97 protein-coding genes are annotated in these 99,740 nt (G+C 65.4%); 50 read left to right on the forward strand and 47 right to left on the reverse strand.

Annotated elements, in window-relative coordinates; translation table 11 throughout:
• The first annotated feature begins 305 nt into the window (after positions 1 to 305).
• A complete protein-coding gene (locus JQ604_RS34195; RefSeq protein ID WP_212365131.1) occupies positions 306 to 551 on the forward strand; it encodes an iron oxidase in 246 nt (81 codons plus the stop codon).
• 107 nt (positions 552 to 658) lie between these two features.
• Here JQ604_RS34195 and JQ604_RS34200 read toward each other — a convergent pair whose 3' ends face one another.
• Positions 659 to 2,101, reverse strand: coding sequence for a helix-turn-helix domain-containing protein (locus JQ604_RS34200; RefSeq protein ID WP_212365132.1), 1,443 nt, complete (start codon positions 2,099 to 2,101; stop codon positions 659 to 661).
• Positions 2,102 to 2,508: 407 nt separating this feature from the next.
• Here JQ604_RS34200 and JQ604_RS34205 point away from each other — a divergent pair, with 407 nt between their 5' ends.
• The 3 genes from JQ604_RS34205 to JQ604_RS34215 all read left to right on the forward strand — a co-directional run bounded on the left by JQ604_RS34205 (position 2,509) and on the right by JQ604_RS34215 (position 4,301).
• A complete protein-coding gene (locus JQ604_RS34205; RefSeq protein WP_108522535.1) occupies positions 2,509 to 2,718 on the forward strand; it encodes a DUF4170 domain-containing protein in 210 nt (69 codons plus the stop codon).
• A 255-nt stretch (positions 2,719 to 2,973) separates the two neighbouring features.
• Positions 2,974 to 3,534, forward strand: coding sequence for a hypothetical protein (locus tag JQ604_RS34210; RefSeq protein WP_212365133.1), 561 nt, complete (start codon positions 2,974 to 2,976; stop codon positions 3,532 to 3,534).
• Positions 3,535 to 3,557: 23 nt separating this feature from the next.
• Positions 3,558 to 4,301, forward strand: a complete 744-nt coding sequence (locus JQ604_RS34215; RefSeq protein WP_212365134.1) for a glycine-rich domain-containing protein — start codon at positions 3,558 to 3,560, stop codon at positions 4,299 to 4,301.
• Here the strand turns inward: JQ604_RS34215 and JQ604_RS34220 are convergent.
• On the reverse strand, positions 4,298 to 5,182 hold the full coding sequence (locus JQ604_RS34220) for a metallophosphoesterase family protein (protein ID WP_212365135.1): 885 nt from the start codon (positions 5,180 to 5,182) through the stop codon (positions 4,298 to 4,300). The two genes, JQ604_RS34215 and JQ604_RS34220, sit on opposite strands and share 4 nt — an antisense overlap.
• Positions 5,183 to 5,315: 133 nt before the next feature.
• Here JQ604_RS34220 and JQ604_RS34225 point away from each other — a divergent pair, with 133 nt between their 5' ends.
• From JQ604_RS34225 to JQ604_RS34245, 5 genes are all read left to right on the forward strand, one after another.
• The gene (locus JQ604_RS34225; protein WP_212365136.1) at positions 5,316 to 5,804 is read left to right on the forward strand and encodes an NUDIX domain-containing protein; all 489 of its coding nucleotides are present in this window, start codon (positions 5,316 to 5,318) and stop codon (positions 5,802 to 5,804) included.
• A 62-nt stretch (positions 5,805 to 5,866) separates the two neighbouring features.
• Positions 5,867 to 7,000: a hypothetical protein gene (locus tag JQ604_RS34230; protein WP_433996314.1), complete on the forward strand. Its 1,134-nt coding sequence runs from the start codon at positions 5,867 to 5,869 to the stop codon at positions 6,998 to 7,000.
• 46 nt (positions 7,001 to 7,046) lie between these two features.
• Positions 7,047 to 7,982, forward strand: a complete 936-nt coding sequence (locus tag JQ604_RS34235) for a glycosyltransferase family 2 protein (protein ID WP_212365138.1) — start codon at positions 7,047 to 7,049, stop codon at positions 7,980 to 7,982.
• A 53-nt stretch (positions 7,983 to 8,035) separates the two neighbouring features.
• Positions 8,036 to 8,548 carry a GNAT family N-acetyltransferase gene (locus JQ604_RS34240; RefSeq protein WP_212365139.1) on the forward strand — a complete coding sequence of 171 codons (513 nt, stop codon included), beginning with the start codon at positions 8,036 to 8,038 and terminating at the stop codon, positions 8,546 to 8,548.
• Between the two features lie 150 nt (positions 8,549 to 8,698).
• Entirely contained in the window at positions 8,699 to 9,016 is a 318-nt protein-coding gene (locus tag JQ604_RS34245; RefSeq protein WP_212365140.1) for an EthD family reductase, read from the forward strand.
• Positions 9,017 to 9,103: 87 nt separating this feature from the next.
• Here JQ604_RS34245 and JQ604_RS34250 read toward each other — a convergent pair whose 3' ends face one another.
• The 9 genes from JQ604_RS34250 to JQ604_RS34290 form a co-directional block, all read right to left on the reverse strand.
• Complete coding sequence (locus tag JQ604_RS34250) at positions 9,104 to 11,365, reverse strand: TonB-dependent receptor (protein ID WP_212365141.1); 2,262 nt, start codon at positions 11,363 to 11,365, stop codon at positions 9,104 to 9,106.
• Between the two features lie 142 nt (positions 11,366 to 11,507).
• Positions 11,508 to 11,930, reverse strand: coding sequence for a DUF2946 family protein (locus JQ604_RS34255; protein WP_212365142.1), 423 nt, complete (start codon positions 11,928 to 11,930; stop codon positions 11,508 to 11,510).
• A gap of 19 nt (positions 11,931 to 11,949) precedes the next feature.
• Positions 11,950 to 14,343, reverse strand: coding sequence for a TonB-dependent receptor (locus JQ604_RS34260; protein ID WP_212365143.1), 2,394 nt, complete (start codon positions 14,341 to 14,343; stop codon positions 11,950 to 11,952).
• Positions 14,344 to 14,454: 111 nt separating this feature from the next.
• A complete protein-coding gene (locus tag JQ604_RS34265; protein WP_212365144.1) occupies positions 14,455 to 14,874 on the reverse strand; it encodes a DUF2946 family protein in 420 nt (139 codons plus the stop codon).
• A gap of 176 nt (positions 14,875 to 15,050) precedes the next feature.
• A complete protein-coding gene (locus JQ604_RS34270) occupies positions 15,051 to 15,494 on the reverse strand; it encodes a hypothetical protein (protein ID WP_212365145.1) in 444 nt (147 codons plus the stop codon).
• A gap of 74 nt (positions 15,495 to 15,568) precedes the next feature.
• A complete protein-coding gene (locus tag JQ604_RS34275) occupies positions 15,569 to 17,632 on the reverse strand; it encodes a hypothetical protein (RefSeq protein WP_212365146.1) in 2,064 nt (687 codons plus the stop codon).
• Between the two features lies 1 nt (position 17,633).
• Complete coding sequence (locus JQ604_RS34280; protein ID WP_212365219.1) at positions 17,634 to 20,435, reverse strand: DUF4159 domain-containing protein; 2,802 nt, start codon at positions 20,433 to 20,435, stop codon at positions 17,634 to 17,636.
• Positions 20,435 to 21,376, reverse strand: coding sequence for a DUF58 domain-containing protein (locus JQ604_RS34285; protein ID WP_212365147.1), 942 nt, complete (start codon positions 21,374 to 21,376; stop codon positions 20,435 to 20,437). Before JQ604_RS34285 ends, JQ604_RS34280 begins: the two co-directional genes overlap by 1 nt.
• A complete protein-coding gene (locus JQ604_RS34290) occupies positions 21,376 to 22,380 on the reverse strand; it encodes an AAA family ATPase (protein WP_212365148.1) in 1,005 nt (334 codons plus the stop codon). Before JQ604_RS34290 ends, JQ604_RS34285 begins: the two co-directional genes overlap by 1 nt.
• 227 nt (positions 22,381 to 22,607) lie before the next feature.
• Between JQ604_RS34290 and JQ604_RS34295 the strand changes: the two genes are divergently transcribed.
• The 5 genes from JQ604_RS34295 to JQ604_RS34315 are packed head-to-tail and all read left to right on the forward strand — an operon-like array spanning position 22,608 to position 26,185.
• Entirely contained in the window at positions 22,608 to 23,249 is a 642-nt protein-coding gene (locus JQ604_RS34295) for a DUF1285 domain-containing protein (RefSeq protein WP_212365149.1), read from the forward strand.
• 8 nt (positions 23,250 to 23,257) lie between these two features.
• Positions 23,258 to 23,914, forward strand: coding sequence for a CoA pyrophosphatase (locus JQ604_RS34300; RefSeq protein ID WP_433996312.1), 657 nt, complete (start codon positions 23,258 to 23,260; stop codon positions 23,912 to 23,914).
• The gene (locus JQ604_RS34305; protein WP_212365151.1) at positions 23,911 to 24,174 is read left to right on the forward strand and encodes a DUF6111 family protein; all 264 of its coding nucleotides are present in this window, start codon (positions 23,911 to 23,913) and stop codon (positions 24,172 to 24,174) included. Before JQ604_RS34300 ends, JQ604_RS34305 begins: the two co-directional genes overlap by 4 nt.
• Entirely contained in the window at positions 24,171 to 25,424 is a 1,254-nt protein-coding gene (locus JQ604_RS34310) for a CCA tRNA nucleotidyltransferase (RefSeq protein WP_212365152.1), read from the forward strand. The genes JQ604_RS34305 and JQ604_RS34310 overlap by 4 nt, the downstream gene beginning before the upstream one ends.
• Positions 25,421 to 26,185 (forward strand): TSUP family transporter, encoded by a 765-nt coding sequence (locus JQ604_RS34315; RefSeq protein ID WP_212365153.1) that lies wholly within the window; start codon positions 25,421 to 25,423, stop codon positions 26,183 to 26,185. Before JQ604_RS34310 ends, JQ604_RS34315 begins: the two co-directional genes overlap by 4 nt.
• Before the next feature lie 36 nt (positions 26,186 to 26,221).
• On the opposite strand, the gene JQ604_RS34320 is transcribed toward JQ604_RS34315, so the two are convergent.
• From JQ604_RS34320 to JQ604_RS34345, 6 genes are all read right to left on the reverse strand, one after another.
• Positions 26,222 to 26,503 carry a DUF2158 domain-containing protein gene (locus JQ604_RS34320; protein WP_212365154.1) on the reverse strand — a complete coding sequence of 94 codons (282 nt, stop codon included), beginning with the start codon at positions 26,501 to 26,503 and terminating at the stop codon, positions 26,222 to 26,224.
• A 113-nt stretch (positions 26,504 to 26,616) separates the two neighbouring features.
• Positions 26,617 to 27,363, reverse strand: coding sequence for an HAD family hydrolase (locus tag JQ604_RS34325; protein WP_212365155.1), 747 nt, complete (start codon positions 27,361 to 27,363; stop codon positions 26,617 to 26,619).
• Positions 27,354 to 28,250, reverse strand: a complete 897-nt coding sequence (gene hemF / locus JQ604_RS34330; RefSeq protein ID WP_212365156.1) for an oxygen-dependent coproporphyrinogen oxidase — start codon at positions 28,248 to 28,250, stop codon at positions 27,354 to 27,356. Before hemF ends, JQ604_RS34325 begins: the two co-directional genes overlap by 10 nt.
• A 2-nt stretch (positions 28,251 to 28,252) precedes the next feature.
• Positions 28,253 to 28,618, reverse strand: a complete 366-nt coding sequence (locus tag JQ604_RS34335) for a 6-pyruvoyl trahydropterin synthase family protein (RefSeq protein WP_212365157.1) — start codon at positions 28,616 to 28,618, stop codon at positions 28,253 to 28,255.
• Between the two features lie 18 nt (positions 28,619 to 28,636).
• Positions 28,637 to 29,269 carry a 7-carboxy-7-deazaguanine synthase gene (gene queE / locus JQ604_RS34340; RefSeq protein WP_212365158.1) on the reverse strand — a complete coding sequence of 211 codons (633 nt, stop codon included), beginning with the start codon at positions 29,267 to 29,269 and terminating at the stop codon, positions 28,637 to 28,639.
• Positions 29,270 to 29,279: 10 nt separating this feature from the next.
• Complete coding sequence (locus JQ604_RS34345) at positions 29,280 to 29,735, reverse strand: tRNA (cytidine(34)-2'-O)-methyltransferase (RefSeq protein ID WP_212365159.1); 456 nt, start codon at positions 29,733 to 29,735, stop codon at positions 29,280 to 29,282.
• Between the two features lie 278 nt (positions 29,736 to 30,013).
• On the opposite strand from JQ604_RS34345, the gene petA reads away from it, so the two are divergent.
• The 5 genes from petA to JQ604_RS34370 all read left to right on the forward strand — a co-directional run bounded on the left by petA (position 30,014) and on the right by JQ604_RS34370 (position 35,129).
• Entirely contained in the window at positions 30,014 to 30,544 is a 531-nt protein-coding gene (petA, locus tag JQ604_RS34350; protein WP_212365160.1) for a ubiquinol-cytochrome c reductase iron-sulfur subunit, read from the forward strand.
• A gap of 63 nt (positions 30,545 to 30,607) precedes the next feature.
• Entirely contained in the window at positions 30,608 to 32,668 is a 2,061-nt protein-coding gene (locus JQ604_RS34355) for a cytochrome c1 (protein ID WP_212365161.1), read from the forward strand.
• A 285-nt stretch (positions 32,669 to 32,953) separates the two neighbouring features.
• A complete protein-coding gene (locus JQ604_RS34360) occupies positions 32,954 to 33,628 on the forward strand; it encodes a dienelactone hydrolase family protein (RefSeq protein ID WP_212365162.1) in 675 nt (224 codons plus the stop codon).
• A gap of 40 nt (positions 33,629 to 33,668) precedes the next feature.
• Positions 33,669 to 34,559 carry an NAD-dependent epimerase/dehydratase family protein gene (locus tag JQ604_RS34365; protein ID WP_212365163.1) on the forward strand — a complete coding sequence of 297 codons (891 nt, stop codon included), beginning with the start codon at positions 33,669 to 33,671 and terminating at the stop codon, positions 34,557 to 34,559.
• A 141-nt stretch (positions 34,560 to 34,700) separates the two neighbouring features.
• Positions 34,701 to 35,129 carry a hypothetical protein gene (locus JQ604_RS34370; RefSeq protein WP_212365164.1) on the forward strand — a complete coding sequence of 143 codons (429 nt, stop codon included), beginning with the start codon at positions 34,701 to 34,703 and terminating at the stop codon, positions 35,127 to 35,129.
• Positions 35,130 to 35,138: 9 nt separating this feature from the next.
• Here the strand turns inward: JQ604_RS34370 and JQ604_RS34375 are convergent, their stop codons facing one another.
• On the reverse strand, positions 35,139 to 36,137 hold the full coding sequence (locus tag JQ604_RS34375; protein WP_212365165.1) for a VOC family protein: 999 nt from the start codon (positions 36,135 to 36,137) through the stop codon (positions 35,139 to 35,141).
• A 388-nt stretch (positions 36,138 to 36,525) separates the two neighbouring features.
• Between JQ604_RS34375 and JQ604_RS34380 the strand changes: the two genes are divergently transcribed.
• The 3 genes from JQ604_RS34380 (at position 36,526) to JQ604_RS34390 (ending at position 39,743) form a co-directional block, all read left to right on the forward strand.
• Entirely contained in the window at positions 36,526 to 38,688 is a 2,163-nt protein-coding gene (locus JQ604_RS34380; RefSeq protein WP_212365166.1) for an anthranilate synthase component I, read from the forward strand.
• 13 nt (positions 38,689 to 38,701) lie between these two features.
• The gene (locus tag JQ604_RS34385) at positions 38,702 to 39,241 is read left to right on the forward strand and encodes an adenine phosphoribosyltransferase (protein ID WP_212365167.1); all 540 of its coding nucleotides are present in this window, start codon (positions 38,702 to 38,704) and stop codon (positions 39,239 to 39,241) included.
• Between the two features lie 151 nt (positions 39,242 to 39,392).
• Positions 39,393 to 39,743 (forward strand): hypothetical protein, encoded by a 351-nt coding sequence (locus tag JQ604_RS34390; RefSeq protein WP_212365168.1) that lies wholly within the window; start codon positions 39,393 to 39,395, stop codon positions 39,741 to 39,743.
• Positions 39,744 to 40,063: 320 nt separating this feature from the next.
• Here JQ604_RS34390 and JQ604_RS34395 read toward each other — a convergent pair whose 3' ends face one another.
• The 8 genes from JQ604_RS34395 to JQ604_RS34430 form a co-directional block, all read right to left on the reverse strand.
• Complete coding sequence (locus JQ604_RS34395; RefSeq protein ID WP_212365220.1) at positions 40,064 to 40,732, reverse strand: hypothetical protein; 669 nt, start codon at positions 40,730 to 40,732, stop codon at positions 40,064 to 40,066.
• Between the two features lie 75 nt (positions 40,733 to 40,807).
• Positions 40,808 to 41,557 carry a hypothetical protein gene (locus JQ604_RS34400; RefSeq protein WP_212365169.1) on the reverse strand — a complete coding sequence of 250 codons (750 nt, stop codon included), beginning with the start codon at positions 41,555 to 41,557 and terminating at the stop codon, positions 40,808 to 40,810.
• 162 nt (positions 41,558 to 41,719) lie between these two features.
• A complete protein-coding gene (locus tag JQ604_RS34405; protein ID WP_212365170.1) occupies positions 41,720 to 42,976 on the reverse strand; it encodes a M48 family metallopeptidase in 1,257 nt (418 codons plus the stop codon).
• Between the two features lie 27 nt (positions 42,977 to 43,003).
• A complete protein-coding gene (locus JQ604_RS34410; RefSeq protein ID WP_212365171.1) occupies positions 43,004 to 43,564 on the reverse strand; it encodes a LemA family protein in 561 nt (186 codons plus the stop codon).
• Between the two features lie 267 nt (positions 43,565 to 43,831).
• A complete protein-coding gene (locus tag JQ604_RS34415; protein WP_212365172.1) occupies positions 43,832 to 44,809 on the reverse strand; it encodes a small ribosomal subunit Rsm22 family protein in 978 nt (325 codons plus the stop codon).
• Positions 44,810 to 44,833: 24 nt separating this feature from the next.
• Positions 44,834 to 48,298, reverse strand: coding sequence for a chromosome segregation protein SMC (smc, locus tag JQ604_RS34420; RefSeq protein WP_212365173.1), 3,465 nt, complete (start codon positions 48,296 to 48,298; stop codon positions 44,834 to 44,836).
• A 329-nt stretch (positions 48,299 to 48,627) separates the two neighbouring features.
• Positions 48,628 to 49,284, reverse strand: a complete 657-nt coding sequence (locus JQ604_RS34425; RefSeq protein ID WP_212365174.1) for a DsbA family protein — start codon at positions 49,282 to 49,284, stop codon at positions 48,628 to 48,630.
• Between the two features lie 121 nt (positions 49,285 to 49,405).
• Positions 49,406 to 49,882 (reverse strand): DUF721 domain-containing protein, encoded by a 477-nt coding sequence (locus JQ604_RS34430; protein ID WP_212365175.1) that lies wholly within the window; start codon positions 49,880 to 49,882, stop codon positions 49,406 to 49,408.
• Positions 49,883 to 50,028: 146 nt separating this feature from the next.
• Here JQ604_RS34430 and mutY point away from each other — a divergent pair, with 146 nt between their 5' ends.
• Positions 50,029 to 51,141, forward strand: a complete 1,113-nt coding sequence (gene mutY, locus JQ604_RS34435) for an A/G-specific adenine glycosylase (RefSeq protein WP_212365176.1) — start codon at positions 50,029 to 50,031, stop codon at positions 51,139 to 51,141.
• A 3-nt stretch (positions 51,142 to 51,144) separates the two neighbouring features.
• Here mutY and JQ604_RS34440 read toward each other — a convergent pair whose 3' ends face one another.
• A complete protein-coding gene (locus JQ604_RS34440) occupies positions 51,145 to 51,834 on the reverse strand; it encodes a DUF4336 domain-containing protein (protein ID WP_212365221.1) in 690 nt (229 codons plus the stop codon).
• 127 nt (positions 51,835 to 51,961) lie between these two features.
• On the opposite strand from JQ604_RS34440, the gene JQ604_RS34445 reads away from it, so the two are divergent.
• Complete coding sequence (locus JQ604_RS34445; protein WP_212365177.1) at positions 51,962 to 52,381, forward strand: PaaI family thioesterase; 420 nt, start codon at positions 51,962 to 51,964, stop codon at positions 52,379 to 52,381.
• A 171-nt stretch (positions 52,382 to 52,552) separates the two neighbouring features.
• Here the strand turns inward: JQ604_RS34445 and JQ604_RS34450 are convergent, their stop codons facing one another.
• Positions 52,553 to 53,830, reverse strand: a complete 1,278-nt coding sequence (locus JQ604_RS34450; RefSeq protein WP_212365178.1) for a flavin-dependent oxidoreductase — start codon at positions 53,828 to 53,830, stop codon at positions 52,553 to 52,555.
• A gap of 219 nt (positions 53,831 to 54,049) precedes the next feature.
• Between JQ604_RS34450 and JQ604_RS34455 the strand changes: the two genes are divergently transcribed.
• Positions 54,050 to 54,670 carry a glutathione S-transferase family protein gene (locus JQ604_RS34455; protein ID WP_212365179.1) on the forward strand — a complete coding sequence of 207 codons (621 nt, stop codon included), beginning with the start codon at positions 54,050 to 54,052 and terminating at the stop codon, positions 54,668 to 54,670.
• Between the two features lie 167 nt (positions 54,671 to 54,837).
• Here JQ604_RS34455 and JQ604_RS34460 read toward each other — a convergent pair whose 3' ends face one another.
• Positions 54,838 to 55,752 (reverse strand): LysR family transcriptional regulator, encoded by a 915-nt coding sequence (locus JQ604_RS34460; protein WP_212365180.1) that lies wholly within the window; start codon positions 55,750 to 55,752, stop codon positions 54,838 to 54,840.
• Between the two features lie 87 nt (positions 55,753 to 55,839).
• Between JQ604_RS34460 and JQ604_RS34465 the strand changes: the two genes are divergently transcribed.
• Complete coding sequence (locus tag JQ604_RS34465; RefSeq protein WP_212365181.1) at positions 55,840 to 56,268, forward strand: nuclear transport factor 2 family protein; 429 nt, start codon at positions 55,840 to 55,842, stop codon at positions 56,266 to 56,268.
• 60 nt (positions 56,269 to 56,328) lie between these two features.
• Here JQ604_RS34465 and JQ604_RS34470 read toward each other — a convergent pair whose 3' ends face one another.
• The 3 genes from JQ604_RS34470 to JQ604_RS34480 form a co-directional block, all read right to left on the reverse strand.
• A complete protein-coding gene (locus JQ604_RS34470) occupies positions 56,329 to 57,009 on the reverse strand; it encodes a glutathione S-transferase family protein (RefSeq protein WP_212365182.1) in 681 nt (226 codons plus the stop codon).
• Positions 57,010 to 57,120: 111 nt separating this feature from the next.
• Complete coding sequence (locus JQ604_RS34475; protein ID WP_212365183.1) at positions 57,121 to 57,447, reverse strand: hypothetical protein; 327 nt, start codon at positions 57,445 to 57,447, stop codon at positions 57,121 to 57,123.
• 322 nt (positions 57,448 to 57,769) lie between these two features.
• Positions 57,770 to 58,900 carry a site-specific DNA-methyltransferase gene (locus JQ604_RS34480; protein WP_212365184.1) on the reverse strand — a complete coding sequence of 377 codons (1,131 nt, stop codon included), beginning with the start codon at positions 58,898 to 58,900 and terminating at the stop codon, positions 57,770 to 57,772.
• 376 nt (positions 58,901 to 59,276) lie between these two features.
• On the opposite strand from JQ604_RS34480, the gene ypfJ reads away from it, so the two are divergent.
• The 4 genes from ypfJ (at position 59,277) to JQ604_RS34500 (ending at position 62,472) form a co-directional block, all read left to right on the forward strand.
• On the forward strand, positions 59,277 to 60,218 hold the full coding sequence (gene ypfJ / locus JQ604_RS34485; RefSeq protein WP_212365185.1) for a KPN_02809 family neutral zinc metallopeptidase: 942 nt from the start codon (positions 59,277 to 59,279) through the stop codon (positions 60,216 to 60,218).
• A 145-nt stretch (positions 60,219 to 60,363) separates the two neighbouring features.
• On the forward strand, positions 60,364 to 60,924 hold the full coding sequence (moaB, locus tag JQ604_RS34490; protein ID WP_212365186.1) for a molybdenum cofactor biosynthesis protein B: 561 nt from the start codon (positions 60,364 to 60,366) through the stop codon (positions 60,922 to 60,924).
• A 189-nt stretch (positions 60,925 to 61,113) separates the two neighbouring features.
• Positions 61,114 to 61,716 (forward strand): hypothetical protein, encoded by a 603-nt coding sequence (locus tag JQ604_RS34495; RefSeq protein ID WP_212365187.1) that lies wholly within the window; start codon positions 61,114 to 61,116, stop codon positions 61,714 to 61,716.
• A 6-nt stretch (positions 61,717 to 61,722) separates the two neighbouring features.
• Positions 61,723 to 62,472, forward strand: a complete 750-nt coding sequence (locus tag JQ604_RS34500; protein WP_212365188.1) for a DUF4145 domain-containing protein — start codon at positions 61,723 to 61,725, stop codon at positions 62,470 to 62,472.
• A gap of 194 nt (positions 62,473 to 62,666) precedes the next feature.
• On the opposite strand, the gene JQ604_RS34505 is transcribed toward JQ604_RS34500, so the two are convergent.
• Entirely contained in the window at positions 62,667 to 63,602 is a 936-nt protein-coding gene (locus JQ604_RS34505; protein ID WP_212365189.1) for a bifunctional helix-turn-helix transcriptional regulator/GNAT family N-acetyltransferase, read from the reverse strand.
• A 129-nt stretch (positions 63,603 to 63,731) separates the two neighbouring features.
• Positions 63,732 to 64,301: a glycosyltransferase gene (locus tag JQ604_RS34510; RefSeq protein ID WP_212365190.1), complete on the reverse strand. Its 570-nt coding sequence runs from the start codon at positions 64,299 to 64,301 to the stop codon at positions 63,732 to 63,734.
• A gap of 161 nt (positions 64,302 to 64,462) precedes the next feature.
• Between JQ604_RS34510 and JQ604_RS34515 the strand changes: the two genes are divergently transcribed.
• The 5 genes from JQ604_RS34515 to JQ604_RS34535 all read left to right on the forward strand — a co-directional run bounded on the left by JQ604_RS34515 (position 64,463) and on the right by JQ604_RS34535 (position 69,443).
• Positions 64,463 to 65,629 carry a PA0069 family radical SAM protein gene (locus JQ604_RS34515; RefSeq protein ID WP_212365191.1) on the forward strand — a complete coding sequence of 389 codons (1,167 nt, stop codon included), beginning with the start codon at positions 64,463 to 64,465 and terminating at the stop codon, positions 65,627 to 65,629.
• A gap of 131 nt (positions 65,630 to 65,760) precedes the next feature.
• Positions 65,761 to 66,207, forward strand: coding sequence for a VOC family protein (locus tag JQ604_RS34520; RefSeq protein ID WP_433996313.1), 447 nt, complete (start codon positions 65,761 to 65,763; stop codon positions 66,205 to 66,207).
• A 78-nt stretch (positions 66,208 to 66,285) separates the two neighbouring features.
• Positions 66,286 to 67,044 (forward strand): ribonuclease HII, encoded by a 759-nt coding sequence (locus JQ604_RS34525; protein ID WP_212365193.1) that lies wholly within the window; start codon positions 66,286 to 66,288, stop codon positions 67,042 to 67,044.
• Positions 67,045 to 67,283: 239 nt separating this feature from the next.
• Positions 67,284 to 68,792, forward strand: coding sequence for a glycosyltransferase family 39 protein (locus tag JQ604_RS34530; protein ID WP_212365194.1), 1,509 nt, complete (start codon positions 67,284 to 67,286; stop codon positions 68,790 to 68,792).
• Between the two features lie 57 nt (positions 68,793 to 68,849).
• Positions 68,850 to 69,443, forward strand: a complete 594-nt coding sequence (locus JQ604_RS34535) for a hypothetical protein (protein ID WP_212365195.1) — start codon at positions 68,850 to 68,852, stop codon at positions 69,441 to 69,443.
• Between the two features lie 87 nt (positions 69,444 to 69,530).
• On the opposite strand, the gene JQ604_RS34540 is transcribed toward JQ604_RS34535, so the two are convergent.
• Complete coding sequence (locus JQ604_RS34540) at positions 69,531 to 70,367, reverse strand: uracil-DNA glycosylase (protein WP_212365222.1); 837 nt, start codon at positions 70,365 to 70,367, stop codon at positions 69,531 to 69,533.
• 138 nt (positions 70,368 to 70,505) lie between these two features.
• Between JQ604_RS34540 and JQ604_RS34545 the strand changes: the two genes are divergently transcribed.
• The 3 genes from JQ604_RS34545 (at position 70,506) to JQ604_RS34555 (ending at position 75,384) form a co-directional block, all read left to right on the forward strand.
• Positions 70,506 to 72,167, forward strand: a complete 1,662-nt coding sequence (locus JQ604_RS34545) for an electron transfer flavoprotein-ubiquinone oxidoreductase (RefSeq protein ID WP_212365223.1) — start codon at positions 70,506 to 70,508, stop codon at positions 72,165 to 72,167.
• A 311-nt stretch (positions 72,168 to 72,478) separates the two neighbouring features.
• On the forward strand, positions 72,479 to 74,260 hold the full coding sequence (locus tag JQ604_RS34550; RefSeq protein WP_212365196.1) for a tetratricopeptide repeat protein: 1,782 nt from the start codon (positions 72,479 to 72,481) through the stop codon (positions 74,258 to 74,260).
• A gap of 233 nt (positions 74,261 to 74,493) precedes the next feature.
• Positions 74,494 to 75,384: a 4-(cytidine 5'-diphospho)-2-C-methyl-D-erythritol kinase gene (locus JQ604_RS34555; RefSeq protein ID WP_212365197.1), complete on the forward strand. Its 891-nt coding sequence runs from the start codon at positions 74,494 to 74,496 to the stop codon at positions 75,382 to 75,384.
• Positions 75,385 to 76,276: 892 nt separating this feature from the next.
• On the opposite strand, the gene JQ604_RS34560 is transcribed toward JQ604_RS34555, so the two are convergent.
• The 5 genes from JQ604_RS34560 to JQ604_RS34575 form a co-directional block, all read right to left on the reverse strand.
• Positions 76,277 to 77,047, reverse strand: coding sequence for an exodeoxyribonuclease III (locus tag JQ604_RS34560; protein WP_212365198.1), 771 nt, complete (start codon positions 77,045 to 77,047; stop codon positions 76,277 to 76,279).
• Between the two features lie 30 nt (positions 77,048 to 77,077).
• Positions 77,078 to 78,406: an alanine racemase gene (gene alr, locus JQ604_RS34565; RefSeq protein ID WP_212365199.1), complete on the reverse strand. Its 1,329-nt coding sequence runs from the start codon at positions 78,404 to 78,406 to the stop codon at positions 77,078 to 77,080.
• A 150-nt stretch (positions 78,407 to 78,556) separates the two neighbouring features.
• A complete protein-coding gene (locus JQ604_RS34570) occupies positions 78,557 to 80,062 on the reverse strand; it encodes a replicative DNA helicase (protein ID WP_212365200.1) in 1,506 nt (501 codons plus the stop codon).
• A gap of 303 nt (positions 80,063 to 80,365) precedes the next feature.
• Entirely contained in the window at positions 80,366 to 80,488 is a 123-nt protein-coding gene (locus JQ604_RS41935; protein WP_283818047.1) for a hypothetical protein, read from the reverse strand.
• Positions 80,489 to 80,854: 366 nt separating this feature from the next.
• Positions 80,855 to 82,105 carry an SAM-dependent methyltransferase gene (locus JQ604_RS34575; RefSeq protein WP_212365201.1) on the reverse strand — a complete coding sequence of 417 codons (1,251 nt, stop codon included), beginning with the start codon at positions 82,103 to 82,105 and terminating at the stop codon, positions 80,855 to 80,857.
• A 261-nt stretch (positions 82,106 to 82,366) separates the two neighbouring features.
• On the opposite strand from JQ604_RS34575, the gene JQ604_RS41750 reads away from it, so the two are divergent.
• From JQ604_RS41750 to JQ604_RS34590, 3 genes are all read left to right on the forward strand, one after another.
• Entirely contained in the window at positions 82,367 to 83,461 is a 1,095-nt protein-coding gene (locus tag JQ604_RS41750) for a hypothetical protein (RefSeq protein WP_249159095.1), read from the forward strand.
• Between the two features lie 89 nt (positions 83,462 to 83,550).
• On the forward strand, positions 83,551 to 84,156 hold the full coding sequence (locus tag JQ604_RS34585) for a TetR/AcrR family transcriptional regulator (RefSeq protein WP_212365203.1): 606 nt from the start codon (positions 83,551 to 83,553) through the stop codon (positions 84,154 to 84,156).
• Positions 84,153 to 84,617, forward strand: coding sequence for a PaaI family thioesterase (locus JQ604_RS34590; RefSeq protein WP_212365204.1), 465 nt, complete (start codon positions 84,153 to 84,155; stop codon positions 84,615 to 84,617). Before JQ604_RS34585 ends, JQ604_RS34590 begins: the two co-directional genes overlap by 4 nt.
• 42 nt (positions 84,618 to 84,659) lie before the next feature.
• On the opposite strand, the gene rplI is transcribed toward JQ604_RS34590, so the two are convergent.
• The 4 genes from rplI to rpsF all read right to left on the reverse strand — a co-directional run bounded on the left by rplI (position 84,660) and on the right by rpsF (position 87,137).
• Positions 84,660 to 85,259 carry a 50S ribosomal protein L9 gene (rplI, locus tag JQ604_RS34595; RefSeq protein WP_212365205.1) on the reverse strand — a complete coding sequence of 200 codons (600 nt, stop codon included), beginning with the start codon at positions 85,257 to 85,259 and terminating at the stop codon, positions 84,660 to 84,662.
• A 54-nt stretch (positions 85,260 to 85,313) separates the two neighbouring features.
• On the reverse strand, positions 85,314 to 86,273 hold the full coding sequence (locus JQ604_RS34600; protein WP_212365206.1) for a DUF2232 domain-containing protein: 960 nt from the start codon (positions 86,271 to 86,273) through the stop codon (positions 85,314 to 85,316).
• 126 nt (positions 86,274 to 86,399) lie between these two features.
• Positions 86,400 to 86,639 carry a 30S ribosomal protein S18 gene (rpsR, locus tag JQ604_RS34605; RefSeq protein ID WP_044536455.1) on the reverse strand — a complete coding sequence of 80 codons (240 nt, stop codon included), beginning with the start codon at positions 86,637 to 86,639 and terminating at the stop codon, positions 86,400 to 86,402.
• Between the two features lie 6 nt (positions 86,640 to 86,645).
• Positions 86,646 to 87,137, reverse strand: a complete 492-nt coding sequence (gene rpsF, locus JQ604_RS34610; protein WP_212365207.1) for a 30S ribosomal protein S6 — start codon at positions 87,135 to 87,137, stop codon at positions 86,646 to 86,648.
• A gap of 355 nt (positions 87,138 to 87,492) precedes the next feature.
• Here rpsF and JQ604_RS34615 point away from each other — a divergent pair, with 355 nt between their 5' ends.
• The 9 genes from JQ604_RS34615 (at position 87,493) to gmk (ending at position 96,088) form a co-directional block, all read left to right on the forward strand.
• Positions 87,493 to 88,197 carry a TetR/AcrR family transcriptional regulator C-terminal domain-containing protein gene (locus tag JQ604_RS34615; RefSeq protein ID WP_212365208.1) on the forward strand — a complete coding sequence of 235 codons (705 nt, stop codon included), beginning with the start codon at positions 87,493 to 87,495 and terminating at the stop codon, positions 88,195 to 88,197.
• Complete coding sequence (locus tag JQ604_RS34620; RefSeq protein ID WP_212365209.1) at positions 88,194 to 89,219, forward strand: fatty acid desaturase family protein; 1,026 nt, start codon at positions 88,194 to 88,196, stop codon at positions 89,217 to 89,219. The genes JQ604_RS34615 and JQ604_RS34620 overlap by 4 nt, the downstream gene beginning before the upstream one ends.
• A gap of 172 nt (positions 89,220 to 89,391) precedes the next feature.
• The gene (gene fabD / locus JQ604_RS34625) at positions 89,392 to 90,345 is read left to right on the forward strand and encodes an ACP S-malonyltransferase (protein ID WP_212365210.1); all 954 of its coding nucleotides are present in this window, start codon (positions 89,392 to 89,394) and stop codon (positions 90,343 to 90,345) included.
• A 24-nt stretch (positions 90,346 to 90,369) separates the two neighbouring features.
• Positions 90,370 to 91,107 (forward strand): 3-oxoacyl-[acyl-carrier-protein] reductase, encoded by a 738-nt coding sequence (gene fabG, locus JQ604_RS34630; protein ID WP_212365211.1) that lies wholly within the window; start codon positions 90,370 to 90,372, stop codon positions 91,105 to 91,107.
• A 325-nt stretch (positions 91,108 to 91,432) separates the two neighbouring features.
• Positions 91,433 to 91,672, forward strand: coding sequence for an acyl carrier protein (locus tag JQ604_RS34635; RefSeq protein WP_056294916.1), 240 nt, complete (start codon positions 91,433 to 91,435; stop codon positions 91,670 to 91,672).
• 99 nt (positions 91,673 to 91,771) lie between these two features.
• Positions 91,772 to 93,037, forward strand: coding sequence for a beta-ketoacyl-ACP synthase II (gene fabF / locus JQ604_RS34640; RefSeq protein ID WP_212365212.1), 1,266 nt, complete (start codon positions 91,772 to 91,774; stop codon positions 93,035 to 93,037).
• Positions 93,038 to 93,166: 129 nt separating this feature from the next.
• A complete protein-coding gene (mltG, locus tag JQ604_RS34645) occupies positions 93,167 to 94,429 on the forward strand; it encodes an endolytic transglycosylase MltG (RefSeq protein WP_212365213.1) in 1,263 nt (420 codons plus the stop codon).
• A gap of 114 nt (positions 94,430 to 94,543) precedes the next feature.
• Entirely contained in the window at positions 94,544 to 95,431 is an 888-nt protein-coding gene (locus JQ604_RS34650) for a YicC/YloC family endoribonuclease (RefSeq protein ID WP_212365214.1), read from the forward strand.
• Positions 95,432 to 95,434: 3 nt separating this feature from the next.
• Positions 95,435 to 96,088: a guanylate kinase gene (gene gmk / locus JQ604_RS34655; protein ID WP_212365215.1), complete on the forward strand. Its 654-nt coding sequence runs from the start codon at positions 95,435 to 95,437 to the stop codon at positions 96,086 to 96,088.
• A 19-nt stretch (positions 96,089 to 96,107) separates the two neighbouring features.
• Here the strand turns inward: gmk and JQ604_RS34660 are convergent, their stop codons facing one another.
• From JQ604_RS34660 to JQ604_RS34670, 3 genes are all read right to left on the reverse strand, one after another.
• Positions 96,108 to 97,097, reverse strand: a complete 990-nt coding sequence (locus JQ604_RS34660) for a hypothetical protein (protein WP_212365216.1) — start codon at positions 97,095 to 97,097, stop codon at positions 96,108 to 96,110.
• A 154-nt stretch (positions 97,098 to 97,251) separates the two neighbouring features.
• The gene (locus JQ604_RS34665) at positions 97,252 to 97,758 is read right to left on the reverse strand and encodes a hypothetical protein (protein WP_212365217.1); all 507 of its coding nucleotides are present in this window, start codon (positions 97,756 to 97,758) and stop codon (positions 97,252 to 97,254) included.
• Positions 97,759 to 97,805: 47 nt separating this feature from the next.
• Positions 97,806 to 99,173 (reverse strand): caspase family protein, encoded by a 1,368-nt coding sequence (locus JQ604_RS34670; RefSeq protein ID WP_212365218.1) that lies wholly within the window; start codon positions 99,171 to 99,173, stop codon positions 97,806 to 97,808.
• Between the last annotated feature and the right edge of the window lie 567 nt (positions 99,174 to 99,740).

A 99,740-nucleotide genomic window follows, 5' to 3' on the forward strand; every position in this document is an offset into this window, starting at 1 on the left:
CGCGGGTGCGGCGTGCACCCGGTCTTCCCTGCGCCCTCGTTATCTGAGAGGGCGGAACGAGATGGAAAACTCGGACAGATCATGTCGCGAGAATGCGGATGCATATTTCAATGTCATCCCCGCGAACGCGGGGATCCAGTACGCCGCGTGTTCTCGGTTGAATCACAACCGCCTCTGGAATACTGGATCACCCGCATGCGCGGGTGATGACACCGAGTTGTTGCAAGTAGAGATGATGGATTGCTTCGCTTCGCTCGCAATGACGGCTAGGATGCCAGCAGCCAACACACGGAGAGACAACTCCAATGACCGGGCAATCCTGGCGCTGTTCCAGACGACGCCTCATCGCGCTCGCTGCCGTCATGCTGAGCCCGAATCCGACCTCCGCCTCCGACAAGATGACAAAACCCCAGGCCGCCTATCAGGACGGGCCGAACGGCATCTACTCCTGCGGCCTGTGCACGCTGTTCGTCGAACCGAACGGCTGCAAGGTGGTCGAGGGCGAGATCAGCAAGGGCGGCTGGTGCAAGGCGTTCGCGCCGGTGGATTGAGCTCTTGCCATACGCACGATTGCGTAGGGTGGGCAAAGCGTCAGCGTGCCCACCATCAGGAGCACCCTGCAGATGGTGGGCACGGCGCAAGCGCGCCTTTGCCCACCCTACAATTCTCTTGCATTCGAAAACGCGAACGAGCTCACCCGCCGCGTCGTTTCGTCGAGGATCAGGCTGCGCGTGATCGGCGGCTCGGCGCGCTGGCTGCAGTTTTCGCGTTCGCAGAGGCGGCAGTTGACGCCGATCGGGGTGCCCTCGGCTTTCTCCAGATCCATGCCGGTGGCGTAGACGAGCTTTGCGGCGTGGCGGATCTCGCAGCCGAGGCTGAGCGCAAAGCGCGGCTGCAGCTGGGGATGCGGCGCAATCGGCCGGCGCACCGTCTGCGCGATCGAGAAATAGCGGGTGCCGTCGGGCAATTCGATCACCTGGCTGAGCAGGCGGTCCGGTGCGTCGAAGGTCGAGTGCACGTTCCACAGCGGGCAGGTGCCGCCGAACTTGGAGAACGGGAAGGTGCCCGACGAGAAGCGCTTGGAGACGTTGCCGGCATTGTCGACGCGCAGCATGAAGAACGGCACGCCGCGCGCGTTCGGCCGCTGCAGGGTGGTGAGGCGGTGGCAGACCTGCTCGAAGCCGGCGTTGAAGCGCTGCGCCAGCACATGCACGTCGTAGCCGAGCTGCTCGGCGGCGGCATGGAAAGCCCCGTACGGCATCATCGCAGCGGCCGCGAAATAATTCGCGAGCGTGATGCGGTAGAGCCGTCGTGCGGTGTCGTCGAGCGGGCCGGCGCGGCCGACAATGGCGTCGATCGCGCCGCCGTGTTCGACGAAGCCGAGCTGCAGCGCGAGCTGGAAGATCCGGCCCGGGCCGTCGACCAGTTCGGAGAGCAAGAGCTGCCGGCGATGGCGGTCGAAGCGGCGCAGCGTCTCGCGCATCACGTCGACAGGCATGATGCGGGTGACGATCGAATGCTTTTCCCGCAGGCGGTCGGCCAGCGCGGCATAGAGGCCCTCGGCCGGCGCGTTGATCTCGTCGCGCAGGCTTTCTGCCGCGGTCTCGATCTCGCCGAAATAGTTGCGGTTGGCCTCGATCAGATCGCGCACCCGCTCGATCGGATTGGCCTCGAACTGGGTACCCTCGCGGTTGGCCATCTGCGCCGCCGCCATGGTCTCGCCACGGCGCGCCTCGGTGTAGGCCGCATAGAGCCGCTGCAGCGCGTGCGTCACGCCGGGGCAGAGCTCGGCGAGATCGCGCAACTCCTGCTTCGGCAGGTCGATCTGGCGGAACAGCGGATCGGAGAAGATCTCGTTCAGTTCGGCAAAGAAGCGGTCCTCGTCGGCGGTGGCGAGATCGCGCAGATCGAGGTCATAGGTTTCGGCCAGCCGCAGCAGCAGCTGCGCGGTCACCGGCCGCTGGTTGCGCTCGATCAGGTTGATGTAGCTCGGCGAAATCTCCAGCCCCTCGGCCATCTGGGTCTGCGACAGCCCAAGCTGCTGCCGGATCCGCCGGAAGCGGGGCCCGACGAACAGCTTTTTTGCGGAGTCAGCGGGCATGGGAGGCTCTCCCTTCGCCTCTCCCCGCGTGCGGGGAGAGGCCGGATTGCATCGTCAGATGCAATCCGGGTGAGGGGGACTCTCCGCGAGTCCCGCTGTGGCCGCCCCTCACCCCAACCCTCTCCCCGTAAGAACGGGGAGAGGGGGACGATTGAGCGTCTCCTCCGAGCGCAGGCATGGCAGTCTTCCTGACCTATATGTGACTAAATTGACAAAATTACATTTATTACAAGTGATGATGTTACATGACATCACCAATAAAAAACAAGCCATCTATACGCAGATCGTGTTTTCGCGTTTAGCTTCTGCCACGCATTTCACAGCGCGTTGTCAAAGATGTCGCTGGGTGACTGAGGACGAAAGCTTTGGCCGGCGCACAAACAGCCGGTTTCACAAGGAGACTGACAATGACCAAGGGCAGCAATTTCTGGGTGATCGGCGGCGAGTTCGGCTCGATGAACTTCCACAAGCTCGTCGAAGGCTCCGCGCAGGTGCAGGGGCCGTTCAAGACCCGCAAGGAAGCCGAGGATGCCTGGCGCGTGGTCTCCGAAGAGAACCGCCACAAGGCCGGCGTGCGCTTCTCCATCGTCGAAGAGCCGTCGCGCGTCTCGGCCTGACGGACCGCTTTACACCAATCAAGAAACGTCCAGGGACGGCGGCCCCATCCGGTTCATCCGGGTGGGGTCGACCGCTTTGGGGGCAGCACCGCGACCACAGAGCGTTTTCGAGCGAAGGGGATGCCGGTCGGCGTGAAGCAAGCGCGTCAAAGAAAAGATGTGTTGGGGATAAGTCCTTGGGATCAAACGCCCTTTGCGGCAAACATGGTTACTGATAGGTTAACGCTCGTCCCCGTGAGCATGAGGCCGCATCCGATGGCAGATCCGCAGAACACCGGCAATGAGGCCCGCGAGATGCGGCCGACGCTGCGTGAAGCCTTGCGGAAGGCGCGGATCGAGGCGGCCGATCGCACCGGGGTGGTGGTCGAACTCCGCGATGCCGAGGTGGCGCGGCTGGAAATCCTCAATGATGCGCTTGATCCGCTGTTCGCGCAGGTGCCGGACAAGGTCGACCTGTTCGACCGCGGCATCAGCCAGGGCGAGACGCCGCGGCTGTGGATCGACGTGGTCGCGCACATCCTGATGGGGCGCGACAAGCGGATCTATCGTTTCGTGCAGGACAGCCGCTTCGGCCGCATCGTGCTCGCCGAATCGCACGACGTGCCCGTGATCGTCGATGCCGTCACCGATTACGTCGCGCGCCGTATGATCGAGCGCGAGCATGCGATGGTGGCGACGCCGATGCCCGAGGTGAAGGAGGAGCCCGTCGTCGAGGTGAGGAAGCGCGGCGGCTTCGGCATGTTCGTGTTCGGCTTCCTCGTGGGCGCGCTCGCGCTGTTCGGGCTGGCGCTGTTTCTGAGCCTGCGGAATATGTAGGAAGCGGCGAGCCGGGGGGCATCGTGGTCATCACACCTACCTCGGCGTTTTTCGCCATCCTCGCCGCGGGCTCGGTGATCGGCAGCGCGGTGCTGTACAACAAATGGCAGACGTTCCGCCGCGCCGACTACATCCGCACCTTCATTTGGCCGCGCGGCCTGCTGGAGCGGCTGGAGAAGCGCCATCCCGGCTTCGCCCGCAAGGACAGCGCGCTGGTGTCGCGCGGCTTGAGGCAGTTTTTCGTCGCCTATCTCATGAGCGGCAAGCGCTACGTGTCGATGCCCTCGCAGGTCGCCGACGATCTCTGGCACGAGTTCATCCTCTACACCCGCGAATATGACGCGTTCTGCCGCCGCGCCTTCGGCGGCTTCCTGCATCACACGCCCGCGGTCGTGCTGGTGAAGGAGCGCCGCCAGAGCAATGAGGGCCTGCGGCGGGTGTGGTGGTATTGCTGCAAATACGAGAACATCGATCCGGTCAGGCCCACGCGGCTGCCGCTGTTGTTCGCGCTCGACAGCAAGCTGAACATCCCGAACGGCTTCGTCTATCAGCCCGACTGCGAAGCGCTGCGTCGTAACGGCAGCGGCGGCGGCTATTGCGGCGGCGATTTCTCCGACTCCTCGATCGACGGCTCCTCCGCAGGCTTTGGCGATGCCGGCAGCGATAGTGGTGGCGACAGCGGTGGAGACAGTGGTGGTGATGGCGGAGGAGGCGGCGACGGTGGAGGTTGCGGAGGTGGTGGCTGCGGCGGTGGCGGCGGAGATTAACTCAACCGAACCTGCTGCAGCTCATGGATGCCGTCATGCTTGCCAAAACCGCGCACGGTCTGCTCGCAGCGCCAGCCATTGCCGTCGCGCTCGACGGTGAAGAGATTGTAGGCCGCACCCGGATAATGCTTGCGCGCCAGCGCCGATGCCGACGGCACGCCGATCGCGGGGATTTTTCGCTCGGGCCCGTCGAACCACATCGTCGAGTGAATGTGGTCGTGGCCGTGCAGCACGAGCTCGACGCCGTGCCGCTGCAGCAGCGCGCGCAACTGATGCGAGTCGGTCAGCCGCTTGGCGCGGCCGTCGGAGTGCAGCGGATGATGCACCAGCAGCACGCGGAAGGCATCCTCCGTCGACAGCTGCGCGAGGATGGTTTCGAGCGCCTCGAGCTGCGCCTTTCCGAGCCATCCGGTCGCCATCAGCGGCGGCGTCGGCACCGCCGAGGAAGCGCCGATCAGCGCCAGCGGCCCGCGCCGGCGCAGGAACGGGAAGGAGACCGTCGCTTCGGCATCGCCGCGCAGATAGTCGCCAAAGGTATGCGTGAAACGATGCCGCGTCGCGCGCACATAGGCGTCGTGATTGCCGGGCACGATCGTGACGTCGCTGGGCTGGCCGACGCCCTCCAGCCATTGCCTTGCGGGGTGAAATTCGGCGTCCAGCGCCAGATTGACGAGATCGCCGGTGACGGCGACATGATCCGGCTGCTGCGCCTGCATGTCCTTGACCAGCGCGTCCAGCACGTCGCGGCGGTGATATTTGTGCCGGTTGCGCGTCCAGTTCAAATAGCCCAGCGCCCGCTTGCCCGCGAGATCGCGCAGCCGCGCCGCCGGCAGCGGCGGCAGATGCGGGTCGGAGAGATGCGCAAGGCGGAACGCCGCCATTATTCGGTCCCGCTCGGATTGCCTGTGTTATACGGCCGGCGCACGGTCATTCGCGTGATCCCGAAAGTCCTGTCCTGTCTTGGCAAGCCGGAGGTGTCAGCGCAAGATCAAACACCATGTGACAGAGGTATCAGTGACGGACCTGCAGGGTTGGCGCCGACGTTTCGAACCGCAGTTGAGGCGGGTGTTTCATGTCTACTGGCGGTTCGCCCGCGGCATGACGCTCGGCGTCCGCGGCGTCGTGCTCGATGCCGACAACAGGGTGTTTCTGGTCAAGCACAGCTACGTCCATGGCTGGTACCTGCCGGGCGGCGGGGTGGAGGTCGGCGAGACCTTTCTGGAATCGCTCAGGCGCGAACTGGTCGAGGAGGGACGGATCGAGCTCACCGGCGAGCCGGTGCTGCACGGCGTCTTCCTCAACCAGCACGTCTCGCGCCGCGATCACGTCGCGGTCTACGTCGTGAGGCATTTCCGCCAGGACCGGCTGCCGGAGCCGAACCACGAGATCGTCGCGACCGGCTTTTTCGACGCCTCGGCGCTGCCCGACGAGACCACGCCGGGCACGCGGCTGCGGATCGCCGAGGTGCTCGAGGGCAAGCCGCCGATCGCGACGTGGCGCTAGCCGTGTGCTGTGCTAGGTTCCCCTTGATCTGACATCGTCGGGCGGGGCACCTGTTGAAGTACGTGAAGGCGATTTTTTGCGTTGTATTGCTGCTGGTGCTCGCCAGCAACATCTGGTCGATGTCGAAATGGAGCGAAAGCCGCGGGGTCTATGACGACATCTGCTATCTCCGCCAGGCGCATCTGTTCAAGCGCTTCGGGCTCGGCGGCATCGACACCAACATCGCCAGGGATGACGATCAATACCTGGCCGAGAGGCTGAAGGAGATCAACTATCCGACCTGGAACGACCCGGCGACCGCGCCGTGCCACGTCGTGATGGCGGGCTCGGGCAAACGCGTGATGCAGTATCCACCGGGCACCGGCTTCGTGCTCTCGCTCTTTCCCGAAGGCTTTCAGGTGATCCCGCTCTACGTGCTGACGTCCGTCGTCGCCGCCGGCTTTGCCATGTTTGCGATCAACCTTGCGACGAATATCAGCACGCTGGCGCTCGCCGGCGCGTGCGGCATTGTCGCGATCTATCTGATGGTCAATCCGACCAAGGCAAGCTATTCGGTGGCGCCCACCATGATCGTTTGTGCGTTCGCAGGACTCGTGACCGCATGGCTGTTCAGCGCGCCGGCACGGAATCGCTGGACGCTGTGGGCTGTCGTCGGCCTGTTGATTGGTCTGTCCGTCAGCTTCCGTCTGCCGAACCTGCTCCTCGCATCCGGCTATTGCCTGTTCCTGCTCGCAGCGTTCCTGGTCGCGCGCAACAGGCAGACCTTTCTTGCAGGTCTCTCGTTCGGTGTCGCGTTTCTGATCGGCCTCACACCGACATTGATCGCCAATGCCGTCAATGCCGGCAGTCCGTTTGCGACGACTTATGGCAGCGCGGACGTCGTGCCGCCTGAGATCGACGCGAGTGTTCTGCGCCTCTATCTGCTCAACCTGCAATTCGGCCTGCTGTTGATAGCTGTGATCTGGACCGCGGCGCTGTGGCGGTTCGCCGGGCGTGGCGGCAAGCAACTGGCATGGCTCGTTGCGGCCAATCTGGCAGTGAATCTGGTTTTCTTCGCCACCCATCCAATCTTCACGCCCTATTACATCATGCCGGTTGTTTCGCTGTCGCTGTGGACGTTGCTGTTTGTCACCTTGCTGTCGCATCGTGCCTTGATCACGGATGGCGTGCGCCCTTGGCAGGAGGCGATCGCCTGATGCGGTATAAGGAGGCCATGGACAGACCTGATTCGGCGGGCGGGCGATGACGACACCAGCGTTGCGGGTTGCGGTCCTGGTGCCGTGCTTCAACGAGGAAGCCGCGGTCGCCACCGTCGTGGCCGATTTCCGCAAGGCGCTGCCCGACGCCTCCGTCTATGTCTACGATAACAACTCGAAAGACCGCACGGCCGAGGTGGCGAGGGCCGCCGGCGCCGAGGTGCGCAGCGAGCGGCGGCAGGGCAAGGGCAACGTCGTGCGTCGCATGTTCGCCGACGTCGAGGCCGACGTCTATGTGCTGGTCGATGGCGACGCCACCTATGACGCGCCGAGCGCACCGCGCATGATCGAGACCCTGCTGGCCGGCCGGCTCGACATGGTGGTCGGCCTGCGGGTCGACCAATCCGTCGCCGCCTATCGACCGGGTCACCGCACCGGCAACTGGATGCTGACCAATTTCCTGTCGTCGGTGTTCGGCCAGACCTTCACGGACATCCTGTCCGGCTATCGCGTGTTCTCGCGCCGCTTCGTCAAATCCTTTCCGGTGCTGTCGGATGGTTTCGAGATCGAGACCGAGCTCACCGTGCATGCGCTCGAGCTGTCGCTGCCGGTCGCCGAGATCGAGACGCCGTATTACGCGCGGCCCGAAGGCTCGGTCAGCAAGCTCAACACCTGGCGCGACGGCTTCCGGATCCTCGGCACAATCCTGAAGCTCTACCGCTCGGAGAAGCCGCTGCGATTCTTCGCCACGATCGGCATCTTCCTGGCGCTGGTCTCGATCGGGCTTGCGGTGCCGATCGTCATCACGTTCATCGAGGAGGGCGTGGTGCCGCGGCTGCCGACCGCGGTGCTGTCGACCGGCCTGATGATCGTGGCGGTGCTGGCGGTGTCGGCGGGGCTGGTGCTCGACACCGTGACGCGCGGCCGCCGCGAGATGAAGCTGCTGGCCTATCTGTCGCAGCCGGCCCCTCGCAGGGATTAACGCTGATCGGGAGATGGACCCGGTCCCCGCCAGATGCTATCCCGCGAACTACGATGAACGATCTTTCCCTGACCATCCTGCCCGAGACCCCGAAAGACGCGCAGGCGATCGAACGCCTGCTCGAGCGCACCTTCGGTCCGGGCCGCTTCGTGCTCAGCGCCTACCGGCTGCGCGAGCATGTCGATCATCTGCTCGATCTGTCCTTCACCGCGCGGATCGGCACGCTGCTGGTCGGCTCGGTGCGCCAGTTGCCGGTATGCATCGGCGAGACGCCGGCGCTGATGCTCGGGCCGTTGACGGTCGAGCCGCCGTTCCGCAGCCGCGGTGTCGGCCGCCTGCTGCTCGAACGTTCGATCAACGATGCCCGCGCGAAGGGTCACCGTCTGATCGTGCTGGTCGGCGACGAGCCGTATTATTCCCGCGTCGGCTTCAAGCCGATCCCGAAGGGACGGGCGATCATGCCCGGGCCGGTCGACTACAGCCGTTTGCTGGTGCTGGAGCTGGTCGAGGGCGCCTTCGAGGGCGTGTCCGGTCCGATCCAGCCGGATTGGAGCAAGGCGCTCTAACGCGGGTCACAATTCTGCGTGTTGGACGCTAGCGTGGTCGTGATGCCACCGGAACCCGGGTCGCAGTTGCACGGCCGAGAAAACTGAAGCACAGTTGGCATGAAGCGCCGGGCCACAACCGGCGCATGTCACATCAAAAGGGAGCGCGCCGTGATCAAGGTCAGTGTCATGTATCCAAACAACCCCGGTGCGCGCTTCGATCACGATTACTATCGCGACAAGCACATGCCGCTGGTGAAAGCGCGCCTCGGCGACGCCTGCAAATACTACACGGTCGACAAGGGCCTGGCCGGCGGCGCACCGGGCGCTCCCGCGACCTATGTCGGGATGTGCCACATTTTCTGCGACTCCGTTGAAGCCTTCGCGGCCGGCATGGGCAAGCATGGCAAGGAGATCATGGCCGACATCCCAAACTACACCGACCTGCAGCCGGTGATCCAGATCAGCGAAGTCGTCGTCGGCCATTGAGGCCGCGGACGTCGAAGAGCATTGTCCCTCTGCCGGGTGCGGCAGAGGGATTTTGCTTGTCACGGTGCTTCACATCCGCAAAGCGCCTCACAGCTTCTGTGAAATGCCGATATAGAAGCCGCGTCGCGGGCCGTATTGCGGCGCGAACACGCCGATTCCAGAGCCATCCCTGATCTGGTAGATCGAATCGAACAGGTTGACGACGTCGAAGCGGACGGTTGTCGGCTTGTTCGGGCCAACGATGTTGAAGTCATGTGACAGGCCGAGATTCACCTGGGTGTATCCCGGCAGGTGGTCGGTGTTGGCGAAGCCCGAGCGCAGGCCGCTGCCGTAGATCATCGAGGCGCTGAAGCGGGTGCCGTTCCAGAGATAGGACGCGCCGGCCGACGCCGTCCATGTCTGGGCGTGATCCGTGTAGACGTAGTGGCTGGCGATGTATGCGAGTTCGTCGGGATCGAACAGGTACTGGTTCGAGACCACGTTGGTCGCGATCTGCTGCGCCCAGGCCAGATTCCCATAGGCCTGGAAATTGCCGTTGGTGTATTTCGCCTTGAGCTCGACCCCGACATTCTCGCCGCGCTCGTAGTTGAATCCGGTCAGCACATAGGCCGCGCCGAACTGACCGTCGTCGAGCAGATCACGGGCGGTCTTGTAGTAGGCGTCGATACCGACATCGAGGCCCGGTATCGCATAGATCTTCTGGTCGACGCCGACGTCGAACACGTTGGAGCGTTCCGGCAAGACGGGGCTGCTGGTGGCGACCGCCGGCTGCTGCGACGTTCCCTGAACCAGCGCCAGATTGACCGGGGCTGCGATCGCCTGCTCCGGTGGCGTGAAGTTGCGCGAATAGCCGGCGTGGAAGATCGTTCCATCATATGGCTTCCAGGTCAGATTGACCCGCGGGCTGAGCTGGTTGGCGTCGACATACTGGTACATCTGGTCGAAACGGAGGCCGACATTGAGGGTCAGCTGGTTGTTGATGCGCCATTCGTCCTGCAGATAGGTGCCGATCAGCCAGCCGGTCTTGGCATTCGAATCGAAGATCGAGAACGGCGCGTCGATGGTGCCGGCGCTCGGGTCGGTCGGGTCAACCAGCGGCAGCACGGTCGAGAAATTGTTGACCAGCGTTCGTTCCGACGAGGCCGAGAAGCCGAAGCGCAGCGTGTGGGCATAGCCCACGCGCCAGGCCGTGTCTTCCTGGATGCCGTTGACGACGCTCTGGCGATAGACGTCGGATGCGACGCCGTTGAAGACGAGATCGCCGATCGTGTCGGGGTAGAAATGCAGCTGGCTGTAGCGATTGAAGTAGGACAGCTGCATGTCGATGTCTTCGACCGACTTCTGATAGGCGACGACGTTGAACTGGCTGAACTCGGTCTGGCGTTCGTTGAGCTTCGAGGAATCGAAGTTCGAGGTGCCGAACGCCGTGAAATTCGGTGTCTGCCCGGGATTGTTCGGGATCTGGTAGCTGCTGTTGGAAACGCCCCCGATATAGGTCAGGCGGCTGGTCGGATCGAGCACCGTCGACAGGTAGAGAAACCCCTTCTCCTGGGACGTGTTGTCGTGAATCGCATTGTATGACGGCGTCGGGTTCTCGATGCCGACGCTGCTCTGGAAATAGCGTCCCGACACGAAGTACTGGGTTTGCCCGACCGTCCCGCCATATTCGAAGCTCGGGGTGATCGTGCCGTGGCTGCCGCCATACACGCTGACCTTGCCGGTATTGTCGAACGCGTCGGTCTTGGTTTGGATGTCGAGAACGCCGGCGGTGCGGAAGCCGTATTGCGCGGGCAATGCGCCGGTGAGCAAGGCGAGGCTGCCGACAATGCCGGTATCGATGATCTGGCCGAAGGCGCCGACGCCGTCGGGCAGCATGATGCCGTTGATGCGGTATTGCAGATTGGCGTGCTCGTTGCGCACATGGAGTTCGCCGCTCGCCGCCGAGTCCTGCGTCACGCCCGGGAATTGCAGCAGCACCTTGTCGAGCGGCGCGTCGGTGCCCTGCGGCATCGCCTCGATGGCCTGGTGATTGACCTGATGCGCATTGGCGCCGACCGGGGGGACGATGCTCTGGCGCGCCGTGTCGAACTTGTCGTTGGTGCTGGTCACGACCGGCGCGCCGGTGGGCGGACGTGCGGTTGGCGGCGCCTCGCGTCGTGTCGCGACGCGCCGTTTCCTGGGTCGCCGCGGCGTCTGGGCTTGCCGTGGCGCGTCGACATCGACTTCCGGCAGCGTGACGGCGCCGCCTGATCCGGGCGACGGGGTCTGGGCGCCGGCGGCATGGCTCAGCCCGAGCAGCACCGAGGCTGAGGCGGAGAAAAGGAGGGTGGCTCCGAAAGAAGGTTTCATGGTGGGGATCCCGACGGTCGTAACCGGTCCGTTTCGCCGGAGCCGGTTCGGCCTTGCCGTCATTCGCGACGGACCGATTGAATGATTTTCCGAGGCCGCGCCGCGCAACGCGGCCGGACCCCGGTGCAAGAAACGATCGATGTCAGGACCGCGGAGGTGCGCGGGATCGGAAGGCCGAATGGGTCGACCGCAGATGGAGGAATTCGGCATCTGCCGCATGGCGGAGAAGCGCGACGGCTTCGGGCAGCGGCAAAACCGGAGGTGCTGCGCACAGCATGTCGCTGGCGAGTGAGATGACGTCGCAGATCGGGCAATTGTCGGCCGGGTGCTGGTCGTCATCGTGATCGGCGGGCAACTGCGGCTGGCTTGTCTCGGTCGCAACATCGGCCGTGAGCGATGTCCCGATGTGGTCGAGATCGAGCTGCGACATCGCCGCGTTGATTGCCGTTGCCGCCTGGGCGGACGCCAGCGGATGGAAGTGTCCGAACGACATCACGAACTGGACGGCCAGCGCGAACAGCGCCAGCCGGGAGCCTGTCCTGATGTGTTTACGGAACCACGTCATCCGATGACGCCACCCTTGCTCAGAACTTCAGATTCGCAAACGCCCGCACGCCGATGCCGGGCATCAACACCTCGTCCTTGGTGTAGGAGACGGAGTTGCGGATATTTTCGTTGAGCAGATTGTTTCCGACCAGGCCGACTGTCATCTCGCGCGCGCCGATCCAGTTCGGGTTGAGCGTGGTCTTGTAGCTGACCTCGGCCTTCAGCAGATTGTAGCCCGCCGTCGGCGTTTCACCGGTCGCTGCAATGTCGTTCTGCGCGAACGCATGCAGCAGGTTGACGCGCGCGAACCAGTTGGCATCGCGCCAGTAGACGCCGCCGCCGATCCGCACCGGCGGGATCCGCGGCACGTTGGTGCCGTCGCTGAACGTGGCGCGCACCACGTCGATCTGATCCTCGATGCCCCAGATGCCGCCCGAGAGCGGGCCGATGTCGAACTGGCTCTGGAATTCGGCGCCGCGGAAGATGGCGTTGCGTTGCGAGTAGACCGCCTGCCGCGCCTCGTTGCCGGGATCGCCATTGCCGCAGGAGGCAAAGTCGTCGCCGCACATCACCCCGGTCAGCCGGCGATAGATGAAATTGTCGAAGTGGGTGTAATAGGCGGTGGCCTCGAAGCGGAACGGCCCGGTCGCCTTGCGCAGCCCGATCTCGACCGATTTCGCGGTCTCGATGGTCAGGTTGGGATTGCCGATGTCGAAGGTCGCGGTCGCGTCATGCGCGCCGCGGGAGAACAGTTCGGCGGCCTTCGGTGCGCGCTCGATATATTGCGCGGTGATGCTGGCGACGAGATCGCCGGGCAGGTTCTGGATCAGCCCGACGCTGCCGCTGACCGGCGTATAGGACGGGTTGCGCGCGATCGCCGTCTGCGCTGCACCATTCGGCAGGTAATCCGCCGGGAAATCCGGGGTCGAGCCGTGCAGATCGACATGCTCGATGCGGCCGGCAACCTGCGCCTTCGTGGAGTCCGTGAATTTGAATTCGTTGAAGACGTAACCGGCAACGCGCGTGTTGTTGTTCGGATCCCACAGCCCGTTATAGAGCGTGCCGGGATTGTCGGGACTTGGCGCGGTCAGCTGCTGATGTCCGGCCTGCAAGCCGAATGCCGTGGTCACCTGCGCGAAGCGCGCGTTGAACGGCATCATCTGCACCTCGACGCGCCCTTCCTGCTCCTTGTTGGTGAAGGTCTGCCGCACGCCGTCAGTCGACAGATCGTTCGGATCGGCGAGGCCGATTTCGTTGTGGCGATAATCGGTGGCGCCCACCCAGAAGCGCACCGCGTCGATCGCCGCCGCATCCGGGCGGTATTCGCCCTTGGCGGTGAACTTGGTCTGGTGCGCGTCGATCCGCGTCAGATGATCGGCGCCGTCGATGCCGGGGATGTGGTACAGCGAGTCGTTCTGCGTGATCGCTGCGCCAACATAACCGCCCTGGAAGAAGTAGGACGCGCCGATCGAAGCGCCGTCCGACTGTGCCGAGGAGTTCGGCTGCCGGCCGTTCACCGGCCGTGTCGTGTCGAACAGATAGGGATAGCTCGGGATGGAGTAGTCGCCGGACTTGCGGCCGAAGGCGTCGGCATGCACGGCGACATTGTTGCCGCCGGCATCGAGCAGGATGCCGCCCTCGACGCCGCGATCGACCGAGCTGAACGACGTGCGGGTCTCGACATTGAGGCAGCCCGGCGATGCCGCGTCCGCCAGCGGGCTCTTCACCGGCAGGCCGTAGCTCTGGAACGGCGCGGCCGCGCAGGTCGGCATCGCGTCCGGAATGCGGTTGTTGGTGGCGCTGACGACGCCGCCGATCGAGGTCGAGCCATAGCGCAGCGCGGCGGGGCCGCGCACCACCTCGACCTGGTTGGTGGCAAGCGGATCAATGGGAACGAAATGATCTTCGCCCAGATCCGAGACGCCGCCGCCGCTGGTGCCGTTCTCGACGATGCCGACGCGGTTGACGTCGAGACCCCGGATGATCGGACGGCTGGATGCGCCGGGCGCGAAGCTGGAGCCGGTGATGCCGGGTTTCGAGAACAGGAGATCGCCGAGGGTCGCGCCGCTCGAGCGGCGCAGTTCCTCGTTCGGTACCACCGTGACGGTCGCAAACTGGTCGGTGACGATGGGCAGCACGCCCTGCTGCGGCGGTGCGGCGGATGCGGCTTGCGCCGGCGCCGGCTCGGTGGACCGCTCGCGATTGCGACCGGACGTGCCGTGCGCGACACGTGCCGGCGTGGGCTTTGCCACGGTTCGGTGCCGCTTGATCGGGCTCGGCGCGTCGACGCTGACGTCGGGCAACTGGGTGGATGGAGAGGTGGTGGACGGAGCCGGCGGCGGATCCTGAGCCCACGCGGTCTGGCCCATCGCGCTCAGCAACAGCCAGCCGGCGCTCCCGATCTGGAATGCTCGTTTTGTCCGCAGTGTCATTGTCCCGATCCTGATCCCGTCGCGCGCGACGGATCGATTCCGATTTGCCCGACGGGTGAGCAGCCGCGCGTAACGCGGCGGCTCCCTTCCGGGTGCAGCAATCAGTCGATGTCAGGAATGGGGAGGGGCACGGGATCGGAACGCCGACGGCGCCGATTTCAGATGGAGGAATTCGGCGTCTGTCGTGCGCAGCAGCAGCTCAGTGACTTCCGGCAGCAGAAGCAGCGGCGGCGGTGCGAACAGCGCGTGGCCGGCCAGCGACATGACGGCGCAGATCGCGCAGATGTCGCCGTGCCGCTTGTCGTTGTCGTGATTGGCAGGCGACGGCTTTTTGCTGACCTCGATCGCGAGGTCAGGCGTCGCCGAGGTGCCGATGTCGGCGAAGTTGACCTGCGTGAGGCCACTCTTGACGACTGCGGCATGGGCGGCGGCGAGCGGATGGAAGTGCCCGAACGACAGCACGAGCTGGATCGCGAGCGCGAACAGCGCCAGCCGCGAGCCAGTCCTGATGTGTTTGCGGAACCACTTCATGCCGATGATGCCCACCCCATCCAGATAGCGCCACGATCCCCATGGCCATCGGATGTTACATTATAACATCGGATGCTCGGCGTGATGTCAACCGTTGCTCCGGTAACCTGCGATCGATGCGGGATGGTGTGTGATTGTTGCAACGTGCCGGCGCATACCATCCCCGTGGCGGGGTGTCAGATTTCCCGCGAAGTGCCGAATTCCATCGCGAACAGGGTTTCGAGCTTCGACGTGATATCGGGGAAAATCGTTCCGTAGCTGAGACGACGCTGCGAGCCAAAGATACCGCGCGGGTATTCTCCACGGCCATGCACCACTCTGATGTTCGGACCAAGCCGGGTGTGGAGCGCCTCCAGCAATTGCTCATAGGTAGCTACCTTCGTCCTGAAGGTAGCTACCGCAATCGAAGACATGATGTTTTCAATGAGGCAGTCGTTATCCATGATGATCTCAAAGGCTTGGGCGAGATGGCGTTGCATGACGTCGGGGCTGTCACCACGCACCTGAAAAATGAGGTAGCTAACCGCCTCCATTTTCAGCGGCGGCACACCATCAGAGCGTTTTTCGAGCGCGCTCTCCAATGCTTGTAGACCTTCCGCGGATACAAATTCAGCGAACATCCCGTGCGCTTCTCTTTTGCGGACTCGCTTCCTCAAGAACGCCCACATAGTGCCTTCCGAAACCGCTTTGATCGTCAGCGCCCCTCGCGCAGCCAGGTCGCCGCGAACGCGCCGAGCAGCAGCAGCAGCCCGACGATGCCGGCGAACATCGGCAGCACGCCGACGCCCTTGACCACGCTGGCGTCGCGCATCTTGACGCCGAGCCAGCCGTCGCCGCGGAAGATCGAGGACGAGCGCACCGGCACCACGCGCGGCATGTCGAGGCTCGATCCGTCGACGATGCGGCGGGCGTCGCCGCCGGTCGCCTGTGCCAGCGGCTTCAGCAGATCCGTCGTCGAGGTGACTTCCGAGAATTCCTTCGGGTTGGTCGGCCCGACATTGATCAGCGCCTTCAGCGTGCCGTCGGTCGCCTGCCACAGGCCGAGCTCGCTGGCCGGCATGGTCGCGCGCCACTCGCCGGGCTCGCCGGCGGCGAGCGTCAGCTCGCGCGTGGTGCCGCTCGGCGAGGTCACGGTGACCGGCGCAACCGTGTCGGCCATGGTCTGGCGCACCACGGTGAGGTCCTTGCCCTGCACCTGCATGCGCAGCGCTTCCTCGTCGAGATCCGGCTGCTTCATCAGCCAGTGCGACATCCGCCTGAGCAGATCGAGATGCGGGCCGCCGCCCTCATAGCCGCGCGCCCACAGCCAGATATGGTCGGACAGCAGCAGCGCGACGCGGCCTTCGCCGAACCGCGACAGCAGCAGCAGCGGCTTGCCGTCGGCGCCGGTCATGACGGGCGGCGTGATGGCGTTCCTGGTATCGACCGTGCGGAAGAAGCGGCTCCAGCGCGGCGGCTCGGAGGCTGCGCCCTCCAGCCCGCGCGTCACCGGGTGACGTTTGCCGATGTCGCTGAGATGCGCGTAGTACGGCTTCTCGGTGACGCCGACCGGCTCGGCCGGCAGCACCGAGTCGAGCGGCGTTCGCCAGATGCTGGTGGTCGAGGCGTAGTCGGGACCGGCCGACACCAGCACGGCGCCGCCGGCGCGGACGTAGCGCGCGATGTTGTCGAAATAGGCGATCGGCAGCACGCCCTGGCGTGCATAGCGGTCGAAGATGATCAACTGGAATTCGTTGATGTGCTGCTGGAACAGCTCGCGGGTCGGGAACGCGATCAGCGACAGCTCGTTGATCGGCGTGCCGTCCTGCTTCTCCGGCGGACGCAGGATGGTGAAGTGCACGAGGTCGACGCTGGCGTCGGACTTCAGCAGGTTGCGCCAGGTGCGTTCGCCGGAATGCGGCTCGCCCGAGACCAGCAGCACGCGCAGCTTGTCGCGCACGCCGTCGATCGCGACCACGGCGCGGTTGTTGACCGGGGTCAGCTCGTTCTCCAGCGGCGAGGCCTCGATCTCGACGATGTTCGGGCCGGCATGCTTGATGTCGATATCGACGCTGGAGGTCTGGCCACTGTTGAGCATGCGCTCGCTGATGGTCTCGCCGTCGCGGCGGATGGTGATCTTGGCGCGCTCGCCGGTGACGCCCTGGTCGTCGAGCCGGTAGGTGACGGTCTGGGTCTGGCCGACAATGCCGAAGCGCGGTGCGGCGGTGATCGCGATGCGGCGGTCGCGCTCGTCCTTGCGGCCGGTGATCAGCGCATGCACCGGGGCCTGGAAGCCGAGCGCCTGGACGTTGGCGGGAATGTCATGCACGCGGCCGTCGGTGATCATGAAGGCGCCGGCGACGCGCTCGATCGGCACATCCGACAGCGCCGAAGACAGCGCGCCGAACAGCTTGGTACCGTCGGTCTCGCCATCGGCCTGTCCGGCCTCGACGACGCGGACTTCGAGACCCTTGATCTTTTTCAGGCTGTCGACCAACGCCTCTTTGGCCTTCTCGGTCTCCTGGTTGCGGGTGCCGAAATTCTGGCTCGGGCTCTTGTCGATCACGACGGCGGCGACCGACGACAGCGGCTCGCGGTCTTCGCGGGTGAAGGAGGGATTGGCGAGCGCGAGCAGGATCAGCGCCAGCGCCGCGACGCGCACCGCGGCGCCGCGGGATCGCGAGACCAGCAGCAGCGCAGCAATGAAGACGATCGCGCCGAGCGCGAGCCACAGCACGAGCGCGGGAACCAGCGGTGTGAACGCAATACCGTAGTTCATATTATTGCCCCAACCGCTCGATCAGCGCAGGCGCGTGCACCTGGTCGGCCTTGTAGTTGCCGGTCAGCGTGTACATCACGATGTTGACGCCGGCGCGGAAGGCGAATTCGCGCTGGCGCGGTTCGCTGGGGGTGAGCGGCAGCATCGCCTGGCCGTCGGGCCGGATCGCCCAGGCGCCGGCGAGGTCGTTCGAGGTGATGATGATCGGCGAGACGCCGTCGCCGCCGCGCGCCGGACGCTGGGCCGCCTCGTCATCCTCCTCGCGCGGCAGGGCCTCGACCCAGGTCTGGCCGGAATTGAAGCGGCCGGGGAAGTCGCGCAGCAGATAGAACGTCTTGGTCAGCACGTGCTCGCGCGGCACCGGCTCGAGCTCGGGCACGTCGAGGCTGGAGAGCAGTTCGCGCAGCGTCCGCATGCCCGGCGTCTGCGAGCCGCTGGTGTCGCTTGGCGAAGCCTCGATGGCGTCGCGGGTATCGAACACCACGGTGCCGCCCTGCTTCATGTAGGCGTCGATCTTGTTGATGGCGTCCTGCGGCGGCTTCGGCGCGCCGGGCACGATCGGCCAGTAGATCAGCGGGAAGAACGCGAGCTCGTCGCGGGCCGGATCGACGCCGACGGGATCGCCGGCTTCCAGCGCCGTGCGCTGTGCCAGGAACAGGGTCAGCCCCGCCATGCCGGCCTTGACGATGGAATCGACGTCGGCATTGCCGGTGACGACGTAGGCGAGGCGGGTCTGCGAGGTCGACTTCATCGCGAAGTCGTCGTTGCTCTCCGCACGCGTCGGCGAGGGCGACATGGCCGCCAGCAGGAAGGCGATCGCGAGCGCCGCCGGCGCGGCGCGACGGCGCAGCAGCGCGGCGAGCCCTGCGCCGAGCATCGCGACCACGATGGCGTCGATCAGGAACAGCGCCAGCGACGACGACAGCAGGATGCCGCGCAGGTCGCGCGGCTCGGCATTGGTGTAGCTGGCGCGTCGCGCGCGCAGGCCCGACGTGTCGAGCGGGGCGATGCGGTCGGAAGAGGCCAGCGTGTTGACGGCAATCGGACCTTCAGCCGTGCCGTAGAAGCCGGGCGGATGCTCCGCGGTGGCGCGGTCACGATAATCCGCCGGCATCGGCTTGGCGGTCGACGGCGGCGGCCCGAAGGCGCCGAAGCCGTCGAGCGTGCGCAGCGGTGCCACCGTCTCCGAGGTCTGCTCGCCCGCGACGCCCGGGCCGGGCTTTGCGGTGTAGCCGGACATGTCGACCAGCCGCCGCAGCATCTCGACGAAGGTGCCGGACATCGGCAGGTCCGACCAGCGCATGTCGGCGCCGACATGGAACAGGCTGATCACGCCCTTGCCGCGATGCTCGCCGGTGACCAGCGGCGTGCCGTCTTCCAGCGAGGCCCAGCTCTTGGTCGCGAGCACGGCGTCGGGCTCGGCCAGCACCTGCCGGCTCACGGTGATGTCCTTGGGCACATTGAGGCCGGCGAACGGGCCGTCGGCAGAGAACGAGGCCATGTGTTGCGGCTTCTCCCAGGTCAGGCTGCCGCCCAGCGTGCGGCCACCCTTGCGCAGCTTCACCGGCACCAGACCGTCCTCGGCCTGCGCCAGCCGCGGGCCGGCGAAGCGCACCAGCACGCCGCCCTGCTCGATCCAGGCATTGAGCCGGTCGCGGATCTCGGGCGACAGTGTGCCGACATCGGCCATGACAATCATGGGAAGACGCTGGTCGAGGAATTGCGCGACCACCTGCTGCGGCGCGCCGCGATCGCCGAGACGCACGTCGGCAAACGGCTGCAGCGCGCGCGACAGATAGAAGGTCGAGGCGAGCAGCGGCTGCGCGGTGTCGCTGGTTGCGCCGGAGACCACGCCGATGGCGCGGCGGCGCCAGCGCTTGTCGAGCAGCTGCACGGCGCCGGCCGAACGCTCGCCGGAGATTTCGAGCCGCGCGATGTCGTTGCGCAGCTCGACCGGCAGGTCGAAGGCGGCCTCGGTCTCGCGGTCCTGCGGGGCGAATGCGTAGCGGGCTTCGCCGATCGGCGAGCCCTTCGTGTCGGTCGCGCGCACCACGCCGCCGGCGATGCCGTTTTCGGTGCGCAGCACTTTCACCGTCATCTTGGCGGCGGCGTTCTCGGCCGCGACCAGCGCCTGCGCCGAGGGCGCGCCGCCTTCGAAGATGGTCAGGGTGCGGCTCTCGATCACCTTTCCGAGGCCTTCCGCGAATTCGCTGCCACGCCCGGTATCGACGCCGTCGGACAACCAGGCGACCTCGCAATCACCGGTGGATTTGAGGAAACGTCCGATCACGCCCAGCGTTTCGACGCGGTCGACCGAATAGGGCTTGGGCGCGAACTGCCGCAGCGCGACGCGCGCCGTGCCGGCGGTCATCAGCGTGATGTCGCGTGCCGGCTCCGACAGCGGCACCAGCGCGACGCCGCGGCGGTCATTGTCGGCATTGGCGATCAGCTCGTCGGCGGTCTTGATCCGCGCGTCCCAGCTCGCGGCCGAGCTCCAGCCGTCGTCGAGCAGGATCATCAGCGGCGCCTTGCTGGCGGCGAGGCCAACTTGCGGATTCCAGATCGGGCCGGCGGCGGCGAGGATGACGAGGGCTGCGGCGGTCAGCCGCAGCAGGGTCAGCCACCACGGCGTGCGTGCCGGCGTCTCTTCCTTCGGCGCGATGTCGAACAGCAGCCGGGTCGGCGGGAATTCGATCCGGCGCGGCCGCGGCGGCATCACCCGCAGCAGCCACCACAGCACCGGCAGGCTCAGCAAACCCAGCAGCAGCATCGGTTCGGCAAAGGACAGCGGCAGGCCTGCGATCATGCGCTGAGCCCCACTTTGACCGTCGACCGTCCGCCGCCCTTGCTGACCGCCATGCCGGCGTGCAGGAACAGCAGCAGCTCGGCCGCGGAGCGGCTCGTCGTGTGGGTCGAGAACAGCCAGTCGAGCCGGTTGGTCTCGGCCCGGATCTGGTCGCGATGCAGCGCGACCCGCGTGACATAGTCGTTCGCCCAGCTCTCGGCGCGGCCCGCGGTGATCTTCTCGCCGCCCTCGGGCTCGACGAACTCGACGCGGCCGGAATAGGGGAAGGTCTCCTCGGCGGGATCGACGATCTGCACCAGCGTGCCATGTGCGCCGGAGGCGGAGAGACCCGCCAGCATCGTCGTGATCTCAGGGATCGGCGACCAGAAGTCGGACAGCACCACGATCTCGGCGAGCGACGACGGCACGAAGGACGGCGGCAGGCTGGCGCGCGTCGTGTCGTCATGCAGCATCGCCTGCGCCATCTTGTCGATCACGCCGCGGCTCGCGGTTGGGTTCATCAGGCCGGGAACGCCGACGCGTTCGCCGCCGGCGACCAGAAGCTCGGCCAGCGCGAATGCGACGATCAAGCCGCGCTCGAGCTTGCTGTCGCGCGCGTCGCGGGAGGCAAAGGCCATCGACGGCGAGCGGTCGGGCCAGATCCACACCGTGTGCGCGGCCTCCCATTCCTGCTCGCGGACATAGAGATGATCGTCGCGCGCCGAGCGGCGCCAGTCGACGCGCTGCGCCGGCTCGCCGGAGACGAAGCGGCGATATTGCCAAAAGCTTTCGCCGGCGCCGGCGCGGCGGCGGCCGTGCAGGCCGTGGATCACATTGGCGGCGATGCGGCGGGCCTCAAGCACCAGACGCGGCAGCGATGCGGCGAGCGTTCGGCTTTCGCCATCAGCACGTCGGACTGCCAGAATCTCCCCGTTCTGCTGCTTGTCGCTAACGGCCATCAACCGATCCGCGTCTTCAATTGCCTGATGACATCGGGAATGGTGCGCCCTTCCGCGCGCGCCGAGAAGGTCAGCGCCATGCGGTGCTTCAGCACAGGTTCGGCAAGATCGAGCACGTCGTCGATCGAGGGCGCGAGACGTCCGTCGAGCAGTGCGCGGGCGCGCACCGCGAGCATCAGCGATTGGCTGGCGCGCGGCCCCGGACCCCAGGCGATCAGCTTGCCGGCTTCGCCCCCCTCGGGGCCGGGACGCGCGGCGCGCACCAGCGACAGGATCGCTTCGACCACGCTGTCGCCGACCGGCAGGCGGCGCACCAGCCGTTGCGCCGAGACCAGCGTCTCCGCATCCATCGCGGCCTTGGCCAGCGTCTCTTCGGCGCCGGTGGTTTCGAACAGGATGCGGCGTTCGGCGTCGCGATCGGGATAGTCGACGTCGATCTCCATCAGGAAGCGGTCGAGCTGCGCTTCGGGCAGCGGATAGGTGCCTTCCTGCTCCAGCGGGTTCTGCGTCGCCAGCACGTGGAACGGCTTCGGCAGATCGTGCCGTGCGCCGGCGACCGTGATGTGCTGCTCCTGCATCGCCTGCAGCAGCGCCGATTGCGTGCGCGGGCTGGCGCGGTTGATCTCGTCGGCCATCAACAGCTGCGCGAACACCGGGCCCGAGATGAAGCGGAACGAGCGCTTGCCGGCGCTGCTCTCGTCGAGCACCTCGGCGCCGAGGATGTCTGATGGCATCAGGTCGGGCGTGAACTGGATGCGCTTGGCGTCTAGGCCGAGCGTGACGCCGAGGGTCTCGACCAGTTTTGTTTTCGCAAGGCCGGGGACGCCGATCAGCAGCGCATGTCCGCCCGACAGGATCGTCACCAGGGTGTTTTCGATCACCCGCTCCTGGCCAAAAATGACGGTGGATATCGCTTCCTTGGCGGCGCGGATCTGGCCTGCGACCTGTTCGGCCGAACGGACGATCACATCCTCCAGTTTCTCGACGCTGTCTGCACCGGCCATTCCGTCAGCTCCTTCTCGGCTCTGCGCCGTGACGCACACCGCCATGCCATGGACACATGCTAAACCTAAGCGAAGGCCATGTATTCGTTGAGTTAAACTATCCCCACCTTATCGGTATTTCGGGGTATGAACGGCATCACGATGTGGCGAGAATGACCTCCCGCGCACATCTATGGCAACGTGCACCAATCGTGCCAGATTGAGGCTTCGAAAGCTTAAGGCAAACAATGGCGAAGCAAGGGCAAAGCGGGCAAGGCCGGGAAAACACGGCCCTCGGCGGCAAAGGTCTCGAAGGCCTCACCGCCGCTGCGAGCCATGCGGCGAAGACAAACCCATCCGGCGGCAAAGGCTTGCCTCCGGTGCATTTGTGGAATCCGCCGTTCTGCGGCGATCTCGACATGCGAATCGCGGGCGATGGAACGTGGTTCTACATGGGAACACCGATCGGCCGGCCGGCGCTGGTGCGGCTGTTCTCCACCATCCTGAAGCGCGAGGGGACTAAGCACTTTCTCGTGACGCCGGTGGAGAAGGTCGGCATCCGCGTCGACGACGCGCCGTTTATGGCGGTTGAGATGCAGAAGGATGAGGATGCGCGGGGGCGTCTGCTCAGGTTCCGCACCAATGTCGACGACTGGGTCGATTGCGAAGAGGGACACGGCCTGCGGTTTGAAGCCGCGGAAGATGGCGGGTTGACGCCGTATCTGCACGTCCGCGCCGATCTCTGGGCCAAGGTGACGCGTGCGCTGTACTACGATCTGGTTGACATGGGTGAGGAGCGGATGGTCGATGGCGAGCCCATGTTCGGGGTCGAGTCGGGCGGCGAGTTCTTCGCGATGGCGGACGCGCAACAGGTGAGGGACGCGCTTTGAACGGGCCGATGCTGAAGGAGCCCGCGACGGTCGGCTCGGCGGAATTCTTTGCGCGCGGCCGTGCGCGGCTGAGCTTCGACGTGCCGCCGGGGCTGGTCGATCCCAACATCATTCCGCGCACCGGCGACTCCGGCAACGACCGCATGCTGGAGATCGTCGCGCAGGAGCAGCCGGTGCGCCCCGCCGCGGTGCTGATCCCGGTGGTCGATCATCGCGAGCCGACGGTGTTGCTGACGCAGCGCTCGCCGCATCTGTCGAGTCACGCCGGCCAGATTTCGTTTCCCGGCGGCAAGATCGACGCCACCGATGCCTCGCCGCTCGACGCGGCGTTGCGCGAGGCCTGGGAAGAGGTCGGGCTGAAGCGCGATTTCATCGAGCCGATCGGCTATCTCGATCTCTACGGCACCGCGTTCGGCTTCCGCATCCTGCCGACGGTCGCCAAGGTGAAGCCGGGCTTTTCGCTCAAGATCAACGAGGGCGAGGTGGTCGATGCCTTCGAGGTGCCGCTCGCCTTCCTGATGAATCCGGAAAACCACCAGATCCATACCAAGGAATTCCGCGGCATGGATCGCTCCTACTACGCGATGCCGTTCGCCGAGCGCTACATCTGGGGCGCCACCGCGGGCATCCTGCGCGTGCTTTATGAGCGGATCTATCTGCCATGATCCGGGCGGTCCTGACCGAGGTCGGAATCTTCCTGATCCCGTTCGTGGTCTATGCCCTGTTCCTGATTGCGACGCGCTCCGGCGTGATGGCGCGGGCGTCCTGGCCGCTGCACATGCTGGCGAAGCTGACGCTCGGTGCGCTGGTGCTGGTCTTGATCGGCTTCGTGATGCTGGCGAATTTCAGCGGCGCGCCGCCAGGCTCGACCTATGTGCCCGCCCATATCGAGGATGGCCGGCTGGTGCCCGGAGTTGAGAAATGACGGCGCGCGCACTGACCGACGCTCCGTGGTTGAAGTCGGGTCCGGCCGCGCGCGTGCTGGCGCTGCTCAATGGCGGCGGCGAGGAGGCGCGGGTGATCGGCGGCGCGGTGCGCAACGCGCTGATGGACATCCCGCTCGGCGACATCGACATCGCGACGACGGCAGTTCCCGACGAGGTGGTGCGCCGCGCGAAGGAAGCCGGCATCAAGAGCGTGCCGACCGGGATCGCGCACGGCACCGTGACGCTTGTGGTCGAGAGCGAGCCGTTCGAGGTGACGACCTTGCGCGAGGACACCGAGACCGACGGCCGCCGCGCCAAGGTCTCGTTCGGCCGCGACTGGGTGCGCGATGCCGAGCGGCGCGATTTCACCATCAATGGTCTCTCGGTCGACGCGGCCGGGGTCGTGCATGACCATGTCGGCGGTCTCGCCGACATCGAAGCGCGGCGCATTCGCTTCATCGGCGATCCCGCGCAGCGCATCGCCGAGGATTACCTGCGCATCCTGCGCTTCTTCCGCTTCCACGCCGCCTATGGCGACGGCGCGCCTGACCGCGCCGGCTATCTCGCCTGCATTTCAGGCCGCGGCGGCCTGTCGGGTCTCTCGGCCGAGCGCATCCGCATGGAGATGCTGAAGCTCGTGGTCGCCAGGGGTGCGGCGTCCGCCGTCGTGGCGATGGCCGATGGCGGGCTGCTGCAGCCGCTGGTCGGCGGCGTCTGCTACACCGGGCCGTTCGCTGACATGATCGACATCGAGCAGGCGATGGGGCTTGACCCGAGCGCGATCCGCCGGCTCGGGGCGCTGACGGTTGCGGTGACCGAAGACGCGCGGCGGGTGACGACGCGGCTGCGGCTCTCCAATGCCGAGGCCAAGGCGCTGGATTCGATGGGCCATCGCTGGTGGCGGTTGCCGGGCATGGACGAGGCGCGGGCGCGACGCCGGCTCTACCGGCTCGGCGTGGAGTCCTATCGCGATCGGCTGCTGCTCGCCTGGGCACGCAGCGGCGCGTCGAGCGACGTCGCGCAGTGGCGCGCGCTCGCGACGCTGCCGCAGCGCTGGCAGGCCCCTCACTTTCCGTTGAAGGCTGCGGATTTCATCGCCCGCGGGATTGCGGAAGGGCCGGCACTCGGGCATGTGCTGGCCTTGGCCGAGGACGCTTGGCTCGCGGCGGACTTCCCTCTCGAGCCATCGGCGCTGTCGGCCATCGCCGACCAGACCATTTCCCGTTTCAGGCGCGACCACAGGCTGTGAACCTTCTTTCAGGCTTCGCCAACATCTCGCTCGCCCAGCTTGTTCTCGTTGCAGCCGTTGCTTTGTTTGCTTCCGTGATCGGCGGTCTCGCCGGTTACGGCACCGGCGCGCTGATGCCGCTGGTGCTGGTGCCGCTGGTCGGCGCGGAGCCCGTGGTGCCGATCATCGCGATCTCCTCGATCTTCACCAATCTCAGCCGCTTCGTCGCCTATGTCCGTTATGCCGACCGCCGCAAGGCGGGCATCGTGGTCGCGTGCGCGATCCTCACCACCGCGCTCGGCGCCTACGGCTATACGCGGCTGACCGGCAAGGGCGCGGCCATCGTGATCGGCAGCATGCTGATCCTGAGCGTGCCGCTGCGCCGCATGCTTCGCCGTCACAGCGTGCGGATCGGTGATAGCGGTCTGGCCGCCGGCGCTGTCGGTTACGGCGTTCTGGTCGGCGGCACCTCGGGCTCCGGCGTGATCCTGCTGTCGCTGTTGATGGCGGCGGGCCTCGAAGGCGCCGCCGTGATCGCGACCGACGCGGTGATCTCGCTTGCGACCAGTGCGGTGAAGATCTCGGTGTTCGGCATGGCCGGCGCCGTCAGCGCGCAGGTGCTGGCCTTTGCCGTGTTGATCGGCGGCATCGCGATCCCCGGCGCATTCCTCGCCAAGGCCTTCGTCGAGCGGATGCCGGTGCATATCCACACCTGGATCCTCGATGCCGCGGTGATCACCGGCGGCCTCGTGATGATCTCGAGCGCGCTGCGGGCTCTCTGATGAGGGCGAGAGCCCGCTGACAGTCAGGCGCGATCGTTACGCCGCCTTGCGCTTTTTCTTCTTGCGATCGTCGTCCTCGGCCTCATCGTCCTCTGCTTCGTCGCCGTTCTCGTCTTCATCCTCGTCGTGATCTTCGTCCTCGTCCTCGGAATCATCGAGCTCGGTGGATTCGAGTGCAATGAGCGGCAGCGTGTCGCGGAACAGGTCGCCATCGACGCCCATCCAGAGACACTCGGCCTTGTCCTCGCTGACTTCCACCACCGTGACCGGGTGGCCGCCGGATTTCAGGATCGCGACGTCGCCTGGTTTCAGTTCCATGATTTCCCTCCGCGTTTGATGACGCGGACGGCAGGCTAGCGAGCGGTGATGACAGTCCGATCACGATCCACGCGTCGCGCGGTGGATTTGTCGTGGAAACTATTGGTGAGGAACTACTTGCGCGCGGCCGGCACCAACTCGGTCAGCGAGCGGATGACGCGGTCGGGCTTCACGGTCGAGCCCGGCGGCAGGCCGTCGCCATGGACATCGATCCAGATCGAGTAGATGCCGAGCCGCTGCGGCGTCACGACTTCCCATTCGAGATTGTCGCCGATCATCCAGGTGTCCGCAGGCGTGACGCCGAGCGCTTCCATCGCATGCAGATAGGCGCGCTCCTCCGGCTTGCCGAACCCGTGCTCACCCTCGATCTGGATGTGATCGAAGCGATGCGTCAGCTCGAAGCGCTCGACCTTGGCGCGCTGCATCTCGGCGGCACCGTTGGTGACCAGCGCGAGCTTGACGCCGTGCGCCTTGAACGCGTCGATCGCGTCATGCGCGCCCGGGAATACGAAGATCGCCTCTTCGCGATAGGTGGTGAAGCGGTCGGCGAGCCGATTGGCGAGATCGTCGGGCAGGGCGCGCAGGCCCTCGGCTGCCAGCGCCGCGAAGCCGCCGCGCACCGTCAGCCGCCGCGCCTCGCCGAGCTTCATCCGCCAGATCGGCTCGGCGGTGGACCAGAACTGCCGCGCATAGGCCAGCACGGCGGCCGCGACCTGATGCGGCGGCAGCGGCGATAATTCCCCGGCGAATTCCTCCGCGATCGTGTTCCAGGCGATCTCGGGCCGGCCGTAAGCCGACAGGATGGTGTCATCCATGTCGATCAGCATCGCCCGCGGCAGTTTTGTCGTCGTCACGGCCATTTCACCTCCGGCGGCAGCGACGACAAGATCGAATCCACATTGCCGCCGGTCTTCAGCCCGAAGATCGTGCCGCGATCGTAGAGCAGGTTGAACTCGACATAGCGTCCGCGGCGGATCAGCTGCTCCTCGCGGTCGGCTTCCGTCCACGGCGCCGCGAAATTGCGCCGCACCAGCTCCGGATAAATCTTCAGGAATGCGCGGCCGACGTCCTGGGTGAAGGCGAGGTCGGCGTCCCAGTCGCCGCTGTCATGCCAGTCGTAGAAGATGCCGCCGATGCCGCGCGCCTCTTTCCGGTGCGGCAGGTAGAAATAGTCGTCGCACCACTTCTTGTACTTGTCGTAATAGGCAACGCCGTTCGGCCCGGTACAGGCTTCCTTCATCGCGGCATGGAAGGCGACCGTGTCGGCGTCCTCCTGGGTGCGGCGGCGGTCGAGCACCGGCGTCAGATCGGCGCCGCCGCCGAACCACGCCTTGGTGGTGACGACGAAGCGCGTGTTCATGTGCACGGCGGGCACGTTCGGATTGTGCATGTGCGCGATCAGCGAGATGCCCGAGGCCCAGAACCGGGGATCGTCGGCGGCACCCGGAATCTGCGCGCGGAATTCCGGCGCGAACTCGCCATGCACGGTCGAGCAGTGCACGCCGACCTTCTCGAACAGCCGGCCCTTCATGACCGACATCACGCCGCCGCCGCCGGGCTTGCCGGAATGGTCGGTGCGATCCCAGGGCGTGCGCACGAAACGGCCGGCCTCGCCCGAATAGAGCGAAGCGGGCGCGTCGTCCTCGAGCCGCTCGAACGCCGCGCAGATGTCGTTGCGCAGTTCCTCGAACCAGGCCCGCGCGCGGCTCTTGCGATCCTCGATGATGGCGGTGTCGGTGGGCAGCATGGCTATTCCCGCGGTCCGTAATAGGTGCAGCTCTCGTTGCAGCTGTCGCGATGCACGCTGACGCGGGTCAGCTTGCCGGTGTGCTGCAGCCGTTCCCAGATGAAACGCGACAGGTTCTCCAGCGTCGGCAGGCCGAGCGCCTCGATCCGGTTGAGCAGCTTGTGGTCGAGCGTCTTCTGCACCTCGGCCATGCTGCGTTCGAGCAGGCCGAGATCAACAACCATGCCCGTCTTCGGGTCCGGCGTGCCGCGGATGGTGACTTCAGTGCGGAAGGAGTGGCCGTGGATCTCCTCGCTGCCGGCGCCAAAGGTCGTTCCGGACAGCGCATGGGCCGCCTCGAAGCGGAACGATTTCGTCAGTTCCCACATCTCTCTCAAATCCAGTCTCTATCTGATGCCGAGCGTCTTGTGCGTCTGCACGCTCAGCCGCCATTGCGGATGTGCAAGGCAGTATTCGATCGCACGCTTCGTATTGGCGATCACATCGGGTCCGTCCATCGGCTGCAGCGAGAAGCGCTCGAAGGAAAGCGCGGCAAAATCCTCAGGCCGGTTCTCTGCCTGCGGATAGACCAGCTTCAGCTCATGCCCCTTGCGGACCACGAGCTCGGCGTCGGCCTTGGGGCTGACGCAGATCCAGTCGAGGCCATCAGGGGTCGCGATGGTGCCGTTGGTCTCGACCGCGATGGCAAAGCCGCGCGCGTGCAGGGCATCGATCAGGGCGGCGTCGACCTGCAGCAGCGGCTCGCCGCCGGTCAGCACGACATAGCGGTCGGCCGCGCCGCCGGTCCATTGTGCCGCGACGGTGTCGGCGAGATCGTTCGCGGTGGCGTAACGGCCGCCGAGCGTGCCGTCGGTGCCGACGAAGTCGGTGTCGCAGAACTGGCAGACCGCGCTGGCACGGTCCTGCTCGCGGCCGCTCCAGAGATTGCAGCCGGCGAACCGGCAGAACACGGAGGCGCGGCCCGCCTGGGCGCCTTCGCCCTGCAGGGTCAGAAAGATTTCCTTGACCGCGTAACTCACCAAAAAGCCCTCAGAAACTCGTGCCGGTCTGGCGCAGCGCCTCGCCGACGGCCATGGCCGCCGTCACCGCCACATTGAGCGAGCGCATCGGCGGCTTGATCGGGATCACGAGCCGCGCATCGGCCGCCGCCACCACCGCGTCGGTCACCCCTGCGGTCTCCCGCCCGAACAGCAGCACGTCGGAGGCGGTGTACTGGAAGTCCAGATAGGACGTCGCCGCCCTGGTCGTGAACAGGACCAGCCGGCAGCGCGCCTCGTTACGCCATTCCTCGAATTTTGACCATGAGTCGTGGCGCATCAGGCGGACCTGGTCGAGATAGTCCATTCCCGCCCGGCGGAAGTTGCGGTCGGAGGCGTCGAAGCCGGCCGGCTCGATGATGTGGGCGGCCACGTCCAGGCAGGCGCAGAGCCGCAGGATAGTCCCTGTATTCTGGGGGATATCGGGCTGGAACAACGCGATCTGCATGATCTCAAAGGGCCTTGTGAAGTCCTGACGAAATGTCTCTGGAAAACATCGCTTGGCGCGGAATTCGTGCATTGCACGCTCGCGAGCCGATAGCGGGCTTGCGCTCGTCCGGCAAGGGTGCCAATAGAACGATTCTGGACTGCTGTTCCGCCAAATTGGGGTGTGGAATGGTGGTTTTCTGCCGCCGCGGGGGCCGCGGGCGCCGGCAGCCTTTCCGGGCGCGTTCCGCGCTCTCCGGGGCGGTTCCACCGGCTGCATAAGAGAAAGGGCTAGGAATCGTGACGACAGCGTCTTCGGCGGACCATCCGACACGCCGTGATTTCCTTTTTGTTGCAACCGGGGCCGTTGCAGCGGTTGGCGCTGCCGCCACCGTCTGGCCGTTCGTTGCTCAGATGAACCCGGATGCGGCGACCATCGCCGCCGGCGCGCCGATCGAGGTCGACCTGACGCCGGTCGCCGAGGGGCAGGACATCAAGGTGTTCTGGCGCGGCAAGCCGATCTACATCAGCCATCGCACCAAGAAGCAGATCGAGGAAGCCCAGAAGGTGCCGCTCTCGAGCCTGCCCGATCCGCAGGCCGACTCGGCCCGCGTCAAGGCTGGCCATGAGCAGTGGCTGGTCGTGATCGGCATCTGCACCCATCTCGGCTGTATCCCGATCGCTCATGAGGGCAATTACGACGGCTTCTTCTGCCCCTGCCACGGCTCGCAATACGACTCGTCCGGCCGTATCCGCCAGGGGCCCGCGCCCGCGAACCTGCCGGTGCCGCCCTACACCTTCGTTTCCGACACCAAAATCCAGATCGGCTAAGCCTTGGGCTCCCCGCCCGAGGCTTGAACCCGTCGCGTCGTTTTTCTTCTCAGGATCGCATCAATGAGCGGACCATCCGATTATCAGCCGAGCAACCCCGCCTTGAAATGGCTCGAACGACGACTGCCGATCATTGGCCTCGTTCATTCCTCCTTCGTGGCCTACCCGACGCCGCGTAACCTGAACTACTGGTGGACCTTCGGCGCCATCCTCTCGATGATGCTGGCGGTGCAGATCCTGACCGGCGTGATCCTGGCAATGCATTACACGCCGCATGCCGACCTCGCCTTCAAGTCGGTCGAGCTGATCGTCCGCGACGTCAATTACGGCTGGCTGCTGCGCAACATGCACGCCTGCGGCGCGTCGATGTTCTTCTTCGCCGTCTACATCCACATGTTCCGCGGCCTCTATTACGGGTCGTACAAGGAGCCGCGCGAGGTGCTGTGGATCCTCGGCGTGATCATCTACCTGCTGATGATGGCGACCGGCTTCATGGGCTATGTGCTGCCGTGGGGCCAGATGAGCTTCTGGGGCGCCACCGTCATCACCAATCTGTTCTCGGCCGTGCCCTATTTCGGCGAAAGCATCGTGACCCTGCTGTGGGGCGGCTATTCGGTCGGCAACCCGACGCTGAACCGCTTCTTCTCGCTGCACTATCTGTTGCCCTTCGTGATCGCCGGCGTCGTCGTGCTGCACGTCTGGGCGCTGCACGTCGCGGGCCAGAACAACCCGGCCGGCGTCGAGCCGAAGACCGAGAAGGACACCGTGCCGTTCACGCCGTATGCGACCATCAAGGACCTGTTCGGCGTGTCCTGCTTCCTGATCTTCTACGCCTGGTTCATCTTCTATATGCCGAACTATCTCGGCGACGCCGACAACTACATCCCGGCGAACCCCGGCGTGACCCCGGCGCACATCGTGCCCGAATGGTACTACCTGCCGTTCTACGCGATCCTGCGCTCGATCCCGAACAAGCTCGCCGGCGTCGTGGCGATGTTCTCGGCGATCATCATCCTGTGCTTCCTGCCCTGGCTCGACAGCGCACGGACCCGCTCGACGAAGTATCGTCCGCTGGCCAAGCAGTTCTTCTGGATCTTCGTGGTCGTCTGCGTGCTGCTCGGCTATCTCGGCTCGCAGCCGCCGGAAGGCGTCTACGTGATCGCCGGCCGCATCCTGACCGTCTGCTACTTCGCCTACTTCCTGATCGTGCTGCCGCTGCTCTCGCGCATCGAGACGCCGAAGCCGGTGCCGAACTCGATCGCCGACGACGTGCTCGCCAAGAGCGGCAAGGCGATCGCCTCGGTCGTGGCCGTGCTGGTCGTGGCCGGTGGTCTCCTGGTCGGCGGCGCGCAGAGCGCCAAGGCCGAGGATCATGGCGACGCGCCGCCGGCGCAGAAGTGGTCGTTCTCGGGCTGGAAGGGCACGTTTGATCGCGGCGCCCTGCAGCGCGGCCTGAAGGTCTACAAGGAAGTCTGCGCCAACTGCCACGGCCTGTCCTATGTGGCGTTCCGCAACCTCGCCGATCCCGGCGGCCCCGGCTACTCGGTGGCGCAGGCCTCGGCCTTCGCCTCCGACTACAAGATCAAAGACCTGAACGATGCGGGCGAGACGTTCGAGCGTCCGGGCCGCGCGGCTGACTACTTCCCGTCGCCGTTCCCGAACGAGCAGGCCGCGGCTGCCGCCAACGGCGGCAAGGCGCCGCCGGACCTCTCGCTGATGACCAAGGCGCGCTCCTACAAGCGTGGCTTCCCGTGGTTCCTGCTGGACTTCTTCAGCCAGTATCAGGAGCAGGGACCGGATTACGTCAATGCGATCCTGATCGGCTTCGAGGACAAGGCGCCGGCGGGTGTCACGATCCCCGAGGGCACCTACTACAACAAGTACTACCCCGGTCACGCCATCAAGATGCCGAAGCCGCTGAATGACGGCCAGGTGACTTACGATGACGGCTCGCCCACCACGGTGGCGCAGTACGCCCATGACGTCACCACGTTCCTGATGTGGACCGCGGAGCCGCACATGGAAGCGCGCAAGCGGCTCGGCCTGCAGGTGTTCGTGTTCCTGATCCTGTTCGCCGGACTGATGTACTTCACCAAGAAGAAGGTCTGGGCCAACGCGCACTGAGGCGAGGCTGGATATCCCAAGTTTGAAAAAGCCCCTTCGGGGGCTTTTTTGTTGCCTCGCCCTCGTGTCCCGGACGCGGTGCAGCGTGCAACGCTGCTCCGCAGAGCCGGGACCCATTGCGACACGTGAGAGGTGGGTCCCGGATCAGCAGCGCATCACGCCGCAAGCGCGGCGCGCTGCGCAGCATCCGGGACACCAGATCAAGCTTTGGCGAGCCGATTGCGTCCGGCGCGGGGGGCGGCCAAAATGGCCCCCAATCGGCCGACAACATCCCCGGAGGAACTCATGGGCACCAACATCACCTTCAAGCGTCCGGACGGCAAGGACGCAGCCGGCTATCTCGCCAACGCCGCGCGCGGCAATGCGCCGGGCGTGGTGGTGATCCAGGAATGGTGGGGCCTGTCGGACCAGATCAAGGGCCTGTGCGACCGCTTCGCGGTGGCCGGCTTCGACGCGCTGGCGCCCGATCTCTACAAGGGCAAGGTGGTGCCCTATCACGACACCGATGCGGCGGGTAAGGAGATGAACTCGCTCGACTTCATGGACGCGACCACCCAAACCGTGCGCGGCGCCGCGCAATATCTCGCCCGGAACGGCGCGAGGGTCGGCCTGACCGGCTTCTGCCTCGGCGGCGCCGTCACCATCATCGGCTCCGTGCACGTGCCCGAGCTTGCCGCCGGCGTCGTGTTCTACGGCATCCCGCCGGAGCAGGCGGCCAAGCCCGCCGACGTCAAAATCCCGCTGCAGGCGCATTTCGCCAACAAGGACGATTGGTGCACGCCGGAGCTGGTCGGCAATTTCGAGAAGGCGATGATGGCCGCCGGCAAGTCGCTCGAGCTGTTCCGCTATGATGCCGAGCACGCCTTCGTCAACGAGCAGCGCCAGTCCGTCCACGACCGCCAGGCCGCCGAGCTGGCCTGGGGCAGGGCGACGGATTTTTTCAAGAAGCATCTGGGGTGAACAGGACCCAGCCGTCATTGCAATGACGGTGGAGGTACCGATGAAGATCTTCTGCACGGGCGCGTCGGGCTATATCGGAGGATCGGTGGCCGCGCATCTCGTCGCGCGCGGTCATCACGTGACTGGCCTGGTGCGCGCTCCGGACAAAGCCGATGCGATCCGTGCCCGCGGCGTCCAGCCCCTGTTGGGCACGCTGGATGACGGAGCGCGCCTGGCGCAAGCCGCGCAAGCCGCCGACATCGTTGTCAATGCGGCGAGCGCCGATCACAAGGGCGCCGTCGTCGCCATGCTCGATGCATTGGCCGGAAGCGGCAAGCCGTTCATTCACACGTCGGGATCGAGCATTGTCGGCACGCGCGCTCGCGGGCACAGGTCCGATGCAGTCTTTGACGAGGATACGCCGATCACCCCATCGCCTGCGCGCGCGGCGCGGGTGGCGTTGAACGAACTCATTCTCTCCTACCGCGACAAAGGCTGCCGCCCGGTCATCATCTGCCCGAGCCTGATCTATGGCGTTGGCCACGGCGCCAATCCGGACAGCGTGCAGGTGCCGCTCTTGATCAGGCTCGCGCGCAAGCGTGGCAACGCCGCCCATGCCGGTCCCGGGGAGAACATCTGGTCGAACGTGCATATCGACGATCTCGTGACGCTCTATGCGCTTGCGATCGAGCAGGCACCGCCGGGTGCGTTCTACTATGCCGAGAACGGCGAGAATTCGATGCGCGAGCTCTGCGAGGCGATCAACCGCATGCTCGGCTTGCCGGGGCCGCCCGCGGCGATGTCGATGGCGGAGGCGGCTGCCGAATGGGGCGAGGGCACCGCCGAAGACACCATGGCGTCGAACAGCAGGGTGCGCGCGAAGCACGCGCGGCAGCTCGGTTGGAAGCCGCAGGCGCGGAGCCTGATCGAAGAGATCGAACGGGGCCGTTAGCGATCGCGGCCGTCACCCGGTTGTCCGGGCGACGGATGTTCTCAAGACGCATCCGGGCTGAACGCAACCGCGCGCCGCTGCGACACATGACAGGCCACGCGGGACGCGGTGGCCTGTTCGGCATCAAGGGGCGAGCCATCCATGATCAAAGTTATCCTGATCGCATCATTGTTCGCGGCCGCGGCTGCAGCGCCTGCCTGGGCCAAGGATCCGGCGTGCAACAGTCCGGAGTTCCAGACCTTCCGCACCGAGTTCGAAGGTGTCGCAAACGCCAACGACAAGGCCCGCATCGTCAAGCTGATCGCCTTTCCCGTCGAGTACTGGTCAGGGGAAGGCAAGCACGATGTGCAGAGCGGCCCGGTCAAGAGCGAGGCCGAATTCCTCCAGCGCTACGACTCGCTGTTCACGCCCTTCATGCGCAAGCACCTGCACACGGCCAAGCTGCTGTCACTGCCGGAGGGCCGCTGCGCGCTGACCTGGCACGACGCCAACTCGGAATTCACCTTCGAATTCCGGTATGTCCCGGACACCGGATTCCGCGTGACCGGATATGAGGTGGGGGCGTATTAGGCCGCGACTTCAATTCTTGTCGCGCACCCCGTCCCACCACGGGCACGTGCCCGACATCAGCTTGAAATTGCCCTCGATCACCTGCACCGGCGCGCGGCGGCCTTCGGCTGCGGCGCGCATGCGCATCTCGCGGGCGACGTCGCGGTCTTCGGCGGACAGCCAGACGCGCTCGTGGCCCCACAGGCTCGGGCCTTCATGCATCTCGACCGGCGTCCAGTTCTGCGGATCGATCTCGAGCCCGCCCCAGCCGCATTCGACCATGAAAGCTGACGGCGACTTGGCGTAGAACGACGTCATCAGATCGTTGGTGTGGCGGCCGAGCGTGACGTTGACGCGGTCTTCCTTCATCGCGACGTCGTAGGACTGGCCGACATCGTCGAGCGAGAACAGCTCGACCATCAGATGATGCATGCCGTTCTGTCCGGTCTCGATCAGCGCGAGGCTGTGATGGCGCGAATTGACGTGGAAGAAATAGGCGCGGAACGGCTTCTCGATGTAGTCGCTGAGGCTGAAGCCGAGCAATTCGGTATAGAACGCCATGACAGGCTCGATGCGCTCGACCGTCAGCACGGCGTGGCCGAGGCCTTGCGGGCCGGTGCGAAAACCCGAGATCGAGCGGCCCGGCTTGAACGGCGCCTCGTCGATCTCCGCGCCGTGGAAGGCTTCGAGCCGGTTGCCGGCGGGATCATGGAACGAGATCAGGCCGCGCACCCGCCGCGCATCGGCGAGCGACGCCGGCTCTGTCGTGACGACCACGCCGGCCCGCTCCAGCCGCGCCGCCAGCGCGTCGAGGGCTGCGGCGTCAGCCATCTCCCAGCCGAAGAAGCGGGCGCCTTCGCCGAGCGCGCGGTCGATCACGATGCGCTGCTTGCGGTCGTCCATCCGGAAGGCGAGCAGCGAATTGCCGCGCTCGATCGCCTGCAGGCCGACGAGGCCGGTGCCGAACTGCCGCCAGTCGTCCAGTGCATCCGAGCCGAACCCGGCATAGCCGAGACCTACAATCGCCATCCGCGCCTCCGTGTCTGTTTTTTGGGCGGATTAGAGCATGATCCGGAAAAGTGTGAAGCGGTTTTCCGAAAAGATCATGCTCAAACAACAAAGAAGAGCCGCCGGTTCAGGCAAATCCTACGCGGATTTGCGGCCTTTCAAACCCCAAAAGCGCCCGATGGTGCGAGGCAGGGCGGCTTGCCGTCCCTTGACAGCGCCCGCGCCGGATGGTGAGTAGGCGGCCATGAGCACCGCCGTCCGCCCATCCCGTCTTTGGTGGCCCACCTCCTCATAGGTGGCCGGTGCGATTTCATTTCCAGCAATCGTCGAAGGTCGCCATCGCAGTGCGACGGTCTTCCTTCGTTTGTCCTGTGTGGCGCCCCCTCGGCAAGTTTCGTAAGAGGATCACATGAACAGGACAGTCTTCTCCCTGCCGGCCAAGAGCGAATACCTCACCTCGAGCGGCCTTGCGGTCGTGCGCACCGCCGAGCAGTTCACCGGCGGCGCCAACCGGCTCGATGACCTCATCAACCTGCTCGATCGCCGTCCCGGCGTCGTGCTGTCGTCGGGCACCACGGTGCCCGGCCGCTACGAGAGCTTCGACCTCGGCTTCGCTGATCCGCCGCTGGTGCTGGAGACGACGGGGACGAAATTCTCGCTGCGCGCGCTGAACAAGCGCGGCGAGGTGCTGATCGCGTTCCTCGGCGACGTCCTGCGCGAGCCCTGCGTGGTGATCACGGAGAAGAGCGCCCGGGAGCTCTCCGGCCACATCATCCGCGGCGAGGCGCCGGTCGAGGAAGACCAGCGCACCCGCCGCGCCAGCGTGATGTCGCTGGTGCGCGACCTGATCGCGGCGTTCGCCTCCAACGCCGATCCGCTGCAGGGCCTGTTCGGCGCCTTCGCCTACGACCTCGTGTTCCAGATCGAGGACCTCGTGCAGAGGCGCGCCCGCGAGGCCGACCAGCGCGACATCGTGCTCTACGTGCCCGACCGCCTGCTCGCCTATGACCGCGCCACCGGCCGCGGCGTGGTGCTGGCTTACGATTTCGCCTGGAAGGGCAAGACGACCGCGGGGCTATCGCACGACACCGCCGAGAGCGTCTACGCCAAATCGCCCCGGCAGGGCTTTGCCGATCACGCGCCCGGCGAATATCAGGCGACGGTCGAGGTCGCGCGCGCCGCATTCGCGCGCGGTGATTTGTTCGAGGCAGTGCCCGGGCAATTGTTCGCCGAGCCCTGCGAGCGCTCGCCGGCCGAAGTGTTCCAGCGGCTCTGCCGCATCAACCCGTCGCCCTATGGCGCGCTGATGAATCTCGGCCATGGCGAATTCCTGGTGTCGGCATCGCCCGAGATGTTCGTGCGCTCCGACGGCCGCCGGGTCGAGACCTGCCCGATCTCGGGCACCATCGCGCGCGGCTCGGATTCGATCGGCGATGCCGAGCAGATCCGCAAGCTCCTGAACTCGGAGAAGGACGAGTTCGAGCTCAACATGTGCACCGACGTCGACCGCAACGACAAGGCGCGCGTCTGCGTGCCCGGCACTATCAAGGTTCTGGCGCGCCGGCAGATCGAGACCTACTCAAAACTGTTCCACACGGTCGATCACGTCGAGGGCATGCTGCGTCCGGGCTTCGATGCGCTCGATGCCTTCCTCACCCACGCCTGGGCGGTGACGGTGACGGGCGCGCCGAAATTGTGGGCGATGCAGTTCGTCGAGGATCACGAGCGCTCGTCGCGGCGCTGGTACGCCGGCGCGATCGGCGCGGTGAATTTCGATGGCAGCATCAATACCGGCCTCACCATCCGCACGATCAGGATGAAGGATGGCCTCGCCGAGGTGCGCGTCGGCGCGACCTGCCTCTTTGACTCTGATCCCGCGGCCGAAGACCGCGAATGCCAGGTCAAGGCGGCGGCACTGTTCCAGGCGCTGCGCGGCGATCCGCCGAAGCCGCTGTCGGATATCGCACCCGACGCCACCGGCTCCGGCAAGAACGTGCTGCTGATCGACCATGACGACAGCTTTGTGCACATGCTGGCCGATTACTTCCGCCAGGTCGGCGCCAACGTCACCGTGGTCAGGCACATCCACGCGCAGACCATGCTCGAAAAAAAGTGGGACCTGCTGGTGCTGTCGCCCGGTCCCGGCCGTCCCGAGGACTTTGGTATCTCGAAAACCATCGGCACCGCGCTGGACAAGAAGCTGCCGGTGTTCGGCGTCTGCCTCGGCCTGCAGGCGATCGGGGAATATTTCGGCGGCCAGCTCGGTCAGCTCGGCCAGCCCGCGCATGGCCGGCCCTCGCGCGTGCTGGTGCGCGGCGGCAAGCTGATGCAGAATCTGCCCAACGAGATCACGATCGGCCGCTATCATTCGCTCTATGTCGAGCGCGATAGCGTGCCCGACGTGCTTGACGTGACCGCGACCACCGAAGACGGTGTCGCGATGGCGATCGAGCACAAGAGTTTGCCGGTCGGCGGCGTGCAGTTCCACCCGGAGTCGCTGATGTCGCTCGGCGGCGAGGTGGGCCTGCGCATCGTGGAGAATGCGTTCCGGCTCAATGTGAAGGCCAACTGAGGATTGCGAGACCATGACGTTTGACCTCGATCTGAAATCCTCCGTCCGCACCATCCCGGACTACCCGAAGAAGGGGATCCTGTTCCGCGACATCACCACGCTGCTCGCGGACGCGCGCGCGTTCCGCCGCGCGGTCGACGAGCTGGTGCATCCCTGGGCCGGCTCGAAGGTGGACAAGGTCGCCGGCATCGAGGCGCGCGGCTTCATCCTCGGCGGCGCGGTCGCGCATCAGCTCTCCGCCGGCTTCGTGCCGATCCGCAAGAAGGGCAAGCTGCCGCACACCACGGTGCGGATCGCCTATTCGCTGGAGTACGGCATCGACGAGATGGAGATGCACGCCGATGCCGTGCAGCCCGGCGAGCGCGTCATCCTGGTCGACGACCTCATCGCCACCGGCGGCACCGCCGAGGGCGCAGTCAAGCTGCTGCGCCAGATCGGCGCCAACGTCGTCGCCGCCTGCTTCATCGTCGATCTGCCCGACCTCGGCGGCGCGGCGAAACTCCGCGCGATGGACGTGCCGGTGCGGACGCTGATGACGTTCGAGGGGCATTGATCTCCCTTCGCCTCGCCCCGCTTGCGGGGAGAGGCCGGATCGCATGTTAATGCGATCCGGGTGAGGGGGAGTCTCCGCGCATTCCACTATCAGCCAAATTTGCGGAAGTAGCCTCTCGCTCCAATCGGAGGCCCTCTAAAGGAGGAGCAGGGTGACTAGCAACGAGTTTGTCGAGGCCCTCAAGCGCCACGTGAGGGACGCGGCCATTGAGGACACGATTGCCAATCTGAAGAACCCGCCTGGCAGAGGTGTATCTCTTCAAGTGAGGGCTCTCTCGGAGTGGTACAACGCTCTGTCAGCTGAGGAGGCCAAGCTCGTCAATGACGTCATAGCTACTGGAGTGCATGCCACACTATTCGGGCTTCTCGCCGTGCTTGACGGAGCGCGAACGATTGATCACGACGGAGGGCGGTTCGAGTTGGTCTACGTTGCTGATGAGAGGGTCGTGCTGAATGACCCGCAGGCGATTGACCTGCATGATTTGCTAAATGCCGTAGACTGAGAAACTGCCGTAGGGTGGGCAAAGCGCAGCGTGCCCACCATCACGAGCACGCCGATAATGGTGGGCACGTCGCTACGCTCCTTTGCCCACCCTACGGCTTAAGCGATTGCGGATGACGCGTGCCACACATTCGTCGTCCTGGCGAAAGCCAGGACCTATTACCCCAACTGCGAATTGCTGCGCAGCGCTGGGGCCACGATCCCTTGCACGACTGAATTCGGTGGTTATGGGTCCTGACTTTCGTCAGGACGACGATGGGGGGACTCCCCATCACAACTTCTGCTGCGGCGTATGGGTCTCGGCCTTCGCCGGGATGACAATCAAGACCGCTGCAGCATCACGCTGATCTCGAGATCGCGGAACGTGGTGTAATTCCGCCGGATCCACTGATGCAGCTCGGTGGAGGAATCCTTTTCCTGCCGCAGATACCCGGTGAACGAAAAGTTCAGCCGGTCGATATAGGTCTTCAGGAACACCGGCAGTGCGCGGAGCGCGAGCCTGCGGCCGCGGGCCATCGCCGGCGGCAGCTCGCCGCGGACGACGAATTCGTTGTCGACCACGACCAGCGAATTCGGCAGGATCTGCTGCTGCAGCATCTCATAGGCGCGCGCCGAGACGCGGTCGGTGTCGCCGACGAACAGGATGACGGGCGCGACGCGGCGGCGCAGCGCCTCCTTCATCAGGCCGATCTCGTCGCACATTTTGAAGAATTCGTCGAAGGCGTGGTAGCCGAGGTCGATCACCTTGGCGACGCCGTCATCGACGATGACGCGGTCCATCAGCTGCATCTTGCCGTAGGTGTCGATCACGTCGGCCGTCTCGGTCGTGCGCGGCAGGTAGTCGAGCAGCGAGGGCTCCTTCAGATTGATGTCGAAGGAGGTGACCGTGCCGTTCTTGAGCAGCAGGAACTCGCTCAGCAGCCGCGCCAGCAGCGTCTTGCCGACCTGCGGGCGAGGGGAGCAGATGATGTAGACGGGCGTGACGGACATCATCAGCTATATCAGGCCAATTTCGTGCCTGATCCAGCCCCATCGCGGCCCCGTCGGCGACTATTTTTCGCGGGACTATTTTTCGCCCGAGCGGGTGGTCGACTTGGCGCCGACCAGGTCGGTCAGCTTGATCCGGTCGTACTCGCTCCAGACGTTGGCCAGCCAGTGCCGGACATAGCCGCGCAGCACGAAGGAGTAGTTGGCGGCGTCGTCGTTCATCCCCTTGTTGGCGACGAACTTCAGGAACGGCACCGAGGAGACCTCGACCTGCTCATAGGCCATTTCGTTGAGCTTGGGGATCGTGAGGTCGGTCGCTTCCTTGATGCGGTGGAAATAGGAATTGTAGGTCGACTGGTCCCACTGGAAGAACTGGGTGTCGTTGATGAAGTTCTTGACCAGGAAATACTTCGCGCCGGTCATGAAGCTCGAGGTCTCGGCGATCTCGTCCAGCGAGGCGATCGAGGGACCGAGGATGTGGAACACCGCGAAGGTGATCTGGCCGGATCGGGCGGCATCGAGGAAGCCGATGTCCCGGAGCGAGGCCAGCGCCGGCGACATCAGGCCAGCGCGGACGTCGATCACGGTCACCGACGATCCGGTGCCGAGCGTATCGAAGATCTTCATCTGGTCCGCGGTCGTCGTCATGTCGACGATCTCGGTGATGTCGGGGTGGAAGCGCTTCAGGGTGCCGCGCGGCGATTCCGTGTCGAACGCCCGGGTCGGGACATTGTTGGCGCTGAAATAGTCCAGCAGCGTTCTGGACACGGTGGTCTTGCCGACCCCGCCCTTGTCAGCGCCCACCACGATCACGACTGGCTTTGCCATGGAAATCCCTCAACGCGCCCCCCGACCGCGAGGGCGATCGGTAAGTCCCCGTATCTGCTTTGGGCGCGAACATGGCAGAAACAAGGGGGAATTCAATTCTTTAAGGCACCGGTCGCGGGTTTGGTGGGAATTTTGTTAATCTCGGAGCGCAATGTGCCGCAATCAGCGGTGCGGGCCCCAAGGACCGCCGAGTGGGCCGCCGAGAGGACCCCGCAGCGGGCCCAGTGGACCCAACGGGTCCCTCGTGGGCTGGGGAACGGGCGGCGGCGGAGTGGTCGGCGCCGTCGTGGCATCGCCCCACGGGCCGTGGTGCGGCACGGCGGGCGGCTGGTCGCCTTCCGTGGGTTGCTCGCCCTCGGCCTCGGTCTCGTCGGACGTCTCATCGGGCAGCGCCAGCGGGCCCGGATCGTGGCCGGCGGCATATTTCACCAGCGCATCGACGCGGGACTGCACGGAGGGATGGGTCGCGAACAGATCGGCAAAACCCTCGCGCGGGTTGTCGACGCACAGTTCCATCACCGCCGAGGTTGCGCCCTCGAGCTCGCCGCGGTTCTCGATCTTGCGCAGCGCCGAGATCATGGCGTCGGGATTCTTGGTCAGCTCGACCGAGCCGGCATCGGCCAGGAACTCGCGCGAACGCGACAATGCCAGTTTCACAAGCTGCGACATCAGCCAGGCCACCATGATCAGCGCGATCGCGATGATGACGACGATGATCGCGCCGCCGCCGGAGCTCTTGCTGTCGCGGTCCGAGGACGACGACTGCGAAGAGGAGGACGACGAGGACGACCAGCCCCTGCCGGTCGAGTTCCACGACAGATTTGTGAAGCCGCGGAAGAACAATTCGCCGAAGAAGCCGACCACGCCGGCGATGATCACGGCGACCACCATCAGCTGCACGTCGCCGTTCTTGATGTGGGTGAGCTCGTGGCCGAGCACGGCCTCGATTTCCTGGTCGTTCAGCGCCTTCAAGAGGCCCGTGGTGACCGTGATGGAATATTGCCGGCGGTTGAGTCCGGCCGCGAACGCGTTCAACGCCGGCGAGTCCATCACCTTCAGCTTCGGCATCGGGATGCCGCGCGAGATGCAGAGATTTTCCAGCAGATTATACAGCCGCGGCTCCTGCTGCCGCGTCACGCTCTCGCCGCCGGTGACGGCGTCGATCATGTTCTGGTGGAAGAAATAGGCGATGATGATCCACACCACGGCGGCTATCGTCGCGAAGGGAGCCGCCTTGATCAGGTCTTGCGAGGCGTGCGTCAGATAATAGGCGACCGTGCGGTTGCTGTTGATCATCACCTCGGCGATCAGCGCGCCGGCATAGACCAGCACGTAGATCAGCAGGAACAGGCCCGCGAGCAGCAGCATCGAACGAAACTTGTTCGATGCGATATGCGTGTAGAGACCGTAGGCGGCCATGGCGGGCTGCTTTGCGCTATCGCAGGCTCAGAACTTCACGCTCGGCACGGCCTCGACTTCGGTGCGGCTGGCGCCGAGGTCGAAGAACTCCTTGCGGGTGAAGCCGAACATGCCGGCGAACAGCGCGGCCGGCAGCTGCTGGATGCCGGTGTTGTATTCCTGGACCGCGTTGTTGAAGAAGCGGCGGCTCGCCGCGATCTTGTTCTCGAGATCGGAGAGCTCGCCGGCGAGCTGCTGGAAGTTGGCGTTGGCCTTGAGGTCCGGATAGGCCTCCGACAGCGCGATCAGCCGGCCGAGCGCGCCGGACAGCTGGTTCTCGGCGGCGGAGACCTGCGCCGGCCCCTGTGCCGACATCGCCGAATTGCGCGCCTTGATCACGTCATCCAGCGTGCCGCGCTCGTGCGAGGCGTAGCCCTTCACGGTCTCGACCAGGTTCGGGATCAGGTCGTGGCGCTGCTTGAGTTGGACGTCGATGTCGGCAAAGGCCTGGCCGACCCGCTGGCTCAGCGCCACCAGGCGGTTGTAGGCGCCGAACGCAAACAGCACGAGAATGACGATGACGCCGATAACGATCCAACTGGTCGACATGGCAGGGCAGCTCCTGATGGGACGAAACGGCGGCACCGTAGCCCAAAACCGGGCAGGCGGCAGCCCGCCGGGAAGAGGTGGGCAGGTGTTGGTCGGTGATGGAGGCAGAATAGTTCAACACCGGTCTCGTGTCCCGGACGCGGTGCAGCGTCTCTTGACGGTGCACCGCTGAGCCGGGACCCACGCTGCCCGAGACGATGGGCCCCGGATCGGCAGCGCACCACGCCGCAAGGGGCGGCGCGCTGCGCAGCATCCGGGGCACGAAACTTATTCGACGGTCACCGCATCGCCCCACCTCCAACGGCGTGCGCTGGCATAGCGGGACTTGTCCCGACGCGGCACCTTTGTGACGGCCACGCCATCCGCCGAGCAGAGCTTCGCCGATATCTCGACCTTGCCGACGTCCGGTTGCGCCAGCACGCGCGAGCGGCGCTGCGCGATCGGCGCGCGCGTCAGCGCCACATAGGCGAACCGTTCGTCCTCGAACGGCGCATCCGCGCCCTTGACCTGCTTGTGCGCGCGCGAGCGCTGCAGGCGCTGCGAGAAATGGCACCAGTCGGGCGCCACCAGCGGACAGGTGCCATCGTGCGGGCAGGGCGCCGCGACATGGGCGCCGGCGGCGATCAATCGTGCGCGGAGGGAGATGATGCGTTGATATCCGGCGGGCGTGCCGGGCTCGACGACCAGCAGCGTGTCCTTTGTCTTGGCCCACATCGCATCGGTGAGCGCGATGCGTTCGTCGTCACTGAGCTCATTGATCACGTAGCTCGCGATCACGAGATCGGCCGCGTCGGCATGGGCGACGTAGGTGCGGGCGTGTCCGAGGTCGTAGCTGAGGCCGCGCAGGCGGTGGCTCCTGCGCGTGAGGTCGAGCGCCAGCGTGCGCAGGGCCTCGTTCGCATCGAGCAAGGTGAAATCCTGCAGCGACGCGAACGCTTCCGCTGCCGCCCAACTCGCCGTGCCCGGCCCGGCGCCGACATCCAGCAGGCTCGTGGGCGCAAAGTCAGGCCGGATCTCGCTCAGCGCATTGAGGCTTGCGACCACGGCGGCATAGGTCGCCGGCATCCGTGCCAGCGCGTAGGCCAGCGCATCGGTCTCGGATCGGATGGTGCCGCCGGAGCCGCCGCCGGCGCGATAGGTCTCGGAGATCGCTGTGGCCCGTGCCGCAGCGTCATTGCGCGACAGGCCTTCGAGCTTGCTGTTGAGTGCGGCGCGCAGTTCGGCCGGCAGGTCGGGTGACGTCATGACATCACCCGCTCATGTGCAATCCTACGCCACGTTCTGGTCGAGGATATCCAACCCGCCCTGCAGGTCGACCGAGACCAGTTGCGAGACGCCGCGCTCGGCCATGGTGACGCCGAACAGGCGGTTCATCCGCGCCATCGTGATCGGATTGTGCGTGATGATGATGAAGCGCGTCTCGGTCGAGCCGGTCATTTCGTTGAGCAGGCTGCAGAACCGTTCGACGTTGTGGTCGTCGAGCGGCGCGTCGACTTCGTCCAGCACGCAGATCGGTGAGGGGTTGGTCAGGAACACCGCGAAGATCAGTGCCAGCGCGGTCAGCGCCTGCTCGCCGCCCGAGAGCAGCGACAGCGTCTGTGGCTTCTTGCCCGGCGGCTTGGCGATGATTTCGAGACCGGCCTCCAGCGGATCGTCGCTCTCGATCAGATGCAGCGCCGCTTCGCCGCCACCGAACAGCTCGGTGAAGAGACGCTTGAAGTGGGCGTTGACCGTCTCGAACGAGGTCAGCAGGCGCTCGCGCGCTTCCTTGTTGAGGCTCTGGATGCCCTGGCGCAGCCGCTTGATCGCCTCGACGAGGTCGTCGCGCTCGGTCGTCAGCGCGGTGTGCTGGGTCTCGACTTCCTTCAGCTCTTCCTCGGCGCGCAGGTTGACGGCGCCCAGGCGCTCGCGGTCGCGGCGCAGCTTTTCCAGCTCCTCCTCGATCTGCCCGACAGGCGGCAGCTCGGCGCCCGGCTCGATCTCGGCGAGGCCGGCGACGGCCTGCGGCTCGACCTCGAGCATGTCGTGGATCTCGCGCTCGATGTCGGCGAGGCGGCGGCGGGTGCCTTCCATGCGCTCCTCGGCGCGCGCGGTGCCTTCGCGGGCGCTGGAGAGCGCTTCGAGCGAATGCTTCGCGGCGCGGTCGGTCTCCGCCATCGCGGCTTCGGCCATCGCGAGCGCATCGGCGGCGACGCGGCGGTCGCTCTCGGCGTGCTCGATCTCCGTGATCAGCGCGCTGCGCTTCTCGGCGAACACCTCCGGCGCATTGGCCAGCTCCTCGCGCTCGAGCGAGACTTCGGCGATGCGCTCCTCGATGGTGCCGACCTGCGAGGCGGCGCTGGTCTTGCGGTTTTGCCACTCGCTGCGCTCGGCGAGGATCGCCTGCACGCGGCGGTCGGCGAGCTCGGCCTCGCGAGCCAGCGCCTGCGCCTCGGCGCGCACCTGCGCGGCGCCACGGCGGTGATTGTCGATCTCGCCACGGACCGCGGCCAGCTGAGCCTCGGTCTCGCCGCTCGGCGGCAGCTCGGCCAGCGCGCCCTCGGCGCTTTCATAGCCGGCCTCGGCCTCGCTGCGATCGGCGGCGAGACGGGTGTGGGCTTCGGTCAGCGCCGACTTGCGCGCGGCGTGACGGTTGATCTCGCGCTCGGTCGCGGCATGGCGCTCGCGCGCGGCATCGGCCTCGCGGCGAGCGGCACGGACGGCCTCGCGGGACGCGGCTTCGGCGGCGGATGCAGAGCGCAGCTCGGCTTCCGCCGTCTCGAGCGCCTGCCGCTTGGCAGCGGCATCGGTACGGGCCTGCTCAAGCTCGTGCTCGATATCGACCAGGCGGGCGCGTTCGGCGAGACGGCGGGCCGCGCCGGTCGGCGCATGCGCATCCGCGACAAAACCGTCCCAGCGCCAGACGTCGCCTTCGAGCGACACCAGCCGCTGGCCGGTCTTGAGCTGCGACACCAGCGCCGCGCCGCGGTCCTTGGAGACGACGCCGATCTGCGCAAGACGCCGCGCCAGTTCCGGCGGGGCCTGCACGTGATCGGCAAGACGCTCGACGCCTTCGGGCAGCGCCGGATCCTCGCCGGTGTTGCCAGCGTTGGTCCAGCGCATCGGCGCGGAGGGATCGACGGGCGCATCGAGATCGTCGCCGAGCACGGCGCCGATCGCCTTTTCATAGCCCTTGGCGACCGTGATGCCGTCGATGATCGGCGGCCACAGATTCTTGGTCTCGCTGTTGACCAGCTTGGAGATGGTGCGCGCCTCGGTCTCGAGCCGCTGCACGCGCTTCTCGGCTTCGGCCAGCGGCGAGCGCGAGGACTCCAGCGTCTGCCGCGCGGCGGCGTGATGCGCCTCGCTCGCCTGCACCGCGGCTTCCGATTCCATCAGCGCCTGCTGAGCGCCTTCCATCGTCGCGGCGAGTGCGTCGATGTCGCCGAGATTGCCGGTCTCCTGGGCGAGCTTCTGCTCCTCGGCCTGGACGTTCGCGATCTCCTGATCGAGCCGCGCCAGGCGGTCGCGATGCGTGCGCACGCCGGCTTCGAGCTGGTTGCGCCTGGCGGTGAGGTCGGCGAGCTGCGTGGTGAGGTCGGCGAACTGGCGCTCGGTCGCGGCGAGGATCGCCTCGGCTTCTGCCACGCGCTCGTCGACGCCACTGCGCTTCTCGACGCGCGACTTGATCTCCTCCTTCAGCTCGGCGTCTTCGGTGTCGAGCCGCTGCAGCGCGATGTCGGCATCCGAAGTCTGCTGCTGCTCGCGGGCGATGTCGGCCGCGAACTGGGTGAGGCGGCGATCGAGCTCGCTGACGCGCTCCTTGGCGCGCTGCTCTTCGCGGTCCAAAAGCTCGCGGGCATTGGTCAGGCGCTGCAGACCGGCGGCGGCGCGGGCTTCCGCATCGCGGAGCGCAGGCAGCTCGGAGGCGCGGATCGCCTGGATGCGCGCGGCTTCCGCCTGCTCGCGGGTGCGCTCGGCCATCTCGCGCACGGCGAGGTCATGGGTGTGCGCGGCGTCGTTGACGTCGGCATGCGCCTCGAGCCAGCGCAGATGGAACAGCATGGCCTCGGACTTGCGCACCTTGGCTGCGACCTCGCGGTAGCGGATTGCCTGGCGCGCCTGCTTCTTCAATCCGTCCATCTGGCCGGTGAGCTGGCCGATCACGTCCTCGACGCGGGTGAGGTTGGTCTCGGCCGCCTTCAGCCGCAGTTCCGCCTCATGGCGGCGGGCATGCAGGCCGGCGACGCCGGCGGCATCTTCCAGCACGCGGCGGCGCTGCTCGGGCTTCGCCTGGATGATCTCGCCGATCTTGCCCTGGTGGACGAGGGCGGGCGAGCGCGCGCCGGTCGCGGCATCGGCGAACAGGATCTGCACGTCCCTTGCACGAACGTCGCGGCCGTTGATGCGATAGACCGAGCCGGCCTCGCGCTCGATGCGGCGGGAGATTTCGAGAATCTGGCTGTCGTTCATCGCCGCCGGCGCCGAGCGATCGGAATTGTCGATCGTCATCGTCACTTCGGCGTGGTTGCGCGCCGGACGGTTGCCGGAACCGGCGAAGATCACCGCGTCCATGTCGGCGGCGCGCAGCGATTTGTGCGAGGTCTCGCCCATCGCCCAGCGCAGCGCTTCGACGAGATTGGATTTGCCGCAGCCGTTCGGTCCGACGACGCCGGTCAGGCCCGGCTCGATCATGAAGTCGGTGGGTTCGACGAACGACTTGAAACCGTGGAGGCGGAGGCGCGTGAGCTTCATGTACACAAATCTCGCTTGGCCGGGCGCGAATCTCCCTGCCGTGACAATACCATGGATGATGGCAATGTCGGTGTCGGGGCTGAATAGCTGCTGGCAGCTTTCATGGAGCGGGACAATGGAGATGCGCGAGCATGAGAGCAACCGCTTGACGCGGCTTTTCCCAAGGGTTTTGCAGTGCGAACCGGCCGTAAGAATCCGGTTCTAGCGAATCAGGTTTTCAACAGCGAATTGTGGCGCTTGCGCGCATCGCGATCGCAATTCATCCACAAAAAAATCGCGCCGCTCGCAGGGCGAGTCGGCGCGATGTCAATCGGCGGGTGCGCGAGCGATCAGCTCTTCAACAGCGAATCGATCTTCTTGCTGAATTCCTCGAACGAGGTCTCGCCCTTCACCATCTCGCCGTTGATGAAGAAGGTCGGGGTCGAGTTGACCTTCAGCACCTCGTTGGCGAACTTCTGATCGGCGGCGATCTTGTCGAGCAGCTTCTGGTCCTTCAGGCAGTCTTCGACCTGCTGCTGGCTGAGGCCGGCCTGCTTGCCGATCCGCGTCAGCGTCTCGGTGGTGTTCTTCACCACCCAGTCGTTCTGCTGGCGGAACAGCAAGTCGATCACCGCATAGAATTTCGGCGCGTCATCCTTGGCGATGCAGCGCGCCAGCATCGAGCCGGCGGCGGCCTTGATGTCGAGCGGGAATTCGCGGAACACGTAGCGAATCTTGCCGGTGTCGATATAGGTCGACTTCAGCTTGGGGAACACGGTCTCGTTGAAATTGGCGCAGTGCGGGCAGGTCATCGAGGCGTATTCGGTGACGGTGACGGTGGCGTTCTGCGGGCCCAGCGCCATGTCGGGCAGCGACTGCGGTTTTGCCACCTCGGCGGCGCTCTGGGCGAAAGCCTCCGAGATCAGGCGCAGCGGGGACAGGCCGGCGAGGGCGGCCAGCCCGGTCAGCGAGAGAGCGGTGGTGAAAGCGCGGCGCGTGATGATCAAGGTCAGCTCCCGGATTGGCGCGTCTCACGCCGAAAAGAGGGTTCCGAAAAGGAAGCCTTCGCTAGCTCAACACGACCATTGTGGCAATGCCGGGTCGCGGCCGCACCCCTATGAAAAAGCGTCAATTTCGCTTGATTGAGGCCCCTAACCGGGCCAGCGCTGCGCGCAGATCGTCGTCCTCCACGGCCCCCAGAGTCTCGGAGACCTTGGCCACCGTCTTGGCATCCGGCGTGCGCGGGGTTTTTGGCCGGTCGCGCCGCGACAGCGGGGCCTGGCGGATGGTCAGCCGGCCGACCGCGTGCCAGCCGAAGAAGCGGTTGACCCGCTCCAGGATCACGTCGGAGGAGTGCTGGATCTCCAGCGCCATCGGCCCCTCGACCCGCAGCACCAGCGTCGCCGGTTCCTGCGGCTGCCCCTCCACCGGCCGCGGCCATTGCATCTTCAGCGGTTCGCAGAAGGCAGCGATCCGCTCGCCCGCGATCTCGTTCCAGCGCGTCACCAGTTCGCGCGCGGCAAAGCCCTGCTTGGCATAGGCGTCGGTGAAGACGTCGCTGAGCAGGATCGACAGGGGTTTTGCGCTGATCGGGCCGGGTTTCATGGCCGGGCTTATAGCACGCTCCCGCCGTTATGGCCGGGCTTGTCCCGGCCATCCACGTCTTAGCTTGCCCGAGAAAGAAAGACGTGGATGCCCGGGACAAGCCCGGGCATGACGTGGGCAGATTTCTGCTACGCTAACTTGATCCCATGAGTTCTTCAGCAGCCACAAGGACCAAACACCGGCAGGCGCCGGCCGACCGCCCGGCGCTTCTGCTCGCCTGGTACGACCGGCATCGCCGGCGGCTGCCGTGGCGGGCGATGCCGGGGGAACTGGCTGATCCCTATCGGGTCTGGCTGTCGGAGATCATGCTGCAGCAGACCACGGTGAAGGCAGTCGGCCCCTTTTTCGAGAAATTCGTGACGCGCTGGCCGGACGTGTCGGCGCTCGGCCGCGCCTCGCAGGACGACGTTTTGAGGATGTGGGCCGGGCTCGGCTATTACTCGCGGGCGCGCAACCTGCACGCCTGCGCGGCCGCGGTGATGCGTGACCATGGCGGCGTCTTTCCTGATACCGAGGAGGGCCTGCGGACGCTGCCGGGGATCGGGCCGTACACGGCGGCGGCGATCGCAGCGATCGCGTTCGATCGCCGCACCATGCCCGTCGACGGCAATATCGAGCGCGTGGTGTCGCGCCTGTTCGCGGTCGAGGAGCCGCTGCCGCAGGCCAAGCCGCGAATTCAGGAGCTGGCCGCTACGCTGCTCGGCCGGTCCCGCGCCGGCGACGAGAAGTCTCGCGCCGGCGACAGCGCGCAGGCGCTGATGGATCTGGGCGCCTCGATCTGCACACCTAAGAAGCCCGCCTGCTCGCTCTGTCCGCTCAATGACGATTGCGCGGCGCGCACGCGCAGCGATCAGGAGACGTTTCCGCGCAAGGCGCCGAAGAAGACCGGCACCCAACGCCGCGGCGCCGCCTTCGTGGTGACGCGCGGCGATGAGTTGCTGGTGCGCTCGCGCGCCGAGAAAGGCCTGCTCGGCGGCATGACCGAGGTGCCGGGATCGGATTGGCTCGCGGGCCACGAGGACAAGGCCGCGCTGGCGCAGGCGCCGGACTTGAAGGGCATCGCGCGCTGGCATCGCAAGGCCGGCGTCGTCACCCACGTCTTCACGCATTTTCCGCTCGAACTCGTGGTCTACACGGCGAGCGTCCCGGCACGCACGCGGGCGCCCGAGGGCACGCGCTGGGTCAAGGTCGCGACGCTGGCGGAAGAGGCGCTGCCGAACGTCATGCGCAAGGTGATTGCGCACGCGCTGGATCTCTAGGCGTTATCCGGTGAGCCAACCGAACGCGCGGCGCAGGAATGTGCCGGCATCGCTTTCCACGGGCGTTCCGTGGGCCATCAGCACTCTCTCGGCGGGCCATGCGAGGATGCGCTGCAAGGCGTTGCGCGCGGCGCGGCGGTTGACGAATGCGAGACGAAACTTGCGCGGCACCGACGGTTCGGGGCCGGTCATGAGGTCCAGCTTCGCCACTATGGCCCGCCAGCCGGAGAGTGAGGCCGCAGGAAGCTGCTGGAGCAGATCGGTGAACAGCACGGTCCCGCTCCTGACGTGGAAGAACACGACCTCCGTCGTGATCAGATTGCCCCGCATCGCGATCTGGTCGATCTCGGCGGCCCAATCCGCGCTCGGCGCATCCTTGAGATCGACATCAAAGGCGATGTCCTTGCGCCGCTTTCGCAGGCCTGGCGGAGCATGGAGCGTGGCGGCGGGGTAGGCGCGCTGCCATTCCCCGAGAAACAAATGGTGCAGTGAATTGGGCGCGATCATGTGCTGCACGCTGCCGAGCGCATCCACCTCGGCCCGCAGATCGTCCGTGAGCCTGATCGGCGACCAGATGAAGAGGCTGCCGTCCGACAGTTTGATGACGGCCATCCGGGTGGGATAATGAAATCCGGCGACGGCGACGTTGGACCCGTCCGCGATCCAGATATCCTGACCGAATTGCTTCAACACGGCAGTTCCAGTGCAACCGACACTGAGGAGATTGCTAGCCGCTGCAGCCCGCACCCGCAAGCTTTGGCTGCTGACAGAATGCTGGCAGCAGGGATCAGCTAAGACGACTGCCAAACGGAGGCTCGCCATGGTCGCAACCGCGCTCGACAATATCCCCGCACCGCCCTGCGCCAGGCTGCTTGGTTGGCGCCTGCTCGACGCGCGCTCGGAGGAGGGCTGGATCCGGCTCGCCTTCGACGGCAAGCCGGACTTCTGCAACCCGGCCGGCTTTATCCAGGGCGGCATTCTCTCGGCCATGCTTGACGACACGATGGGGCCGGCGGTGTTCGTGATGACCGAGGGTCGGCTCTTCACCACGACCATCACCATGACGGTGAATTTCCTGGCACCCGCCAAGCCCGGCCCGATCACCGGCGAGGCGACGGTGACCCAGCTCGGCAAGACCATTGCGTTCGTCGAGGGACGATTGACCGGCGAAGACGGCACGCTGCTTGCGACCGCATCGAGCAGCATCCGCTTGGTCGAGGCCGCGCGGGCGTTGCGCTAGTGCGACGCGTGTTCCTTCACCTCTCCCCGCTCTTCCGCCGGGAGAGGTCGAATTCTCGCAAAGCGAGAATTCGGGTGAGGGGCAAGGCACGAAGCTAATTACAACCGCTCTGCTCGCCGGATGGAAGCCCCTCACCCCAACCCTCTCCCCGCAAGAGCGGGGCGAGGGAGCTCAGCGTGCGCGCCTCACGCCGCGCAGCACGATCGGTGGCTTGGCATTCAGCGCCTCGACCTGGAAGCCGGCGACGCGCTTGTAGTTGGCGGCGATGTCTTCCAGCTCCTGCTGCGACAGCACGTTGGTGACGACATTGAATCCCTCGGGCGCGCGCTCCTCGACGAGCTGCATCACCTGCTCCGGGCCGTTGCGGCGGTTCAGCATCACCAGATCAGTGGTGGCCGGCCGCCGCTCGGCCTCATAGGCGAGCATGGCCGCGCTCGTCGGCCCATGCGCCAGAATCTCACGCGTCAGCACGCGCGCATCCAGAATCGCCTGCGAGGCGCCGTTGGAGCCGATCGGGTACATCGGATGCGCGGCATCGCCCATCAGCGTGACCTTGCCGAACGTCCATTGCGAGACGGGATCGCGATCGACCAGCGGATACTCATAGGAATGCGGGCAGTTGCGGATCAGGCCGGGCACGTCGAGCCAGTCGAAATTCCAGCTCTCGAACCACGGCAAGAATTCTTCCAGCCTTGCCGTGCGATTGTAGTCCTCGCGGCGCCACTGATAGGTCGGCGGCATGTGGCGCTCGGCGACCCAGTTGATGTCGAACTTGCCGTCCGCGCCCGCCTGCTTGGAGATCGGGTAGCAGACGAATTTCAGGATCTCGTGGCCGGCCATGATCATGGTGCGGCCGGTCAGGAAGGCGTCGCTGCGCGTAATGCCGCGCCAGAGGATGCGGCCGTTCCAGATCGGCGGTCCCTCCTGCGGATAGAGCTTCTCGCGCACCGCCGAATGGATGCCGTCGGCCGCGATCAGGATCGTGCCCTCATATGATCCCGCCGCCTTGCCGGTCGCCTTGTCGATGAAGTCGGCGCGCACGCCGTCACTGGTTTCGGTCCAGCCGGTCAGGTGATGGCTGGTCAGGATGTTGCCGGCGCCCAGCCGCTCGGTCGCGGCGTCGAGCAGGATCTGCTGCAGCCGGCCGCGATGGATCGAGAACTGCGGCCATTTGTAGCCGGCCTCGAGCCCGCGCGCCTCGCTCCAGATCGGCTTGCCGTGCTTGGAGAAGAAGGCGAGTTCTTTCGTCCGCACCGCCGAGGCGTCGAGCACGTCATGCAGGCCGAGCTCGATCAGTTCGCGCACCGCATGCGGCAGCACATTGATGCCGACGCCGAGCGGCTTGAGCTCCGGCACGCTCTCGAACACGCGGCAGGGCACGCCGATCTGGTGCAGGCTGAGCGCCAGCGTCAGCCCGCCAATTCCGCCACCTGCGATCAATACGGTCATGGCAAATCCTCTCAATCGGCCCGGTCATGGCACGGCAGCGGCGTTGTGGGCAACCGCGAAGGGTTAGCGCTTTAGGGTAGGGATGGACGGTTCGCGGCCGCCCCGATAACCTCCGCGCGCCAATCGTAGCGTTTTCGAGCGAAGTGGATTCCGGTTCGCGTGAAGAAAACGCGTCAAATTAAAAAGCAAGGGCCGGCAAGGCCTCGAGAGGACATCACCATGCTAAAACTCTATTTCGCCCCCGGCACCTGTGCGCTCGCGTCCCACATCGCCTTGGCCGAGGCCGGCGCGGACTACACGACCGTGAAGCTGGACTTCAAGAGCAACCAGCAGAACAGCCCGGAATATCTGAAGATCAATCCGAAGGGCCGGGTGCCGACGCTGGTGACCGACCGCGGCGTGCTGACCGAGACGCCGGCGATGCTGGCCTATATCGCGCAGACCTATCCGCAGGCGAAGCTTGCGCCGCTCGACGACGCCTTCGAATTCGCCAAGGTGCAGGCCTTCAACTCCTATCTCTGCTCCACCGTGCATGTGAACCACGCCCACAAGATGCGCGGCGCGCGCTGGGCGACGGAGGAGAGCACCTTCGCCGACATGAAGCGGATGATCCCGAAGACCATGGGCGCCTGCTTCGGCCTGATCGAGCGCGACATGCTCGCGGGCCCCTGGGTGATGGGCGAGAGCTACACGATCGCCGATCCCTATCTCTACACGCTGACCACCTGGCTCGACGGCGACGGCGTCGACATCGCGACGCTGCCGAAGGTGAAGGCCCATCGCGAGCGGATGGAGCAGCGGTCGGCTGTGCAGAAGGTGTTGGCGGAGCAGAAGGCGTAGCTCAAGGAACGGAAGCGTGGGCTACAAACTCGGTGTCATCCCGGCGAAGGCCGGGACCCATTACCACCGAGTCGTGTTGTAGGAGTGCGCTGTGGCCCCAGCGTCGTGCAACAAATCCCATTTGGGGTAATGGGTCCCGGCCTTCGCCGGGACGACGATGTGGAGAGTTACGTTTTCTTCCCCTCTAGCTCCCGCCCCGTCTCCAGCACCAGCCTTCGCAGCCAGATCGAGCCCGGGTCCATCTGCGCCCGCGTCGGATAGAACATGTGCTGCTCGTCGATCCCGGGATCGAGCGGCGGCGGCACCGTCACCAGCGACAATTGCTTGGATAGCGCCGCGATCAGCCGGCGCGGCACGAAGGCGACGAGGTCGGTGCGCGCGGTGACGTGCAGCGCCTCGATATAGCCCGGCACCACCAGCGCGATCCGCCGCTCGATGCCTTTTGAGCGCAGCCAGGTGTCGATCAGGTCCTCGTTCTGGCCGCGGATCACCACCGCGACATGTCGCGCATTGAGGAACGTCTCGCGCTTCGCAAGCTTCGTGCCGAGCGGATGGCCGCGCCGCACCGCGAGCGCGTCGCGGTCGGTGTAGATCTGCTGGCGGTGAAATCCCTTGAAGGCGTTGCCGATCGAGATCACGAGATCGATGGTTCGCGCGAAGTCCGGCGTGAAGATCGCCGGCCCCCGCCATGGCACCACGTCGATCGTGACGTTCGGCGCGCTGCGCGTCACTTTCGCCATCAGGGGCGGCATCAACAGCTCGACCGCGAGATCCGGCATCATCAGCCGGAAATGCCGCTCGCTGCTGATCGCGTCGAATTCGTCAGGCACGAACAGCGATCGCACCTGGTCGAGCGCCTGCGCCAGCGGCGCACGCAGGGCCTGCGCCCGCGGCGTCAGCTCCATCCGCGTGCCGTTGCGCACCAGCAGGGGATCGCCGATCAGATCGCGTAGCCGCTGCAGCGCGTGGCTGGTCGCCGGCTGCGACAAATGCAGCCGCATCGCCGCGCGGCTGACGCTGGCTTCCCTCAGCAGCGCGTCAAGCGCCACCAGCAGATTCAGGTCAAGCGAATTCAAATTCATCAGGTGAATATATATCATATCAACTATCGATTGGAAGAATGTGTGGCCGCGCGGCAAGGATGGTGCGTCAACCCATGGAGAGCCGTCATGAGCGCCGCCGACAACAAGAAGCTGATCCAGCAAGTCTTCACCGATTCCGCCAACCGCAGCGGAACGACCTTCGTCGACAGTCTCGCCGAGGATGCGAGCTGGGTCGTGACCGGGCAATACTCCTGGTCACATGAATTCAGGGGACGCGACGCCATCAACAACGGCCTGATGGGGCACTTCCGCTCGTTCTTCGCCGAGCGGCCGCGGACACTCGCCTTCAACTTCATCGCCGACGGCGATTTCGTCGCGGTCGAAGCGCGCGGCGACAATGTCACCAAGTCAGGCCAGCGCTACGACAACCACTATTGCCTGGTGTTCAAGGTCGAGAACGGCAAGATCAAGCAGATCAAGGAATATTGCGACTCGACGCTGGTCGAGCGCGTGCTCGGCCCGTTTCCGGAAGCGCGCAAGCTCGCCGCGGGGTGACGATCAAACGAAAAACGGCGCCCGCGAGGGCGCCGTTGTGTTGTCGGATGAGCGAACGGATCAGGCGACCTTGGTCGTCATGTGCTTGAACATGTTGCCGCGGGCCTCGTCGTCCATCTCGGCCTTGAAGGTGAACCTGTCCTTCAGCGCGACGGCCTTGGCTGCTGCCGGCCGCGCGGAGATCTCGTCGACCAGGCGCTTGACGTTCGGATAGTTGGCAAACGCGCCGTCGCCGAGCTTGAACGGCACCATCCGCGCCCAGCCCCACAGCGCCATGTCGACGATCGAATAGGCATCGCCGACCATGTATTTGCGACCAGCGAGGTGGCCGTCGAGAATCTTGTAGTGGCGATCGGTCTCGTACTGATAGCGGTTGTGGGCGTAGTCGTGATTCTGCTCCTTCGGCGCAAAATGCTTGAAGTGCACCGCCTGTCCCGAATACGGCCCGACGCCGGTTGCGACGAACATCAGCCAGGACAGCAGCTCGGCGCGGTTGGCGGGGAGGAATTTGCCGGTCTTCTCGGCGAGATAGAGCAGGATCGCGTTGGAGTCGAAGACAATAGTGCCGTTGTCGTCGATCGCCGGCACCTTGGCGTTCGGGTTGATCTTCAGATAGTCCGGCTTGAACTGGTCGCCCTTGCGGGTGTCGACGGCGATCGGCTCGAACGGCAATCCGGACTCCTCGAGGAAGAGCGCGACCTTGGTCGGGTTCGGCGAACCGTTGAAATAGAATTTGAGCATGAAAGGGGTCTCCTTGAGGTGAGGCCGCCTGTCATGCGCAAATTTTGTCGCGCTCCGCAACCGACGAGTCCGTGAGGCAGCTGCGCGCGCCGCGCGGTCCTGCAATTGAGGTCAGCCGAAATAACAAAAGCCGACGGCGCCGGCGATGATCAGCGCAAGCCCCGCGATCTCCAGCAGCACCGCAAAATGCGTCGCCTGCTGCAGGTCGGAGGCCTGCATCCCCCGCTCGGCGTTGCGCGCAAAGCCGTGGACGATGATTTCTTCGTTGAAATGGCTGTGCGCCTCGAGGCCCGAGGTCAGCCCGACCGAAACCAGGAGCACGCCGAACATCGCAAGGCCGATGAAGCCGAGCAGGCCGATCAGCAGGATCGGAAACATGCCGACCAGGAAGATCGGCAGCAGCGGCACCAGCAGCAAACTCTCTGATTGCTTTTGCATCGGACGCCCCATCGGGCTGGCTGACGTGAGGAGGGTACGTCCGATTGAGATAGGCAGCAAGGCGGGCGCGTTCAACACGCCGTCATCGGAGCTATGCGGACAAGATGACGCGGAAGAATCGTAGGGTGGGCAAAGGAGCGAAGCGACGTGCCCACCATTCTCGGCGTGCTCGTGAAGGTGGGCACGCTTCGCTTTGCCCACCCTACAAGATCGATCTGCAAATCTCTGAATCGTAGGATGGGCGGAGCGTAGCGATACCCATCATCTCACGATGCGGCACGAAGGTGATGGGTATCGCTTGCGCTCCACCCATCCTACAAGATTATCCCGCCATCCCCGAGCGGATCTCCGCACGCAGCTCGTCGATCAGCTTCAGCCCCTGCTTGGTCTCGATGTGCCAGTAGGTCCAGCCGTTGCAGGCGCCGGAGCCCTGCGCGACTGCGCCGATGCGGTGGATCGAGCCGACCTTGTCGCCGAGCATGATGGCGCCGTCGGCGCGGACCAGCGCGCCGTGGCGCTTCTTGGCGTCGACGAGTTTCGCGCCGGGCATGATCATGCCGCGCTCGATCAGCTCGGAGAAGGCGACGCGGGGCGCTTCGCGCGCGGTCATGAACGGCGCCAGCGTTGCTTCCGGCAGCGGCTCGATCGCGGCGATGCGCGCTTCTGCCGCGGCGGCATAGGTCCTGTCGCGCTCGAAGCCGATATAGTTGCGGCCGAGACGCTTGGCCACCGCACCCGTGGTGCCGGTGCCGTTGAAGGGATCGATCACGAGATCGCCGGGCTTTGATGACGACAGCAGCACGCGCGCGAGCAATTGCTCGGGCTTCTGCGTCGGGTGCACCTTCTTGCCGTCATCGCCCTTCAGGCGCTCTTCGCCGGTGCAGAGCGGGATCAGCCAGTCGGAACGTGCCTGCACGTCCTCGTTGGCGGCCTTCAGCGCTTCATAGTTGAACGTATAGCCCTTGGCCTTCTCGTCGCGCGCGGCCCAGATCATGGTCTCGTGCGCGTTGGTGAAGCGGCGGCCGCGGAAATTCGGCATCGGATTGGTCTTGCGCCAGACGATATCGTTGAGCAGCCAGAACCCGAGGTCCTGCATGATCGCGCCGACGCGGAAGATGTTGTGATAGGAGCCGATCACCCACAAGGTCGCTGACGGCTTCATGATGCGGCGGCAGGCGAGCAGCCAGGCGCGCGTGAAATCGTCATAGGCGCCAAACGACGAGAACTTGTCCCAGTCGTCATTGACGGCATCGACATGCGACTCGTCGGGGCGCTTGAGATCGCCCTTGAGCTGCAGATTGTAGGGAGGGTCTGCAAACACCAGGTCGACCGAGCCGGGTGTCAGCTTCGACATCTCGGCCACGCAATCGCCAATGACGATTCGGCTCGAGGGGGCACTCTCAAATTTAGTGCGGGGCGCCTTTGCAGACGCCCCGCGACGCGACACTACCATGACTCAAGAACTCTGACTCAGGCGACGCTGTCGGCGACGCGGGACTAAACAACCGACTGGCCACACCTTGACCCGGCAAAGTAAAAATCGACTTAATTGGAAATCCTCGCGTGTGAGATTGTCATGATCTTTCGCGCGCGTGTGAAGCGCACGCATTCGCCTTGTGCTGCAGCACTTGCGCGTGCGCGCACGACATCGGCCGATGTGAACGGCGGCTGAATTCGTCTTCCGAAAATTTCTTTTCGACGTATCCGATCGTGCAGAACGGTGGCTCACCGCACTAGGCAATTTTTGCCGGGCAGGCTATTGATTAACGGAATGGAAATTTTACGTCTGTGCCGCGTTGCATCACGGACTGGAATGAGGGGAAACCGCCATGCGTTACGATGACTTCCGCCGCAGCGACGATATAGAAGACCGTCGCGACGACAGCGGTGGCGGAGGCGGTGGCGGCGGATTCGGTATCCCGATGGGCGGCGGGGGCGGGCTCGGCATCGGCACCATCATCGTGCTCGGCCTGCTCGGCTATGCCTTCGGCATCGACCCGCGCATCCTGATCGGCGGCGCCGAGATCCTGACCGGCGGCGGCCAGGCCCCGACCTACCAGACCGACCGCCAGTCGTCGGGCGGTCAGGTCAAGCGCGGCGCGCCGACCGACGAGATGGGCAGCATGATCGCCGGCATCCTGGGTGAAATCGACGACCGCTGGAGCGAGATTTTCCAGGCCTCGGGGCAATCCTATACCGGTCCGAAGATCGTGCTGTTCCGCAACGCCACCAATGGCGGTCGCTGCGGCATGGCGCAGTCGGCGATGGGCCCGTTCTATTGTCCGCCGGACAAGACCATCTTCCTCGACACCGGCTTCTTCCGCGAGGTCGAGACCCGCTTTCGCGGTTGCTCGGGCAACGCCTGCAAATTCACCGCGGCATACATTATCGCGCATGAGGCCGGCCATCACATCCAGAACCTGCTCGGCATCATCCCGCGCGTGAACCGGCTGCAGCAGCAGGCCGGCAGCAAGGCGGAAGCCAACGCGCTGCAGGTCAAGGTCGAGCTGCAGGCCGATTGCCTCTCGGGCGTCTGGGTCAACCGTGAGGAGAAGAAGCGGCCGGGCTTCCTCGAGCAAGGCGACATCGACGCCGCGCTGACCACCGCAAACGCGATCGGCGACGACACGCTGCAGCGCCAGGCCACGGGCCGCGTGGTGCCCGACTCCTTCACCCACGGCTCCGCCGCGCAGCGCAAGCAATGGTTCATGACCGGCTACAAGCAGGGCAACGTGCAGGCCTGTAACACGTTCGGGGCAGGGCAGTTGTGAGCTCTCGTGCCCCGGATGCAGCGCAGCACGAAGCGGTGCGCTGCTGTTCCGGGGCCCATAGCGGAGCCGAGTTGTAGAATGGGTCCCGGCCCTGCGGAGCAGCGCTGACGCGCTGCCCCGCGTCCGGGACGCGAGGATGATCAACATGTCCATCGACGAATCCAAAACCTTCATCCCGCTCAACATCGCGGTGCTGACCATCTCCGACACCCGCTCGCTCGCCGACGACAAATCCGGCACCACGCTCGCCGATCGCCTGACCTCGGCCGGCCACAAGCTCGCCGCACGCGAGATCGTCACCGACGATGTCGAGGCGATCCGCGCGGTGATCCGCCGCTGGATCGCCGATGACGGCGTCGATGCCGTCATCACGACAGGCGGCACCGGCTTCACCGGCCGCGACGTGACACCGGAGGCGGTCGAGCCCTTGTTCGAGAAGCGGATGGACGGTTTCTCGATCGCCTTCCACATGCTGAGCCACGCCAAGATCGGCGCCTCGACCATCCAGAGCCGCGCCACCGCGGGCGTGGCCGGCGCCACCTTCATCTTCTGCCTGCCCGGCTCGCCCGGCGCCTGCCGCGACGGCTGGGACGGTATCCTCGCCGCGCAGCTCGACTACCGCACGCGCCCCTGCAATTTCGTCGAGATCATGCCGCGGCTGGACGAGCATTTGCGGAGGCCGAAGGCAAAGGGCGCGAGCGCCTGATTGGGCGATGGCCGTAATGCCTGTGCAAATCCCCAAAAAGTTCCCTTTTTGTTCTTGCGCCCGTTGATGCTGCAATGTAAGCGTCTGGGTTTGGTCTGGTTGGAGTGACCAACCGGGCGTTGAGATTAAGCAGGTGTATCTATGGCGAGGCGCAATAACGAGCCGACGTCTGGGTCGGACAAAGCTAAGGTGCGTGTCTTCTTCGCTGAGGTCGAAGGCAACAATGAGAGCGTGCAAGAAGCGCTGAAGACTATGGTTTCAGCGATGAATCGTCCCACGCGCGTCATCCAAGATCAACGATCGAACGGAAAGACCGCTGTGCTCTTGGAGCAGACAGAGGGTGATGAGGTCGAAGCCGAGGAGGCGCTCGATCAGGAAGAGTTTGAGTTCGACGCGGAGTCGACTCCCTCGAATACAAGGAAGGTTCGTGGCACGGGAAAGAAAATAGACCGGAATGCCGGGCTCAATTTGGTGCCGAATCTGGACTTCAGGCCGAGTGGTAAGCAGGCATTGAGAGAGTTCGTCGAGGAAAAGAATCCGAAGAACGATCTCGAGGCAGTATTGGCGGCCGCCTACTACATGCAGCACCAGATGGATTTGACCAAGATCGGTCCTGCTCATGTGATGACTGCGTTTAAGGAGGTTGGCAGGGCGATCCCCGTCGATCTCAGGCAGACCCTTCGTAACGTTAAGAAGTCGAAGATGTGGTTGAACTTCACCGACATCGAGGACTTTCGCACGACTACGCAGGGCGACAATTTCGTCGAGCACGAGATGGGTAAGAGCGAATAGTTTCCGATGCACCTGTCGCTCGACGACTTTTGCGAGGTTCTGAAAAAGTCAGCGCTGAAGAATGCCGAGAAGGCGCTTGCCGTTCTTTGGTATTTTGATCGTGAGCAAGCCGGCGTCGCCAAGACCGCCGGCGAGCTGACGAAGGTGCTGGACGATCATCACGTTGGCACACCAAACCAGACATTGCTCGCCGAGGCGATCCGAAAGACAAAGCTAGCTGAGTCGTCGAGAAGCGGCTTCTCTTTGAAGCCGGGTTCGCGGAGGGTCATCCGTGACTGGTTGCCGGATTTGGAAGGTGTACAGCCTACGATGGACCACGATTCCGGCTTGTTGCCGGAGTCGATCTGGAAAAACACTCGTGGCTATATTGAGGAAGTCTGTCGCGAACTAAACGGCTCCTTCAAGCACGCATACTACAATGCCGCTGCAGTGATGTTGCGCCGGCTCCTCGAAACACTCATCATTGAAGCCTACGAGCACCTTGGCCGCGAGACCGAAATCAGGGATGGCGGTGGCAATTATCTTATGCTGAGTGACCTGGCCGAGCGCGCATGCGGTGAGAACGGCCATAGAGGGCTCAATCTTGGGCGCGATTCAAAGAAGGCTTTGAAGGACGCCCGAAACATTGGTAACTGGTCTGCTCATGCGCGTCGTTTTCTCGCGCACTCTGGTGATCTGACAAAACTACAAGCTGGGACGAGGCTCTTGGTGCAAGAGTTGGTTCAAATCGCCGAGTTGGTGAAGAAGAAGATTTGATTGGGTGGTGAAACCTCGCCCGAAGGCGCGAGCGTCTGATCATCTGTTGGCCCGGCCGAGCAGTTTCATTACGCGAGCCCACAGCCCCCACACGGTGCCGCGATACGCCTGCGCACGAAGCGCGTGGGCTTTCCGCGCGTAGATGGCAACCGTGTCCGGCGTGATGCGCCGCGAGTGATCGCGGCGCCCGGGCTTCACAGGTCGAGCTCCCAGGTCTCGCCGACGAGGTCGACACCAAAACTGTGGTGCTTCTCCTCCTTGACCTTCTTGAAGCCGGCGCGGGCGTAGATGCCGCGCGCGGCGAGCAGGATGCTCTGGGTCCACAGCGTCATCTTGGTGTAGCCGTTGTCGCGCGCGGTGCGGATGCATTGCTCGACCAGAGCACGGCCGACGCCGAGCCCGCGCGCCTTCTTCTCGACCTGCAAGAGGCGCAGCTTTGCGATGTCATTGCCGCCATTGACCAGGAAGATCGAGCCGAGCGGCTCGCCATTTGCTTCCGCGATCCAGCAGTGCTCGCGCACCGGATCATAGTTCCTGATGAACTGCGCGCAGATCTCGGCGACCAGCGCCTCGTAGCTGATGTCCCAGCCATAGTCCTCGGTATAGGCTTTGGCCTGGCTCGAGATCACCCAGCCGACGTCGCCGGGCCGGTGGCTGCGCAGCAGAAAAGCGGCGGGTTTTTCCGCGGGCTGCTCCAGCGTTTGCTCGATCGTCGCCATCGCGCGCACCACGGCGCCACGCTGGTTGTCGTCGAGCGAGGCAAGCAGGTGTCCGACGTCCTCGCGCGAACGGCGCTCGAGCTCGGCCTGGGCGGTGCGTCCTTTGGCGGTCAGCGACAGCTCGTTGATGCGGCCGTCGTGCTTGGCCGGCTTGCGCGTCACGATCTGACGCCGCTGCAGCGCCTGCAGGGTGCGGCTCACGAAGCCGGGATCGAGGCCGAGATCGCGCGTGAGGTCGGTGGCGGTGCAGGCCGGGCGATGCCGGATCTCGTAGAGGATGCGGGCTTCCTGCAGGGTGAAGGCGCTGTCGAGCAGCTTCGGCTCGATGAGGCCAAGCTTGCGGGTGTAGAAGCGGTTGAAGCCGCGAATCGCGGCGATTTCGCCGGCGAGGGCGTTGTTATTTGATTTCATCAAATGATTATTTGACTGAATCAAATAAATTGCAAGCCCCAGCCAAGCCGGGTCTACTTTGCATGGGGTTGTTTTCGCGATTTTGTGTTCGGGGCCGGCGAGCCCGTTGGCTCCGGCCCTGTCCCGGTCTCAGGCGACCATGATCCGGCTGCGCAGCATGGTGCGCGAGGAGCGGCCGAGCTGGCGCAGCAGTCGCGCTTCGGAGCGGCGGGCGTCGGGGCGGTAGCCGCCGAGCCTTTCATAATGATCGCGGCCGATCAGCAGGCCCTGCTCGACGGAAGGACCGGTCATCATCCGGGCAACCAGCCGCAGCCCGTCGCGGAAGGTCGGGTCGGCATAGGGCGAGCGGGCATAACGAAAGATGCCGGCGCGATCCTTGCCGCTGGCGGCGACGCCCTGGATGAACTGGGTGGTCTCCTCGATCCAGCCATGGTCGAGCACGGCGCCCGGATGCAGGAACATCAGCCACGGCGAGCGCGCCTTTTTGGCGCCGGCGGCCAGCGCCGCGGCCCGGGTGCCTTCGAAACGGAGGAAGTGACAGCCGGCGACGTCGGCGACGCGCTCGATCACGTCGGTTCCGGTGCGATCGACCAGCAGCACCTCGCGAACGAGTCCCGCAGCCGCGCCCGGCACCAATGCTGCCAGTGTCGCGACCGCGCTGCGTTCGACCCCGTCGGTCGGAATGATCACACTCAGCATATTGAGGCTTCGATGGCTCAACCGTTTGAAAAACCGCGCTGTGTTATCACCTTTGTCATATTGAGCGCAGCCTTTCCTGCCGCAGATTTTTTCGGCACGCTATTGTGGATTTTGCGGGCTCTTGTTCTTGATTTGTTCTTTGGCTGTGCTAGCTTCAGAACATGAGCCGAGCATCCTCTCATGCCCTCAAGCACCCGCCGGTAACGGCGCCCTCCGATAACCCGGCGGGTGCAACTTCCCCTTTTCCCGAGATCGCGGTTGCCATCGAGCGCGACCGGCGCCGCGGCCGCGGCGCGCAGTCCAACGATAGCGGCCGCTATGAGGCCGAGGCGCGGGTCGCCTTCGACGACGGCTGGCAGAGCCTCGACGATCTGCCGCCGTTCAAGACCACGGTGTCGCTGGACACCTCGCGGAAGGTGATCACCCGCAACGACTCGCCCGACATCGGCTTCGATCGCTCGATCAATCCCTATCGTGGCTGCGAGCATGGCTGCGTATACTGCTTCGCGCGGCCGACCCACGCCTATCTCGGCCTGTCGCCGGGGCTCGATTTCGAATCCAAGCTGCTGGCCAAGCCCGACGCGCCCGAACTGCTGGAGAAGGAGCTCGCCGCCTCCGATTACGAAGCGCGCATGATCGCGATCGGCACCAACACCGATCCCTACCAGCCGATCGAGCGCGAGCGGAAGATCATGCGCGGCATTCTCGAGGTGCTGGACCGTGCCGGCCATCCCGTCGGCATCGTCACCAAATCGGCGCTGGTGACCCGCGACATCGATATCCTGTCGCGGATGGCCAAGCGGAACCTGGTCAAGGTCGCGCTGTCGGTGACGACGCTCGATCCAAAGCTCGCGCGCACCATGGAGCCGCGCGCCTCGACGCCGCCGAAGCGGCTGGAGGCGATCAGGCGCCTGACCGAGGCCGGCATCCCCACGACGGTGATGGTCGCGCCGATCATCCCGGCGCTGAACGATTCCGAGATCGAGCGCATCCTCGATGCGGCCGCGCATGCGGGAGCCAAGGAAGCAAGCTATGTGCTGCTGCGGCTGCCGCTGGAGGTGCGCGATCTCTTCCGCGAATGGCTGATGGCGAACTATCCCGATCGCTACCGCCACGTCTTCACTTTGATCCGCGACATGCGCGGCGGCCGCGACTACGATTCGCAGTGGGGTACGCGGATGAAGGGCACCGGACCGATGGCCTGGATGATCGGCAGAAGGTTCGAGATCGCCTGCGAAAAGCTCGGCCTCAACAAGCGCCGCACCAAGCTGAGCACCGATCACTTTGCCAAGCCGAAGCGCAACGGGCAGCAGTTGAGCTTGTTCTAGAATACGCCGTCATTGCGAGGACCCGTAGCCCGGATGAGCGAAGCGATATCCGGGGCCGCTGTGTCCGAGGATAAAGTTTTCCCGGATGTCGCTCCGCTCATCCGGGCTACGAAGAAGAGATGAGTGCCACGATGAGTCACATCCCAACCCCGCGCCTCACCGTCATCACGCTCGGCGTCAGCGACATGCGCGCGAGCATCGCCTTCTACGACTCGCTCGGCTTCGTCAGGAAGATGCGCGCCACCGGCGAGGAGGTCGCCTTCTACGACACCGGCGGCACGGTGCTCGGGCTGTTCCCGTGGCATCTGCTGGCGCGGGATGCCGCGCTGCCCGATCAACCGCGGCCAACGGCGTTCCACGGCGTCGCGCTGGCGTGGAACTGCGCCGACGATGCCGAGGTCGATGCCGTGATGGCCTTCGCGCTGTCGAAGGGAGCAAAACTGCTGAACCCGGCACAGCCGACCAGCTATGGCGGCTATTGCGGTTACTTTGCCGATCCGGACGGCCATGCCTGGGAAGTCGTGCGCGCTCCAGGCTTTGCGGTCGGTGCTGACAGGCGGGTGACGCTGCCCGACTGAGCCGAAGCCGAATGAATAACGGGGAAGGGCGCCAGGTTCCCGGTTGCGCCGTGCCTCGCGCTTCAGCACGATCCTGGCATGATTCGGGATAAATCCAGGAAGAAGGCGGCTGCCAAACCGGAAGCCAAGCCGGAAAAGCGCGTCATCGCCGTGAAGCGGCCGAGCTTTCGGCGCGAGCGCGCACTGATCAAGCAGGGCATCTGGCCGATCGCGGGCTGCGACGAGGCCGGGCGCGGGCCGCTGGCCGGTCCCGTGGTCGCCGCCGCCGTGATCCTCGACCCGAATCGGATTCCAAAGGGCATCGACGATTCCAAGCGGCTGACCGCCGAGCGCCGCGAAGAGCTGTTCGAGGAAATCTGCGCCACCGCGTCCTATTCGGTGGTGTTTGCCTCGCCCGCGCGAATCGACCGCGACAACATCCTGCGCGCCTCGCTTTGGGCGCTGGCGCGCGCCGTCCACGCGCTGCCGGAGGCACCGAGGCACGTCTTCGTCGACGGCCGCGACAAGCTCGCCACGCCCTGCGACTGCGAGGCCGTGATCGGCGGCGATGGCCTGGTGCTGTCGATCGCCGCCGCCTCGATCATCGCCAAGGTGACGCGCGACCGCCTGATGTGCGCGCTGGCGCTGGATTGCCCCGGCTATGGCTTCGAGCAGCACAAGGGCTATGCGGTGCCCGAGCATCTCGAAGCGCTCGACCGTCTCGGCCCCAGCACCCATCACCGCAGCTTCTTCGCCCCCGTCGTCGCCGCCCGCGAGAAGCATTTTCCGACGCCGGTCGAGCCGGACCTGTTCACGGTGGATGCGGAGAGTGAAGCCGTGGCAACCGCTGCGGCGTAAATACTCTCGTGCCCCGGATGCTGCGCAGCGCGCCGCCTCTTGCGGCGTGATGCGCTGCTGGTCCGGGGCCCACAGCGGGCACGCGTCTCTCGATATGGGTCCCGGTTCTGCGGAGCAGCGTTACACGCTGCACCGCGCCCGGGACACGAGCTTGCCTCCGCGGCTGCAGCCCATTATCAAAATATCCGGATCACCGCGCCGCATCACAGGGCTGACTGCCTTCGCATTTCGGACGTTTCATGCGTTTCACCTCCCTGGTTGTCGAGCTGATCCGCGCCCGCCCGCGGCTCGTGGTGTGGATCGTGGTGCTGGCGCAGGCGGCGATCTGGCTGTTCCTGCCGCTGATCCTCTACCGCAGCCCGCCCGGCGATCTCGCGACCGTGCTGGCATTCGGCCGGGAGTATCAGGTCGGCACCGACATGGGCCCGCCGCTATCGTTCTGGCTCACCGACATCGCTTATCGTGCTGCTGGAAACCATATCTTCGGCGTCTATCTCCTGGCGCAGATCTGCGCGGTCGCGACCTTCATCGCCTTCTATCAGCTTTCGCGCGCCATCGTCGGCGGCCAGCAGGCGGTGCTCGCGGTGCTGCTGTCGATGACCGCAGTGGTGTTCTCCTCGCCGAGCGTCGAGTTTGGTCCCCTGATCCTGGCGCGTCCGCTCTGGGCGCTGCTGCTGCTGCATTCCTGGCAGCTGATCGGGCAAAATAGACGCAGTGCCTGGTTCGCCTGGTCGATCGATTGCGGCCTCCTGCTGCTGACGACGCATGCGGCGATCGGCATGATCCTGCTGGTGGCGGGCTTTGCACTCGCGACCGCGCGCGGCCGGCGGACGCTCAGGGCGGTCGACCCGCTCTATGCGCTGCTCGTCGTCGTCGTGCTGGCGCTGCCCTATCTGATCTGGCTGATCCGCGCCGACGTGCTGACGGTGCCGCCGCTGCCCGCGGTCGCCGATCTCGCCGCGCGCGCGACGCGCTGGGGCGTGGTGCTCGGCGGCCTCGTGGTTGCGGCCGCCGCGATCGTGCTGCTGGCGATCCTCAATTCCTCAACGTTCTCTCGGGAAGCGGACGACGCGCCGATCATCTATCGCCCGCACATCGATCCGCTGGCGCGGCAGTACGTCTTCTTTTTTGCCCTGGCGCCGGGCGTGATCGGCAGCTTCATCGCCGGCCTGTTCGATCTCGACCGCAGTTTTGGCGGCGCCGGCGTCGCGCTGTTGATGTCGGGCCTTGCGGTGGTGGTCGCGAGCGGCGACCTCATTCATCTGCGCCGGCAGCGGCTGCTGCGCACCGTCTGGGCCGCGGCGATCGCGGCTCCCGCGGCGTTCACCATCGCGGGCTCGCTGTTCCTGCCCTGGATCAGCAGCACGGAAACGCCGACCTCACTGCCGGCATCGGCGATCGGGCATTTCTTCGACGACAGTTTTGAGCGGCGCACCAATCAGCGGCTGCGCGCTGTCGCCGGCGATCCGCAGCTCGCCAGCCTGATCGCGATGGAGTCACGCCGGCCGCATCTGTTGCTCGACGCCACGCCGCAGCGGACGCCGTGGCTGTCGATGCAAAAATTCAACGAGACCGGCGGTGTCGTGGTCTGGCGCGCCTCCGACACTTCAGGCACGCCGCCGCCCGAGATCGCGCAGCGCTTCCCCGGCCTCGCGCCTGAAGTGCCGCGCGCGTTCGAATGGCTGGTCAACGGACGGCAACCGCTGCTGCGGATCGGTTGGGGAATCGTGCGACCCAAGGCACCCTGAATCGCAAGGGACCCTGAATCGCAAGGGGCCCTGAATCGAAAGAGCGAGAGGCGTCAGATGGACTACAATCTGCCCGAAGACTCCGCGATTTCGATCGAATACGACGACAACGATCCGACCGTCGTCATCCCGGCCAAGACCAACGCATTCCGTTATTTTGGCGGCGTGTTCCTGCTGTTTTGGCTCGGCGGCTGGGCCTTCGGTCTCGTCGCGGTCTCCTCGCAGCTGCTGCAGGGCAAGGGCGGGCTCTTCAATGTGTTCTGGCTGTGCGGCTGGACCGTCGCCGGCTTCCTTGCCGCCTTCTCCGCCTATCGGATCTTTCGTCCCCCGGTGCCTGAACGGCTACGCCTGCTCCGCGGGAGCATCGGTTACGACTCCGGCATCCCGCCGCTCAAGGATTTCAATCGCGGCAACATGGACTATTGGGGCTCGCTGTTCGCCCGGCGCCGCCGCGCCGACATCGACCGCCGGGAATTGCAGACGCTGCGCCTCCGCGAGACCGATAGCGGCAATCGCCTGACCATCGATATCGGCGGCGAGCGTGTCGAGATCGCCGCGCAAGCGACCGAGATCGACCGCGAATGGCTCGCGGGCATGCTGGCCAGGCGATATCATTTGAAGCAGGTGTTGCCTGGAAATGCAGATTCGTAGGGTGGGCAAAGGCGCTCTTGCGCCGTGCCCACCATTCGCGGCGTGCTCGTGATGGTCGGTACGCTTTGCTTTGCCGACCCTACAAGATTACGTCGTCGTCGCCTGCAGCGCCTTCGCAATCGCGCGCAAATCCAGCCACGTCATCTTCTTGTACGACGGCGAGCGCAACAGATAGGCCGGATGGAACGTCGCGATGGCGCGGATGCTGCGCGTGCCGGTGTCGTAATCGAACCATTTGCCGCGCGTGCGCATGATGCCTTCGCGCGTCGACAAGAGCGCCTGCGTCGAGGGATTGCCGAGCGTCACCAGCACGTCGGGGTTCACGAGCTCGATCTGGCGCTGGATGAAGGGCAGGCAGACCTGCGTCTCCTGCGGCGTCGGCGTGCGGTTGCCGGGCGGCCGCCAGGGAATCACGTTGGTGATATAGGCTGAGCGGCGATCGAGCCCGATCGCCGCGATCATGCGGTCGAGCAGCTTGCCGGAGCGGCCGACGAAGGGCAGCCCCTCGATATCCTCGTCGCGGCCGGGCGCCTCGCCGACGAACATCACGCGCGCTTCCGGATTGCCGTCGGCGAACACCAGTTTCGTCGCCGTGTGCTTCAGCGCGCAGCCATCAAATGTTTCCAGCAGTGATCGCAGCGCCTCGAGCGTCGGCGCAGTGCGCGCGGCCTCGCGGGCCGAGGCGATCGCGGTCTCCGGCGCCACGGTGATTTCGCTCCGCGGAACGGCCGGCATCGGCGGTGGCGCCGGACGCAGCGGATTTTGCAGCACGGGGCGCGTCGCGGCCGCAGCCGGGACAACTGCCGGAACCGCATCGACCTCCGCCAGGCGGTCGATCGGCTCGTCGCCGAGCGCGCAATCGACCCCGGCCTCGAGGTAAAAGGCCAGCAATTCCTTTAATGTAGGCGCGGGTTCGGGCATCACGGTCATGATATCGGCAATCTAGGACGGATCGCGTCAGCGCGAAACCGCCCGAAGCGCAATTCCATGGTTGTCCTTCCGCCAAAAATCGGAAACAACGACCGTGAAAAGCTTAGAAGCGTTCTCAAGGGCTGAGACCAGATCATGAGTGAAGAACTCCCTCCGCGCGAGTCCATGGAATTCGACGTCGTCATCGTCGGCGCCGGCCCCTCGGGCCTGTCGTCCGCGATCCGGCTCAAGCAGATCAATCCTGATCTCAACATCGTCGTGGTGGAGAAGGGCTCCGAGGTCGGCGCGCACATCCTGTCGGGCGCGGTGATCGATCCGATCTCGCTCGACAGACTGATTCCGGATTGGCGCGAGGACCCGGACTGCCCGCTGAAGACGCAGGTCAAGGACGACCACTTCTACTGGATGTTCGGCGACAACCGCATCAAGCTGCCGAACTTCGCGATGCCGTCGCTGATGAACAATCATCACTGCTACATCGGCTCGCTCGGCAATGTCTGCCGCTGGCTGGCGCCGAAGGCCGAGGCGCTCGGCGTCGAGATCTATCCGGGCTTTGCCGCGGCCGAAGTGCTCTATGACGACAAGGGCGCGGTGCGCGGCATCGCCACCGGTGACATGGGCATCGCCAGGGACGGCTCGCACAAGGATTCCTTTACCCGCGGCATGGAGCTGCTCGGCAAGTACACGCTGTTCGCCGAAGGCGCGCGCGGCTCGCTGTCCAAGCAGTTGATCGCCAAGTACCAGCTCGACGCCAAGAGCGAGCCGGCGAAGTTCGGCATCGGCTTGAAAGAGGTCTGGCAGATCGATCCGGCCAAGCACAAGAAGGGCCTGATCCAGCACTCCTTTGGCTGGCCGCTCAACAATTCCACCGGCGGCGGCTCGTTCCTGTATCACTACGACGACAACCGCGTCGCGGTCGGCTTCGTCGTGCATCTCAACTACGACGATCCGTACCTGTCGCCGTTCGATGAATTCCAGCGCTTCAAGACCCATCCCTCGATCCGCGACGTGTTCGAGGGTGGCAAGCGTCTCGCCTACGGCGCGCGCGCCATCACCGAAGGCGGCTACCAGTCGGTGCCGCGCCTGACCTTCCCGGGCGGCGCGCTGGTCGGCTGTGCTGCGGGCTTCGTCAACGTGCCCCGCATCAAGGGCGTGCATAACGCGATGGGCACCGGCATGCTCGCTGCCGAGCACGTCGCGGCAGCCCTCGCCGAAGGCCGCGCCAATGACGAGGTGGTGTCTTACGAAAACGCCTGGCGCGATTCCGCCGTCGGCAAGGACCTGTTCACGATCCGCAACGTCAAGCCGCTGTGGTCGAAGTTCGGCACGCTGCTCGGCGTTCCCCTCGGCGCGCTCGACATGTGGACCAACTCCCTGTTCGGCTTCTCGCTGTTCGGTACGATGTCGCACACCAAACCCGACCGCAAGACGCTCGATCCGGCCAAGCAGCACCAGCCGATCGTCTATCCGAAGCCCGACGGCAAGATCTCCTTCGACAAGCTGTCGTCGGTGTTCCTCTCCAACACCAACCATGAGGAAGACCAGCCGGTCCACCTCAAGGTCGCCGACCTCAACCTGCAGAAGACCTCCGAGCATGACGTGTTCGCAGGTCCCTCCAACCGTTATTGCCCGGCCGGCGTCTATGAGTGGGTCGAGGAGTCCTCCGGGCCGCGTTTCCAGATCAACGCCCAGAACTGCGTCCACTGCAAAACCTGCGACGTAAAGGATCCCAACGGTAACATCACTTGGGTTCCGCCGGAGGGCGGCGGCGGCCCGAACTACGAGGCGATGTAATCTGCCGGTAATGTTAGGGTGCTCTCGGGCACATCTGCGTGAGATAACCCCGGGCCTCCCCGGGGTCGTCCGCGCCCGGCCACGATACCGCCACAGTACAAGCGTTTTGCGGTACTTGCGGGTTCAATTGGCGGCGTAAAGGCCTAATCTGCCAATCGATTCGCCAACCCGTATCCTTGCGGTTGAACCCCAAAAGCGGCATTGTCGCGGGCCGTGATGCCGCCGCTTGGGTTCGCATGCGAGTGATCGCAGGAATGCAGGAATCTTGGCCGAAAATCCTCTGCCGTCATCCTTGGAGCAAGGCGACCGTGATGCTTTCCACCCGTTTCAACCGCCTGACGATCGCAATCCTCGCTGTGGCTGCGCTGTCGGCGCCCGGCCAGCTGTCGGCGCAAACGCCCGAGCATACCGCCGACAATGGCGCGCAATTCCCGAGCAAGACCGATCTGAAGTCGCTGACCACCGCCGGCAGCTATCTCGCCGCGCGGCATGCCAGCGTCGAACGCGACGCGACCTCGGCTGCGGCCTTCTACCGCTCCGCGCTGCGCACCGATCCGAAGAATAGCGAGTTGCTCGACCGCGCCTTCATCTCCTCGCTCGCCGACGGCGATATCGACGAGGCGGTCAAGCTTGCCGATCGCATCCTGACCCAGGACAAGGCCAATCGCGTCGCGCGCCTCGTGGTCGGCGTGCGCGATCTCAAGGCGAAGAAATACACCGCCGCGCAAGGCAACATCAACCAGTCGATCCGCGGCCCGATCACCGACCTGGTCGCCACGCTGCTGTCGGCCTGGGCGAGCTACGGCGCCGGCGATGCCAAGACCGCGGTCGCCAACATCGACAAGCTGACCGGGCCGGAATGGTACCCGATCTTCAAGGACCTCCATGCCGGCATGATCTACGAGCTCGCCGGCAAGGAGAAGGATGCCGGCGCGCGGCTCGAGAAGACCTACAAGCTCGACGACACCTCGCTGCGCACGGTCGAGGAATATGCGCGCTGGACCTCGCGCAACAAGGACGCCGCCGCTGCGACCGCGATCTACGAGGCGTTCGACAAGAAGCTGCCGCGTCATCCGCTGATCGTCGAAGGCATCAAGGAGACCAAGGCCGGCAAGAAGCTGCCGCCGCTGGTTGAGTCGCCGCAGGCCGGCGCGGCCGAAGCGCTCTACGGCATCGGCACCACGCTGACCCGCCGCGGCGGCGAGGACCTCGCACTGGTCTATCTGCAGCTCGCGCTCTATCTGCAGCCGAACCATCCGATGGCGCTGCTCTCGCTCGCGGACCTCTATGAATCCGTGAAGAAGCCGCAGATGGCGATCAAGATCTACGAGCGGATGCCGGCGTCCTCGCCGCTGAAGCGCAACGCCCAGATCCAGCTCGCCACCAATCTCGACTCCGCCGACCGCAGCGACGAGGCGATCAAGATCCTCAAGGATCTCACCGCGGAATCGCCGAAGGACATCGAGGCCATCCAGGCGCTCGGCAATATCGAGCGCGGCCGCAAGAAATTCGCCGACTGCGCCAATACCTATTCGCAGGCGATCGACGCGCTGTCCGCCGGCGACAAGAATGCCTGGGTCACCTACTACTATCGCGGCATCTGCGAGGAGCGCTCCAAGCAGTGGAACAAGGCCGAGGCCGACATGCGCAAGGCGCTGGAGCTGCAGCCCGAGCAGCCGCATGTGCTGAACTATCTCGGCTATTCCTGGATCGACCAGGGCGTCAATCTCGACGAGGGCATGAAGATGATCAAGCGTGCCGTCGATCAGCGTCCCGACGACGGCTACATCGTCGACTCCCTCGGCTGGGCCTATTACCGCATCGGCAACTACGAGGAGGCGGTGAAGAACCTCGAGCGCGCCATCGACCTGAAGCCCGAGGATCCCACCATCAACGACCATCTCGGCGACGCCTATTGGCGGATCGGCCGCACCCTGGAAGCCAAGTTCCAGTGGGCCCATGCGCGCGACCTCAAGCCGGAGCCGGAGGAGCTGCCGAAGATCCAGGCCAAGCTCGACAACGGCCTGCCGGAAACGCCGGCGGACAATGTCGCCGTCGAGAAGAAGAAGGACGACGACGGCAAGGGCGGCTAGAGCCGCCCGCTCGGTCCATTCCCTCTCCCGCTTGCGGGGGAGGGCGAGGGTGGGGGTCTCGCAACGGGCGAGACTGTTCGCGTGGAGAAAGCCCCCACCCGGATTGCATCTCCGATGCAATCCGACCTCCCCCGCAAGCGGGAGAGGTGAAGCGAGAAACAAAGGGATAGGATCGGGCGGCGATTTCCTGTAATCGCATCCCGATCCATTTGTTTTTATAGGGGTTTGTCGCCGTGCCGGCGCTTGTTGAAGAGGGACGTGCCAAGGTCAATCTGACGCTTCGGGTGGTGGGGCGTCGGGTCGACGGCTATCACGACCTGGAAAGCGTGGTCGCGTTCGCCGATTGCGCCGATCGACTGACGCTCGAGCCCGGCGACACGTTGTCGCTGTCCATGACAGGCCCGCTGGCGGAGGCCTGCGGCGAGACCTCGGACAATCTGGTGCTGAAGGCGGCGCGCCTGCTCGGCGAGCAGGTCGCGGACCTCCGGGTCGGTCATTTCACGCTGGAAAAGGTGCTGCCGGTCGCAGCCGGCATCGGTGGCGGCTCGGCGGACGCCGCCGCGGCGCTGCGGCTGCTCGCCCGGCTCAATGAACTGTCGCTCGATGACGACCGCATCCGCGACGTCGCGCTGAAGACCGGCGCCGACGTGCCGGTGTGCCTGGCCTCGCACGCCTGCGACATGACCGGCGTCGGCGAGAACCTGCTGCCGCTGGCGCTGCCGCAGCTGCCCTGCGTGCTGGTCAATCCGCGCGTGCCGGTCGCCACCAAGAACGTCTTCAAGGCGCTCGGCCTGCGCAATGGCGAGCTCCTGACCGGCGTTGTCGACGTCATGATGCGGTCATCGGCGGCCTGGCCGGAGGAGGGCGACGCGGTTGCCGACTGGATTGACGCACTCGCCGGCGGCACCAACGATCTCGAAGCTCCCGCCGCCCGCATCGAGCCCGTGATCAGCGACGTGCTGTCGGCGCTCCGCAATGCCAAAGGCGTCCGCCTTGTGCGCATGTCCGGTTCCGGCGCCACCTGCTTTGCGATCTTCGCAACGGACGCCGACGCACAAGCCGCCGGCGAAAAACTCCGCAGCGCCCAACCCGGCTGGTGGGTGCATGCGGGGACGCTGAGCTAGCTCAGCGTGGCGGAAGCGGGCCCAGCGCGACGATTTGTTCGCTGGCCCGCTCGTTCACCCGTGCATATTCCTCCACTACCTTTCTGAACAGGCCGGCATCGATCTGCGCGATGACGCCGTGCCGCGGCGCGGAGATAGAAGTACATATGAGGGACTTGTCGGCGGGAAGGAAGATCGCGGGTGGGCTTGCCCGGCTGCCGCGCGGGGGGGCCGATCGGTCGTCCCCGGCCCGTACCGCTGAGTAGCCCGACGGCGCAAGGCCGCCAAGCAAAAATATTCCTCTTTACACGAACTTCCGATTATGCTAACAATGCCCCGTCTCACCCGACACGAGGGGCGCTCGCGAACGCCACGAACGTGGGTGACGATGCGGTGGCCGCTGAGCGTGCGACAGGCGTGTGTGCGCAAGGCGGACGGCGAAGTCGTGTGGGCCTGCCGCCCCGATGTTGGTGGCAAGCACGCGAAAGGCCCAAAGCCGATCGCGGATGATGGTGGCACAAAAGCAGAGTCTCACCAGGGCGAGCACGTATAAGCCGTAAAGCCATCGCGCAGGGAAGGCCGGATGCCTCCGCCGAACCTGTATGCTCGTGCGCGCACTCTTTTGTGCACATTGCGCACGGGACCGCGGGTGCGGCGCGCACCCGGTCTTCCCTGCGCCCTCGCTATCGAGCGAGGGCGGAACGAGATGGAAAACTCGGACAAATCATGTCGCGAGAATGCGAAACTATGTCCTCGGTGTCATCGCCCGCCTTGTGCGCACTTGCGCACTGGAGCGGGCGACCCAGTACGCCGCGGCCCATCGGCACAATCACAACCGCCTCTGGAATACTGGATCACCCGCATGCGCGGGTGATGACACCGCGGATGTGGCGGCGTCGCGACCTGTGATCGTTCACTTCAACACCACCCAGGCCGGCGCGTGATCGCTCGCACCGTCCTCACCGCGCACCTTGCGATCGACACCGGCCTTGACCAGTCGCGATGCCACGGCGGGACTCAGCAGCAGATGATCGAGCCGCAATCCGGCGTCGCGTGGCCAGCGGTTGCGCATGTAGTCCCAGAAGGTGAACATCGGCTCATCCGGATGCAGCGTGCGGATCGCGTCGCACCAGCCTTGCTCGACCAGCGCCTTGTAAGCGGCGCGGCTCTTCGGCTGGATCAGTGCGTCCTTGTCCCAGGAGCGCGTTGGGTAGATGTCGAAAGGCGTCGGCGCGACATTGTAGTCTCCGGCAAGCACGACCGGCACATCCTGCTTCAGCAGTTTCGCCGCGTGCGCGCGCAGCCGCTTGAACCAGGCGAGCTTGTAGTCGAATTTCGGCCCCGGCTGCGGATTGCCGTTCGGCAGATAGAGGCTGGTGACGATGACGCCGCGCACCGCGGCCTCGATATAGCGCGCCTCGTGATCCCCGGCGTCGCCGGGCAGGGCGGTGCGCGTCAGCACCGGCTCGGCGTTGCGCGCCAGGATGGCAACGCCGTTCCAGCTCTTCTGGCCGCGCCACACCGCGCCATAGCCGGCCTTCTCGATCGCAGCAGCCGGGAATTCGGCGTCGGTCGCCTTCAACTCCTGCAAGGCGACGACGTCGGGTTTTGCCGCCTTCAGCCAGCGCAGCAGGTTCGGCAGCCGGCGGTTGACGTTGTTGATGTTGAAGGTCGCGATCTTCATGCGGGCTTGGGATCGCGAGGTTCGTGTCCGTCAGTTGGATGTCGGCGGCAATGGCGGCGGCGCTGCCACGACCGGCTCGATCGGCGGCGGCGCCGAAGCCGTCGGTTCGACGAGCGGCGGGGAGGATGGCGCGCCGGTCTCGGCGGGTGCCTCGGCCGATGGCGGCGCAGCGATGCGTTCAACCAGCGGCACGATTTCGCCGCCCTTGTAGATGCGGTGGAATCGGCGGCCGAGGCTGGTCAGCACCTCATAGCCGATCGTGCCGAAATGATGCGCGATCTCGTCGACGGTGATGCCTTCGCCGATCAAGGTCACCATGTGGCCGCGGCGCGCGGCGTTTTTTTCGAGGTCGGTGATGTCGACCGCGATCAGGTCCATCGACACGCGGCCGGCGATCGGGCAGCGCTTGCCGGCGACCACGACCTCGGCGCCGCGGGTGCCGTCATTGGCGCTGGCGGCGCGGAAATAGCCGTCGGCATAGCCGGCCGCGACGATCGCGAGTCTTGTCGGCCGCCGCGCCGTCCAGGTGCCGCCATAGCCCACGGTCTCGCCGCGCTCGATGTTGCGGACCTGGATGATGCGCGCCTTGAGGTCGACCACGGGCTGCATCGGGTTGTCGGCTTCCGGCGTCGGGTTGACGCCATAGAGGGCTGCGCCCGGGCGCACCATCTCGAACTGGAATTGGGCGCCGAGGAACACGCCCGAGGAATTTGCGAGCGCGGCCGGCACGCCCGTGAACAGGCTCGCGATCTCGCGGAAGTTCGTCAGCTGCTTGGCGTTCGCGGGACTGTTGAGCAGTTCGGCGGAGGCGAGGTGGCTCATGACCAGGGTGATGCCGTGGTCGCCGGCATTGATACGGGGGATGATGCCCTGCGCCTCGCTCAAGGTGAGGCCGAGCCGGTTCATGCCGGTGTCGATATGAACAGCCGCACCCCCGGACCAGCCGGAGCGGCGGCAGTACACGTCCCATTCGGCGAGCTCGTTGAGGTCGCCGATGACAGGCTTGCAGTCGATCTTGGCGTAGCTGTCGCCGGTGTTGGGGAAGAAGCCGCCGAGCGAATAGACCGTCGCGCTCGGCACCGCCGCGCGGACCACCGCAGCTTCCTCGACATTGGCGACGAAGAAGGTCTTGCAGCCGGCCTTGGCGAGCGCCTGCGACACCCGCTCGGCGCCGCAGCCATAGGCATTCGCCTTGACCACCGCGGCGCACTCGGCCGGCACCGCGGTTTTCTCGAGCTTGCGCCAGTTGGCGATGATGGCGTCGAGATCGACGGTCAGGATCCCCGTGGCGGAGGCATGCTGCGCCAACAGGTTCGCTTCGGGCGAGAGCTGCGATTTCGGATCGGTTGCGATGTTCATGCGCCAGTTGTACGCGGCGCGCTGGCCGCGTTCAACCGCGTCTGGCTAGCAGAGCGTTTTCGAGCGAAGTGGACACCGGTTCGCGTGAAGAAAACGCGTCAAAACAAGAATCTAGAGCCCCGTTCCGATGCAATCGGAACGGACAGGGCTCTAGTAGTGGCCACGATCCGGAACCTGACCGTCGGGCGCGAGGTCGCCGAAGCGGGTGACGCTGGCTTCGAAGTGCAGTTCGACGGTGCCGGTCGGGCCGTGGCGCTGCTTGCCGATGATGACTTCGGCCTTGCCATGGGCGAGGCCCATTTCCGTCTGCCACTTCTCATGCTCCGGCGTGCCGGGCCGGGGTTCCTTGTTCGCGAGATAGTATTCCTCGCGATACACGAACATCACGACGTCGGCGTCCTGCTCGATCGAGCCGGATTCACGAAGGTCGGAGAGCTGCGGCCGCTTGTCGTCGCGGTTTTCAACCTGGCGCGACAGCTGCGACAGCGCGATGACGGGCACGTTCAGTTCCTTCGCCAGCGCCTTCAGGTTGGTGGTGATCTCGGTGATTTCCTGCACGCGGTTGTCGTTGCCCTTCTTGCCCGAGCCCTGCAGCAGCTGGATGTAGTCGATCACGATCAGATCGAGGCCCTTCTGCCGCTTCAGGCGGCGGGCGCGCGCGGTGAGCTGCGAGATCGAGAGACCGCCGGTTTCGTCGACATAGAACGGCAGCGACTGCAGCTCGATCGAGCAGTCGCGGATCTTCTCGAAGTCGAGTTCGGAGATGCCGCCGCGGCGGATATGGCTCGAGGGGATGCCGGTGCGTTCGGCGAGAATACGGGTGGCGAGCTGCTCGCCGCTCATTTCGCAGGAGAAGAAGCCGACGCAGCCGCCGTTGATGGCCTTGGTGGTGCCGTCCGCCTGCACCTCGCCGACATAGGCCTTGGCGATGTTGTAGGCGATGTTGGTGGCGAGCGAGGTCTTGCCCATGCCGGGACGGCCGGCGAGCACGATCAGGTCCGACGGCTGCAGGCCGCCCATGCGGGCGTCGAGGTCGCGCAGGCCGGTCGAGATGCCCGACAGTTTTCCGTCGCGCTGGAACGCCTTGGCGGCCATGTCGACCGCGATCGTCAGCGCCTGCGAGAATTTCTGGAAGCCGCCGTCGTAGCGGCCGGTCTCGGCCAGCGAGTAGAGCTGCCGCTCGGCGTCCTCGATCTGCGCGCGCGGCGCGAAGTCGACCGGCGCGTCATAGGCGACGTTGACGATCTCCTCGCCGATCTGGATCAGGTTGCGGCGCAGGCTGAGGTCGTAGACGGTACGGCCGTAGTCCTGGGCGTTGATGATGGTGGTCGCTTCGGCGGCGAGGCGCGCCAGGTATTGAGCGACCGTCATGCCGCCGATGTCGGTATCGGCAGGCAGGAAGGTCTTCAGCGTCACCGGATTGGCGATCTTGCCCATCCGGATCAGCGAGGCCGCGGTCTCAAAGATCGTCTGGTGCAGCGGCTCGAAGAAATGCTTCGGCTCCAGGAAGTCGGAGACCCGATAGAAGGCGTCGTTGTTGACCAGGATTGCGCCCAGAAGGCCCTGTTCCGCTTCGATATTGTGCGGCGCGCTCCGATAGGCGGGGGTTCCCGCATCGGGCGCAAGCTGGTGGACGTTCGAATCAACCAAGGCCATGGACAAGCTTATTCTTCAAATTTCGTCGGGACTGGGATCGTCGGATACGGGGCGGCGATAAAGCGCCAGCGCTCCGCGAAGCGAAAGCACAGATGTGCCTTATGCACGATTCCCACAACACGCTGTGTGAATCGTCGCGCGCAGCCCAGCAATCCCCTTGACGGGTTTCATCGGGAATCGGGCAGGGCGCGCGCGCCGGTGCGGCCTACGCTCAAGATGGTTAGGAAATCTTTGAGACGGCCTGAACCTTTTGGCGGGCCATGCGACCCATCCAAGGACGAGATTGGTGTTCGCCAGGGTTTCTCAAAGCAGGATGAGAAACACCAGCGCAATCAAGGCGGCGGCCACGCCCGTAGCAATCAAGGCGTAGTCGGTCGCGATATCGCGTTGCGGGTCGAACATCGATTGGTAGGTCTTCGGGGCCATGGCGGTGATCTACGCCAGACTGCGACGGACCTTTGTGAAGCAGATCACATCTACCGCAGTTTCTTTGCGGCATGGTGGCGGGAACGTTCAGGCGGACGGCGCGTTGTACCGACAAGACAGGACGATGGCTCAGCAACTCCAGACATCCCCAGCGAGGGAGTGGGCATTGAAGGGCGGCGACCGGCGATGGCTGGCGGCGCTAGTCGATGCCATGGAGGAGGCGGCCCGTTCGGACGTCCGCAGCCGGCCCTTCGAGCCCACCCTGATCGCCGCCGTATCAGCCCATTTGGCTCGCCCCGCCTCAGCGCCGACCTATTACGGTTCCGCCTACAGCCTGCGGAACTGAATCCTCCTCGGATTTGCTTGCTACTCGCCGGCCAGTTGCAGCCGCGGCCGTGTCTTGCGTTCGCGGGCTCGCAGCCGCGTCTCCTCACGCACGATGTAATCGCGGGTGATCGGCACGACGCCCTGCCGCTTGGTGAGCTGGAGCTGAACGTTCATCATGTTCTGCTGCCGGAACGACATTTCCGAGGCTGCCAGGTAAAATTCCCACATCCGCGCAAAGCGCTCGTCATAGAGACGGACTGCTTCCTCGCGCCGCGCCATGAAGCGCTCGCGCCAGGCCTTCAGCGTCTCGGCGTAATGCAGCCGCAGGATCTCCATGTCGCAGACCAGCAGGCCGGCCTTCTCGATCGCCGGCATGATTTCAGACAGTGCGGGAATGTAGCCGCCGGGGAAGATGTATCTGGTGATCCAGGGGCTGGTGACGTCAGGGCCCGTCGAACGCCCGATCGTGTGCAGCACCATCACACCGTCGTCGCTGAGCAACTCGGCACAGCGCCTGAAGAAGGTTTCGTAGAAGGCGACGCCGACATGCTCGAACATGCCGACCGAGACGATGCGGTCGAACGGACCGGGGATGTCGCGATAGTCCCTGAGCAGGAAGCGCGCCGCCCGCTCCAGGTGCTGCTCGGCTGCACGTGCGTTCGAGATTTGCAGCTGCTCGGTCGACAGCGTCACGCCGGTGACATCGGCGCCGGTCATGTCAGCAAGATAGAGGCCGAGGCCGCCCCAGCCGGAGCCGATGTCGAGCACGCGGTCGCCCCGCTTGAGGAGCAGCTTTGCGGCGAGGTGTCGTTTCTTGGCAAGCTGCGCATCGTCGAGCGTCATGTCCGGCGATGTGAAATAGGCGCAGCTGTATTGCTTGTCGGCGTCGAGGAAGAGCGAGTAGAGCCGCCGGTCGAGATCGTAGTGGTGGGCGACATTGTCGCGGGAGCGGCTGCGCAGATTGAGTTGCCGTGCCCGTCGGCCGAGATAGCGCAGCCACCATTGGACGCGCGCCCATCGTGGCACCATGTCCGGCTGGCCCATGAAGATCGCCAGCGCATCCGCGATCGAGCCTTGCTCCATCACGAAGCTGCCATCCATGTAGGCTTCGCCGAGATGAAGCTCCGGATTGAGCAGGATCTGCCGTTCGGCTCTCGCAGTTGTGAACCGCGCCGCGATCGGTGGGCCGCTGCGGTCGCCGCAGGTGAACTTCATCCCGCTCGCGGTCGTGAAAGTGATCGAACCGCGGCGAATGAATTGCCCGAGGAAATACCGCAACAAGCGGTCCATGGCGGCACCAACCGAATGCCCGACCCGTTACACCGACGTTTCACCGAAACGATTGTTCCAATGAAGCTCAAGATGAAGTTAAGCAGGCACTCACCGCTGCGCTATTGCGCTGGAGTCAAAGCCGATATTCCAAAACATGACAATCACGTGGATGCGGCATAGATGCGCTTCCATTCGAACGATAATCGGCTAAAAGGTGCCCGCCGCGGCCGGGTCGCACGATCCGGGCGGCGATTTTTCCGGATCTGGAGATCACAGGGCATGTTGAGCCGAGCGCTCTCTCTAGCGACGGTGACGTTTCTGATTGGCTGCTTTTCAGCCCAATCGGCGCACGCGCAGGTAACCAACCTCGAGGCCGGCAAGAGCCCGTCGCAGATTTTCGCGGGCACCTGCAGCGCCTGCCACAAGAGCCCGCGCGGCCTGATGAAGACCGTCGGTGCCTCGTCGCTGCCGAGCTTCCTGCGTCAGCACTACACCACCTCCAGTGACATGGCCTCGATCCTCGCCGGCTATCTCGTGTCCAACGGTGCGAACGATCCGCGCTATCAGGCCAAGGATCAGCCCAAGGGAGCCAAGGAGGGGGCCAAAGAGGGCGCGAGGGACGCCAGGCAGGAAGCGCGTCAGTCCGGACCGGAGCAGCAGCAGGAGCGCACTGGCCGCCGCCAGCATCAGCAGGGTGGGCAGGAAGCCGCGCGTCCTGACGCGGACGGCATGGCGCCGCAAGGCGAGGGTCATCCCGGCCAGAAGGGCAGGCGTGTGGCGCGCCCGAGCGAGCCCGAGGGACAGGTGCCGGCGGCCGAAGGCAAGCCAGATCGGAAGCACAAGCTCGGTCGGCACGGCAAGCCCGTCGAGGAGCCGGGCAAGCCGGACGATGCTGCCAAGAGGGAGCCGGCGAAGGACGAGCCGAAGAGCCAGACCGCCAAGACCGATTCCGCGTCCAAGCCTGAGGGCGAGGGCGACAAGGCCGCGGGCAAGCCCGCGGACGCCAAGCCCGCTGACGTCAAGCCTGCTGACGTCAAGCCTGCTGACGTCAAGCCTGCCGAGGACAAGCCCGACACCACCGCCAAGGTCGACGCGCCGAAGGCGACCGGCGGCAGCGAATCGACGCCGCTGCGCCCCGATCCGGTGCCCCCTGTCACGCCAGCACCGCCGGCCGCCGCCGCTCCGGCTGCATCGCCGTCACCGGCCGCTGCGGCGCCCGCAGCCCCGGCCAGCCCGCCCGCGCCGCCCTCTAACACGGGTGTCGCCGTACCGCTGCCCGCAACCCCGCTCCCGACGACGGCGGCTGCACCGCTGGCCCCGGCAGTACCTTTCGGCGCGCCCGCCGGATCGCCGGAAGCTCCGGCCTCCAAGTAACTCCATGAAGAACCCATCCGAGTGGCCGTAAACGTTTGACTATCGCTAGAGTAAAACTCTAGAGTAATGATCCAGAGGAGACGAGCAGGGTGACCACGGCGCGAGAAGATCTGCTGGCAGCGGGATTGGCCGTGTTCGACCGCGACGGCTTCGAGGGCGCGACGGTCGCTGCCATCCGCACCCGGGCGCGCGCCTCCAACGGCAGCTTTTTCCACTTTTTCGCCTCGAAGAAAGCACTCGCCGGCACGCTCTTCCTCGACATCCTGCAAAGCTATCACGCTGTCATCATCACCTCGGTCGATGCCAACTGCGGCGCGCGCGAGGGCGTGGCGCGGCTGATCGGCGCGCATCTCGACTGGGTTGTGAACAACAGACGCGAGGCGCGCTTTCTGTTCGAGATCTCGCGCAGCGAATGGAGCGAGGAGGTGCGCGGCGCGCAGCGCTCCGAGAATTCAAAATTGGCCGAGGGCATCGAGCGCTGGCGCGCACCACTGCTCGCGCGCGGCGAACTGCTGCCGATGAGCGCGGTGCTGTTCTTCAGCCAGATCATCGGCCCCGCGCAGATCTTTTGCCGCGCCTATCTGTCGGGTCGCGACCGCAGTGATCCGCGCGAACAGATCGAGACGCTGATTGCATGCGCGATCCGCGCGGTGGTAGCGCCGGGCGCGTCGCAACAGACGGGAGCAGTATCATGACCGAGCAGGCTGATCCGGAATTTGCGCCGATCGCAACGCGGATTCGCGACAATGTCGGCCGCCAGGGATTCATGGGGCTGGTCGGCGCCGAGCTATCCGAGCTTTCGCGCGGGACCTGCACGCTCGCGGTCGATCGCAGGCCGGAGCTGCTGCAGCAGCACGGCCTGTTTCACGGCGGCGTCACGGCGTTCCTCGTCGACAATGCCACGACGATCGCGGCCGCGACCTCGCGCGGCCAGCCTGCGCTGACGGCGGAGTACAAACTGAATTTGCTGTCGCCGGCGTCAGGCGATCGCCTGATCTGCCGTGCGCGGGTGATCAAGCCGGGGCGGCAAGTCGCGGTCGTCGCGGCCGATGTGTTCTGCGTCACCGATGGCGCGGAGAAGCACACGGCGACTGCGCTGGCGTCGATTGCGATGCTCGATGAAAAGGCGGCGGCCAAAATGCAAAGCCCGGCCTGATCGGCCGGGCTTTGTCGTTGTGTGAACGATGGAGAAAGAAGCTTACTTCTCTTCCGCAGCCGGCGCCGGCTGCTCGTCGTCGTGCTGGGCTTCCGGATCGAAGAACTCGCCGGCAGCGGCGAGCGCCTCGGCGGCGGCGTCCTGGTCTTCCTGGCGGGTCGAGATGTCCTCGCCGCGCTTGATGCGCTCGGCTTCGTCGGCGCTGCGGGCGACGATCACGCTGACGGAGGTTTCGACCTCGGGATGCACGGCGATGGTGATCTTCTGCTGGCCGATCGCCTTGATCGGCGAGTCCAGCCAGACCTGCGGGCGCGCCACGGTGATGCCGTCGGCGGCCAGCGCCACGACGATGTCGCGCACCGAGACGGAGCCGAACAGCTGGCCGGATTCGGAGGCCTGGCGGATGATGATGATCTCGCGGCCGTCGATCTTCTCGGCGACCTTGGCGGCTTCGCCCTTGGCCTTGATGTTGTTGGCCTCGAGCTCGGCCTTCATGCCGTCATACTTGGCGCGGTTTGCGTCGGTGGCGCGCAGCGCCTTGCCGCGCTTGAGCAGAAAGTTGCGCGCAAAGCCGTCCTTCACTTTGACGACTTCGCCCATCTGGCCGAGCTTGGCCACGCGTTCCAGCAGAATGACTTCCATTTTCGGTCTCCTTTGAGTGTGCAGTATTTCGATTTGAGTGGATTGTTAGAAACTTCAGGCAACAGGCAGCGGCGGCGGCCGGCTGCGCAGATAGCGCTGGCGAAGGCCGAACACGGCATCGGCGATGCCGAGCACGATCAGCGCGACGATCGGCCAGGTGAAGAGCACCGTGATCGCGTAGGTCGCCGCGAGCCAGAAGGCGCGGCCGTTGAACGACAGCGTCACCGTGTGCAGCACGGCGAAGCCGATCAGCGCATAGGCGATCATCAGCGCGGTCGCGACGATCTGCGCCAGCATCGCAAACAGTCCGCCGACGAAGCTGAGGCCGATTGCGGCCGACAACGCGGCGAGCGTCATCGGCGGCAGCATGGTGCTGCGCAGATCCGGCCAGGGCCGGTGCAGGCGGCCCGAGGTCTGCGTCACCTTGCCGGCGAGCCAGAGGTTCAGCGTCAGCGTCAGCATCGCCACGATGGTGGCAGCGACCGGGGCGATGATGACCAGCGCGTCGACGAGCCGCTCGACCTCGCCGCTGGCGATGCTGCCGTCGCGCGGACTGAGCACCTTGAGCAGGCCGCGGCGCAATGTGGCGGAGATGGTGTCGGCGTCGGTGCCGAGCGTGAGCAGCGCACCGACCGTCGTGAGAACGGCGAACGCCGCGATCCAGAGCATGATGCGGCCGACCGGATACCATTCGATATCAGGCGCGGCGCCCTGATCGGCGGCAGCAACGGGACGTCCGAGCAGCGCGAGATGGCCAAGCCACCAGCCGGGCAGGGCAACCATGACGGCGAAGGCGATGGCGTAGGGGATACCGAAGATTGCGCCGAGCGTCGATGCGGCGGCGACGCCGCCGATGGCCGCGGCAAGCGGTCCCCAGCCGAGCGCCGTCACCATCAAGGGCAGCGGCGCGAGATAGAACAGCAAAAGCGAGATCAGCGCGCCCGATATGATCGAGGCGAACATCAGGGCCGACGCAGCGCCGCCGGCAATGGCAATGATGAGAATTGCGATCATCAGCTGTCCCGCCCCCTTCGAGCGGTTAGAGGTTCGCTTGGAACCCCAACCATCGGCGACCGGACGACCCGGAAGCCTTATGACAAATGGCGATCGGCGGCGCGGACGTCGCCGATCGAAACAGGCTTAGCGAATGACGTAGGGCAAGAGGCCGAGGAAACGCGAGCGCTTGATGGCGCGGGCGAGTTCACGCTGCTTCTTGGCGGACACGGCCGTGATGCGGCTCGGCACGATCTTGCCGCGCTCGGAGACGTAACGCATCAACAGCTTGGAATCCTTGTAGTCGATCTTCGGCGCATTCGCGCCCGTGAACGGGCAGGACTTGCGGCGACGGAAAAACGGACGGCGGGCGCCAGCTTCAGCCATGATTCTTTACTCCTCGGTCGCTGCGTCTTCATCGCGCGGACGGCGCGGGCCACGGTCGCCACGGAAGCCACCGCCTTCGCGGTCGCCACGGAAACCACCTTCACGATCGCCACGGAAGCCGCCTTCGCGGTCACCACGGAAACCACCGCCGCGGTCATCGCGCTCGCGATCACGGTCGGCCTTGCGCATCATCGCCGACGGGCCTTCCTCGTGCTCTTCGACGCGCACGGTGAGGTAACGGATGACGTCTTCGCTGATCCGCTCCTGGCGCTCGATCTCGGTGACGACAGCCGACGGAGCGTCGATGTTCATCAGCACGAAATGCGCCTTGCGGTTCTTGTTCATGCGGTAGGTGAGGGAGCGCACGCCCCAATTCTCGGTCTTGGTGACCTTGCCGCCGCCTTGCTCGACGATTCCCGTCATCTGGGTCGTCAGCTCTTCCACCTGCTGGGTGCTCGCGTCCTGACGCGCGAGGAAAACATGCTCGTAAAGAGGCATGGGTGTCCTTTCCTTGTGTTGGCGCGGTCCCCGGCGACAAGCCCTTCGAGACCTTCGGAAAGGACTCGATGTTGCTCAGAAGGCGGAAGCACGGGACGACGGGCCGACCGGCCCTGCCACATCAAATCAACAAGTGAATTCGCTGAGACCGTCCGTTCAGCTCCCGGCCGGGACCCACGGATGAAGGGCCTTATAAGGATTTTGGCCGGGATGGCAAGGGTTGTGGGCGCGATTTGGCGCAGGAGGCTCATGCTGGCCGGCGGCACCCGGCGCCAGGAGGCTGGCCCGGTCAAGGGTGCATTTTCCCGGTTGATTTATTTGTTTGTATGACATACAAGTAATTCAGGAGACGATCATGGCACCCGAATCCGTGTCCGAACCGGCTGCGACCGACCCCAAGCACGCGGTGCGCGCGACCCGCTCCGCCGGGCGCAAGATGCGCTCGCTGCTGCTGGACGCCGCGAGCCGGCTGTTCCGGGAGCGGGGGCTGTCCGGCACCTCGATCTCCGACATCGCGGCGGCCGCCGACGCCTTTCCGAGCCAGATCACCTATTACTTCCGCACCAAGGAAGCGCTGTTCGTCGAGACCGCCTGCCGCGACATGCTGTATCTGGCGCGCGCCACCGAGCAGGCGGCGCTGACCGCCTGCACGCCACGCGATTACACGCATGCGCTCGCTGAGACAGTGACGGCGACGGATTCGGTGGCCTTTTTCGCCGAAGCGCTGACGCTGACACGAAGGCGGCCGGATCTGGCGCCGCTGGTCGAGCGCACCATCGAGCGGCTGCACAGCGAGGGCGCGCGCGCCTATGCCGGACAGGTCGAGCGGCACGGCTGGCGTTCGCTGCGTGCGCCGGAGGAGAGCTCGCGCAGATTCTGGGCGGTTGCGATCGGTGTGATCGTCGAAGGTTACGCGATGGGCCGTGCGGCCGATGAGATGTGCAGCGAGTTGCTGCGCGCGCTCGGCGAGCAGGCGACATCGACAACGGACAATGCGCGGCTTCGCCTCGTCGGCGAGCGCGCAAACACCACCGAAACGGACGGGGAGACCAACTCATGACCGCGCTGCGCATGCGTGCCCGTGATTTCCTGACCGAGGATGAACTGGTTGCCGTCCGCGAACGCGTCACATGGAAGGGCGTCGCGCTGATCGTGCATGCCTGGGCGCTGATCCTGGGTGCGATCGCGCTGGTCGCGTGGTGGCCGAATCCGCTGACCTATCTGTTGGCGGTGGCCATCATCGGCTCGCGCCAGCTTGGGCTTGCGATCCTGATGCATGATGGCGCGCATGGTTGCCTGTCGGCTGATGAGAAAACCAATCTAACGCTGAGCCAGTGGTTCTGCGCCTATCCGATTTTCGCCGAGACCCGCGGCTATCGCCGCTATCATTTGCAGCATCACGCGCGCACGCAGCAGGAGGATGATCCCGATCTCGTGCTGTCGGCGCCGTTCCCCATCACCAAGCTCAGCTATCGCCGAAAATTCTTCCGCGACATCACCGGGCAGACCGGATACCAGCAGCGCAAGGCGCAATTGCTCAATGCGCTCGGACCGAAGGAGTGGCCACTCGCACGCCGCGCGGCGCATTTCTGGGAGAAGCTCGGTCCGCAATGCGTGACCAACGCCGTGCTGTTTGCGGGGTTGGCTGCGGCCGGCGTGTGGTGGGCCTATCCGTTGCTGTGGCTGGTGCCGCTGCTCACCTGGATGATGGTGATCACCCGCATCCGCAACATCGCCGAGCACGCCGTGGTGCCCGACAGCGCCGATCCCCTGCGCAACACCCGCACCACGCACGCGAACGTCCTCGAGCGTCTGTTCATCGCGCCCTACTACGTCAACTACCACCTCGAGCATCATCTGCTGTTCTACGTGCCCTGCTACAACCTGCCGCGCGTCCACCGCATCCTCAGCGCCAGCCGGCATGCCGAGCGCATGGAGGTGCAGCCGGGTTACGCCGCCGTGTTGCGCCTTGCGACCGCCAAGCCCAACCGGGAGGATCGGCCGGGGCAACTGGTCAACAGCGCGCGCCGTGCCCGGTCCGGTGCCGAGGTCAACGCCGACCAGAATGCGGGCGGATTCTAGCCTCAGCGGCCGCCCGGCATCCCCAGGGTTCCCTCGCACAGCTTGACATTGCGGCCTCAGACGGTGTCTTACGGCCCGGTCCACGGCATAGCCCGGACCCGCCGAGGCGCTTTTTGCGCGACGCGGACACCAATTTCCCGCAAAGTTAGGCTGAACAAGGTAGGGAGCGCCGATGACGGCAGCATTCACGTTTCCCGGGCAGGGCTCGCAGGCGGTTGGTATGGGCAAGGCCCTGGCCGAGGCCTTTCCCGCCGCCAAGGCGGTTTTCGACGAGGTCGACGCCGCGCTCGGCGAGAAGCTGACCGCGATCATCTGGGGCGGCCCGGCCGAGACGCTGCAGCTCACCGAGAACGCCCAGCCGGCCTTGATGGCGGTGTCGATCGCGACGCTGCGTGTGCTCGAGACCGAAGCCGGTTTCTCCGTCGGCCGCGATGCCGCCTTCGTCGCCGGTCACTCGCTCGGCGAATATTCGGCGCTGGCCGCCGCGGGCAGCCTGACCGTCAGCGACACCGCGCGCCTGCTGCGCACCCGTGGGCTCGCGATGCAGAAGGCCGTGCCGGTCGGCGCCGGCGCGATGGCTGCGCTGCTCGGCCTCGACTATGAGGCCGCTGTCGCGGTCGCGCAGGAAGCCGCCCAGGGCCAGGTCTGCCAAGCCGCCAACGACAATGGCGGGGGACAGGTCGTGGTCTCCGGCGACAAGGCGGCGGTCGATCGTGCCGTCGAGATCGCCAAGACCAAGGGCGCCAAGCGCGCGATGCTGCTGCCGGTCTCCGCACCCTTCCATTGCAAGCTGATGCAGCCGGCTGCCGACGCGATGGCCAAGGCGCTTGCCGACGTCACGATCAAGGCGCCGGCCGCGCCGCTGGTCTGCAACGTGCTGGCATCCGCCATCAGCGATCCCGACGAGATCCGTCGCCGCCTGGTCGAACAGGTCACGGGCACCGTGCGTTGGCGCGAGTCGGTGGCCTACATGGCCGGCCAGGGCGTGACGCGATTTCTCGAGATCGGCGCCGGCAAGGTGCTGAGCGGCCTCGTCAAGCGTATCGCGGACGGTGCGGTCGGCGTGTCCGTCGGTGGTCCGAATGACATTGCCGCGGCCAAGGACGCGTTGGCGGCTTCGAAGTAAGCCGCCGGGTAAGGAGAATTTTCGATGTTCGATTTGACAGGCAAGACCGCGCTCGTCACCGGCGCGACCGGTGGCATCGGCGGCGCGATTGCGCAGGCGCTGCATGCGCAGGGCGCGACCGTTGCGATCTCCGGCACGCGGCGTGAGGTGCTTGATGCTTTCGCCGCCAAGCTCGGCGAGCGCGTTCACGTGCTGCCGTGCAACCTTTCCAGCAAGGACGACGTCGAGGCGCTGGTGCCCGCGGTGGAAGCCGCGATGGGGCAGGTCGACATTCTCGTCGCCAATGCCGGCATCACCCGCGACAATCTGTTCGTGCAGCTGCGCGACGAGGATTGGGACGACGTCATCGCGGTCAATCTGACTGCGACGTTCCGCCTCGCGCGCGCCGCCACCAAGCTGATGATGCGTAAGCGCTTCGGCCGCATCATTGCGATCACCTCGATCGTCGGCGTCACCGGCAACCCCGGCCAGGGCAACTACACCGCATCGAAGGCCGGCATCATCGGCCTGATCAAGACGCTGGGTGCCGAATATGCGAAACGCGGCGTCACCGCCAACTGCATCGCGCCGGGTTTCATCAAGACGCCGATGACGGACGCGCTCAACGACAAGCAGCGCGAGACCATCCTGACCAAGGTTCCTGCGGCGCGGCTCGGAACGCCCGAGGACATCGCTGCGGCTGCGGTCTATCTAGCCTCCAACGAGGCCGGCTACGTGACCGGGCAGACGATTCACGTCAACGGCGGAATGGCCATGTTTTGAGCGCCTTACCGGCTCTCGCAATGCGGCGAAAGGCCGTTTCCGGCAGCCGGGGCAGGCGTGTAGTCAAGGCTTGGGAAGTATGATAGCTGAACCCCCCGCGGATGGGCAAAGAACGCCATTGCAGGATTTTGAAACCCTGTATATTGGCGTGGCGACGCCTGCCGTTCGCCGGGGACTTAGTCGGCTACGACCGGGCCGAATCAAGCTACCAGGTCGAATCAAGATATCTGCCTGATTCCGGACTGTGCGCGATTGAGTAATCTGGACGACCACGATGGCTCGTATCGTCTTGGGGTCGGGACCAATGGAACAACGAGGTTGAACGATGAGTGAGATTGGCGAGCGGGTTAAGAAGATTGTGGTCGAACACCTCGGTGTCGAACCGGAGAAGGTGATCGATAGCGCAAGTTTCATCGATGACCTCGGCGCCGACAGTCTCGACACCGTCGAGCTCGTGATGGCTTTCGAAGAAGAGTTCGGCTGCGAGATTCCGGACGACGCGGCGGAGACGATTCTGACCGTCGGCGACGCCACCAAGTTTCTCGAGAAGAACGCCAAGAGCTGACGCATTTCGCGTTAAGCTGACGGAGCCGGACGGACCGCTTTTTCGGCGGTCCCCCGGTTTCTTGTTATTGACCGCCCATTCCGGGCCGGAGTTTTTGACATGAGGCGAGTTGTCGTCACGGGGCTGGGCATGGTCACACCGCTCGGCTGCGGTGTCGACGCAACCTGGACGCGCATCCTTGCCGGCCAGAGCGGCGCGCGCAGGATCGAGACCTTCGACGTGTCCGATCTGCCGAGCCAGATCGCCTGTCCGGTGCCGCGCGGCGATGGCTCCGACGGCACCTTCAATGCCGACCAGTGGATGGAGCCGAAGGACCAGCGCAAGGTCGACGACTTCATCATCTTCGCGATGTGCGCGGCCAAGCAGGCGCTCGACGATGCCAACTGGCATCCGGAGAGCGAAGAGGACAAGTGCGCGACCGGCACCCTGATCGGCTCCGGCATCGGCGGCCTCTCGGGCATCGCCGACACTGCGATCCTCCTGAAGGAGCGCGGTCCACGCAAGGTCTCGCCATTCTTCATCCCGGGCCGGCTGATCAATCTGGCGTCGGGCTATGTCTCGATCGAGCATGGTCTCAAAGGTCCCAACCATTCCGTCGTCACCGCGTGCTCGACCGGCGCGCATGCGATCGGTGACGGCGCGCGCCTGATCGCGCTCGGCGATGCCGACGTGATGGTCGCTGGTGGCACCGAATCGCCGATCTGCCGGATCGGCATGGCCGGCTTCTGCGCGGCGCGTGCGCTGTCGACCGGCTTCAACGAGACCCCGCAAAAGGCCTCGCGCCCCTACGACAAGGACCGCGACGGTTTCGTCATGGGCGAGGGCGCCGGCGTGGTCGTGCTGGAAGAGTATGAGCACGCCGTCAAGCGCGGCGCGAAGATCTATGCCGAGGTGGTCGGCTACGGCCTGTCGGGCGATGCCTATCACATCACGTCGCCCTCGCCGGATGGCGATGGCGGCTTCCGCAGCATGAGCGCCGCGCTGAAGCGCGCCGGGCTGACGGCATCCGACATCGACTACATCAACGCGCACGGCACCTCGACCCTGGTCGGTGACGAGATCGAGCTCGGCGCAGTCGAGCGGCTGCTCGGCAACACGGCTTCGAAAGTGTCGATGTCGTCGACCAAGTCGGCGGTCGGGCATCTGCTCGGTGCGGCCGGCGCGATCGAAGCGATCTTCGCGATTCTCGCGATTCGCGATAACATCTGCCCGCCGACTATCAATCTCGACAATCCGTCGGTCCAGACGGCGATCGATCTCGTGCCGCACACGGCACGCAAGCGCGAGGTCGATGTGGCGCTGTCGAACTCGTTCGGTTTCGGAGGCACCAATGCGTCCGTGATCGTGCGGCGCGTGACGAACTAGTTGAGTGTTTGGATTCACACTCCACCGTTTTGCCGTATTCCGCGGTGACTCCTAAGTGCGGGCGTATGCTATTGGTCGGGCAGGGGTTTGCCGGCCCACGATTGAACCGGCAAGATTTGGTTTGCATCGATGAGTGAAAGGCCGCCCATTTCTCCGAGGAGCCCGCGTGCCGCGTTGGAGCCCGAGCAGGTTCCGCCGCCGCCGAAACGTTCGGAGCGTGCCCGCAATCCGTTCGTGGTGATCGGCAATGCCATCATCACCATCCTGATCATCCTGATGATCGGTGCCGGCACTGCGTATTACTACGGACGGCAGACGCTGGAATCGGCGGGGCCGCTGCAGGAAGACAAGATCGTCAACATTCCCGCGCGCGCCGGCAAGCGCGACATCGCCGACGTGCTCTCGCGTGAGGGCGTCATCAACGTCAATCCCTGGGTCTTCATCGGCGGCGTGTTTGCTCTGAAGGCGAGCTCCGATCTCAAGCCCGGCGAATACCAGTTCCAGAAGAATGCCAGCCTGCGCGACGTCATCGCCACCATCGTCGAAGGCAAGGTGGTGCAGCATGCCGTCACCGTTCCGGAAGGCCTGACCTCCGAGCAGATCGTGGCGCGGCTCACCGACAACGACATCTTCACCGGCTCGGTGAAGGAGATTCCGCGCGAGGGGACGCTGCTGCCGGAGACCTACAAATTCCCGCGCGGCACGCCGCGCGATCAGGTGATCCAGCGCATGCAGCAGGCGCAGAAGCGGATCGTCGCGGAGATCTGGGACCGCCGCAATCCGGACTCGCCGCTGAAATCGCCGGAGCAATTGATCACGCTGGCCTCGATCGTCGAGAAGGAGACCGGCCGCGCCGACGAGCGCAGCCGTGTCGCGGCCGTGTTCGTCAACCGCATCCGCCAGAAGATGAAGCTGCAGTCCGATCCGACGATCATCTATGGCCTGGTCGGCGGCAAGGGCACCTTGGGCCGTCCGATCAAGCGCAGCGAGATCACCCAGCCATCGCCCTACAACACCTATGTGATCGAGGGCCTGCCGCCGGGACCGATCGCCAATCCCGGCCGCGCCTCGCTGGAGGCGACCGCCAATCCGGCGCGCACCCGCGACCTGTTCTTCGTCGCCGACGGCAGCGGTGGCCACGCCTTCACCGAAACCTACGACCAGCACGCCAAGAACGTCGCCAAGCTGCGCACGATGGAAAAGCAGATTCAGAACGACACCGTGGAGCCGGCCGACGATCCGCCGCCGGCTGCGGCCGGCACTGCGCCGGCAGCGACGGACTCCAACCCGACGGCTGCGACCCCGAAGCCGCCGGCCAACCAGAAGAAGCCGCCGCGCGGCCGTCAGGGCGCGGCCCAGCAGGCCACGACGCCGCCGGTGGTCCAGCAGTAGGTAACTGCTGGTTTGCCATGCGGCCGAACGTAATTCCACTTTCACGGAATCCGTTTTAAGGTCGCGCGGGCTCCAGGCGAGTCTGATTGCAATTTTTCCGGAGAAGTTCACGCGATGGCGCTGTCGAGCATGACCGGCTTTGCCCGAAGCCATGGCGCAAGCGGCCCCTATACGTTCGAGTGGGAACTCAAGTCGGTCAACGCCAAGGGCTTTGACCTGCGCCTGCGCATGCCGCCCGGCTGGGACGAGCTGGAGGCGCTGGCCAAGAAGCGCGCCGGCGAGCTGCTGTCGCGCGGCACTGTCTACGCCAATCTCAGCGTCAAGCGGGCCGACGCCGCGCAGACCATCCGCATCAATGAGGACGTGTTGGGCGCGGTCGTGAAGGTCGCCGGCGAGCTGGCGCAACGGATCGACGCCGTGGCGCCATCCATCGACGGCCTGCTCGGCATCAAGGGCGTGATCGAGGTGGTCGAGCCCGAGAGCAGCGAGGAGGAGGACAAGGCGGCGCGCGAGGCGGCGGCGATGGCCTTCGAGCAGGCGCTTTCGAGCCTCGTCGAGATGCGCCGCCGCGAGGGCGCGGCGCTCGGCGATATCCTGAAGCAGCGCATGGACGAGATCGAGCGGCTGGCCAGGCGCGCCGAAGCGGCTCCCGGCCGCAAGCCGGAAGCGATCCGCGCCCGGCTCGCCGAGCAGATCGCGGCGCTGCTCGAGACGTCGGATCGTTTTGACGCCGACCGCCTCAACCAGGAAGCCATCCTGATCGCGACCAAGGCGGATATCCGCGAGGAGCTCGACCGCATCGCCTCGCACATCACGCAGGCGCGCGAGATCCTCGGCAAGGGCGGCGCGGTCGGCCGGCGGCTGGACTTCCTGGCGCAGGAGTTCAACCGCGAGGTCAACACCACATGCTCGAAATCCAACGACATCGAACTGACCAATATCGGGCTTGAGATGAAAAACGTCGTCGAGCAGTTCCGCGAGCAGGTCCAGAATCTGGAGTGAGAGATGACGGCGCAGGGATTTGACGGCGTGGAGCGGCGCGGACTGATGTTCGTGCTGTCGTCGCCATCCGGCGCCGGCAAGACCACGCTGTCGCGGATGCTGATCGAGCGCATGGCCGGGCTGAAGATGTCGGTGTCGGCGACGACGCGCGCAATGCGGCCCGGCGAGGTCGACGGCCGCGATTACTTCTTCGTCGACAAGCCGAAGTTCGAGGCCATGGTCAGCCAGGGCGAGCTGCTGGAATGGGCCACCGTGTTCGACAACCGCTACGGCACGCCGCGCGCGCCCGTCGAGGCGGCGCTGTCGGCCGGGCAGGACGTGCTGTTCGACATCGACTGGCAGGGCACCCAGCAGCTGCGCGAGAAGGCCCGCGCCGACGTCGTCAGCGTCTTCATCCTGCCGCCCTCGGCCGCGGACCTCGAGAAGCGGCTGCACACCCGCGCGCAGGATTCCGAGGAGGTGATCCGCGGGCGGATGAACCGGGCCACCCACGAGCTCAGCCACTGGGCGGAGTACGACTACATCGTCGTCAACCAGAACGTCGACGACGCCTTCGCCGAGGTGCAGTCGATCCTCAAGGCCGAGCGCTTGAAGCGCGAGCGCCGCACCGGCCTCACCGAATTCGTGCGCGCCCTGCAGCGGCAGCTCGAGAAGTAGCTGCCGCCCATCACTGAAATTACGTCGCCGCGCTGCGCGCCAGCCGCTGCAGCATCGCGTTGATCTGCTGCGTTGCCTCGGCATTATCAGGCTCCGGCTCACGCGTCAGCCTCTGCCGCGCGATCGGCGGTTCGGCGCGGCGGGGCGGCGCCTCGGAGAGCCGCATCTGCATCGCCTCGCGCGGCATCAGTGTCGGCGCGCGCTCGGTGTGGATGGAATCCCAGGGCGCGCGCCATTCGTCGTGGATCTGATAGGGCGGCGTGCGGGTGCGGGTGAGCTTGAAGACGAGCGCGCCGACCAGGCCGGCCAGCGCCAGCGCGCCGACCATCACGATCAGCAGCATCTGCGTTGAGCCGGACGGACGCTCCGTGGCAACGCTCGCAGGCGCGGGCGCGGCGGGCGCTGCGGCCGGCTCGGGCGCCGGCGCCGCCTCGGCCGGAGCGGCCCCAGCGGGCTGAGTCGCGGCGTACCTTGTGCCGTTGGTGCTGCCCATGCTCTGCGCATCGAGCCAGCGCGCCGACACGTCTGAGGCGGGCGCATTCGCCGGTGCGGCGGAGGGATCGGCTTGCGCGACGTTGACGGTCCCGATCGGCGCGCCCTGTGTCAACTCGGCACGCGCATTCGCCACCGACTGACGCATGGCGGGCGCGGCTGGCGCCGGCGCGGGCTGTGGAGGCGCGGCCTGCGCCGGCGCTGCGTCGGCTGCTGTCGCCACCGTGTCGGGTGCCGCGGCATCCTGCTTGGCCGGCGTGGCCTTCGCGGTCTTCTTCTCGTCGCCGAGATACCAGCACTTCCGCTTGGTATCGCGCTCGACGCGATAGCGCCAATGGCTGCCGGCGGGCGCTGACCCCTTCGGGCCCGACAGGCAGGAATCGGCGGTCTTCGTATCGGCGGTCTTTGTATCGGTGGGCTTGGCGTTGGTGGTGTTCTGGGCGACGGCGGTGAAATTGGCCCCTGCCAGTATCGTGGCGACTAACGCCGACACGAATTTTGCTGAACGGTTTGACATACTCATCCCCGGTAATTCTTTTACGCGAAACGCTGGTGTCCCAATCTCGGTAAAGAGTTGGGTCGCAATGCGCCGCAAATCCGGAACGCTCGGGGCTTAATTGGGGCTCGCGGGCTGCCGCAATTGCGGCACGCCGGTGGCCAAACGTGGCTGTCTATTGTTTGACGGCGTGCCAGGTTCCACCGCAGCCGTCGGAGCGGCGGAAGGTTCCCGAGCCGCTGCGGCCGGAGATACGACCCGAGCCGATCGAGGTCAGGCCGTTGGCCTGGAAAACGGACCTCGCCGCGCCGCTGGGACTGACGGTGCCGGTGAGGCCTTCGCCGATGATCCGGCCGCTGGTGACCACGATCGCGCCGGAGGAGGTGCCGCCGCAGCCGATCGATGTCACGACCCATGCGCCGTCGACACTGCCGCCGCCACCTCCACCGCCGCCGCGTGAGGCACGGCGCGGCTCCTCGGCTGCCGGCTTGCTGCGGCGGGCCGGCCGGTCGGACTCGACCGAGCGCGGCGCGTCGCGTGACCCTGACAGCGATTTCTCGTCATTGCCGATGCTGCCGCCGGCGCTGCCGGACTGCGCCAGCGCGGCAGACGAGCCGGCTGCGGACATGAGGAGGGCGGTGAACAGCACAATCGTGGCCTTGCGGGGAAATGAATTCTGCATTGTCGGAAACATCCAATCTCATGACGTTCAATCAGCGTTCAAAATCGTCAGTGTCCGAAACCGTCGGCACAGACGGCATCGATAATGCGGCAAGCTTTGCCAGTCTTGCCGCACTCGTCAAGCGCGGCATTTTTTGCGCGATCGAGCGTGTCGCGCTGGACCAGCGACCAGGATTTTCCCGACACGGCGAAGGCCCCGCAGCGCGAGCCGTAGAACGAGAGCTCCATCGTGCATTTCGCGCCGCCGCAATTGTTGCGGGCATCGTCGACCGCGGCACGGCGCGAGGAATGCTTCCACGAGATGCCCCATTTGTTGATCTCGGGACCATAGACGATCGAACCCCATGGCTTGAGATCATCGAGCTTGCGCAGCCGTGTCAGCACGCCTTCGGTTGCCTCTCCGGTCGGCGTCATGTTGCTCTTTTCCTGGAATTTGGCGATCGCCTGCCTGATCCCGCCGCCCTTGCCGTCGGCGGGCTCCGGATCGAAATTGTGCTCGTAGAGGCGGTCGCTCAATTCGCGCAGCAGCGCCATGTCCTTGAGCGGGATACGGTCGGGATCGGGACGCAGCGTGCTCGGCAGCGCCGCTTCGGGCTGCGGCGCGACCGCGACCTGCGGGGCTGCGGGCGCGGCCGCGGGCGGCACGAAATAGAAGGTGCCGTCGATCGGCGAGGAGGATACCCAGGGCTGTTGCGCGCCGCCGGTCTCGCGCTTCACCGCAAGCCCGACCTGGTTGAAGGTCTGGAAGATGTCGAGGCCGGCGAGCCGGATCGTTGCGGCCAGCGCCTTGGTGTAGGGGCTGTGGCCGTCGCTGCCGTCCTGCGCGACATTGCCGGGCTGGGTGGCGTAGGAGATCAGCGTGCCCTCCGGAGCGCGCATCTGGGCAAGGCCGCCGTCGGCCGCGCGCAGACCCCGGCCGCCGAACGGGTTGTTCCGGCAGGCGTCGAGGATCACCATGTTGAGCCGCGTGCCGGAGCCCTGCATCTGCCGCAGCACCAGGTTGACGTCGAGCATCTGGAAATCGACGTCGGCCTCGCGCGTGGCATTGGCGCTGATCGGCACCAGATAGTTGGCGCCGGCGACCTGCACGCCGTGGCCGGCGTAATAGAACAGCGCGACGTCGGCGCCCTGGACCTGGCGGCCGAACATCTGCACGGCAATGTCCATCGCCGGCTTGTCGAGATCGAGCTGGGCCTTGCCGCCGATCAGGGTGAAGCCGAGGCTCGTCAGCGTCTCGGCCATCAGGCTTGCGTCGTTGCGGGGATTGTCGAGTTTCGTGACGTTCTGGTAGGCCGAATTGCCGATCACGAGCGCGATGCGCTTTTCGGTGGCGGCGATGGCGGGGGTGGCCACTGCAATTGCCATAAGCGCGGCGAGCGCCGCGATCCAGCCCGTGATGCGAATAGCCCCGTGCATCCCTCGATATCCCTCTGCCACGGCGAATTTTATCAGCGAGTCCCTGAAGCGCAAAGCGGGCGGGAGGTCAGTGGGGCGCGGCGAATTGCGCATCTTCGGTGTCATCGCCCGGCTTGTCGGGGCGACCCAGTATTCCAGAGGCGGTGGTGCTTGAACCGATGGGCCGCGGCGTACTGGATCCCCGCGTTCGCGGGGATGACATGGAAATATGCGTCCGCATTCTCGCGACATGATTTGCCCGAGTTTTCCATCTCGTTCCGCCCTCTCTCGAAATCGAGGGCGCAGGGAAGACCGGGTGCACGCCGCACCCGCGGTCCCGCGTGCAATCGTGCACAAGAAAGTGCGCACGCGAGCATACAGGTTCGGCGGAGGCATCCGGCCTTCCCTGCGCGATGGCTTTACGGCTTATACGTGCTCGCCCTGGTGAGACTCTGCGTTTGTGTCACCATCGTCAGCGACAGGCGTTAGCCTGTTCGCTTGCTTGCCACCAGCATCGGGGCGGCAGGCCCACACGACTTCACCGTCCGCCTTGCGCACACACGCCTGTCGCACGCTCGGCGGCCACCG

It is taken from the genome of Bradyrhizobium jicamae, assembly GCF_018130695.1.
Lineage (GTDB): Bacteria > Pseudomonadota > Alphaproteobacteria > Rhizobiales > Xanthobacteraceae > Bradyrhizobium > Bradyrhizobium jicamae_B.

Coding starts and splice junctions, on each gene's coding strand:
- JQ604_RS34195 (WP_212365131.1), top strand. CDS start 306: ATGACCGGGCAATCCTGGCGCTGTTCCAGACGACGCCTCATCGCGCTC.
- JQ604_RS34200 (WP_212365132.1), bottom strand. CDS start 2,101: ATGCCCGCTGACTCCGCAAAAAAGCTGTTCGTCGGGCCCCGCTTCCGG.
- JQ604_RS34205 (WP_108522535.1), top strand. CDS start 2,509: ATGACCAAGGGCAGCAATTTCTGGGTGATCGGCGGCGAGTTCGGCTCG.
- JQ604_RS34210 (WP_212365133.1), top strand. CDS start 2,974: ATGGCAGATCCGCAGAACACCGGCAATGAGGCCCGCGAGATGCGGCCG.
- JQ604_RS34220 (WP_212365135.1), bottom strand. CDS start 5,182: ATGGCGGCGTTCCGCCTTGCGCATCTCTCCGACCCGCATCTGCCGCCG.
- JQ604_RS34235 (WP_212365138.1), top strand. CDS start 7,047: ATGACGACACCAGCGTTGCGGGTTGCGGTCCTGGTGCCGTGCTTCAAC.
- JQ604_RS34240 (WP_212365139.1), top strand. CDS start 8,036: ATGAACGATCTTTCCCTGACCATCCTGCCCGAGACCCCGAAAGACGCG.
- JQ604_RS34250 (WP_212365141.1), bottom strand. CDS start 11,365: ATGAAACCTTCTTTCGGAGCCACCCTCCTTTTCTCCGCCTCAGCCTCG.
- JQ604_RS34255 (WP_212365142.1), bottom strand. CDS start 11,930: ATGACGTGGTTCCGTAAACACATCAGGACAGGCTCCCGGCTGGCGCTG.
- JQ604_RS34260 (WP_212365143.1), bottom strand. CDS start 14,343: ATGACACTGCGGACAAAACGAGCATTCCAGATCGGGAGCGCCGGCTGG.
- JQ604_RS34265 (WP_212365144.1), bottom strand. CDS start 14,874: ATGAAGTGGTTCCGCAAACACATCAGGACTGGCTCGCGGCTGGCGCTG.
- JQ604_RS34270 (WP_212365145.1), bottom strand. CDS start 15,494: ATGTTCGCTGAATTTGTATCCGCGGAAGGTCTACAAGCATTGGAGAGC.
- JQ604_RS34275 (WP_212365146.1), bottom strand. CDS start 17,632: ATGAACTACGGTATTGCGTTCACACCGCTGGTTCCCGCGCTCGTGCTG.
- JQ604_RS34285 (WP_212365147.1), bottom strand. CDS start 21,376: ATGGCCGTTAGCGACAAGCAGCAGAACGGGGAGATTCTGGCAGTCCGA.
- JQ604_RS34290 (WP_212365148.1), bottom strand. CDS start 22,380: ATGGCCGGTGCAGACAGCGTCGAGAAACTGGAGGATGTGATCGTCCGT.
- JQ604_RS34295 (WP_212365149.1), top strand. CDS start 22,608: ATGGCGAAGCAAGGGCAAAGCGGGCAAGGCCGGGAAAACACGGCCCTC.
- JQ604_RS34300 (WP_433996312.1), top strand. CDS start 23,258: ATGCTGAAGGAGCCCGCGACGGTCGGCTCGGCGGAATTCTTTGCGCGC.
- JQ604_RS34305 (WP_212365151.1), top strand. CDS start 23,911: ATGATCCGGGCGGTCCTGACCGAGGTCGGAATCTTCCTGATCCCGTTC.
- JQ604_RS34310 (WP_212365152.1), top strand. CDS start 24,171: ATGACGGCGCGCGCACTGACCGACGCTCCGTGGTTGAAGTCGGGTCCG.
- JQ604_RS34320 (WP_212365154.1), bottom strand. CDS start 26,503: ATGGAACTGAAACCAGGCGACGTCGCGATCCTGAAATCCGGCGGCCAC.
- JQ604_RS34325 (WP_212365155.1), bottom strand. CDS start 27,363: ATGGCCGTGACGACGACAAAACTGCCGCGGGCGATGCTGATCGACATG.
- hemF (WP_212365156.1), bottom strand. CDS start 28,250: ATGCTGCCCACCGACACCGCCATCATCGAGGATCGCAAGAGCCGCGCG.
- JQ604_RS34335 (WP_212365157.1), bottom strand. CDS start 28,618: ATGTGGGAACTGACGAAATCGTTCCGCTTCGAGGCGGCCCATGCGCTG.
- JQ604_RS34345 (WP_212365159.1), bottom strand. CDS start 29,735: ATGCAGATCGCGTTGTTCCAGCCCGATATCCCCCAGAATACAGGGACT.
- JQ604_RS34355 (WP_212365161.1), top strand. CDS start 30,608: ATGAGCGGACCATCCGATTATCAGCCGAGCAACCCCGCCTTGAAATGG.
- JQ604_RS34360 (WP_212365162.1), top strand. CDS start 32,954: ATGGGCACCAACATCACCTTCAAGCGTCCGGACGGCAAGGACGCAGCC.
- JQ604_RS34365 (WP_212365163.1), top strand. CDS start 33,669: ATGAAGATCTTCTGCACGGGCGCGTCGGGCTATATCGGAGGATCGGTG.
- JQ604_RS34370 (WP_212365164.1), top strand. CDS start 34,701: ATGATCAAAGTTATCCTGATCGCATCATTGTTCGCGGCCGCGGCTGCA.
- JQ604_RS34375 (WP_212365165.1), bottom strand. CDS start 36,137: ATGGCGATTGTAGGTCTCGGCTATGCCGGGTTCGGCTCGGATGCACTG.
- JQ604_RS34380 (WP_212365166.1), top strand. CDS start 36,526: ATGAACAGGACAGTCTTCTCCCTGCCGGCCAAGAGCGAATACCTCACC.
- JQ604_RS34385 (WP_212365167.1), top strand. CDS start 38,702: ATGACGTTTGACCTCGATCTGAAATCCTCCGTCCGCACCATCCCGGAC.
- JQ604_RS34395 (WP_212365220.1), bottom strand. CDS start 40,732: ATGTCCGTCACGCCCGTCTACATCATCTGCTCCCCTCGCCCGCAGGTC.
- JQ604_RS34400 (WP_212365169.1), bottom strand. CDS start 41,557: ATGGCAAAGCCAGTCGTGATCGTGGTGGGCGCTGACAAGGGCGGGGTC.
- JQ604_RS34405 (WP_212365170.1), bottom strand. CDS start 42,976: ATGGCCGCCTACGGTCTCTACACGCATATCGCATCGAACAAGTTTCGT.
- JQ604_RS34410 (WP_212365171.1), bottom strand. CDS start 43,564: ATGTCGACCAGTTGGATCGTTATCGGCGTCATCGTCATTCTCGTGCTG.
- JQ604_RS34415 (WP_212365172.1), bottom strand. CDS start 44,809: ATGACGTCACCCGACCTGCCGGCCGAACTGCGCGCCGCACTCAACAGC.
- smc (WP_212365173.1), bottom strand. CDS start 48,298: ATGAAGCTCACGCGCCTCCGCCTCCACGGTTTCAAGTCGTTCGTCGAA.
- JQ604_RS34430 (WP_212365175.1), bottom strand. CDS start 49,882: ATGAAACCCGGCCCGATCAGCGCAAAACCCCTGTCGATCCTGCTCAGC.
- mutY (WP_212365176.1), top strand. CDS start 50,029: ATGAGTTCTTCAGCAGCCACAAGGACCAAACACCGGCAGGCGCCGGCC.
- JQ604_RS34445 (WP_212365177.1), top strand. CDS start 51,962: ATGGTCGCAACCGCGCTCGACAATATCCCCGCACCGCCCTGCGCCAGG.
- JQ604_RS34450 (WP_212365178.1), bottom strand. CDS start 53,830: ATGACCGTATTGATCGCAGGTGGCGGAATTGGCGGGCTGACGCTGGCG.
- JQ604_RS34455 (WP_212365179.1), top strand. CDS start 54,050: ATGCTAAAACTCTATTTCGCCCCCGGCACCTGTGCGCTCGCGTCCCAC.
- JQ604_RS34460 (WP_212365180.1), bottom strand. CDS start 55,752: ATGAATTTGAATTCGCTTGACCTGAATCTGCTGGTGGCGCTTGACGCG.
- JQ604_RS34465 (WP_212365181.1), top strand. CDS start 55,840: ATGAGCGCCGCCGACAACAAGAAGCTGATCCAGCAAGTCTTCACCGAT.
- JQ604_RS34470 (WP_212365182.1), bottom strand. CDS start 57,009: ATGCTCAAATTCTATTTCAACGGTTCGCCGAACCCGACCAAGGTCGCG.
- JQ604_RS34475 (WP_212365183.1), bottom strand. CDS start 57,447: ATGCAAAAGCAATCAGAGAGTTTGCTGCTGGTGCCGCTGCTGCCGATC.
- JQ604_RS34480 (WP_212365184.1), bottom strand. CDS start 58,900: ATGGTAGTGTCGCGTCGCGGGGCGTCTGCAAAGGCGCCCCGCACTAAA.
- ypfJ (WP_212365185.1), top strand. CDS start 59,277: ATGCGTTACGATGACTTCCGCCGCAGCGACGATATAGAAGACCGTCGC.
- moaB (WP_212365186.1), top strand. CDS start 60,364: ATGTCCATCGACGAATCCAAAACCTTCATCCCGCTCAACATCGCGGTG.
- JQ604_RS34500 (WP_212365188.1), top strand. CDS start 61,723: ATGCACCTGTCGCTCGACGACTTTTGCGAGGTTCTGAAAAAGTCAGCG.
- JQ604_RS34505 (WP_212365189.1), bottom strand. CDS start 63,602: ATGAAATCAAATAACAACGCCCTCGCCGGCGAAATCGCCGCGATTCGC.
- JQ604_RS34510 (WP_212365190.1), bottom strand. CDS start 64,301: ATGCTGAGTGTGATCATTCCGACCGACGGGGTCGAACGCAGCGCGGTC.
- JQ604_RS34515 (WP_212365191.1), top strand. CDS start 64,463: ATGAGCCGAGCATCCTCTCATGCCCTCAAGCACCCGCCGGTAACGGCG.
- JQ604_RS34520 (WP_433996313.1), top strand. CDS start 65,761: ATGAGTCACATCCCAACCCCGCGCCTCACCGTCATCACGCTCGGCGTC.
- JQ604_RS34525 (WP_212365193.1), top strand. CDS start 66,286: ATGATTCGGGATAAATCCAGGAAGAAGGCGGCTGCCAAACCGGAAGCC.
- JQ604_RS34530 (WP_212365194.1), top strand. CDS start 67,284: ATGCGTTTCACCTCCCTGGTTGTCGAGCTGATCCGCGCCCGCCCGCGG.
- JQ604_RS34535 (WP_212365195.1), top strand. CDS start 68,850: ATGGACTACAATCTGCCCGAAGACTCCGCGATTTCGATCGAATACGAC.
- JQ604_RS34550 (WP_212365196.1), top strand. CDS start 72,479: ATGCTTTCCACCCGTTTCAACCGCCTGACGATCGCAATCCTCGCTGTG.
- JQ604_RS34560 (WP_212365198.1), bottom strand. CDS start 77,047: ATGAAGATCGCGACCTTCAACATCAACAACGTCAACCGCCGGCTGCCG.
- alr (WP_212365199.1), bottom strand. CDS start 78,406: ATGAACATCGCAACCGATCCGAAATCGCAGCTCTCGCCCGAAGCGAAC.
- JQ604_RS34570 (WP_212365200.1), bottom strand. CDS start 80,062: ATGGCCTTGGTTGATTCGAACGTCCACCAGCTTGCGCCCGATGCGGGA.
- JQ604_RS41935 (WP_283818047.1), bottom strand. CDS start 80,488: ATGGCCCCGAAGACCTACCAATCGATGTTCGACCCGCAACGCGATATC.
- JQ604_RS34575 (WP_212365201.1), bottom strand. CDS start 82,105: ATGGACCGCTTGTTGCGGTATTTCCTCGGGCAATTCATTCGCCGCGGT.
- JQ604_RS41750 (WP_249159095.1), top strand. CDS start 82,367: ATGTTGAGCCGAGCGCTCTCTCTAGCGACGGTGACGTTTCTGATTGGC.
- JQ604_RS34590 (WP_212365204.1), top strand. CDS start 84,153: ATGACCGAGCAGGCTGATCCGGAATTTGCGCCGATCGCAACGCGGATT.
- rplI (WP_212365205.1), bottom strand. CDS start 85,259: ATGGAAGTCATTCTGCTGGAACGCGTGGCCAAGCTCGGCCAGATGGGC.
- JQ604_RS34600 (WP_212365206.1), bottom strand. CDS start 86,273: ATGATCGCAATTCTCATCATTGCCATTGCCGGCGGCGCTGCGTCGGCC.
- rpsR (WP_044536455.1), bottom strand. CDS start 86,639: ATGGCTGAAGCTGGCGCCCGCCGTCCGTTTTTCCGTCGCCGCAAGTCC.
- rpsF (WP_212365207.1), bottom strand. CDS start 87,137: ATGCCTCTTTACGAGCATGTTTTCCTCGCGCGTCAGGACGCGAGCACC.
- JQ604_RS34615 (WP_212365208.1), top strand. CDS start 87,493: ATGGCACCCGAATCCGTGTCCGAACCGGCTGCGACCGACCCCAAGCAC.
- JQ604_RS34620 (WP_212365209.1), top strand. CDS start 88,194: ATGACCGCGCTGCGCATGCGTGCCCGTGATTTCCTGACCGAGGATGAA.
- fabD (WP_212365210.1), top strand. CDS start 89,392: ATGACGGCAGCATTCACGTTTCCCGGGCAGGGCTCGCAGGCGGTTGGT.
- fabG (WP_212365211.1), top strand. CDS start 90,370: ATGTTCGATTTGACAGGCAAGACCGCGCTCGTCACCGGCGCGACCGGT.
- JQ604_RS34635 (WP_056294916.1), top strand. CDS start 91,433: ATGAGTGAGATTGGCGAGCGGGTTAAGAAGATTGTGGTCGAACACCTC.
- fabF (WP_212365212.1), top strand. CDS start 91,772: ATGAGGCGAGTTGTCGTCACGGGGCTGGGCATGGTCACACCGCTCGGC.
- mltG (WP_212365213.1), top strand. CDS start 93,167: ATGAGTGAAAGGCCGCCCATTTCTCCGAGGAGCCCGCGTGCCGCGTTG.
- JQ604_RS34650 (WP_212365214.1), top strand. CDS start 94,544: ATGGCGCTGTCGAGCATGACCGGCTTTGCCCGAAGCCATGGCGCAAGC.
- gmk (WP_212365215.1), top strand. CDS start 95,435: ATGACGGCGCAGGGATTTGACGGCGTGGAGCGGCGCGGACTGATGTTC.
- JQ604_RS34660 (WP_212365216.1), bottom strand. CDS start 97,097: ATGTCAAACCGTTCAGCAAAATTCGTGTCGGCGTTAGTCGCCACGATA.
- JQ604_RS34665 (WP_212365217.1), bottom strand. CDS start 97,758: ATGCAGAATTCATTTCCCCGCAAGGCCACGATTGTGCTGTTCACCGCC.
- JQ604_RS34670 (WP_212365218.1), bottom strand. CDS start 99,173: ATGCACGGGGCTATTCGCATCACGGGCTGGATCGCGGCGCTCGCCGCG.